Below are 111704 nucleotides of genomic sequence, written 5' to 3'. Positions count from 1 at the left end.
GGGCGGGTGACGCCAACGAAAGGCTCAAGTCGAAAACCTCCACAGCCTGTTGCGTACCATACCGCAACATACTACCATACAATCACTGCCGCAACCGAGACGGGGCGACAGCAAGCTTACGTTCGGGCCGCCAGCGAACAAGCCGGGAAACGGCAGCGCGCCCGAAAACACGGGAGAACGCACCATGACCGCACGCCGCACATTCCTCGCTTATACCGCAGCGTTCGCCTTCTCGGCCGCTGCCGCGACTTCAGCCCTGGCCCAGAGCGTGACGCTGCGCTCAGCCGACATCCACCCGACCGACTACCCGACCGTCGAAGCCGTCCGCTATCTCGGCAAGCTGCTTGAGGAGCGCACGCAAGGCCGCGTCAAGATCAACGTCTTCCACTCGGCCCAGCTCGGCCAGGAGAAGGACACGATCGACCAGACCCGCTTCGGCGTCATCGACATCAACCGCATCAACATGGCGCCGTTCAACAACCTGATCCCGGCGACCAACATCCCCTCCCTGCCCTTCATCTTCCGCTCGGTCGATCACATGCGGAAGGCGATGGACGGGCAGATCGGCGACAACCTGCTCAAGGAGTTCGAGAAGCACGACCTGATCGGCCTCGCGCTCTACGATTCCGGCTCGCGCTCATTCTATAATTCCAAGCGTCCCATCAACAGCCCCGCCGACATGAAGGGCATGAAGATCCGCGTGCAGCAGTCCGACATGTTCGTGGCGCTGGTCTCGGCGCTCGGCGCCAACGCCACGCCGATGCCCTTCGGTGAGGTCTATTCCGCTCTGCAGACCGGCGTCATCGACGGTGCCGAGAACAACTGGCCGTCCTATGAATCGACCCGCCATTTCGAGGTCTCCAAGTTCTACTCGGTGACCGAGCACTCCCTCTCGCCGGAAGCGCTGGTGATGTCGAAGAAGAGCTTCGAGAAGTTCAACGCCGCCGATCAGGCGATCATCAAGGCCGCCGCGAAGGAATCGGTCGCCAAGATGCGCGAGCTCTGGGATGCGCGCGAAAAGGCGTCTGAAGCCAAGGTCAAGGCGGGCGGCGCCCAGATCAACCAGGTCGACAAGAAGCCCTTCATCGAAGCGATGAAGCCTGTCTACGACAAGTTCGTCACCGACCCGAAGCTGAAGGACATGGTCGCCGCTATCCAGGCGGTGAACTGAGCCTCGTCCAGGCAGGGCGGCCCATCACGGCCGCCCCGCTTCCGGCCCCTTGCCAGCCCCGGGCAGATTTCATGCGCGCTTTCACCGCCTTCCTCACACGTATCGACGCCAAGCTCAGCTTGTTCGCGCTGATCGCCGCCGGGGCCGGCCTCGTCCTGATGACCGTGATGGTCGCCTGGGGCGTATTCGGCCGCTATGTGCTGAATGACACGCCGATCTGGGTCGAGGCCGGATCGCTCTTCCTGATGTCCTGGTTCATCCTGCTCGGCGCCGCCGTCGGCGTGCGCGAGAGCGACCATCTCGGCTTCGAGGTCGGGCTGGTGATGTCGCCGCCGCCGGTGCGGGCCGCGCTGATCGTCATCGGCGAGGCCCTGGTCTGCGCCTTCGGACTGGCGATGCTAGGCTATGGCTGGCAGCTCGCCGCCGGCACCTGGGACGACCGCATGCCGATCATCGGCATATCCCGCGGCTGGGACTATGTCCCGATCGCGGCCGGCGGCGCCCTGATCGCGCTGTTCGCGCTGGAAAAGCTCCTCCTCTTCATCACCGGCGAGCAGCAGGCGCCGCTCGGCTTCGTCCATTTCGGCGAAAGCCAGGAGGCCTGAACGATGGAACTCTGGATTCTCTTCGGCGTCTTCTCCGTCCTGCTGCTGATCGGCGTGCCCGTCGCCTTCTGCCTCGGCATCGCCTCGGTCGCGACCGTCGCCTATATGGGCCTGCCGCCGGTCGTCGTCTTTCAGCAGATGAATTCCGGCATGAACGCCTTCGCCATGATGGCGATCCCGTTCTTCATCTATGCCGGCGACCTGATGATCCGCGGCGGCATCGCCGAGCGACTGATCCAGATGGCGGCGAGCCTCGTCGGCCATCTGCGCGGCGGCCTCGGCCAGGTCAATGTCGTGACCTGCACGCTCTTCGGCGGCATCTCGGGCTCGGCCGTGGCCGATGCCTCCGCCGTCGGCGGCCTGATGATCCCGCAGATGAAGAAGCGTGGCTATGACGCCGACTACGCCGTCAACGTCACCGCAAACGCGGCGATCATCGCACTCCTGATCCCGCCCTCGCACAACATGATCATCTATTCGCTCTCGGCGGGCGGCAATCTCTCGATCGCGGACCTGTTCACCGCCGGCATCGTGCCGGGCCTCATGCTCTGCGCTGCGCTGATGGTCGCCGCCTGGGCGGTGGCGGTGAAGCGCGGCTATCCCCGCGAGCCCTTCCCCGGCTTCGCGACCGTGGGGCGCTATGTCGTGCTGGCGCTGCCCGGCATCCTCTTGATCGGCATCATCTTCGGCGGCGTCCGCTCCGGCGTCTTCACCGCGACGGAATCCTCCTGCGTCGCCGTCGTCTATGCCATCCTCGTCACGATCTTCGTCTACCGCCAGCTCACCTGGACCGCCTTCGTCGAGGCGACCTTGGGCGCGGTACGCACCACGGCGATGGTGCTCTTGGTGATCGGCACGGCCGGCGCCTTCGGTTGGCTGATGGCCTTCCTGCAGGTGCCGCAGGCGACGATCGCCGCGATGAAGGCGGTCTCCGACAATCCGATCGTCATCCTGCTGATGATCAACCTGATCCTGCTGGTGCTCGGCACCTTCATGGACATGGCGCCGATGATCATCATCTGCACGCCGATCTTCCTGCCGGTGGTGAAGGCCTTCGGCGTCGATCCCGTGCATTTCGGCGTGATCCTGATCCTCAACGCCGGCATCGGCCTCAACACCCCGCCGGTCGGCTCGGTACAGTTCGTCGCCTGCGCCATCGGCCGCATCTCCATCGGCGAGTCCATGCGCACGATCTGGCCGTTCTACGGCGCCAGCGTCGCCGTGCTCCTGCTCGTCACCTATGTGCCCGGCCTGTCACTCTGGCTGCCGCGCCTGTTCCACTGAAGGACCAATCATGACCATCGAGATTCGTCAGGTTTCGCACCCCGAGGCCGTCAAGGGCTTCGACACGGCGGAGCTGCGGCGCCACTTCCTGATCGAGACGCTGTTCGCCGCGGGCGAGGTCAAGCTGACCTACAGCCATCTCGACCGCGTCATCGTCGGCGGCGCCATGCCGACGGCAAGTGCGATCGTGCTGCCGACGCCGAAGGCCGTCGGCACCGACGCCTTCCTGAAGCGTCGCGAGCTTGGCATCGTCAATGTCGGCGGCCCCGGCAAGGTCTCGGTCGGCGGCAAGGATTACACGCTCGCCAAGCGCGATGCGCTCTATGTCGGCAAGGAAGCGGGCGAGGTCTCCTTCGCCAGCGATGATGCGGGCAATCCCGCCAAGTTCTACCTGCTCTCGACGCCGGCCCATGCCGTGCATCCGACCAAGGTGATCCGCGAGTCAGATGCCAAGACGCTGGCGCTCGGCGAGCAGGCGACCGCCAACAAGCGCGTCATCCGCCAGTACATCATCCCCGGCGTTTGCGAGACCTGCCAGCTCGTGATGGGCGTGACCACGCTGGAGGAAGGCAGCATCTGGAACACCATGCCCTCGCATGTCCATGACCGGCGCTGCGAGATCTATCTCTATTTCGACGTCCCTGCCGATGCGCGCGTCTTCCACCTGATGGGCGAGCCGCAGGAGACCCGCCATCTCGTCGTCGCCAATGAGCAGGCGATCCTCTCGCCCGGCTGGTCGATCCATTCCGGCGTCGGGACGAAGGCCTATTCCTTCATCTGGGGCATGGGCGGCGACAATGTCGACTACACCGACATGGACATGGTCGCGACCGGGGACCTGCGCTGATGCTTAAGCGCTTGCACTCATGATGGGCATCGTTCTGACGCAGGGCTTTTTGATCGGCGGGCAGGAGCGTGGCCGCAGCAAGCCGCCCGGCTTGCAAGGCCGCGCGACACACCAGCCGATCAAAAGGCCCGCGCCCCAAAGGGGTCGGGCGAAAACGGCCGATAGCTGCGTCGGTCCCTTGCCCGATGCCAACAGGCATCGGGCGGCGGGCTCCTCCTTGCTCTCGGCCGTTTTGGCCCGATCAGAACGGTGTCCATCATGAGTGCAAGCCCTACAGCCTTCGATTTGAGCGGCCGGACCGCGATCGTCACCGGGGCCAATACGGGCCTCGGTCAGGCGATCGCGGTCGCGCTCGCTCAGGCCGGCGCCGGGATCGTCGCGGTTGGCCGCTCCAGCATGGCCGAGACGAAGGCACTGGTCGCGGCGATGGGCAAACCCTTCCATGAGATCACCGCCGATCTCGCGACGCTTGAGCCGATCGGGCGGATCGTGGAAGAGGCCGACGCCGCCGCGAAGGCCGACGGCTCGCGGCTCGACATCCTCGTCAACAATGCCGGCATCATCCGCCGTGCCGACGCCCTCGACTTCACCGAGGCCGACTGGGACGCGGTGATGGACGTGAACCTGAAATCGACCTTCTTCCTGACTCAAGGCGTGGCGAAGCGCATGCTCGCCGACGGCAAGGGCGGCAAGGTGATCAACATCGCCTCGCTGCTGTCCTTCCAGGGCGGCATCCGCATCCCTTCCTACACTGCCTCGAAGAGCGGGCTCGCCGGGCTGACACGGCTGCTCGCCTGCGAATGGGCGGGCAAAGGCATCAACGTCAACGCCATCGCGCCGGGCTATTTCGTGACGAACAATACCGAGGCCTTGCGCGCCGATCCCGAGCGCAACGCCGCGATCCTCGCCCGCATTCCCGCTGGCCATTGGGGCAAGCCGCAGGAACTCGGCGGAGCCGCCGTGTTCCTCGCCTCGGATGCCGCCGCCTATATCCATGGCGTCGTGCTGCCGGTCGATGGCGGCTGGCTCGCGCGCTGAGAAAGAACCGACATGGACCGCAAGAACGAGCCCTTCGCCCATGATGCCGACCTCGCCTGGGAGCCGGCCGGGGACGGCGTGACGCGCAAGATCCTGACCTATCGCGACGAGGTCATGATGGTGCGCGTGCGCTTCGAGGCCGGCGCGATCGGCCCGGCACACAGCCACCCGCATATCCAGTGCTCGCTGGTCGAGAGCGGCGTCTTCGACATCACCATCGCCGGCCACACCGAGCGCCTCGTCGCGGGCGACAGCTTCACCGTGCCGCCCGATGCGGTCCACGGCGCCGTCAATATCGAGGCCGGCGTGCTCGTCGACGTCTTCACACCGATGCGCCGGGATTTCGTAGCCTCCGCCTAGAGCAATTCCGCCATTCTCCGAACGACGGAATTGCTCTAGGCCTTTGTTTTATCGCATTTTCTTCACGCGAACCGGTGTCCACTTCGCTCGAAAATGCTCTAGTTCGCCGTCCGCAAGACGGAGAAGGCCGCCTTCCGGCCCGGCGCGATTCGGCCATGGCTGCCGGAGAGGCCGAGATAGGCGGCCGGCACCGTGCTCGCCATCGCCAGAGCCTCGGCGAGGGTCGCGCCGCCAAGGCGATGCGCATTCAGGATCGCCGTGTTCATGTCGAGATGGGCTCCCGCGAGCCGGCCCTCGACATTGACCAGGCGTCCGCCACTGACGCGGATCGTCTCGCCGAACAGCTCGAAAGCGTCGCGCGGCGAACCGATCGTCGCCATCGCGTCGGTGACCAGCATCATCCGCTCCGGCCCGATCGCACGGAACGCCGCCTGGAACGAGGGCCAGGCCACGTGATGGCCATCGGCGATGATGCCGGCGGAAAGCCCGTCATCCGACATCGCAGAGCCGACCACGCCCGGCTCGCGCGAGCCGAGCTGCGACATGGCGTTGAACAGATGCGTCACGCCGGAGAGCCCCTCGGCCCGGGCCCGCGCCATCTCCGCCGCGGTGGCATTGCTGTGGCCGGCGCAGACCTTGACGCCACTATCGACCAGGGCCCGGATGAAGCCGCTCGGCACGCATTCGGGCGCGAGCGTCACCAGCGTCACGCCGCTGGGCCCAAGCGATGCGAGCAGGTCGATATCGGACGGCTCCGGCCGCAGCATATTGGCGAGCGGGTGGGCGCCGTTGCGCTGGGGATTGATGAAGGGCCCCTCGATATGGATGCCGAGTGCACCGGGCACGCGCTGCGCGATCGCCTCGCGGGCCGCTGCGATCGCGCGGGCGATGTCGGCGCGGCTGGCGCTGATCAGTGTCGGCAGCAGGAAGCGGGTGCCGAAGCGGGCATGCGCGGCGCAGATCGTGGCGATGCCCTCGGCCGACAGGCTGTCGTTCAGCATCACGCCGCCGCCGCCATTGACCTGGATGTCGATGAAGCCCGGCGCCAGGACGGCGTCCTCGGGCAGGTCTTCCACCGCGCAACCGGCCGCGGCATCACCGGCAAGGATCGCGCTGACGATGCCGTCCTCGGCGATGACGATCCGGTCCGTTTGAATCGTTGTCCCGTCGAACAGGCGCCGCACGCGCCAGGCTTGTCGCCCCGGGAACGTCACGATTGCGGCCCCATCGCTTCGCCCTTCAACGTGGCAACGAAGTCGTAGCGGTCGCCGCGATAGGCGGAGACCGTGAACTCGACCGGCTTGCCATTGCCGAGGAAGGCACGCCGCTCGATCCGCAACAGGGCGCTGCCGGCGGGCACGCCGAGATGTTTCGCTTCTTCCGCCGTGGCGAGACCGGCATGGATACGCTGCACGCCATGGGCCGGCGCGGCGCCGCGCTCCGCCAGGGCGGCATAGAGCGAGGTTCCGATCAGGTCCGGCGACGGCAGGATCGTCGCCGGCACGACCGCACATTCAATCGCAAGCGGCTCGCCATCAGCCGTCCTGACGCGGGTCAGGCGCACGACGCCGTCGGCAGGGCCTAAGCCCAGCGCCATCGATTCCTGCGGCTTCGGCCGCGTCAGCTCCTTCGACAGCCAGATCGAGCCCGGCCGCCCGCCACGGTTCTCGATATCGGTCGAGAAGCTCGCCAGCACCGAGAGCGGCTGCTCGATGCGCGAGGCGACGAAGGTGCCCGAGCCATGCCGGCGCGAAAGCGTACCGCTGCGAATGAGTTCGTCGATGGCGTTGCGCACGGTGACGCGGGCATAGCCGGTGAGCTGGGCGAGGTCGCGCTCGGACGGAACCGCATCGCCCGGCTGGAAGACATCACTCTCGATCAGGCGCGCCAGCGCACCGGCGAGCCTGAGATAACGCGGCGTCGGGTCGTCGCCCGCCAGCGCCTGCAGGATCGCCTGCTGCTTGGCGGGCATCGCCTCGCTCACGGCACCGCCCTGGGTCTGGCCGGCGCCTCGGCCGCCAGCCCGGAGCCGAGATCAACGAGGGCGAGGCGCAGATTGCCGCGATGGCGGGTGAGCAGGGTTTCGGCCAGCGCAGCATCGGCACCGCTGGCCAGCAAGGCCGCCCGTTTCACGTCGCCGCGGGCACGGTCGAGATGCCGGGCTGCCGCCTCGATGCCGCAACCGGTGATCATGTCGACCATCTCGGCGGCACGGTGCCGGAGCTTGGCGTTGGTGGCCCGCATATGGACCATCAATCCGCGATAGACGCGGCCCAGCCGGATCATCAGCAGGGTCGAGAACAGGTTGAGCACGATCTTCTGCGCGGTGCCCGCCTTCATCCGCGTCGAGCCGGCGACGACCTCCTCGCCGGTCTCGATGAGGATGCCGAGATCGGCTGTGCGCAGCAGGGCCGAGCCGCGATTATTGGCGACGCCGAGCGTCAGCGCGCCACGCGCCTTGGCCTCGCCGATCGCCGCGAGCGTATAGGGTGTGCGGCCGCTGGCGGCGAGGCCGATGACGACGTCGTTCGCGCCGACTTTGGCCCGGCGCATCGCCTCGGTGCCGTCATCGACCGAATCCTCGGCGTTCTCGACCGCATGCAGGATCGCCTCGTCCCCGCCCGCGATGGCGAAGCCGAGCCGTTCCTCGGGCCAGTCGAAGGTCGGGGTCAGTTCCGCGCCGTCCTGCACGCCGATGCGCCCGGAGGTGCCGGCACCGGCATAGATCAGGCGCCCACCGGCCTCGAGCCGCGGCACGGCAGCCGTGACGGCCTCGGCGATCGCAGGCAGGGAGGTCGCGATCGCCGCGACCGCCGCGAGCTGCCCCTCGTAGAGCGCCTTCAGGATATCGAGATCGCCCCAGGCGTCGAGTTCCTGAAAGCGCGCGCTGACATCTTCGGTCGCCATGAACAGCCTCTTGTGACCAGACCAAATTAAGTCCACTTTAGCCCAGTAGCAAGCCGGAAGCGGACAGGGAAGCCATGTCGCAACCAGAACCGCCGATTTCCCTTCCCGCCCGTGCCGCACGCCTGACCGCCAATGTCTCGCCCTTCCTGCTCGGCCTCGCCGGAATCGCCCTGCTGACGGCGATGGACGGCGTCGTGAAGGCGCTTTCGCCGCGCTACAGCGCCTTGCATCTCACATTCCTGCGCTTCGCCGTGACAGCCGCGATGGGCGCCCTGCTCTTCCTCGCCCTGCGCGCCCCGCTGCCGGATCGTGGCGTCGTCACCGGCAATCTGCTGCGCGGGGTACTGGTCGCGCTATCGACGCTCGGCTTCTTCTACGGGCTTGCCGTACTGCCGCTGGCGGAGGTCTTCATCATCTCCTTCATCGCGCCACTACTGGTCGCGCTGATCGCAATCCCGCTGCTCGGCGAGCGGCCGAGGCCACTGGTCTATGTCGCACTCGCGCTCGGCTTCATCGGCGTCCTGGTGACGGCCGGCGGCTTCAGCCTCGCGACGATCGCGCCGGAGCGGATGCTCGGGATCGCGGCGGTCCTCGGCTGCGCCGTGGCCTATGCGCTCTCCATCGTGCTGCTGCGCCAGCGGGCCAAGCGCGGCGACCCGCCCCTGACGATCGCGCTGTTCCAGTCGGCGATCCCGGCCGCCATCCTCGCACTGCCGGCGGCCTTGTTCTGGACGCCGATCGCGACCGCCGACTGGCCGGCCCTCATCCTGATCGGCGCGCTCGGCCTTGCCGGCCATGTCGCGTTGGCGCTGGCTTTCGCGCGCGGCGAGGCGAGCCGCCTGGTCGCGGTCGAATATACCGGACTGATCTGGGCGATCCTGATCGGCCTCGTCTTCTTCGCGGAAATGCCGACGCCGCAGGCCCTGCTTGGCGCCGCGCTGATCATCGGCGCCTGCTGGCTGCTGCGGCGCTAGGCCGGAAGATTGAGCCGCCCGCCGGTCAGCGGCTGCGGCACGCCGGTCGTGCTGGGCAGGCTGAGGGCCAAGCCCTTCACCGAGCGGATCGCGAGATAGCCGAAGGTCTGTGCCTCGATGACGTCGCCGGCCCAGCCGGCCGCCTCGACGGGCTCGACGGGCACGCCGAGACGCGCCTGCAGGCGGCGCATGAAATGACCGTTCAGGCGCCCGCCGCCGGTGACGAGCCAGCGCCGCGGCGCCTTCGGCACATGCCGGAGCGCATCGACGACGCTCTCGACCGTGAAGGCTGCGAGCGTCGCAGCGCCGTCGGCATCGGAGAGCGTCTCGACCACCTGGGCACGGCGGTGGAAATCGTTGCGGTCCAGCGATTTGGGCGCCGGCCGGTCGAAATAGGGATTGACCATGAATTCCGCGACGAGGTCTTCGCGCACCGTCCCGCTCGCCGCCAGCACGCCGTCGGCGTCATAGGTCTTGCCGAGGCGGCGCAGGACGAAATCATCGAGAATGGCGCTCGCCGGGCCGGTATCGAAGGCGATTACCTCCTCGCCGTCGATATAGGTGACGTTGCCGACCCCGCCTAGGTTGAGCAACATCACCGGCTGCTCCAGCCCCTGGGCCAGCGCCCGGTGATAGAGCGGCGCGAAGGGCGCCCCTTCTCCACCAGCCTCGACATCGGCATGGCGGAAGCGGTCGACCGTCGGGATGCCGAGCGCGCGCCCCACCGCCGGCCCGTCCATCAGCTGGCGCGTGAAGCGGATTTCGGGGCGGTGATAGACGGTCTGCCCATGCAGGCCGACGAGATCGACGCTCTCTGGCTTGATCCCCTGCTCCGTCATGAATTGCCTGATCGCATCGAGATGAGCCGCTGTCACGGCGGCCTCCAGCTCCTGCAGAGGTTCCGTCACCGCGCGCTCGGCCTCGGCGATCAGCGCCTGCAGCTCACGGCGGGTTTCAGGCGGATAGGGATAGGAAGCGCCTGCTCCGAAGCTGAGCTGCTCGCGGCCGTCGCTCTCGACGATCGAGACATCGATGCCATCCATCGAGGTTCCGCTGATCACGCCGATCGCCGTCAGCACCGACTTGTCGAGGTCACGCATCGCCGCTTCGCTCCCCTGCAACCTCGCGCGAAGCTGCCGCGAGGCTTGCACCGGCTCTAGGCGATCGGCTAAGCCTTGTCCAGATTGGTCCATAAGTGGTCCATATGCGATAAGAACCTGCGCGAGCGCCGGCCAAGGCGCCGCCTCATCATCTGGAGGGGTGATCATGCAACATGTCGTGAAGCCGGGCTTCGGGCTGCGCCGCGCCTTGCGCTGCAGCGTCGCGGCGGCAGCCTTCGCCCTGCTCGCCGGCACCGCTTCGGCGCAGGTGCTCGAAGTCGCCGTCGAGGCCTCGCCCGCCGGGCTCGACCCGCATATCGTCACGGCCTTCGCCTCGTCGCAACTGGTGCTTGGCCCGATCTACGAGGGCCTGACCGCGCTCGACAAGGACCTTAACATCATCCCGGGCCTCGCCCAGTCCTGGACCGCCTCGGCCGACGGCAAGACGGTGACCTTCAAGCTGCGTCCCGGCGTCACCTTCCATGACAGCAAGCCGATGGAGGCGGAGGACGTCGCCTCGTCGCTGCGCCGCGTGTTGTCGAAGGATGTCGGCTCGCCGCTCGCCAGTCGCCTCTCCGCGATGGAAAGCGCGACCGCCGTCGATGCGACGACGCTGGAGCTGAAGCTCAAGGAGCCCTCCGCGCCGCTGCTCGCCTCGCTCACCGGCATCGCCATCGTGCCGCGCGGGCTTGAGGGCAACAAGGACGCGCTGCAGCGCGCGCCCATGGGCACCGGCCCGTTCAAGTTCGAGGAATGGCAGCCCAACGGCTTCATCCGCCTTGCCAAGCATGCAGGCTACTGGAACGCCGCCGAGGTCAAGCTTACTGGGGTGAAGTTCAACTTCGTGCCGGAGGCCGCGACGCGCCAGGTCGGCATCGGCAACGGCCAGTTCGCGCTGCTGCCGCATATCGATGCCGCGACCGCGCTTCAGCTGAAGGGCAAGCCGAATATCGCGATGCGCGAGACGACCGAGCTCGCCTACACGCTGATCGGCATGAACACGTCGAAGCCGCCCTTCGACAATGCGAAGGTGCGCGAAGCCCTGAATTATGCGCTGAACCGCAAGGAGATCATCGACGCCGCGCTGTTCGGCAGCGGCACGCCGGCCGCGCCGCTCCCGGCCGTCCTCAAGGACTGGGCGGTCGATGTGAAGGACCTGCCATGCTACGCCTACGACCCGGCCAAGGCGCAGGCGCTGCTCAAGGAAGCCGGTGTCGCGACGCCGGTTGCGGTCAGCATGACGGTGCTGCCGCGGCAGGACATCCGCGATATCGCGCAGGTGGTGCAGCAGCAGCTCGGCAAGGCCGGTTTCAAGGTGGAGCTCAAGAACCCCGAGCTCGGCCAGTTCGTGCAGGACTGGCGCAACTCGAATTTCGACCTCTTCGCCTCGACCAATGCCGGCAGCATCGAGCCGGACGATTATTTCTATCGCGCCTTCCGCACCGGCGGCTCGACCAACGTCTTCAAGTACAGCAACCCCGAGCTCGACGCCCTACTCGACAAGGGCCGCGCGACGCTGGGCAAGCCGGCGCGCCAGGCCGCCTATCGCGACGCGCAGAAGATCCTGGGCTGCACCGGACCTGCGGCGCATATCGCCTATCCCACGTTGTTCAGCGCGGTGCGCAGCAACCTGCAGGGCTACGACATCTACGCCAACCGCTCGCTGGTCTCGCTCGGCCGCGCCAGCCTGCGCTGATTGGGATAAGATCGAGGCATGCTCCGTCACCTGCTGCAGCGCGGCCTCGACCTCCTGATCGTGCTGTTCGGGATTTCCGTGATCGTCTTTCTGATGATCCGGCTGATCCCAGGCGATGCGGTGGCGATCATGCTCGGCGCCAATACCGAGGTGACGCCCGAGCGCATCGCCGCGATGCGCGGCGAACTCGGGCTCGACCGGCCCTTGCTGGAGCAATACTGGGTCTGGCTCAGCCATGCCCTGCGCGGCGATTTCGGCACCTCGATCTGGACCGGGCGCCCGGTGATGCAGGAGATCGCAGCGCAGATCTGGCCGACCCTCCAGCTCACCCTGTTCGCGCTGGTGCTCGGCGCAGGCCTTGCGATCCCGGTCGGCTGCCTGATGGCGCATTGGCGCGGCGGACGAGCCGATCTGGTGCTGCGCGTCGGCGCTATCGCCGGGCTCACCATCCCCTCCTTCTGGCTCGGCATCGTCATGCTGATGACGGTCGCGACGCTGGCGCCGAGCTTCGCCTCGCTCGGCTATGTCTCGTTCAGCGAAGACCCGCTCGGCAATCTCCAGCGCCTGCTGCTGCCGGCGATCGCGTTGGCGTTGCCGATCCTGGCGAACCTCTCGCGGCTGGTGCGCACCGCGATGCTCGATGCGCTCGGCCAGGACTATATCCGCACCGCCCGCGCCAAGGGGCTAGGCGAACGGGCGGTGCTCTACCGACACGCGCTACGCAACGCGCTGATCCCCTTCGTGACCAGCGTCGGCATCATGACCGGCTATCTGCTCGGCGGCGCGATCGTGGTCGAGCAGGTCTTCTCGATCCCCGGCCTCGGCCGGCTGATCCTCGGCGCCATCGCCGAGCGTAACTATCCGCTCGTCCAGGCCACGATCCTCGTCGTCACCGTCGGCTTCGTGCTGGTCAACGCCCTCGTCGATTTCGCCTATGCGCTGATCGACCCAAGGCTCAGGACCGCGTGATGAGCCAGAGCCGCCGCATCGCCGTCGTCGCCGGCATCTTCGTCGCCCTCCAGATCGTGCTCGCGCTCGCTGCGCCCCTGGTCGCGCCCTATGACCCGCTGGCGCAGGACATCGTCGCACGGATGCGAGGGCCGAGCCTCGTGCATTGGCTCGGCACCGACCATCTCGGCCGCGATATCCTCTCCCGCATCCTCTACGGCTATCGCACGGCGCTGATCGCCTGCGGCATCGCTGTCGGGCTCGCGCTCATGATCGGCGGCAGCCTCGGCCTGCTCGCCGCCTTCTATCGCGGCTGGTGGGATCGCATCATCATGCGGGCGATGGATATCCTCTTCGCCTTCCCGGTGATGCTGCTGGCGATCGGCATCATCGCCATGCTCGGCCCGCGCACCGAAAGCGCCGCGATCGCCATCGCCGTGGTCTATGTGCCGATCTTCGCGCGCCTGATCCGGGGGCCGGCCATGGTGCTGGTCGAGAGCGATTTCGTCGCCGGCATCCGCTCGATCGGCGCGACCGATCTCCGAATCATGCTGCGCCATATCCTGCCCAATCTCGCCTCGGTCATCCTGGTGCAGAGCTCGCTCCTGCTCTCGGCCGCGATCCTGGTCGAGGCTTCGCTCTCCTTCCTCGGGCTCGGCACCCAGCCGCCGACGCCCTCGCTCGGCCTGATGCTGGCGGAGGGCCGCAATTTCGTGCTGCTCTCGCCCTGGAACGCGATCTTCGCCGGGCTCGGCATCCTCCTGCTCTCGCTCGGCTTCAACCTGCTCGGCGACGCCCTGCGCGACGAGCTCGATCCACGGTTGAGAGGCCAGTCGTGATCATCCGCAGGGCGGTCGCGGCCGATATCGTGCCGGCCGCCGCGCTGATGGCACAGGCCTATGCCACGCATTTCCAGCCAATCATGGGCGATGCCGCACTCGGTTTCGACCAGGCGCATTTCGAGGCGCGCTTCGCCCGGGAGTTGGCGGACCTGACCGTCCTCGATGCGGACGGGATACGCGGCGTGCTGCTGGTCAAGGACGGGCATATCGCGATGCTCTTTGCTGCGGAGACGGGGCACGGCCATGGCGCCACACTGCTCGCCCATGCCGAAGCCCATGGCGCCCGGTCGCTCGAAGTCTTCGCCAACAACGAAGGCGCGCGGCGCTTCTACGAGCGCGCCGGCTGGCAGATCACCCGCGACTACGAGCGCGAGTTCGCCGGCGCGCGGCATAGTTTCCTGCGCTATGAGAAGCCGGTGATCCCGGCACGGAGACAGGGCTGATGGACAAACTCCTGATCCGCGGTGGCCAGAGGCTGTCCGGCACGGTCGAGATCCGCGGTGCCAAGAACGCGGCCCTGCCGGCCTTCGCCGCCTCGCTGCTGTCGGACAAGCCATTGACGCTGCGCAACCTGCCCGACGTGGTCGACGTCAAAACGATGCAGACCCTGCTCGAAGGCTACGGCGTCGCCTTTTCGGGGCGAGCCGCCGATGCGCTGACGCTCGATGCGGCGCAAGCGGGGCCGCGCGAGACGAGCTACGACACCGTCCGCAAGATGCGCGCGACCATCCTGGTGCTGGGGCCGCTGGTGGCACGCTTCGGCGAGGCGCGCGTTTCGCTGCCGGGGGGTTGCGCCATCGGAGCGCGACCGGTCGACCTGCATATCAAGGCGCTCGAAGCGCTCGGCGCCGAGATCGACGTGGCCGGCGGCTACATCGGGGCCAGAGCGCCGCGAGGCCTGACCGGTGCACGCATCGTCTTCCCCTTCTCCTCGGTCGGCGCGACCGAGACCGCGCTGCTGGCGGCAAGCCTCGCCAGGGGCGCGACCGAGATCGTCAACGCCGCCAAGGAACCGGAGGTTCTCGACCTCGCGCGCTGCCTCACCGCCATGGGCGTGAAGATCGAGGGCATCGGCAGCCACCGCCTGCTGGTTCAGGGCGCCCAAAGCCTGTCGCCCGCGACCCATGAGATCGTCGCCGACCGGATCGAGGCCGGCACCTATGCGGTCGCCGCGGCGATCACCGGCGGCGAGCTCGAACTGGTCGGCGCACGGCTCGAGCATCTCGCGGCGGTCGGCGAGGCCTTGGAGGCAGCGGGCGTCAGGCTCTGGCCAAGCGATCGTGGCCTGATGGTGACGCGGCCCGGCCGGCTCACCGGCATCGACATCATGACCCAGGCCTATCCCGGCTTCTCGACCGATCTGCAGGCGCAGTTCATGGCGCTGATGAGCGTAGCGGACGGCACCTCGCTGATCCGCGAGACGGTGTTCGAGAACCGCTTCATGCATGTGCCGGAATTGGTCCGGCTCGGCGCCGACATCGCGCTGAAGGGCACCAGCGCGACCGTGCGCGGCGTCGCCAGCCTGAAGGCGGCGCCGGTGATGGCGACCGATCTGCGCGCCTCGGTCAGCCTCGTGCTGGCGGGCCTCGTCGCCGAGGGCGAGACCGTGGTCAGCCGCATCTACCATCTCGACCGCGGCTATGAGGCGCTCGACCGCAAGCTCAAGCGCTGCGGCGCCGATATCGAGCGGGTCCCGGCATGAGCGCGCCAGCCGATCTCTATCTCGGCGTCGATGGCGGCGGCACCGGCTGCCGCTGCCGCCTCGAAACGACTTCAGGCGAAGTTCTAGGCTCAGGCATTGCCGGGCCGGCCTCGCTCCGACTCGGGCTCGACACCTCGCTCGCCGCCGTGATGCAGGCCGCGCGTGGCGCGATCGCTGAGGCCGGCCTCACCGAGGCTGATTTCGCACGGGTCCATGCCGGCATCTGCCTCGCCGGCATCGGGCGCAAGGGCATGCAGGAGGCGCTCGCAGCCTGGAAGACGCCCTTCGCGGAAACCGTCTTCGAGAGCGACGGCCTGGCCGCCTGCCTCGGCGCGCATGCCGGCGAAGATGGCGGCATCGTCATCATCGGCACCGGCTCGATCGGACTGGCCCGGGTGAACGGCGAGGAACTTCGCATCGGCGGCTACGGCTTTCCGATCGGTGACGAGGGCAGCGGCGCCGATCTCGGCCTCGCGGCCATCCGCGTCTCGCTGCGCGCCCATGACGGGCGCGAGCCCGCGACGCGCTTCACTGGGGATGTGCTGGCGCGCTTCGAGGCCGATCCCTTCGAGGTGATCGCCTGGATGGACAAGGCCCATGCCACCGACTACGCGACGCTGGCGCCGCTGGTGCTGCGTCATGCCGATCTCGGCGATTCCCATGCCCGCATGATCATGCAGAACGCCGCCGCGATGATCGACGCGATGGTGCGCACGCTGTTCGAGCGTAATGTGCCGCGAGTCGCGCTGATCGGCGGCCTGTCCTCGGCGATGGAAGCCTGGCTCGCGCCGGATGTCCGGCGCCGGCTGTCGCATGTGAAGAGCGACGCGATCGCCGGTGCACTCTCGCTGGTCCGGCCGAAGACCTAGGACACAGCGCCGGCGCTTTCGGGGACGATGTCGCGCCAGCCGTGATACAGCGCCCGGCTCGTCATATCGAAGGCGAAGTAGCAACCGCCGCCAGCGATGGGCTGGCCGTGCCGGCGCGAGATCGGCTCGCCGCGGAGATCGCTGAGCAACAATGTGCCGACGCCGCCATGGGCGAAAATCACGAGATCGCCCACACCACGACGCGCTGCAATGCAGGCAGCGACACCGGCCTTGATCCGCGCTTGCGCGGCCCGCGCGGTTTCCCAGCCGAGGATGCTGGTATCCGGCTCTCCAAAGAACTGGTCGACGATCTCCCAGAAGCGCGGCGGCGCGACATAGCCGGTGGCGGAGCGATCGTTTTCGCGCAGGTCTTCGCGTGTGGTGAACGGCAGGCCGCAAGCGCGCTGCAGGGCCTCGGCGCAGTCCATCGCCTTGCGCTCGTCACTGGTGAAGACATCGGTCACACCAGCCAGTTCCGGTCGCTGACAGAAGGCCTCGATGCGCGTCCAGCCGATGGTGGACAGCCCCCAGTCCGGCACCGGGACCTGCGGATCGACCACGACTTCCGGATGGGTGACGAAATAGACGGTCGCCATGCTATTCCTAGAACTGCTTCTCATTAGCGTGAGCAAGCTCGCAAGCCAGACTGGCTGCACAGCCGAGCACATCGACTTGCGTTTCGCCCCATGCGACCGGCGACGCGACGAGGGTTTGGAAGCGTGTCGCGATCAGGGGCGACAATGTTGCGGCGCGGCCGCAGAGGGCTACTGGCTTGGTACCAACGCGCGCTCGCAGCGCGTTAGCGAGCCGTGCCAGCTCCTCGCCGGCTTGCGAAAATATCGCTTCGGCCGCCGCATCTCCCGCCTCCGCTGCCGCAGCGACAGCTCGCGCCAGCAGGCCAAGGCTGCCGCGATCGCCGCCATAGACATAAGTCCGCACGGCATCCCAGGAGGCTCCGCCCAGCGCCTGCGCGAGCGCTTGACCGAGCGCGCTGCCCCAACCGGAACCGGGAGCTTCGTCCTCGCGGCGCAGCAAACGGCGCAGGGCCTCGGCCGCAATCCAGGCGGCGGAGCCACCATCGTCGATCAGCACGCCGCGCCCGCCGGCGCGGATGATCCCGCCCTCAGCGCTGAGGTGGTAGCCGATCGAGCCCGTGCCGGAATAGACGATGATACCCTCGCCGGGCTGGAAGCGGGCGCGGTAGCCCAGCCACATGTCGTCGACCACGAGGATCTTGTCCTCGGGGCAGCCGAAAGCCGTCGTCAGGATACCGGAAAAGACCGCCCTGACGGCGCTTTCCGGTCCGAGGCCGGTGACACCCGCGACGATGGCCGCAGGCCTACCCATGCCAGGAAGTCCGGCAGCCAGTCGCGCGAAGATGCCGGAGACCCTGTCGTGCTCCGCCTGCGTGAAGACATGGCCGGTCATCGGCTCCATCTCACCACGCGCAACGATCGTGCCCGAGGCATCGGCCAGACACCAGCGCGAGCCAGTTCCGCCCGTCTCTATCCCGAGGCCGAGCCCTGCGTCAGGCGCCGGCATGGCGGGCAAAGCGGCGGGTGATCTCGCGGGGATTGGTGATCGCCGTGCCGACGACGACGGCATGCGCACCGGCCTTGAAGGCGGTCTCCAGTTGCTCCGGCTGCTCGAAGCGTCCTTCGGCGACGATCGGCACGGAAACCGTCTTGGCCAGCGCCTCGATCAGGGCGATGTCGGGGCCGAGCGCCTTCCGGGCTTCCGTCTCGGGCGTGTAGCCAGAGAGCGTCGTCGCGATGTAGCTCGCACCCAACGCAGCCGCTCGCACGCCATCCTCCAGTGTCGCGCAATCGGCGAAGACCGGCTTGCCCAGCTCGTCGCGGATGCGAGCGATCAGCCGGTCCAGCGGCTCGCCGTCACGCGCCCTCGCAGTGGCGTCGAGGGCGACGATATCAGCCCCCGCCTCTGCGATCGCCGAGGCACTGACGAAATCCGGCGTGATGTAGACCGGGAACCGATCATCCCAACGCTTGAGGATGCCGATGATCGGCAGGCGGCTGACGGCGCGGATCGCGGCGATATCGGCCGGGCCGTTGGCGCGCAAGGCGAGCGCGCCGCCCTGTTCGGCCGCCTGCGCCATCGCCGCCATGAAGGCTGGCCCATGGAGCGGGTTGTCAGCCCGCGCCTGGCAGGAGACCGCAAGGCTGCGGCGGGGGATCAGCGGCTCAGTCGTCACTTCACCGTTCCGGCGGTCATGCCACGGATGAACTGGCGCGACATCAGGATGTAGACGATCGTCAGCGGCAGCGCGGCGATGGTGAGCCCGGCGAAGAGCATGCCCCAGTCGGTGGTGTATTCGCCCATGAAGACCGAGAGGCCCTGCGGCAGGGTCTTGCGGGCGTCGGTCTGGATGAAGACCAGCGGGAAGAAGAAGTCGTTCCAGGTCGGCACCGCGTTCTGGATCGCGGCGATCACCATCGGCGGGATCGACAGGGGCAGCATGATCGAGAGCATGATGCGCGGCTCGGAGGCGCCGTCGATGCGCGCGGCCTCCTCCAGCTCGACCGGCAAGGTGCGCAGGAAGCCGGTCATGATGAAGATCGTCGAGGGCAGGCCCATCGCCGTGTAAATCAGGATCAGGCCGAGCCGGGTGTCGAGCAATCCGAAATCGCGCATCTGCAGGAAGAGCGGGATCACCGCAAGCTTCAGCGGCAGCATCAGCCCGGCGAGGAAGAACATGAAGATCGCCGAATTGCCGGGGAAGCTGTAGCGCGCCAGACCATAGGCCCCCATCGTGCCGAAGAGCAGCGTCAGCAGGATCGACGTCCCGGTGATGATGACCGAGTTGACGAAATAGCTGGGAAGGCTGGTCTCGCCCCAGATCCGCATGAAATTGTCGATATAGGCGAAATCGGGGACGGTGAAGGGCGCGTCGAAGATCTCCGGCGTCGTCTTGAAGGCCGAGAAGACCATGATGACGATCGGATAGAGCATCAGCACGGAATTGCCGATGAGCAGCGCGGCGGCGATCAGGCTCCCAGTGCTGCTGCGCGGGAAGAGCGGGTCGTTGCTGGCGGCACGGAACATCACAGCGCGACCTCCCGCCGGCGCAGGTACTGGGTGATGATCGTCGCGACCACGGCGATGAACATGAACATCAGCACGGCCAGCGCATTGCCATGCCCGAAATCCTGCAGGCCAGCGGTCTGGTTGCCGAAGGCGGTGCGGTAGAAATACAGGCCGAGAACGTCGGTCGAGCCATAGGGCGAGCCGTCGAGCCCCGCCATGATGTAGGGCAGTTCGAACCAGTTGAAGGCGCCGATGAAGAGCAGCGTCAGCGTGATCGTGGTCGAGGGCGTGACCAGCGGCCAGACCACGCGGGTCAGCATCTGCCAGCCATTGCAGCCGTCGAGCTTGGCGGCCTCCAGGATCTCGCGCGGAATGCGCTGCATGCCAGCGAGATAGACCAGCGCCGGAAAGCCGATCCAGTGCCAGGCATTGGCCAGCACCAGCGCCGGCAGCGCCGTCGTCTCTTGCCCGAGCCAGGGCTGGCGCAGGTTGCCGAGCCCGATCATCTCGAGCAGCTGGTTCACCAGCCCGAAATTCGGATCGAGGAACAGCTTCCACAGGAAGCCGACCAGCACGGTCGACAGGATCACCGGCATGAAGATCGCGATGCGGTGGAAGCGGAAGCCGAAGGGCTCGCGATAGATGAACCAGGCGAGCAGGAAGCCGACGCTGTTCTGCACCACGAACAGCGCGAAGAAGACAAAGAGGTTGTGGCGGAAGGCGCGCCAGGTCAGCGCCGCGAAATGATCGCCGAACAGCACGTCGGCGAAGTTCTTCAAGCCAATGAATTCGCCCTGCGCCATGCCATCCCAGCGATAGAAGGCGGCGCTCAGGGCCGAGAGCAGCGGCCAGACCACGAAGGTCAGCATGATCGCGAGCGGCGGCAGGATCAGGAAGGCGATCCAGGCCGCGCGCCTGCGCTTCTCGCGATTTCGGTAATCCGTCTGCATCGGCTCTGGCCCTCGGGATGCGCCGGGGAGGCGAGTGGCGGCTGCACGAAGCCAGCGCTCACGGCCGCAGACCGGCCGTGAGCGTCGGGCGAACGCCGCCGCTGTCGCGCTTACTTCTTGAAGGGCGCGTAGTAGGTCGCGATGCCCTTGGTGATCTCGGCGCCGATTTCGGCCGGCGTCGCCTTGCCGGCGAGCATCTTCTGCACGCCCGACTGCAGCAGCACCGAGCCGGTCGGCTCCTGATAGCGGAAATTGACCAGCATGATGTAGGACATCGCGCTCTGGTTCAGCGCCGCGACCTCCTTGAGCAGCGGGTTCTCGAAGGCCACGCCCTTGATCGGCGAGATGTTCTGCAGATCGTTCGAGAAGGCCGTGCCGAACTCGGACGTGCCGAGGAAGCGCAGGAACTTCAGCGCCGCGTCCTTGTTCTTCGACGCCGCGTTGATGGCGAAGCCGCCGTCATAATAGAGCGCAACCAGTCTGGGATCGCCGGCCTTGGCAACCGGCGACGGGAACAGGCCGAGCTTCAGCTTGGGGTTCTGGCGCAGGAAATTGGCGATCTCGAAGGAGCCGCCGGCGAACATCGCCGCACGGCCGGCCGCGAAGAGCTGCTGCGACGCCGCATAGTCGACGCCCGAGAAGTTCGGCGCGAAATAGTCCTTGATCTCGTTGAGCTTGGTCAGGGCGCCGACGAAACGGGCATCGGTGAAGTCGGCCTTGCCGGCGAGCACGTCCTGCTCGAACTGCGCACCGATCTGCGAGGAGAGCAGCGCACCGACGATGGTCTCGTTCTGCCAGGCCGTCGCCGTGCCGTTGCCGAAGGGATTGATGCCCTTCTCCTTCAGCGTCTTGGAGACGCTGACGAGCTCGTCCCAGGTGTTCGGCGGCGTCACCCCGGCCTTCTCGAACAGCTCCTTGTTGTAGATGATCAGCATCGTCTGCGAGGCCAGCGGCACGGCATAGAGCTTGCCGTCGGCGCGCATCGTCTCGGCCGCGATGGCGGAATCCGGGAAGTTCGCGAATTCCGGGATCATCGTCTTGTCGAGCGGCACGAGATAGTCGGGCTTGCCGACGCCGAGCGTGCCATAGGCGCGCACCTGGACGATGTCCGGCCCCGTGCCGCCGGCAAGCGCGGTCGAGAGCACGGTGTTGTAATTCGCCGCCTCGAAGGCTTCGAACTTCACGTTGATGTCGGGGTGCTGCTTGCGGAAGGCGGCGATGAACTTGGCATAGGCCGCCTTGTCCTCCTGGCGCCAGCTCCACAGGGTGAGGTCCTGCGTCTGTGCCTGTACCGGCGCAGAGAAGGCGGTCGCGGCGGCGAACAGCGTGAGCGCCAGCTTTCCAAGCGTCCGCCTGACGATGGATTTGGTCTGTGTCCCGGCCTGCATTGTCATTCTCCCTCGTTGTCCTGATCGTCTTATGACGACTTTTCGATATCGGTGTCGTTCAGGTTCGGTCTCACGACCAGCGCGGTGGCATCGTCATGGATCTTGACGCGCCTGTAGCGCTCCGCACGCACATCGGCGCTTTCGAGCCCGCGCAGTTCGGCGATGACGCCGGCAGCGCCCGCGCGCTCAACCGCGTCCATCAGCCCGGCTTCGTCGTGATGCGCGATGACATCGACGAGGCGCATGAAGCCGTCGGACGCAAGCAGCACGGTCGCGTCCGGCGAGACCTCGGCCGAGAACAGACGCAGGCCCGCCGTCCAGCTCAGCCCGGGATTGGCAGCCCAATAGCCGCCCGGCCGGTTGAGTGAACGCCGGTTGCGCAGGACCTGCGCCAGAGCAGAGGCGGAGATGACCTCACCGGGGCAGTGCCCGTCCGCGGTCGCTGCCGCGATGGTCAGGGCCTCGAAGGGGCCGGAAGAGGGATCGGTCCAGCGCTCGAGCCGGTCGCCATCGCGGATCAGGATCGAGACATCCCCGATCACCGCGCCTTCGATGCGGCAGCGATCGCCCTCGCGCCGCAGCCGGACCAGGCCGAATACGGCTGAAGGCCCCTCGCCGGCCTCGCGCTCCGGATGCCCCTGCCCGAGAGCCGCATAATCCTGTCCCAACTGCTGTTCGAGCTGCGCAGCCCAGACGGGAAAGGACGCATTATCAGGCGGGTTGGCCCGCAGCGCCGCGTCGATCCGGCGGACGAACCAGGCTCCCTCGGATTCCCCGGCAGTCCGGGCCGCGCCATTGAAGAACGCCGAACCGTCGACGATCCAGGCGCAGGACCCGGCTACGCCGGCAATGTCCTCGTTATGCGCGGCGCTGCCCTGCTCACTGGCCTGCGAGAGCACACGCCAGCCGGGGCCGGCCTCATGGGCAACCGGCGCGCGGCGATCGACCGATAATGAAGCGCATCCCTCGCCCTGCACCGTTCCGGATGCTCCTGATCTGCCAAGCCTGACGCGAGCCGCGCCCTTGACCTAGACCAATATAGAACCAGTTCAGCCGGCACAAGTCGGAATCTGGCGGAGCGGCGACAGGATGGCGATGATACGGGACCCTACAGCGGTTCAGCTCCGTTCAAGCCCGCGGTAACGCGCGAAGACGTTCTGCCGCCCCGCAGAGAAGATCGTCACCTCATAAGTATCCGGCGCCTGCCCACGGATCTCCATGCCGGGCGAGCCGACGGGCATGCCGGCAACCGCGAGCCCGATCGCCTTGGGGCGCTCGGCCAGCAGGCGCTTGATAGCTTCGGCCGGCACATGACCCTCGACGACATAGCCGCCGACCTCAGCGGTGTGGCAGGAGGCGAGCGCATCGGGCACGCCGAGCTTCGTCTTGAGCGGCGCGACATCGTCGATCTCGATCACCTCGACGGGGAAGCCCGCAGCCTTCACATGCGTGACCCAGGCTCCACAGCAACCGCAATTCGGGTCGCGCATGACGGTCATCTTCGGCAAGGCCTCGGCAGCGGTCGCCGGGCGCCACAGCATCAAGCCGGCGGCGATCTGGGTCATGCCGAGCATCAAGGCGCGGCGCGTTGACGAAAATCCGTGCGTCACGAGGTTTCCCTTTATCCTCACACTCATGTCTGCTCCGCCCGCAACCGGGCGGTGCGAGCCGATCACACAGGACCGGCCCGCATGGCGTCAACCGGGCGGTCAGAGGCCGGGCGTATAGCCCGCCGCCGTAACGGCAGCCTTGATCGCTTCATGGTCGGCCGAGCCCAGAACGCTCACCCGTTTGCTGCCGGGATCAGCGGCCACAGAGGTTCCCGGCACCCGGGCTTCGATGGCGCCCTTGATCCGGCCGGCACAGTGGCCGCAGGTCATGTCCTCGACCTGGAAGGTCACGGCCTTGCCGACCGGCGCGGCCGTCTCCGTTGCGGGCTTTGCATGCTGTTGGCAGGAGCACATCTGCATCATCCTTTCGATGTGGCGATGACCGAAGCCTGCTCCTTCCCATCGTGGGAAGGTCAAGCGGCATTGTCACGGACGCCCGCGATCGCCGTTCGAAAGCCCCGGGCTGCACCGGCCCTTGCTGCAGACGATGGTGACGATCTTGTGCGAGGTCCCCAGGCAATTGGCACGGTAAGCGATGAGACCGCTTTGCTGCAGCACCGTCTCGATCCGCGGCGCGGCGCAACCGCTGTCGAGCAGCGCCTTTTGCAGGCCGGCATCGGAGGCCAGGGCGGCCGAGCTTGCCACAGCGGCCACGACCAGAATCGCCACATCGAGATGAAAGCGGGCGCGCCGAGGCCACCCGCCTTCCTCGGGTATCGTCACTTCGCCTTCTGGAGCTTGGTGACGGTGATCTGGCCATTGACGCGGTCGGCGTCGAACCTGACCTTGGTTCCGGCCTTCAGCCCCTTCAGCATCTCGGGCTCGCCGGCTTTGAACACCATGGTCATGGCGTCCATGTCGAGATTCTTGATCGGGCCGTGATTGATCGTGAGCTTGCCCTGGGCTTCATCGACCTTGGTGACGGTGCCGCTGACCGACTGCGCGGCGGCCGGCAGCGCGGCGATCAGGAAAGCGAGGGTGGCGGCGGTCTTCAGCATGGCAGGCTCCTTTCGTTGAAATCGTTCACTTGACGATGATCTTGCCGGTCATGCCGGCCTCGCGGTGCCCCGGGATCAGGCAGGAGAAATCGAACTCACCCGCCTTGGTGAAGGCCCAGACGATCTCGCCGGTCTTCTTCGGCGCGAGCCGCTTGGCGTTCGGGTCGTCGTGCTCCATGTCGGGGTTCTTCTGCATCTCGACGGCGTGCTTGAGGTTCTCCTCCAGCGTCGCCAGCACCAATTCATGGTCGAGTTCGCCGTTGTTGCGCAGCTGGAAGCGGATCTGCTCGCCGCGGCGGATCTCAAGCCGGTCCGGAATGAAGGCCATCTTGCCGTCGCGCTCGCTCATCACGACCTGGATGATGCGAGCCGGCTTCTTCGGATCGCCAGGCTTGCCATAGGCGGTCTCGCCGCCATGGCCATGGCCGGCCCCGCCTGGGCCTGCGAGCGCTACCCCGGCGGAAAGAAGGACCGCGATTGCGGCAAGCTTGAAGGCTGCTGTACTCATCTGCCTCTCCTGATCGTGGAACTGCATGTCAGTGGTTGGAATGCGGGTTCTTGGCTGCCGGGCGCGGCTTGCCGTTGGGCCCAAGGCTTGGCTTGCGTGGGTCCTTGGCGCGCCACGCGGCCGCCTTGACGCCGCTCTCGGGCGGCGCCGCGCGCGTCGCTTCGCCAAGCTTCGCGCCCTTGAGTTCGTAGGCGACGGTTCCCTCGGGATGCTTGAACCAGCCGGGGTCCTTGTAGTCGTTCTTCGCCAGCCCTTCGCGAACCTTCACCACCGAGAACATCCCGCCCATCTCGACCGGGCCGAACTGGGCATAGCCGCTCATCATCGGCAGGGTGTTTTCGGGCAGGGGCATCTCCATCGAGCCCATCTCGCCCATGCCGTTCGAGCCCATCGGCATGTAGCCGGGCGCGATCTTCGTGATGCGCTTGGCCAGGTCCTTCTTGTTCACGCCGATATAGTTCTTCACCGAATGCCCCATGGCATTCATGGTGTGATGCGACTTGTGGCAGTGGATCGCCCAGTCGCCCGGCTCGTCGGCGACGAAATCGAACGCGCGCATCTGGCCGACGGCGACGTCGATCGAGACCTCGTCCCAGGCCGCCGCCGGATCGACCCAGCCGCCATCGGTGCAGGAGACCTTGAACTCGTAGCCATGCATATGGACCGGGTGGTTCGTCATGGTCAGGTTGCCGAAGCGGATGCGGACCTTGTCGTTCTGGCCCACGACGAAGGGATCGAGCCCCGGAAACACGCGGCTATTCCAGCACCACATGTTGAACTCGGTCATCTCCGCGACGCGCGGCACGTAGGAGCCGGGCTCGATGTCGAAGGCGTTGAGCAGGAAGACGAAATCGCGATCGACGCGGCGGAAGGCCGGGTCCCTGGGATGGACGACGAAGAAGCCCATCATGCCCATCGCCATCTGGACCATCTCGTCCGAATGCGGGTGGTACATGAAGGTACCGGAGCGCCGCAGCAGGAACTCGTAGACGAAGGTCTTGCCGGGTGGGATATGCGGCTGCGTCAGCCCGCCGACGCCGTCCATGCCGTTGGGCAGGCGCTGGCCATGCCAGTGCACCGCCGTGTTCTCCGGCAATTTGTTGGTGACGTAGATGCGGACCTTGTCGCCCTCGACCGCCTCGATGGTCGGCCCCGGCGACTGGCCGTTGTAACCCCAGAGATAGGCCTTCATGCCGGGCGCAAGCTCGCGCACCACCGGCTCGGCGACGAGATGGAACTCCTTCCAGTCGCCGTTCATCCGCCAGGGCAGCGACCAGCCGTTGAGCGTCGCGACCGGCTGATAGTCCGGCCCGGTCGTCGGCACGAGCGGTGCCTGCGTCGCAGCCTCCGTCATGGTCGGCGCTTCCGGCACGGCGGCGAAGGCGCTGCGGCCCGAGACGGCGGTGGCTCCGGCCAGCACGAGACCGGATGAGCCGATGAATCCTCTGCGCGATAGCGTGGTCATTGTTGCGCTCCTTCCGCCCGCTCAGTGTCCGCCGCCACCGGCATCGCCGCCGCCAGCCGCGGCGACTGTGGCTGAGCCACCTCCGCTGCCGCCGCCGATCAGCGCGTGCTTGAAATCGGTATGGGCGATCCAGAAATCGCGGCGGGCATTGATCGCGGCGACATTCGAGAGGATGCGGCTGCGGGCATCCGCGATCAGGTCCGTCACATCGTTGAGCATGCCGCTGTACTGCAGCAGCGACTGCTCCTGGATGATCTTGCGCAAGGGCAGGACGTTGGCCTGGTACTGGCGCGTGATGTCGTAATGGGCGCGATAGGCGGTATAGGCCTCGCGGGCCTCAGAGCGGATATTGACCGCCTTCTCCGCCAGCTTGTTGGCGGCCTGCATATAGGTCTGTTCGGCGAGCGCGACCTTGGACTGGCCGAAATCGTAGATCGGGATATCGATCTCGAGCTCCAGCGTCCGGCTGCGGCTGGCTTCGCGCTCGACATGGCCGTGGTCGTTGATGCTGCGGCTGCGGTCATAGGTGCGCCGCCCGAGCAGGTCGATATCGTTGACGAAGCGCGTCGCCTGCGTGAGGCCGAGCGACTTGGCAAGCGTGTCGAGCTCGGCCCGCGCGATCCGGAGATCGACGCGCTTCCGCAAAGCCTCGGTCTCGATCGCCTTCACCGATTGCAGGCGCGGCAGAGGCGGCAGGCTGCCCAGCTGGAACTTCAACTCGTCGCCCCAGAGGCCGAGCTGACGGACGAGACGCTCGCGCTCCTGGCGCTGCTGTTGGCGGGCCTGCGCGAGCTGGACGGTCAATTCGGCCTCGAAGGCGAATTCGCGGGCCTGGTCGATCTTGTTGACGCCGCCGGATTCGCCGAGCCGCTTGAGCAGTTCGGACGCTGCATCGGCCGAGCTCTTCGCCTCCTGGTAGAAGGCGACCTGCGCATTGGCAGCAACCGCCCGGTAGTACTGGCGGCGGGTATCGGCCGCGAGCCTGAGCACAGCTTCTGCCGTCCGCATCTGCGCGGTCTGGAAGCGGTCGCGGGCGATCTCGGCCCGGGCCGGGAGAGTGGCGAGCGCCAGCAGGCTGCCGACGATCTGGCGCTCGATCTCGACCTCGAAGCGGCCGGAGAGCTTGGAGATGCCGAAGCGCGGATTGGGCGGCAGGCTGGCGGCGACCATCTGCGCCTCGGCCATGCCGAGCTCGTTGAAGGCGGCCTGCAGGCCGCGATTGTTGAGCAGCGCGACCTGCACCGCCGTATCCGCCGTCAGCGGCTTGCGCAGGAGCTGGTCGACGCGCGCCTTGGCAGTGAGCGCGGCCTGATCGTCGCCGATCTTGGTCACGTCCCTGCCGATATCGGCATAGGTCGCGCTCTGGATCGCGCCCATGCCGCCATCGGCCGAAAACCCGGCGCAACCGCCCAGCAGAGCGGCGGCGCCAGCAAGCAGGGTCCAGCGCAGCAGGCGCCGGGCTTTCGGAACGAGAGAGGAGGTCAAGGCCGGTCCTTGGACAGCGGCACGCAATGGCACGGCGGCGGGATGGTTCGGCTTCGTCATGGTTTCGGCCCGACCCGGCGGTTGAGCTCGCGCCAATCCTTCGGATCGGCCGGGCGATAGGTGGCGGCGCCCGCCGTCACGCTGCCGTAGGTGACGGCTGGGACGCGGACATTCGGATCGACCGGCCGGGCCAGATGGTCTGGAACGGCGGAGACCGTGCAGGCGCCCAGCGCCAGGCCGATCGCCGCCAGGAACGGCAGCTTCACCAAGCTCACGACTCATGGCTCCCCTGTTGCGGTGAGGCAGGGGTAGCAACGCCGCTTCCTCGGCGTCCGTTACAAATTGTTTCAAACCGGGGCGGGCAACGGCGCAGCAGGCGCGCTATGGTCGGGACAGATGGGAAAGGAAAGCGTGCGCTCGAACGGCATGGCGATGTCAGGGACTACAAGCAGCGAGGCGGATCAGGCCCCCGTCGCGCCGATCACCGACGATCACGGCCATATCCTGGTGGTGGACGACGATCCGCAGATCAGGTTGCTGGTCGCGCGCTTCCTCCAGCGCCATGGCTATCAGGTCACCGGCGCCCCGGATGGCCGCGCCATGCTGGAGACGCTGGCGCATAGCACCGTCGACCTGATCGTGCTCGACCTGATGCTGCCCGGGCGTTCCGGCGTCGAATTGTGCCGGGACGTGCGGGCCAATTCGCAGGTTCCGATCGTGATGCTGACCGCCCGAAACGAGGAGAGCGACCGCATCACCGGCCTCGAAGGCGGGGCGGACGACTATGTCACCAAGCCGTTCAGCCCGCGCGAATTGCTCGCCCGCATCCGTGCGGTGCTGCGCCGTGGTCGGGTGCCGCGAAACTCGGTCCTGACGCAGCCGAGCGGGATCGTGACCTTCGACGGCTGGCGCATGGATCTGCGCCGTCGCGAACTGCAATCGCCGGCTGGCACGTTGATCGATCTCTCGACCGGCGAGTTCGACCTGCTCGTCGCCTTCGTCGAGCATGCCAACCGCGTGCTGTCGCGCGAGGCGCTGATGCAGTTCGCCAAGGCACGGATGAGCGACGATCCCTTCGACCGGACGATCGACGTCCAGATCAGCCGCTTGCGCCGCAAGCTCGAAGCCGATGCCAGCGGCGGCCAATTGATCAAGACGGTGCGCGGCGCGGGCTATCTATTCGCCTCCACGATCGGGCGCGAGGAAGGACAATCCGCTTGACGAGGCTGCACGGACGCTTCTGGCCCGACACCGTGGCAAGCCGCGCGATCCTGATCCTGGTCGCGGCCCTGCTCGCCTTCCACCTGCTCGGCTATTGGGCCTTCCGCGTCGGCGTCGAGAGCTTCGCCGCGGCCGGGCGCGACGGCAGCCTCGCCGAGCGCATCGTCTCGATCAAGCGCGCGATCGCCAGCCTGCCCGACGGGGCGGAACGCGACCGCGTCGCGCATGACCTGTCGAGTGCGAGCCTCGAAGTGCACTGGAGCAAGGTCAGCCTCGTGCTCGGCAGTGCGCCTGCCACCGAGCGCACGCGCGCGCTGGAAGCGCGTTTGAGAGAGCAGGCTCCCGATCTGGCGGCCGCCTCCTTCCGTGTCGGGCAGGTCGATGACGGGGCGCTTCCGGCCGGTAACGCCAATGCGGACAGGCACATCATGCTGGTCTCGATCCGGCTCGACGATGGCAGCTGGGTCAATTTCTCGTCCTCGGCGCTCGGCGCCGCGCAGCATCTCGACTGGAACCTGACCGCGATCATGATCTGCTTCGCTGTCGGGATCGTCGTGGTCGCACTACTGCTGTTGCGCTGGGCGACCCGGCCGCTGCGCGATCTCGCGCTGGCCGCCGAGCGCTTCAGCCTGGATCAGGTGCCGCAGCCCTTGCCGGAAGACGGCCCGGCCGAGGTGCGCCGCGCGGCGCGGGCCTTCAACACCATGCGCGAGCGCATCCAGCGCCTCGTCAGCGAGCGGATGCAGGCGATGGCGGCCGTGTCGCACGACCTGCGCACGCCGATCACCCGGCTCCGCCTGCGCTCCGAATTGCTCGACGACGACGCGACGCGACGCCTGATCGATGCCGATCTCGGCGAGATGGAGGAGATGATCGACTCGACACTGGAGTATCTGCGCGGCGGGGTCTCCAGCGAGGCGGCCCGACCGGTCGATCTTGCCTCCATCATCGAGACGATCGTCGACGAGCATCTCGACCAGGGCCATCGAGTCAGCCTGTCGGGTCTCAATACGGCACCGATCCTGGGGCAGGTGCTGCCGCTGAAGCGGGCCTTCTCCAATGTCATCGCCAACGCGCTCAAATACGGCGGTTCGGCTGCTGTCGGCATCGCCGAAGCCGGCGGCCGCTTCATCGTCACGGTCGAGGACGAAGGGCCGGGCATCCCCTCAGTCGACATGGAGCGCGCCTTCCTGCCGTTCGTGCGGCTGGAGGAATCGCGTGGCCGCGAAACCGGCGGCTCCGGCCTCGGCTTGACGATCGCCCAGGCCGTCGCCCGCTCGCATGAAGGCTCCGTCACGCTCGAAAACCGGATCACGGGCGGCCTGCGCGTCATCGTTTCCCTGCCCCGGCTCGATCGCCCGGCGGAAAGCCATGCCCCGCGCAGCGAGACGCTGACCCGTACTGGAAACGCCTAGCGGGCTCCGGGGCCTGCAAGCTCACGCGGCGGCGACCGCGACGAAGCGATGGCGGTAATCGCCCGGCGAGAGCCCGACGAGGCGGTGGAAGAGCTTGCGGAAAGCAGCGACATCCTCGTAGCCGACGGACCAGGAAATCTGCTCGATCGAGCGCCGGGTGAATTCCAGCAGCTCCCGCGCCTTGCCGACGCGCAGGTGCTGGGCATATTCGATCGGCTTCATCCCGGTCGCCGCCTTGAAGCGGCGCTGGAAGGTGCGCTCCTCCATCGCGATCACCTTCGCCATATCGCCGACGCTGATCGCCTTGGCCTCGCGCGCCTGCAGCCAGTGCTGCACCTTCAGGATCGCCTCGTCGCCATGGGTCAGGCGCGGCGCGAAACGCGAATAGTGACGCTGCTCGCGCCCGGCGGAATCGATCAGCATGAAGCTGCCGGTCTCGGCCATCACGGTCGAGCCCAGCAGCCGGTCGACGAGCCGGAGGCCGAGATCGGTCCAGGCCATCAAACCGCCGGCCGTGATGATGTCGCCGTCCTCGATCACCATCTTGTCGGTATCGAGCCGGACATCGGGAAAGCGTTCGCGGAAGGCGTCGGCGAAGAGCCAATGCGTCGTCGCCGGGCGCCCCGACAAAAGGCCCGTCGCCGCCAGCGCGAAGACCCCGCCGCAATTGGCCGCGAGCGTCGTACCCTGGGCATGCCGATCGAGCAGCCAGCGCGCATAGGGCGTCGCCTCCTCGATCTCCATCGGGCCGGTGAGCCGCCCGGGCACGACCAGCACGGCGGGCTCCATCGGCCGCTCGAAATCGGGGTGGCTGTCGAAGACCCGGCCGAGGCAGCCGTCATCATCCGGCCGCCAGTGGCTGACGCGCAGCCCCGGCCCGCCGCGCCGGGCGGAGAAATGCCCGGCAATGTCGAGAAGATCGGTCATGCCGTGGACCATGGCGGTCTGGCAGCCCGGATAGAGCACGAGCCCGATCTCGGCCTTCGGCGGCGCTGGAATGGCTGCGACCATGGCTCGTCTCCACGATTGTCGGTTTTGGCCCGGTGAATGTCGGTTCCGCCAATCCCGATCATCCCTCACCAGGCGTAATCCTTCAACCACGGGGCGCGGACGTCCCGCTGAGTTTCCTCAAGGTACTGAAAGGATGACGACAATGGCCACGATCACCACCAAGGACGGCACCAATATCTTCTACAAGGACTGGGGCCCGAAGGACGGGCAGCCGATCGTCTTCTCGCATGGCTGGCCGCTGACGGCCGATGCCTGGGACGCGCAGATGGTCTTCTTCGCCAATCAGGGCTTCCGCACCATCGCCCATGACCGGCGCAGTCATGGCCGCTCCGACCAGGTCTGGGCCAACAACACCATGGATCAGTATGCCGACGACCTCGCCGAACTGATCGAGAAGCTCGACCTGAAGGACGCGATCCTGGTCGGCCATTCCACCGGAGGCGGCGAAGTCACCCGCTATATCGGCCGCCACGGCACGGGCCGGGTCGCCAAGATCGGCCTGATCGGCGCGGTGCCGCCGCTGATGCTCAAGACCGAGGCCAATCCGGGCGGCCTGCCGCTCGATGTCTTCGACGGCATCCGCAAGGGCACCTACGACAACCGCTCGCAGTTCTTCCTCGACCTGACGATCCCGTTCTACGGCTACAACCGGCCGGGCGCCGTGATCTCGGAGGGCATCCGCCAGAGCTTCTGGCAGCAGGGCATGATGGGCGGGCTCAAGGGCCAGCTCGACTCGATCCGCGCCTTCTCGGAAAGCGACTTCAACGCCGACCTGAAGCGCTTCGACAAGCCGACGCTCGTGCTGCATGGCGACGACGACCAGATCGTGCCGATCGGCGCCGCGGCGCTCTCGACGGTGAAGATCGTCAAGCACGCCGTCCTCAAGGTCTACGAAGGCGCCGATCACGGCCTGACCCAGACCCATCAGGATCGCTTCAACGCCGACCTGCTGGCCTTCATCAAGGGCTGATCGCCCGCCGGCCGGGCCGACGCGGCCACCCCACACTCATCGCGAAACCAGGCGCCGGACGGCACTCGCGCCGTCCGCTCGCTCCCTCACGTCCCGGAGAATCCCAATGACCAAGCAGACCTTCCTCGTGACCGGCGCCTCGAACGGCATCGGCGCGCTCTATGCCGACCGCCTCGCCAAGCGCGGCCATGATCTCGTCCTCGTCGCCCGCAGCGCCGACAAGCTTGAGGCTCTCGCCGAACGCCTGCGCCATGAAACCGGCGTCGCCGTCGAGGTGCTCGCCGCCGATCTCGGCAAGGCCGGCGATCTCGCGAAGGTCGAAGCCAGGCTGCGCGAGGACGCCGCGATCACCGGCCTCGTCAACAATGCCGGCATCGCCGGCGAAGGGCCGATCCTGACCGCCGACCCCGCCCATATCGACAACATGATCGCGCTGAACGTCTCTGCCGTGACCCGGCTCGCCGCTGCGATCGCCCCGCGCCTCGCCACTCGCGGTTCAGGCACGATCATCAACATCACCTCGGTGACGGCGCTGATGCCGGAAGCCTTCACCGCCGTCTATCCGGCGACCAAGGCCTTCGTGCTCGCCTTCAGCGAGGCGCTTCAGGCCGAGCTCGGCCCAAAGGGCGTGCATGTGCAGGCTGTCCTGCCGGGCATCACACGCACCGCGATCTGGGAGGAGGAGCGCCTCGCCCAGATCCCGACCGAGATGGTGATGTCGGTCGACGACATGGTCGATGCAGCGCTTGCCGGCCTCGATCTCGGGGAGCGGATCACCATCCCCTCGCTGCCCGACACCGCCGATCTCGAGCGCTTCCTCGGCGCCCGCGGCGCGCTGCGCCCGAACCTCTCCCTTCGCAAGCCCGCCCCGCGCTACGGCGCCTGAAGCAGCGGCCAGACCAAGGACAACGATCATGATCCCCGGACTTTCCATCCAAACCCTGCTGACCGTCCATGTCGCGGTCAGCCTGATCGGCATCGCCACGGGGCTCGTGGCCATGCCTGCGCTTGCTGCTGGCCGCTGGCTCGGCGGCTGGCAGGCCGGCTTCCTGATCACGACGGCGCTGACCAGCGTGACCGGCTTCCTGTTCCCGTTCAGCGGCGTGACGCCGGCCTTCCTCTTCGGCGTGATCTCCATGGTAGCGCTCGCCGTCACCGCTGCGACCTGGCCGTTCCGGGCGCAGCGCGCCGCCGGCATCGCCTATGCCGTCACCGCTGCGCTCGCGCTCTACCTCAATATCTTCGTGCTGATCGTGCAGTCCTTCCAGAAAGTCCCGGCCCTGCAACCGCTGGCGCCGACGCAGAGCGAGCCGCCTTTCGTGATCGCCCAGACCGTCCTGCTGATCGCGGCGCTTGCTGTCGGCACCCTGGCAGTGCGCGCAACGCGCCGCCAGGAGATCCAAACCGGCAGATAAGGCATATTGGTATACACCAGAACTTCCGCTACTGCCCCTGCACCAGAACCATAGCGGTTACCGGCAACTCCGTAGCGGATAGGCATGTCCTTGACAGCCCGGATCAACTCAAGTGGTATACACCAATTCTCACAATGGGTGCCTGCCGGCGAAGGCTTCCGGCAGCGCCGGGTGCAGCCTCCGGAGACCGTCATGAGCGAGATCGTCAAAGTCAAATCCGGCAGCAAATACGAGACCCTGAACAGCTATTCGCGGGTCGTCGTCGCCGGCGACATGATCTTCGTCTCCAACACCGCCGGGCGGAACTACAAGACCCGCGCCATCGCCTCCGACGCCAAGGGCCAGGCCGAGCAGGCCTTCAGCAATATCGAGGGCGCGCTCGCCGCTGTCGGCGCCTCGCTGAAGGATGTCGTCGCGGTCAAGGTCTTCGTGCCGGATATCGGCGACATGGACGAGGTCAACGCGGTCGTCGGCGCCAAGTTCAGGGGCATAGACCCGGCCAATACCACGACCTGCACGCCGCTCGGCCAGCCCGAGCTGAAGGTCGAGTTCGAGGTCACCGCCTATAAGCGGCGCAACCCGGACCAGCCCGAGCAGCGCATCAGCGTCGACCTCTCCTGAAATCGGGCGCTACCATGCCGGACGTCGTCATCGTCGGGGGTGGGATCAGCGGGGTTTCGGCCGCCTACGAGATCGCGCGGGCCGGCCAGTCCGTGACGCTGCTCGAAGGCCGCAGCCTCGCGGCGATGGCATCGAGCTGGACGCTCGGCGGCGTCCGCCAATCCGGGCGCGACCCGGCTGAGCTGCCACTGGCGCAGGCCGCAGTCGAACGCTGGGGTGGGCTCGAGGAAGAGCTCGGCGCGCCGACCGGCTATCGCCGCCACGGCAATCTGCGGCTGGCGCGAACCGAGGCGGAAGTCGCTGTCATCCGCGAATTGGTCGCGCAGCAAAGCAAGCTCGGCCTCACCATCGAATACCTGCCGGACAACATTGCGGTGCGAGACAGGGCGCCGGCGATCGGGCCCGGCATCCTCGCCGCCTCCTTCTGTCCGGGAGACGGCCATGCCGATCCGGTCCCGGCTGTCCGCGCCTACGCCGAGGCCGCCAGACGGCACGGCGCGGTGATCCGCGAGGGCGTGCCGGTTCGCGCCCTGACCCGCTCGGGCGACCGGATTACCGGCGTCGAAACGCAAGCCGGCGAAACAATCGCCGCCGATCGCGTCATCGTGGCGACGGGCATCCACACGCCGGAACTGCTGGCGCCGCTCGGCCTTGCCCTGCCGCTCATCGTCAAGCTGGTCTGCGTGATGCAGAGCGTGCCGCTGCCGTCCTTCCTCGCGCCGGTCTTCGGCGTCGCCAATGCGGATTGCGCCGGGCGGCAGGAGATCGACGGGCGCCTGCGCGTGACCACCGGTATCGGCGACTGGCCGCATGATCCAGCGAGCTGGACCGAAGCCTCGCTCGCCCCGCGCAGCCGCGATGTCGCGGCCCTGATCGCGCGCACGACGCAGGTCCTGCCGGCGCTGGCGGAGGCCGGCATCGCTCGGCTCTGGGGCGGATTGATCGATCTCACGCCGGACGCCCTGCCCGCGATCGACGCCGATACCGGCCTCGACGGGCTCGTCATCGCCGCCGGCTTCTCCGGGCACGGTTTTGGCATCGGCCCCGTCACCGGCGAGATCCTGGCCGATCTCGCGCTGGGACGCCGATCGCGCTTCGATCTCTTGCCCTTCCGGCTGAACCGCTTCACGCATGGCCAACGACAGGCCGCCGAACTCACTCTGCACGGATAGGACAATCTCCCGCCATGCTGCCCTCTGATGGACGCGTCATCCTGATCTCCGGTGCCAATCGCGGCATCGGCCGCGCCATCGCTGAATTGCTGCAGGCGCAGGGCTACAGCCTGAGCCTCGGCGGACGGGATCTGAACTCCCTGCAGTCCATGAGCGCCGGCTGGGACCCGTCGCGCGTCCATGTCGCCCGCTATGACGCGGCCGACTGGGCGAGCCATCGCGCCTGGGTCGATGCGGCCGCCGCCCGCTTCGGCCGGATCGACGGGCTCGTCAACAATGCCGGCATGCACAGCGCCATGACCCTGCGTGCGCCCGACGAAGCCGCGCTCGACGCGATCTGGGCGGCGAACTGCAAGGGGCCGCTCAACCTGATCCATTGCGCCCTGCCTCATCTCGAGGCCTGCGGCGCCGGGCGCATCGTCAATGTCGCCTCACTCTCCGGCAAGCGCGTGCGCAACGACCATGTCGCCTACAACATGACCAAGCACGCGATGATCGCGCTGAACCATGCCGCACGGCGCATCGCCTGGGACAAGGGCGTGCGCGCGACCGCGCTCTGCCCCTCCTTCGTGCGCACCGACATGACGGCTGCGAGCACCGCGCTGCCGCCGGAAGCCATGACCCAGCCCGCCGATCTCGCCGCGCTGGTTGCCACCGTCCTGGCCCTGCCCAACAATGCCACCATCGCGGAATTGCTGGTCAATTGCAGGCTGGAGGACACGCTTTAGCAACGGCGCCGGGAGAGCGCCGCTACCCGATCTCGATCATCACGCTCAACGACAAAAGCAGGGGAAGAGCCATGAAGAGACCCGTTTCGATCCTCGCCGCCCTGGTGGCCGGCGCCCTGATGGCCGGGCCGGCCCTCGCGCAGAAGACCGTGCTCACCGTCGGCATGCAGAGTTCGGATGCCGGCGTGCTCGACCCTCATCTCAATTCCGGCACGCCCGGCAAGGCGATGTTGCAATGGATGTTCAACGGGCTGGTGCGGATCAAGCCCGGCGAGCTCTCGCCGGAATTCATGGAGCCCGACCTCGCCGAGAGCTGGAGCGCCTCGGCCGACGGCAAGGAATGGACCTTCAAGCTGCGCCAGGGCGTGCAGTGCCATCACGGCTATGGCGAGTTCACCGCCGAGGACGCGGTCTATTCGCTGAAGCGCGCCGCGACCAAGGAAAGCTCGGCCTTCTCGTCGGACTATGCCGCCGTCGACGCGATCGAAGCGCCCGACAAATACAGCGTCAAGATCACGCTGAAGCAGGCGATCCCGAGCCTGCTCGGCATCGTCATGAACTACCATGGCGGCAACATGGTCTGTAAGAAGGCCGCCGATGAGCTGGGCAAGGACGGCTTCGCCAAGAAGCCGGTCGGCACCGGCCCGTTCATGTTCCAGGAATACGTGCCGCAACAATACGCCAAGCTCGTCGCCAACCCGAACTACTTCCGCGGCAAGCCCAAGCTGACCGAAATCCTCTACCGCTTCATCCCCTCGGATTCCTCGCGCGACCTCGCCTTCCAGTCCGGCGAGCTCGACATGATGCTGGGTCGGCAGGAGCAGGCCTGGGTCGACCGCATGACGGCGCTGCCCGGCGTCAAAGTCGTGGCGATGGGGCCGGCCGAGATGTCGGTGCTGCACCTCAATACGAGCCAGCCGCCGCTCGACAACATCAAGGTCCGGCAGGCCTTCGCCCATGCCATCGACCGCAACGCGATCTGGCAGTTCCGCGGCAAGAACATCTCGCGCCCGGCCGTCTCGGTCGTACCCTCGGGCTATCTCGGCACGGATGAGAAGGCCCCGCTCCTGCCCTTCGACCTCGCCAAGTCGAAGGCGCTGCTGGCGGAGGCCGGCTTCCCCAACGGCGTCACCATCAAGGCGATCAACACCACCCTGCCCTCGATGCTGAGCTTCACCGAAGCGACGCAGGCCCTGCTGAAGCGCGCCGGCATCACGCTGGAGATCCAGCCGGTGGAGCACGCGACCTTCCACCAGCAGATCCGGCAGGACCTCTCGCAGGTCGTGCATTTCCAGGCGGCCCGCTTCCCGGTGGCGGATGTCTATCTCTCGCAGTTCTTCCACTCGCGGGCGATCGTGAAGACGCCGACGGCGGTGACCAACTTCTCGCATTGCAAGGTCGCGGATGCCGAGATCGACGCCGCCCGCTCCGAGACCGACAAGGTGAAGCAGCTCGCCCTGTGGAAGACCGCGCAAGAGAAGATCATCAAGGAAGTCTGCGCCGTGCCGGTCAACGAGATGATGCAGCTCTGGGCCTACAAGGAAAGCCTCGACCTCGGCTACGAGCTCAAGGCTTCGCTCAATCTCGGCCCGCCGGTGCTGGAGACGACGCGCTTCACGAAGTGAGGTCGGATTTCCCGATCTCACGAGGAACCTCCGCGTCATCCCGGACAAGCCGCGAAGCGGCGCCGATCCGGGATCCATCGTAGAGCTCCGGCGCCCTTCGATGGATCCCGGGCAAGCCCGGGATGACGGTCGAGTGTCCGCACGCAGCGATCCGGGTTTCTCGCCCGGTCAACGGCTTCTAGAACAGGGCGGCATCATGAGCGCCTTTCTCGTCAAACGCCTCGGCTTCGCCATCGTCACGCTTTGGGCCGTGCTCTCGCTGGTCTTCGTCGTCGTGCGCATCGTGCCCGGCGACCCCGCCCAAGTGATCCTCGGCGATCAGGCCGACGCGGCGGCCATCGCCGCGATGCGAACGCGGCTCGGCCTCGATGCCTCGATGAGCGAGCAATATTTCAGCTTTCTCGGCGGCGCCGTGCGCGGCGACTGGGGGGTCTCGCTGGTGACGGGCCGGCCGGTGATCCAGGAGGTTCTCGCCGTCCTACCCTGGACGATCGAGCTCACCATCGTCTCGCTGGCGATCGGCATCGTCATCGGCGTGCCGCTCGGCGTCTGGGCCGCGGTCAACCGCAACCGCATGCCGGACTATGTCACCCGCATCGCCTCGCTGCTCGGCCTCTCCTTCCCGCCCTTCGTCTCGGCGATCATCCTGCTGATCCTGTTCGCGATCATGCTGCGCTGGTTCCCGGTGATCTCGGCCGGCACCGGCTCGGCCTCGGCCTGGTTCCAGTCCATGGCGCTGCCGGCGCTCAATCTCGGCTTGATCATGGCGGCCTACATCACCCGCGTCGCCCGCTCGGCCATGCTGGAGGTGATGCAGGAGGATTATGTCCGCAGCGCCCGCGCCAAGGGCGTGCCCTGGCGCGTGGTGATCTGGCGGCACGCGCTGCGCAACGCGCTGATCCCGATCATCACCATCGTGGGCCTGTATTTGGGCATCCTGATCGGCAATTCGGTGCTGACCGAGATCGTCTTCAACCGGCCGGGCCTGGGCAAGCTGATCGTCGGCGCGCTGAACCAGCGCGACTACACCATGCTGCAGGGCATGATGGTGATCTACACGCTGATCGTCGTGCTCGTGAACATCGCGACCGACATCACCTATGCCCTCGTCGATCCCAGGGTGAAGCTGTCATGAGCACCTCCGTCCATGATGCCGCCCCCGTCGCCCCGCCGCGCCTGCGCTGGCTCAAGGCGACGATCGGGGCCTTCAACGCCAACAAGACCTCCTGGGTCGGGCTCGCCATCGTCGTCGCGGTGATCCTCGCGGCGGTGCTTGCGCCGGTCATCGCGCCGCATGACCCGCTGGAGCAGAACATCCTGTCGCGGCTCCAGCCGCCGCATGAGAACTACTATCTCGGCACCGATTATTTCGGCCGCGACATCCTCTCGCGGCTGCTCTACGGCGCCCGGATCTCGCTGGTGATCGGCATCGCCTCGACCGTCATCGCCATGGTCGTCGGCTCCCTGATCGGTTTGCTCGCCGGCTATTATGGCGGGCGCTTCGACATCGTCGTGATGCAGGCGATGGACATCCTGCTCGCCTTCCCCTCGCTGATCCTCGGCCTGATCCTCGTCGCGATGCTCGGCCCCTCGATGGAAAACATCACCATCGCGATCGCGCTGACCTCGATCCCCTCCTTCGCCCGCATCGCCCGCGCCCCGACGATCACGGTCAAGGAACGTGACTATATCGGCGCCGGCCGGGCCCTGGCCTTCTCCGACGCACGGATCATGGCAGGCCACATCCTGCCCAACATCTTCCCGGAAATCCTGGTGATGGCCTCGCTCTGGCTCGCCAACGCCATCCGCACCGAGGCCTCGCTCGCCTTCATCGGGCTCGGCGTCAAGCCGCCGATCGCGACCTGGGGCGGCATGATCCGCGAGGGCTTCGAGAACATCCTCGACAGCTACTGGCTGGTGCTGGCGCCGTCGCTTGCCATTCTCGTCGTCGTCTTCGCGCTCAACGTCCTTGGCGACGGCCTGCGCGACGCCATCGACCCCAAGCTGAAGGGCGAGCGATGAGCGGCCCCGTCCTGTCCGTGGAGAACCTACAGACAGCCTTCCGTATCGGTGGGCAATGGCGCTGGGCCGTCGAGGACCTGAGCTTCGACGTGGCGCCCGGCGAGACCGTCGCGATCGTCGGCGAATCCGGCTCCGGCAAGAGCGTGACCGCGCTCTCGGTGATGCGATTGGTCTCGGCAGCCAATGGCCGCATCCAGGGCCGGATCGCGCTCGAAGGCCGCGACCTGCTCGCGCTCAGCGAGGAGGAGATGCGCAAGGTCCGCGGCAACGATATCGCGATGATCTTCCAGGAACCGATGACGAGCCTGAACCCGGTGCTCACCGTCGGCTTCCAGATCGCCGAAGCCCTGCGCTATCACCGCGGCCTCGATGCTGGCGCGGCCAAGGCCGAGGCGCTGCGCATGCTCGACAAGGTGCGCATCCCCTCGGCGAAGACGCGCTTCGACAATTACCCGCACCAGCTCTCCGGCGGCATGCGCCAGCGCGTGATGATCGCGACCGCACTCGCCTGCAAGCCGAAGCTCCTGATCGCCGACGAGCCGACCACCGCGCTCGACGTCACGATCCAGGCGCAGATCCTCGAGCTGATCAAGACGCTGCAGGACGAGGAGCGCATGTCCGTGCTCTTCATCACCCATGACATGGGCGTCGTCGCCGAGATCGCCGACCGCGTCGTGGTGATGTGGAAGGGCCGGAAGCTGGAGGATGCGCCGGCCTCACAGGTCTTCAACACCCCGGTCCACGGCTACACCAAGGCGCTGCTCGCAGCGGTGCCCAAGCTCGGCGATATGCACGGTCATTCGAAGCCGCTGCGCTTCCCGCGCATCGACCCTGACAATGGCAAGGTCGAGGGCAAGCCGGTCGAGCAGCCGGACACGGTGCAGGCGGCAGAACCGCCTCTGCTCGAAGTCTCCGGACTGACGACCCGCTTCGGCATCCGCGGCGGCGTGTTCGGCCGACTGCGCGGCCAGGTCCATGCCGTCGAGGACGTCAGTTTCAGCCTGCGCCGCGGCGAGACGCTGGCGCTGGTCGGCGAATCCGGCTGCGGCAAATCGACGACGGGGCGCTCGATCCTGCGATTGGTCGAGCCCTCCTTTGGCACGGTCCGCTTCGGCGGGCGCGACGTCACCGGCCTCGGCAAGAGCGACTTGCGCGACGTCCGCCGCGACATGCAGATGATCTTCCAGGACCCGTTCGCGAGCCTCAACCCGCGCAAGAGTGTCGGCAGTGCGCTGGCCGAGCCGATCCTCGTTCACGGCCTCGCGAAGGGCGCGGAGGCGCAGGAGCGCGTCGCCGAATTGCTGCGCAAGGTCGGGCTCGCCCCCGAGATGCATGTCCGGTTCCCGCACGAGTTCTCCGGCGGCCAGCGCCAGCGCATCGCGATTGCGCGTGCGCTCGCGCTTTCGCCGAAACTGGTGGTGGCGGACGAGGCCGTCTCGGCTCTCGACGTTTCCGTGAAGGCGCAGGTGCTGAACCTGATGCTCGACCTGCAGGCCGAGCTGGGCCTCGCCTATCTCTTCATCTCGCATGACATGGCGGTGGTCGAGCGCGTCAGCCATCGCGTCGCGGTGATGTATCTCGGCGAGATCGTCGAGATCGGCCCGCGCGAGGCGGTGTTCTCCGATCCACGCCATCCCTATACGCGCAAGCTGCTGGCGGCGGTCCCGGTTCCCGATCCCAGCCGCCGTGCGCTCCGGCGCGAGCTTGCCGTCGATGAGTTGCCGAGCCCGATCCGCAAGCTCGAGTGGCAGGCCCCGCCGACGGCTCTGGTGGAAGTCAGCCCCGGCCATTTCATCCGCCAGGCGACGGAGACCGACCGGGCATAGGCAGGATCGGAGCGCTGCCAGACAGCGCTCCGACAGGCTCAATCCGCGACGGAGACGTCCGGCGCGACCGATCCGATATTGTAGCCTTCGAGCTGGGCAGCCGGCGCATCGGCGGAGGCGAAGTTCAGGATCGTCGCGGTGCCCGGCGTCACCGGGATCACCCGGGACGGCGGCAGGCCGATGAATTCGTGGCAGGCGGCACGGATGACGCCGCCATGGACGACCGCCAGCAGGTCGCCCTGCGCCTTGTGCAGCCAGTCCCGGATTCCGGCTGCGACCCGGGCGCGAAAATCGCCCCAGCTTTCGCCCTCGTCCGGCGTGAACGTGCCGGCCCGCCAGGCGTGATAGCGCTCCGGCTGCTCGGCGATCAGGTCGCGCTTCCGGCGGCCCGTCCATTCGCCCATGTCGAGCTCGCGCAGGCGGGCATCGGACGGCGCGTCTGGATAGCCGATGAGGCCGACCGTCTGGCGGGTGCGGCCGAGATCGGAGGAGACGACATGCGCCGGCAGCAGCGCCCTGACATAAGGCACGAATTCGCGCGCCTGCCGGATCCCGCGCTCGGAGAGCTCGGAATTGTCGTGCCCCTGCAGCCGCTGCTCGACGTTCCACAGCGTCTCGCCATGGCGCATCAGGATAAGTCTCATGGATCGATCCTTTCGCCTTCCATCGTGAAGGCGGCATCGGGTGTGCTGGAGAACGACAGGCCGACCTCGTCGCCCGGTGTCGCGGTGAAGAATCCCTCGGCCATGCCGGTGAGGCGCAGGTCGCCGACCATGACCGTGACCATCGACTGGCCGGCGATCGGCGCCGCCTCGGCGAAGCGCCCAACGAGCTGGTGCCCGTCGCCGACCCGCCCGATCGCGACGTCCTGCGCGCGGTAGAGCAGCTGCACCCGCTCATGCCCCGCGGCGAAGGCGGCCGGGGCCAGCGGCACATCCGCGAAGACGAACCGGTCCTGCACGCGGGTGACGGGCAGAAGATTGGCCGGCGGCGTGCCGAGGAACGAGGCGACGAAGGTCGTCGTCGGCCGGCGCAACAGGTCGATCGGCGCGCCGAATTGCTCGACCCTGCCATGGTTGAGGACGGCGACATGGCTGGCCATGGTCATGGCCTCGACCTGATCATGCGTGACATAGACCGATGTCGCGCCGGTTGCACGGTGGATGCGCATCAATTCGCTGCGCATCTCGATGCGCAGCTTGGCGTCGAGATTCGACAAGGGCTCGTCGAACAGCAGGATGCTCGGCTTCGGCGCGATGGTGCGCGCGATCGCAACGCGCTGCTGCTGGCCGCCGGAGATTTCGGCCGGGTAGCGATCGCGCAGGGCCGAAATCCCGAGGAGTGCCAGAACCTCGTCGACACGGGCATTCCGGTCGGCCTTGGACCAGCGCGCGACCTTGAGCGGCCAGGCGATGTTGCCCGCCACCGTCATATGCGGCCACAGCGCATAGGACTGGAAGACCAGCCCGGCGTCGCGCGCACCGGCATCGGCGATGATGCCGCCCGCCCCGCTCGACACCGTGCGGCCGACGAAGGCGATCTCGCCCGCGCTCGGCTCTTCCAGCCCGGCGAGCATGCGCAGCAGCGTGGACTTGCCGCAGCCGGAGGGGCCGACCAGCACCAGGAAGGCTCCGCGCGGCACCGAGATGTTCACGTCCTTGACGGCGGGAACGTCGCCGAAGCGTTTCACCAGCTGGCTGATGCGAATGGCGTCCTGCGCCGGGGCGGTCGATGCGGGCGCCATCACTGCTTCCACTTCTGCACACGGGTCTGGATGAGATGCGCCGCCAGCGAAGCCGCCAGGCAGATCACCAGGATCACCAGCGTGATCGCGTTGGCGAACTGCATGAAACCCTCGGACGCATAGCGGTAGGCGACCATGCTGAGCACCGGCGAGGTCGCGGTGAACAGCAGCACGACGAGCGACAGGTCCCGCACCATCTTGACGAAGACCAGGATCGCGCCGGCGAGCAGGCCACGGATCGTCAGCGGAAAGATGATGAAGACGAGGCGGGTGAAGAGCCCCGCGCCGGTCAGGCGGGCGCTCTCCTCAATATCGTTGGAGATCTGGCCGAGGACCGAGCGGCCAGACTGCACCGCATAGGGCAGGTTATGCGCCGTCGCCGCCAGCACCAGAAGCGCGAAGGTGCCGTAGAGCGACGGCAGCGGCCCGATCGGGGCGCCGAACAGCGCGATATAGGCCGCGGCGAAGGCGATGCTGGGGACGAGCAGCGGCAGGAAGGCGAGCTGGCTGAGCACCGCCGCGAGCCAGGTCCCCTTGTTGCGGACGATCGTATAGGCCAGCGCCAACCCGAGCAGCATGGTCGTGAGCGCCACCGTCAGGCCGAGCTTGAGCGTGTTCCACAAGGCCTCGACGATCATCGGATTGCGGAAGAGGCCGGCCTGGCCCTGAGCGAGCGCACCGCCACCCTCGCCGATCCAGAAATGCAGCGTCCAGTTCGAGAACAACGCCCCGCCCTGCGGCGCGAGGCTCGACGCCGCCAGCACCAGCACCGGCAGGACCGAGGTCGCGAGCCCGATCACGAGCGCGATGACGAAGAGCGGCCAGCGCCAGGCCCCGAGCGGAAAGCGCTTGATGCGCCCGCCCTTGCCGGTGACGGTGGTGAACGCCTTGCGGCCAGAGACGAGCCGATCGCTGAAGAACAGCAGTGCGGCCGAGACCGCGATCAGGAGCAGTGCCAGCACGAAGCCACGCTCGGTCTCGCCGGTCTCGATCATGCCGAAGAGCCGGGTGGAAAGCGTCTGCATCCTGACCGGCAGGCCAAGCAAGGCCGGCGCGGCGAAATTCGCCACCGCCCCGGCGAAGGTCAGCGAAGCCGCGGCGATCAGGGCCGGCGTCACCACCGGCAGGACGATGCCGAAGAAGATGCGCCCCCGCCTTGCCCCGGCCATCTGGCCGGCCTCGATCAGGTCCGCACCGACCGAGCTGAGCGCGGCGGCAATGATCGTGTAGGCGAGCGAGAAATAATGCGCGATCAGGACGATCATGGTCGGCGCCAGCCCCCAGGCCAGCCAGTCCGGCACATCGAAGCCGTTCGCCTGGAAGAAGCCGGGCGAGCCACCAAGCCGCTCGTTGCGGAACAGCGTGCCCCAGGCCAGCGCACCGGCGAAGCTCGGGATCATGAACGGCAGGGTCGAGAGCGTCGCGACGAGGCCGCGTCCCGGCAGGTCGGTCAGCGTCACCAGCCAGGCGAGGAACCCGCCGACGAGCAGGCAGCCGGCCGCCACGCCGAGGCCGAGCAACATCGTGGTGAGTAGCGGGCGCCACCAGAGATTGGCGGAGAGCGGACTGGCGAGCACGGTCGTCCAGGCCTGGAGCCCATCCGGCGTGAGCGTCGCCAGCAGGATCTTGACCAGCGGCGCCGCGACCAGAAGCGCGATCACCACGGAGAGGACGAGCGGCAGGACGCGGTTGGCGCGCAGCAGCGGCGCGCGCCCGGACACAAGCGCGAGTGAGGTCATGGCAGCGTTTCCCGGAGCGAGGCCGGCCTCTCCCGCGAGAGGGCCGGCTCGCGGCGTCGGCGTTACTGGAGCGAGATGATGAGGTCGTTGATGCGCTTTCGCGCCGCGGCCGTCCGCGCCGGGTCGATGCGCCAGGCCTTCAGCTTGTCGAGCGGAACGGAATCCGGATCGTCGGCGATCGTCTTGCGCGTGGCATAGTCGCCGGGAACGTTGAACGGCTCGAAGGCGGGGCCGCCGGTCGGCGAATTGTCACCGAACATGAAGTCGATCAGCAGGCGGGCGGCGGCCGGATGCGGCGCCTTGCTCGCGATCGTCAGCACGGCCGGGAACAGGATGCCGTTGGCCGGCTCGACATTGTTCGCCACCTGCAGCGCCCAGCCTTCCTTCTTGTTGTCGCGCCGGTCGGAATAGGTGCTGAAGCCGACAGGCGGGTTCTTGCTGGTCTTGTCGCCCACCGCCTTGTTCACGAGGTCGCTGTTGGCGACCAGGATCAGGTCGTTCTTGAACAGGGCGCGGATGAACTGCTCGCCGGCCCCCTTCAAATCCTTGTCGACGGCGATGTCCTTGCCGAACTGGGCCTTGTAAGCCGCCGCCATCTCGTCCGGGTGCAGGGCGATCTCGGTCATCAGGTCGAGCAGTTCGCCGCGCTGAGCCGGATCGACCATCAGCACCTTGCCGCGCCATTGCGGGGTGGTGAGCTGCCAGAGATTGGTGACCGGCGAGCCGTTGGGATGCGCGGCCTCGTTATACATCAGGACCTTGGTCGAGAGCCGGTGCACGAGCAGCGGCGCCTTGTGCGCGGCGTCGATCTCGCCCGCGACCCGCGGCGGCACGTAGTTCTGGATCCGGCCTGCCTTGAGCAGCTTGTCGTAGACCACTGGTGTATCCGCCAGATAGAGCACGTCCACGGCACTCACGCCCGCCTGCTGCTCGGCCTCCAGCCGCGCGATCTGCTTGACCGAGCTCATGTCGAGGCCGATCAGGTCAATGCCCGGATAGGCGCTTTCGAACGCCTTCTCGATGCGGGCGATCCGGCTCGACAGCGAGAAGATCGTCACGCTGCCTTCCTTGACCGCCTGGGCGACGAGCTGCTCGCGCGTCATCGTGTCGAGATTCTGGGCGACCGCGCCGCCTGCCGCCAGCAGCATCGCCGGCAAGAGCAGAGACCGCGCCAGTTTCGATAGGATCTGCATCCGTCCCTCCCGTTTATCGTTATGTCATTCGAATTCGGAGAACAGGTCCGCGAGCTTCTCGAGCCGGCCCATGATCGGATCCTGATGTCGTCCCGCGATCGTCATCAGGATGGCGTTGACGATCGCGAAGGGGATGGTGGGCGTCTGGAACTCGCTGCCGGAACGCCCGCGGGGCGCCGCCAGCAGGAGCTGCGCCTCCGGCTTCATCATCGGCCCGGCGAGGTCCGAGATCAGGAGCGTCGCGGCCCCGACCTGCGCGGCATGCCGCATCAGCGGCTCGTAGCTCGCGGGCTGCTTGCGGAAGGCCAGCGTCAGGACGACATCGTCGGCCTTGAGGCTGACCACGCGCTCCGCAATGTCGCGCCCGCGCCCGGACAGGGCGATCGCCGTCATGCCGAACCGGTCGAGGCGCCGCTGCAGGAAGCTCGCGACGGAGCGCGCATGGCCCTGCGCGAAGATGAAGACGCGCCCGGCCGCGAAGATCATGTCCGCCGCCTGGTCGATATCGGCCTGCGAGATGCAATGGCTGAGCTCGTTGAGCGCAGCGATCTCGGCGCCGATCAGATCGGCGAGGAAGTTCCCGCCCTCGACCTTGGCGACCGAGCGGCGCATGCGGTTGGCCGCATCCTGCCCTTCGAGAACCTCACGCTGGAGCTGGTTGCGCAGTTCCGGATAGCCCTTGTAGCCGAGCTTCTGCGCCAGCCGCGTCGCCGTCGCCTCATGGACCTGCGCCCGTTCGGCCAGCTGGATTCCGTTGAGATAGGCGGCTTCGGCCCGGTTCTCGAGCAAGGTCGTGACGAGCCGGCGATCGGCATCGGTCAATTTGTCAGAATGCGACTTGATCCGCTCGAGGATGCTCATGGCTTTCCTGCAAAATTGTTTGCATCAGAAAGCTAGATCACAAAATCCCCTGCCGTCAATGACAATTGTAGAGATAGAAGCGACTGCAAAAAAAATTGCAGCCCCCACAAGCGCATTCGGCTGGCCGTCCGTGCCGATGACGAACGCCAACCGTTTGGAAGAGTAGGGTAAGCCGGGCCCGTCATCCCCGCAGACTGGCGAGCCGCCCGATCCCCGCGGCCCTGACCGGGCCCTCAGCGGGAACATCGAACAGGGTATCGCGCAGCAATCGCCAGCTATCTTCGTCCGGTGCGCAGAGGATACCGCCGCTATGCGTCGTCGCATTGTAGGGCGAGCCATCGAAACGCGCCGCAAACCCGCCGGCTTCGCGATGGATCAGCCAGCCCGCGGCATGGTCCCACGGCATGATCTTGCCCTGCAGCAGGAAATGATAATGCCCGCCTGCGATCATCCGGTATTCGTGCGCGCCGCAGCGATAGCTCGGCGCCGCCCGTACCTTGGCGAGATTGGTTAGCAGGGTGGTCTTGACCGGCTCGACCAGCTGGTTCCAGGCGACGCAGCCGACCATGTCGTGCAAGGGCGCGGCCTGCGCCACGCGGAGGTCGTTTCGCCGGCCATCGACCGTCTCGATCCAGGCGCCCTCCCCCCGCAAGCCGATGGCGACGTCGTTGCCGATCGGATCGAGAATGAACCCGGCGATCACCTCGCCCCGATGAGCGACTCCGATGATGACGCCGAAGAGCGGCAACCCGGCCGAGAAATTCTTGGTTCCGTCGATCGGGTCGACGATGAACGCAAGCTCGGCCTCCGCCAGACGGTCGAGCAGTGCCGGATTGGCGGCAGTAGCTTCCTCTCCGACCACCGTCGCGCCGGGAAAGCGCGCGCGCAGCATGGCCGTGATCGCGGTTTCGGCCGCCTCGTCGGCATCCGTCACGATGTCATGGATCGATGTCTTGAACCGGATGGCGCCCGGCGACAGGTTGCGCCAGCTCGGCAGGATCTCGGTCCGTGCCACGTCGCGCATGATCTCGACGACGGAAAGGGCGTCGCCGCTGGAGAATTTCATCGGAATTGTCCCGTTCTTGAGCAACCGCTGCCCATCGAATGATTAGCCTCCGGCCACCTGCCTGAGGTCCCGCGGCGCTGCCGGCCCGAACCTGCGACACAACCGCTGCTCCCGGTCGAAGACCAGGATGTGCTCCGGATTGAAGGCGATATGGACTTCACCCTGCCCGAGATCCTGCGCGAATTTCGGGATCAGGGCGGTGATGGGATGTCCCATGGCGGTCAGCGAGACGATCGTCTGCGACCCCGTCGGCTGCACGATGTCCACGACGGCCGGGATCGAGCCTGGAGCGGCCTTCGCGTGAATCTCGACATGCTCGGGCCTGATGGCGAATGTCGCCTCGCCTTCGATATCGTGGCCTTCGCCGAGCGGCACGCTGAAACCCGCGAACACAGCCCGGGCGCCCTGCCCATCGTCGGCAATGCGGCCGGCAAGGATGTTGATCTTCGGGTCGCCGATGAATTCGGCGACGAAGAGGTTGGCCGGCTCGTGATAGAGTTCGTGCGGCGTGCCCTGCTGGGCGATCACGCCATCCTTCATCACGACGATCACGTCCGACATGGTCAGGGCCTCGACCTGGTCATGGGTGACGTAGATCGTCGTCGCGCCGAGATCGGCGTGCAGCCGCTTCAGCTCCTTGCGCATTTCGGTGCGCAGCTTGGCATCGAGGTTAGACAGCGGCTCGTCCATCAGGAGGATCGCATTGCGGGCCGCGATCAGCCTCGCGACCGCGACGCGCTGCTGCTGTCCGCCCGAAAGCTCGGAGGGGTAGCGATCCTCCAGTCCCTTCAGCTGCACCTTGGCGAGGGCATCCTCGAGCCTGTTTCGCACCTCGGCCGCCGGCATGCGGGCCTCGGTCAGCGCGAGCGTGATGTTGCGGGCCACCTTCATGTGCGGCCACAAGGCGTAGCTCTGGAAGATGAACCCAAGGCCACGCTTTTCCGGCGGGACGAAGGCGCCCTCGGCGCTCGAATAGACACGCCGCCCGCCCAGCGAAAGCGTGCCGGTCGAAGCCTGTTCCAGCCCGGCGATGATGCGCAGGGTCGTCGTCTTGCCGCAGCCCGAAGGCCCCAGCAATGTCACGAAGCTGCCTTTCGCGACATCGAGGTCGAGGCCCGGGATGGCCAGGTGCTTTCCGTAGGTCTTGGTGACGGACCTCAGTTGAATCTCGGTCATCGAGACCTCCCAGAATGAGCCGGGCCCATCTCAGTTCGCGCGCGAAAGCCAGAAGTCGTTCAGCTTGGCGATGTTGTCGCGCACGAACTCCGGCGAGGCCTGCCATTTGGCCGCCGCCGGCCAGCGCTCGCCGTTCGGCGGCATCGGCATGTCGTTGCGCGGCGAGAACGAACCGATCCGGAAGAACGGCGCCATGCCCTGCAGCAGCTTGCCCGTCTCGCCCGTGCGGAACGGCGGCGTCAGCTTCGAGTCCTTGTTGAGATCCTTTGATCCCATCATGAAGGCGATGAACAGCTTGGCCGCGTTCGGGTGCGGGGCCTGCCCGCCGATGGCGATGAAGTTCGGGTAGGTGACGATGCCCGACGGCACGAGATCATAGGCGGCCACATTGACATAGCCGTCCGTCTCGTTGCGCGGCAGATAGGCCATCGGCGCCAGCGTGATCGGCGGGTTCTTCTGGCCGGCCTTGCCCGAGGCCTCGGCAAGCTTGCCGCTATTCGCCTGGATCACGACGTCGTTGGCGAGGATGCGATGCAGAAACTCGTATCCGGCATTCTCGACGCCCTTGGAGAGTTCGAGCTTCTTGCCGGCATAGGCCTCGTAGGCCTTGCTCAGCTCGTCGGAGCGCTCGATGAAGGCGGCCAGGGCCGTCGCCGTCGTCGCCGACCCGACCGGCGCCTTCATGATGAAGCGCCGCTTCCATTTGGGCTCGGTGAGCTCCCAGATGTTCTTGATCGGCGGCTCCGCGTTGGCGGCGCCATTATAGGTGATCGCGAAGGCCTCGATGTTCTGCGTAAGCAGCGGCTCGCGATGCTTTTCGTCGATCCGGTCCTTCAGATAGCCCGGAACGTAATTGACGATGTTCCGGTCCGGCAGCAGCTCGTAGACCATCTGCTGCGTGCCGCCCGAATAGACGACGTCGACGGCATGGATGCCGGCCTGGTGCTCGCTGAGGACCTTTTCGATGGTTTTCTCGGAGCCGAGCGGAAACACCTGCACCTTGATCTCGGGATAGGCCTTGGCGAAGTCCTCGCCCGCGGCCGTCATCGTCGTCGCGGACGAATAGACCGTCAGCGCCCCCTCCTTCTTCGCCGCCGCGATGATCTCGTCCCAGTTGTCCTCGCCCTGATGGACGCCGAGCTTGGCCGCCTTCAGCCAGGCCTCGAATTTCGACGAGTTTTGCGCCCACGCCCCGGTGGCCGCGGCGGATGCCATGCCGATCCCCAGCAGCAATGTCAGGTGCTTTGCTTTCAAACGCATGCCGGTTCTCCCCTTTTTCGGCGTTGAGTATCTGTTTTCGCGCGGGCTCAGATCACGTCGATCCTGGCCCTGCGCGCGATCGCACGGGCGATGAAGTTGATCGCGATGACGAGCACGACCAGCAATGTCGATGCGACACCGACCAGCTGGTCCAAGCCGCCGATCTGGTAGTTGTAGATCGCGCCGGCGAGCACGTTGGTCGAGGGCGTGACCAGAAGGATGATCAGCGACAGCTCGCGCATGACGCTGACGAAGGCCAGCAGCATGCCGGAGAACAGCCCACTGGCCATGACCGGGATGACGATATGCGCCATCCGCTTGCTCCAGCCGATGCCCTGCACCTGCGCCGCCTCCTCCAGAGAGCGGTCGAGCTGGAGCAGGGTCGAGATGCTGGTGCGCGTGATGATCGGCAGCATCTTCACCGTGCAGATCAGCACCAGCAGGGCAAAGGTGCCGTACAGCGCCGGCAGCGGGCCGATCGGCCGGGCGAACAGGCCGATATAGATCGCGCCGAAGGCCATGGCCGGAAAGATGTAGGGCATGAAGGCTATCGTCTCGAGCGCCCGCGAGCCGAAGGTGCCCCGTGTGCGGACCACGACATAGCTGATCAGCGCGCCGAAGAATCCCGCGCCGAGCGCCGCCATGAACGACAATCGCAGGCTGTTCCAGGTCGATACCAGGATATCGGCATTATCGACGAGCGATGGCTGGTTGATCGCCATGCCCTCGGAATCGCCGCCGATCCAGTAGTAGAGCGTGAGGTTCGTCAGGTCGTAATTGCCGGCCTGCTTGATCAGCGATTGCAGCACGAGCAGGCCGAGCGGGAACACGACCGCGGCCAGGAGCAGGAGCCCGATCAGGATCAGGGTCGGCCACCGCCACGCGCCGAGCGGCGTGGTCCGCGTCCGGAAGCCCTTGCCCGTCAGGGTGACGAAGCTCTTGCGGACGCCGATCAGCCGCTGGTTGATGTAGATGAACAGGCCGGCGAGGAGCACGAGGACGAGCGCGAGCAGGAAGCCGTCGCCGATATTGCGCATCCCGATCGCGGCGTAGATCTGCGTGGGCAGGACATAGAAGCGCACCGGCATTCCGAGAACAGCCGGCGTGCCGAACGATCCCACCACGCGAATGAAGGTCATGACCACAGCCGAGCCGATAGCGGGCAGGAGCAGCGGCATCGTGATCATCATCAGCTGCTTGCGCCGGGACAGGCCGGCCATCGCGCCGGCTTCCTCCAGCTGGCTGTCGATATTGGCGATCGACGTCGAAACCGTGAGATAGGCATAGACATAGTAGTGCAGCGACAGGCAGATCACGATCGGGACGGCGCCATAGGACAGCCAGTCCGGCGGCTGGACGCCCGTCAGGTAGGCGAACACGCCCGGCGAGCCGCCGATGCGCTCGTTCTTGAAGAAGATCAGCCAGCCCAGCGCCATCACCCAGGACGGAAGCATGTAGGGGATCATCACGATGCTGTGCAGGACACCGCGGAACGGGATATCGGTCCGCACCACCAGCCACGCCATCGTGCCGCCGAGCGCCAGGCAGACGACCGTCGCCGCGAACGCCGTGATCAGCGAGTTCAGGAACGGCTTGAAGAACAGGGCCATGGACAGCGGGCTGTTGAACACGCGCTCATAGTGGAAGAACGTGAAGTCGCCGACCTTCGCGCCGCGCAGATAGGTCCGGTCATAGGCTTGGACGACCAGCGTCTCCCGGATCAGCTCGACAAGCGGCACGACGATCAGGGCAACCAGCGCCAGCGTCAGCACAAAGCCGAGCCATCTCTCCACGGAAACCTTGGAGAGCCAGAAGCGTAGAGCGGTCGCCGCCGACATCGTCCGGCCTGCGTCGCCCTGCGCCGTCACATGGCGATCGAGCATACTCCCCCCGTCCCCCTGCATAACCGCGACCGATTGTTCCCCCGGTCGTCAAGCCAAGCGACAATGTACGCGGTTGCAAACGCTGTCAATCAGAGCGCGACAAAACTGAGGGAGAACGTATTTTGGCTTGCAGGAACGACGGAAACAGGCGTCAAACTTTGATTGAGACCCAAGTTTTCTGTCAGTTTCACGGAGAAGGGGAATTTCTGTATGTACGCGATTGCAAAGCTCCGCCTGCATTCGGCCGCGTAACGAATGCAGTCAGTCCGGAGCTTGCGCGGCCCTGACAGTGCTGCGCTCGACCAGTTCGACCGGCACGAAACAATGCAACGGCGCGCCGCCGGCATCGTCGCGCTCGATGGCCTCGATGATGGCCTCGGTCACGGCGTTCCGCTTGCGCCGGATCGTCGTCAATCGATAGGCGTGCCAATCGGCCTGGGGAATGTCGTCGAAGCCGATCACGCTGAACTCTTCGGGAACGCGCCTTGAAAGCGCCCGCGCGGCATCGAGCATGCCGATGGCCAGCAGGTCGGTCACGCAGAACACGCCGTCGATGCCGCCATTCTTGAGTAGCTCGAACCCGGCGCGCTTGCCGGCATCGTAGCTGGGCTCGTCCATCGCCCAGGGAATCGTCTTGATCCCGGCCTTCTGCATATGGGCGATGAATTCTGTCCGGCGGCGAAACTGGCTCGACGTGTTGCGCGCGCTGACGACGGCCACCTGGGTGCAGCCCGCCGCGATCAATCGTCCCGCAGCAAGCCTTGCACCTTGAGCGTCGTCGCTCGCGACATTGTCGAGATCGTCATGATGGCTGCGATCGACCAGCACCATCCGGACATTGTTGCTCATGCATTCTTCGATGATCGCTTCAGGGGGCGTCCCCGACATGACCACGACAGCGCGAACACGGAATTCCAGGATGAGCTCAAGGAGCTGCGAGATGTCGCCGGGAATGGCGGAAGCGTTGAGCAACAGGCTCTGCAGGCCACGTCGCAGAAGCGCGCCGCTGAGCTGGTCCAGCTGGTTGGCCATGTGAGGGCTGCCCATATTGGCAACCACGATGCCGACCATGTTGGAACTGCCGCCGCTCAGCGTCTGCGCCAGCCGATTGACCCTGTATCCAAGCGCCTCCGCGGCGCGGATGACGCGCTGGCGTGTCTCGTTCGAGACGCTGGCGCCCTGAGTAAAGCTGCGCGAGACAGCCGCACGCGACACCCCCGCCAGATCGGCCACCTCCTGAGCGGTGACGAAGGTCTGGGGCGATTCCCTGCGACCACCAGCACCTGGCGGCTTCCTTTTCATCGGGGCATCCACGGAGCGATCGTAAGTCACCCTTTGGGATCGCGAGCGCCGAATTGTCAATTGGTGACGGCCCGGCCGCGCCCCGTGGCTGGACTACCAGGCGAGTGTCGGCAGACAGTAGCGCGGCATGTCCGGATTGCGGGCGAACAGGGCCTCGCAGCTGCGCCGAAACGCCTGGCTGCCTTCGCTCCAGTTCAGTTCGTCGCGGTGGATGCCATTGGCGATGAACAGGCTGTCGACCCCGGCGCGCGCCGCTCCGGCGACATCATGTTCGAGCGAGTCCCCGATGGCCAGAAGACGGCCGGGAGGCAAGCCCAATCGCGCCAGGCAGGTCCGGTAGATGCGCGGCTCAGGCTTGCCGTGATAATGCACGCTCCCGCCCATCGCCTCATAGGCGAGCGCGACCGCGCCCGGCGCCTCCAGCAGGCGCCCGCCCGGGTGCACGCGGTGGCGGTCCGGATTGCCGCAGATCATCGGCAGCCCCCGCGACAAGGCCCGCTCGAGCACCGGCCGCCAGCTGGCAACCGACTGCCGCTCCGCATCCATGCTGAGCGTGAACAGGAAATCCGCCTCCTCGGGGGTTTCGACGAGCGTGAGGCCGATCCCGCCGGCAAGATGCTGCTCACCCGGCCGCGTCAGCGGCAGGCAGCGCGGGCCGAGATCGCGATAGGCCGGCTCGTCGCGCCGCAGCAGCGCCTCGCGTGCGTCGTCGCCGGCTGAGATCACGACGTCGTAGAGATCGCGTCGGAAGCCCATGCTGGCGAGGATGGCGTCATTCTCGCTGCCATCGCGCCCCGAATTCGAGAGGATGATCACCGGCTTGCCGGCAGAGCGCAGCGCTTCGAGACAGGCCACCGCTCCCTCATGGGCGATGGCTCCGTCATGCAGCACGCCCCATTGATCGAGCAGGAAGCCGTCATAACGCCCGGCCAGCTCCGCCACGCCCGCTGGAAAGAGCGCCTGCCGTGGCTCAGACAATGCGGGAGCGGACATAGGCCGAAAGCGCCTCGCTGATGATGACGATGCCGAGGATGGCGATCAGGATCACGATCGCCTGCGACCAGGCGAACTGGTTGATCGAGGCGTAGAGCAGGAGCCCGATGCCACCGGCGCCGACGAAGCCGAGCACGCTCGACTCCCGCACATTGATGTCCCAGCGATAGATCGAGGTGCCGATCAGCACGGGCAGGATCTGCGGCAGGATCGCGACACCATAGACCTGCAAGGTGCTGGCGCCGGTCGATTCCACCGCCTCGATCTGGCCGGCATCGACCTCCTCGATCGCCTCCGCGACGAGCTTGGCGATGAAGCCGACCGAGCGCGCCGCGACCGCGCAGATGCCGGCGACCGGCCCCGGCCCGAAGATCGCGACGAAGAGCAGCCCCCAGATCACCGTGTTGATCGAGCGCGACAGCACCAGCATGGCCCGACCGGCCAGCCAGGTCGCCTGGTTGTAGGTGGTGTTGCGCGCGGCGAGGAAGGCGACCGGCAGGGCGAAGACGATGGCGATCATCGTGCCGAGCGTCGCGATATGCAGCGTCTCGATCAGCGGCTGGACGATGCGCGGCAGATAGGACCAGCGTGGCGGCCACATCCGCGAGATCAGGTCGGCCGCCTGCTCGTGCGCATCGGCGAAGAAGGCCCATTCGATGTCGAGCGCCGAGACCGACCAGGCGGCGGCAACCGCGATGCCGCCGAGCCAGATCCACTGCACGATGCGTTCGCGCAGCGAATAGCGTTCCCATTGATCGGGATAGCGGCGCATCGGCGCGCGGTCCTGCGGGAGTTGATGCGCGGTCATCTCAGCCTCCGCCGGGCCCAGTCGCTGAACCACTCGCCGAAGGCGACCATCGCCGCGATCGTCAGCAGGATCGCGCTGGCGAAGTCGAAATCATAGCGGGAGAACGAGGCCGAGAGCGTCTGGCCGATACCGCCTGCACCGACGATGCCGATCACGGTCGAGTGCCGGAGATTGGAATCGAGCCGGTAGATCAGCACGCCGAGCGTCTTGACGAGAACCTGCGGCACGACCGCGTAGAAGAAGGTCTGGCCGAAGCTCGCGCCGGTCGCGCGGATCGCCTCGACCGGGCCGGGCTTCATGTTCTCGATATCCTCGGCCAGCATCTTGCCGAGGAAGATCGCCGAGGAGAAGGCGAGCGTCAGCAACCCGGCGACCGGGCCGAAGCCGAACAGCTTCACGAAGAAGATCGCGATGATGACCTCGTGGAAAGTCCGGCCAGTGACGATGAAGCCGCGCGCCAGCAGATAGAGCGGGCGCGGCGAGAGATTGGCCGCGGCCGCGATGCCGATCGGGATCGACAGCACCGCGCCGATGATCGTCGCCGCGATGGCGATCTGCACGCTCTCGACCATGCCGGTGAGCAGAAGCTCCCAGCGGCCGAAATCCGGCGGGACCATCCGCGACAGGATCGTCCAGGCGCGCGGCAGGCCGGCGAGCATGCGGGCCGTGTCGACATTGAGTGTCGAGAGCGACCAGACCAGATAGGCGCAAACCAGCGCCCAGAAGGCGAGCCGTCTGCCGGGGCTGCCGAAGATGCTCGGCGCCCGCCAGCGGCTGGGATAGGAGGCCGCCGTCGTGGTCATGACAGCGCGCCGACAGGAGCCATCGCGGCGACTGGAGCGGGAGCCTCGTCATCCTCGTCCTGCGGGGTCGACCAGTCCTCTTCGCCATAAATCCGCGTCAGCGCCGCATCGGTCAGGGCCGAAGCCTCGGCGTCGAAGACGATCAGTCCGTCCTTCATGCCGATGATGCGGTCGGCATGGGCACGGGCGAGTGCGACGTCGTGGATATTGATGATCGCCGGCGTCTGTCGCTCGGCCACGAGCTCGCGCACGAGCCGCATGATCTGGCGCGAGGTCTTGGGGTCGAGGCTGGCGGTCGGCTCGTCCAGCAGCAGCAGGTCCGGCCGCTGCATCAGGGCGCGCGCGATGCCGACGCGCTGGCGCTGGCCGCCCGAGAGCGCATCCGCCCGCTGGTTGTGGTAGCCGTCGAGCCCGACCCGATCGAGCAGCGCGAAGGCGGCCTGGATATCCTCGGGCGGGAAGCGATAGCGCAGCGAAGCGAAGAGGCCGGTATAGCCGAGCCGCCCCGAGAGCACGTTCTGCATGACGCTGAGCCGCTCGACCAGGTTGTATTCCTGGAAGATCATGCCGATCCGGCGCCGTGCCGCGCGCAGGCCCTTGCGGTCGAGCGCGACGATGTCCTCGCCATTGAGCCTGACGCTGCCGGCGGTCGGCTCGACCAGCCGGTTGATGCAGCGGATGAAGGTGCTCTTGCCGGCGCCCGACGAGCCGATCACCGCGACCAGCTGCGGCCGGTCGATGACGACATCGACGCCGCCCAAAGCCTTCTTGCCGGTTGGATAGACCTTGGCCAGCCCCGCGACGGCCAGCAGCGGAGCGCCGCCGACTGAGCCTCCCGTAACGCTCGACATCAATCGCCCTTCAGCTTCGAGAGGCCGTCCTGGGTATAGGTGATGCCGCTATCGCGCTGGATCAGGATGATGTCGCCCCAGGCATCCTTGTAGCTCAGCTCCTTGAAGCCCTTGGTGTCCTTGAACTCCTTGGCGAGCGCCGAATTCAGGAAGTCGAAGCTCAGGAAGGCCTGCTTGATCTTGGCCTGCAGCTCGGGCTTGAGGTCATGGGCGAGGCCGAAGGCCGTGCGCGGGAACGGGCTTGATTCATAGACGATGCGGATATCGTCGCGCTTGAACATGCCGCGATCGGCCATGCGCTCGACCACGCTGGAGGCGACGGGCGCCGCGTCATAGTCCTTGTTGACCACGCCCATGATCGAGTTGTCGTGCTTGCCGGAATAGAGGACCTCGTAGTCCTTGCCGGGCACGATGCCCTTCTCCTTGAACAGGATGCGCGGCGCGGTATCGCCGGAATTCGAGGACGGCGCGACATGGGCGACGCGCTTGCCCTTGAGATCGGCGATGGTCTTGATCGGGGAATCCTTCGGCACGATCAGTTGCAGCGTATAGCCGATCGAATCGTCCTTCTTGGCCATCGCGACGATCGGCACGAAGCCGGCGAGATTGACCGCGAAGGGCGTCGGGCCGCTGGCGACGCCTGCGATATGGAGGCGGCCGGAGCGCATCGCCTCGACCTGCGCGGCATAGGATTCCGCGCCGAACCATTTGATCTTCTTGCCGGTCGCCTTGCTGAGATGGGCAAGGAAATCGGCGAAGACGTTCTCGTAGACGGAAGGATCCTCCACCGGCGTATAGGAGAAGATCAGCGTGTCCGGGTCCTTCTGCTTCGCGGCATCGGCCGGGGTATCGGCGAGCAGGTCGCGATTGGCGTCGCAATAGCGGGCATCGAGCGTTCCGCGATTGGCGCAATCCTGCGCCTGAGCCGGGCCTGCAAGCCCGATACCGAAAGCGAGCAGGCAAAGGGACGCGATCTTGGCGCGCAGCATGGCAACCTCCCTGGAAGCGGCGCTCTTGATCAGCGCTCGTGTAAGATTTCTTCCATCCTGATCAAAAGCGATCAGGGTGACAAGAGTGGCCGGCTAATAAGATGGGGGTTTGCCTAGGCGACCAGCCAGCGGCAGCCGCAATCGAGCCAGGCCTTGCACAGCCGCTCGGTCGGTTCGGCATCGACGACGACGAGAGCGACCTTGCCGGGATCGGCGATCCGCGCGGTGCCGACCTGATTGAACTTGCTGTGGTCAGCCAGAACGACGGTCTGGCGGGAGCGCGCCATCGCCGCCTGGCGAACCGCAATCTTCTCGAGATCGAAATCCATCGGCGCACCATCGTCGTCGAAACCGCCGATACCGAGGATCGTATAATCGAAGCGGAAGCCGGCGATCGTCGCGATCGCCTGCTGGCCGACAAGGGACCCGTTGGCGCCGCGCGTCACGCCGCCCGTGACCACGACGTCGAAGACGCCACCCTGGCAGAAGATTTGTGCGACCGAGACGCTGGCCGTGACGATCCGCAGACCCGGCTTGCCCAACAAGGCGCGGGCAGCCGCCTCCACGGTGGTGCCGACATCGAGGAACACCGAGGCACCGGCCGGGATGATGCCGGCCAGCGCCTGCCCGATCCGCTGCTTGCCTTGCGGGGAGACGGTGAGCTTCTGGGCATAGGCCGAGCGGATGCCGCCGGAGGCCAGGCCGGCGCCGCCATGGAAGCGCTGCAGGTAATTCTGCTCCTGCAGCCGGATGATCTCGCGCCGCACGGTCTGGGCCGACACGTCGAAGCGAGCGGCAAGCGTCTCGATCGTCGTGAATCCGACCTCCTGCACCACGGCGAGGATCTGCTTCTGGCGGGCCGTGAGGTTCCCGGGTGCTGCCGGCATATGAAGTCCACCCGCAATGCGATCGGAGCGCGTTTCCTGCCGCTCAGTAAAACAGCGAACGGGGCATGGCCCAAGTCCCCATGCGCCCGTTCGCAAACGTGCTCATGCGGAATGACGTGAGGCCGGCCAGCGCTGCGGCGCGCCCTCGCCTCAGTCGGACAGTCGCGCCAGCAGCCCTGCGAGAAGCCGGGTGCGCCGCACCAGGCTATCCACCTCGATATGCTCTTCCAGCGTGTGATAGCCGGCGCCGAGCAGGCCGAGGCCGTCGAGCGAGGGAATACCGGCCGCGCCGGTGAAATTCGCGTCCGAGCCGCCGCCGGCCGAGGCATGGCCAAGTTCCCAGCCGAGCTCCGCGGCGATGCCATGCGCCTGCCGATAGAGCGCCATCGTGCCCTCGTCCGGCTCCCAGACCGGACGGGTGACGCCGCGCTCGACCGTGAAGCCCGTGCCATCGGCTTCGCGCTGCGACAGGGCGAGCATGCGCTCGACGCCCCGGTCCAGATCGTCCTGACGCTTCGCCATGCTGAGCGCCTCAGCGCGGCAGGATGTCGGGACGCAATTGACCCATTGCCCGCCCTGGATCACGCCGACCGAGAAGGTGCAGTCCTCATTCGTCATCGCCTCGATGGCGAGGATCTGTCGCGCCATCATGCTGATGGCGGAGCGCCCGTCCTTCAGGCGCGAGCCGGCATGGCTCGGCCGGCCCTCGGCCGAGAGGTTGAAGCGTGCGATGGCATAGCGCCCGGTGACGACGCCGTCGCCCGGCTGGCCCGGCTCCGGCACCAGCACATAGCGCTGGCGGCGCGCCTCCTCCATGATCAATTCGCGCGTGCCGGGGCTGCCGATCTCCTCGTCGGAGGTGTAGAGCACCGTGACCGGCAGCGGCGTCGCGACCCCGGCCTTCGCCAAGGCCACGATGGCCTGCAGCCCTGCATAGGCCCCGCCCTTCATGTCGAGGATGCCCGGCCCGTAGCAGCGCGAGCCGTCGCGGCGGAAGGGCAATTTCGCCAGCGTCCCGACCGGATGCACCGTGTCGAGATGCGACATCACGAGGATGCCGGGCTCGCCCTCGCGCGGATGCGGGAAGGTCGCGCGCACGCAGTCACCCAGCCCCTTCGGCCCGGGAATGCGGGTGATGGTGGCGCCGGCCGCAGCCGTATCGGCCGCGGCGCGGTCCATCATCCGGTTGACGGCGGCGGGATCGAAGGTCGGGCTCTCACACTCGATCCAGGGCCGCAGGCCCGCGAGCATGGCCTCGGTGTCGAGCGGCAGCGCGGCGAGATCCATTGCATCGACCTCAGGCGGCGGCGCGGGTTTCGACGAGCCGGGCCAGCAGGCTGGCGCCGACCGGCAGGATGCCGTCGTCGAGGACATAGGCCGGGTTGTGAACCGGCACGGTGCCGGCATGGCCGACCCAGGCATAGGCGCCGGGCACGACGCGCAGCATGTCGGCGAAGTCCTCGCTGCCCATCAGCGGCTTGCCGTCGGTCAGCACGCCCTCGGTGCCCACAATCTCGGCGGCGACAGCGACAACGGCGTCGGTCTGAGCCTCGTGATTGACCAGCACGTTGAAGATGTTGCGGATGTCGACCTCGATGGTGACGCCGAAGCTCGCCGCCGTGCCAGCGGCGATCTCGCGCATGCGGTCGCGGACGAGCGCGCCGATCTCCGGCGAGAAGGTCCGGATCGTGCCGGCGAGCACCGCCTCCTCGGGGATCACGTTATAGGCCGAGCCGGCATGGATCTGCGTGATCGAGAGCACGGCCGCCTCGCGCGGATCGGCATTGCGGCTGACGATGGTCTGCAGCGCATTGGCGAGGCTCATCGCCACCACGATCGGGTCGCGCCCCATATGCGGCATGGCGCCATGGCTGCCCCGGCCGGTGATCTTGATGTCGAAGAAATCGGCGCCGGCCATGGCAGGTCCGGGGAAGATCGAGATCTGGCCGGGGTCGAGATCGGGCGAATTGTGCAGCCCGTAGATCTCGTCGCAGGGAAAGCGCTCGAACAGCTTCTCGGCGATCATGCTGCGCGCGCCGCCGAGCCCTTCCTCGGCCGGCTGGAAGACGAAGACGGCCGTGCCCTTGAAGCCGCGGTTCTCGGCGAGATAGCGGGCCGCACCAAGCAGCATGGTGGTGTGCCCGTCATGGCCGCAGGCATGCATCTTGCCGGCGACGGTCGAGCGCCAGGGCAGGTTGGTGATCTCCTGGATCGGCAGCGCGTCCATGTCGGCGCGCAGGCCGATGCGTCGGCCGGGCCCGCCGGTGCCGTGCAGGACGCCGACCAAGCCGGTCTTGCCGATGCCACGATGGACCTCGATGCCCCAGGCGGCGAGCTTCTCCGCGACGATGTCGGAGGTGCGGACCTCCTCGAAACCGATCTCGGGATGGGCATGGAGATCGCGGCGGATGGCGACGAGCTCGTCCGTGAAGGACAGAATCTCAGGCAAGGCGGGCATGACGGCTCCAGATGGCGGATGGTTCAGGCGAAGGGCTGGCCGAGGGGCGAGGTGCGCAAGCCCGGACGCAAGCGGCGCCACGGCAAGGCGGCCGGATCGACCGGCATCGGTCCCGGCGCGGCGCAGACGAGGATCGTCTCCGCGATCGGCTCGAAATCGGCGCGGAAATGCACCGAGCTCTTGTTGACGAGGATGGCCTGCTCGGTCGGCTCGATGCCGACCTGCCGGTACATCGCCTGATCGGCCATCTGCGCCTTGCGCGAGCCGACGACGATGCGGACATCGCCGATGCGCAGGCAGGCGCTCGGGCCCAGATTCATCCGCGAACCGCCATAGAACGGGCCCGGCGCGACGAAGCGCCCGTCCGACAGCTTCTCGACGAGGAATTCGCCGGTGAGCGGCTCGTCACCCGGAATCCCGGACTTGGCGCCGAGGGAGATCGAAATCCTGACGCCCTCGCCCGCAGCATGGGCGGCTTCGGCGGCAGCCGGATCGACGATGACGCCGATGGCGGCGCGCTCGGCCCCACCGCGCACCAGCGCACGCGCCATGCCCATCGTGTCGGAATCACCGCCGGCGCCGGGATTGTCCTGCGTGTCGGAGATGACGACGGGCTTGGTCGCGGTCTGGGACAATCGCATCGCCTCCGCGACGCCGTCATCGGGCGAGAAGACCCGCCCCCTGAAGGCGGCCTCGCTCGCCATGACCCGGGCGAGGACGGCATCGGCCGCGCGGTCGGCATCGGCCTGCGTCGCTCCGTACGCGAGGACGGTCGCGCCGCAATCGGGAAAATCCGCCGCCGGGAAGCCAGGCAGGAAGGAAAGGGTCGGGACGGCCTCGCCCTCGAGCGCGGCCAACTCGGCATAGATCGTGCGGCACGGTTCCATCGCCGTCGCCTGCCAGGCGATGGGAATGAGATAGGGCACCTGCCGGAAGGCCTTGGCCGGGCGGGCCGCCGTCCCGATCAATTGCGCCAGCATCTCGGCCGAGCGGCTGCCGGTCAGGGCCATGTCGATATGCGGATAGGTGCGATAGGCCACCAGCGCATCGGCCATCGCCATCATCCGCGGCGTGACATTGCCGTGCAGGTCGAGGCTGACGACGAGCGGAACCTCCGGGCCGATCGCAGCGCGCACGCGCCGCAGCAATTCGCCTTCGCCGTCATCGTGATGCTCGGTGACCATGGCGCCGTGCAGGTCGAGATAGACGCCGTCCAGCGGCAGCGCCGCGGCGATGCGCTCCACCAGTTCCCCGGCGATGGCCTCGAAAGCCTCGGCGGTGACATGGGCGGAGGGGCTCGCCGCGCACCAGAGCGTCGGCACGAGCTCCCAGTCCCGCTCACGAGCGGCGTCGACGAAGCCGGCAGCGCTGACATTCACGCCCTTCACCGCCGCAAAGATCGCTTCGCCGCGCGCCAGCGGCGGCCAGCCGCCGCCCTGCAGGAACGCCTCCATTCCGGCCATGCTGGGCGCGAAGGTGTTGGTTTCGTGAAGAAACCCTCCGAATGCGATACGGCGTGGCATTCGTCCTCCCCAAGGCAGCTGGCGCCGAGGTAATCACAGGCGGGAGTGCTCTCCAAGGCGCAAAAGCGCCGACCCCGCCATCGAAAAACGACGAGACCGCGTCACCCGGCCGACGATCCGCGATCTCGAACATAAAGCCATTGGGCCCTGGTGGCGGCGGAAGCAGAGCTGATATCACACCCTCCCACTGATCTGCAGGGCCGGAAGATCGACTGTCGCCATCTCGGGTCCATGGGCACGGCGCCCCGACTTCCAGACGGTCCAAGCTGTAACGACCTGTGCGCCACGATTCCGCGCGAGCTCGACAGGGTGTCCAGGGCTGCTGAACAGCATCTGCACGATCTGACTGGAACTTCCCGCGCTGCGCATCCCGCTATTTCCGGGATGGAGGAGCCCCGACGCTCGGAAGGCAATCCGCATGGTACTGCGCGATCTCGCCGTGATGGCTACGGATTCCGCCTCGCGCTACGCGGCAATCTCGGCGTTCGTCGTACAGCCCGCGGCCGCCAAGCATAGCCCCAATGCCAAAAGCCCAATGCGCCAGCAAGGCGTTTGGCTATGTGGCGTCTCTGTGTGGCTTGCCGGCGAAACCAAGCTAAGCGCTTGATTTTAATGGCGCTCCCTAGGGGACTCGAACCCCTGTTTTCGCCGTGAGAGGGCGACGTCCTAGACCGCTAGACGAAGGGAGCAGCGCTGGCCGAGGGCGCCTATGTAGTCGGACAAATGCGGGCCTGCAACAGCTTTTTGTATGCCAACCGCATAAAGATGCCTGGCTTGCGAAAAAGTCCGAAAAACCCACTCGGAACGCAACGAAATCCCCGGATGACCACGTTGCCGGATCGCCCTGCGATGGCGCCTTCCGGCCATTTCCCCCGAACCCGACCGAACGATGCGAAGCCGTCGCCGATCAGATGGAGCCTCCTCGATCACCGGATCGCTATCCGCGGTTGTTCTTCGCCACGCGACGCGCGAAGCTCGCTTTCCGAGCCGGCCTGTGCCGGCCCAGATGGTCGGACGGCAACGGAACCATGCCGGAATGGCGAATCGACAGCCCCGATGACGAGGCCGCGCCCGAGCGGACGCCGGCGCCATCCACGACGAGCGCCGCTGCAAGTTCTCGTTCCGCGAAAGAGCTTTGGCAGGCCTCCGTTGGGCGCGCGCGCCTCTCCGTCCGGTCCGGACTGCGCGGCTTGATCGGCGTCGTCTATCCGCCGAGCTGCATCGCCTGCCAGGCCGCGACCGGCGAGGCCCAGGCGCTGTGCCCGGCCTGCTGGCGCGGTATCGGCTTCATCGAGCGCCCTTACTGCGAGCGCCTCGGCACGCCCTTCGCCGTCGATCTCGGCAACGGCCTGCTTTCGCCGGCCGCGATCGCCGATCCGCCGGTCTTCGCCCGGGCACGGGCCGTCTGCCGCTTCGACGGCACCGCCCGCGAGCTCGTCCATCGCCTGAAATACGGCGACCGCGTCGAGCTCTCGCTGACGCTGGGCCGGATGATGACGCAGGCCGGGCGCGAACTCACCTCAGATACGGATCTCGTCCTGCCGGTCCCCTTGCACCGGACTCGGCTCTGGCGCCGGCGTTTCAACCAGGCCGCCGCCCTGGCGCAGGTGGTCGCCCGCGAGACCGGGCTGCCGCTCGCGGCAAAGGCCCTCACGCGCATCCGCCGCACCCGCCAGCAGGTCGGGCTGACGCGCGCCCAGCGCGCAGAGAACCTCCAGGGCGCGTTTTATGTCCCTGTGACGGCGCGCGGGCTGGTCGAAGGCCGGCGCGTCCTGCTCGTCGACGACGTGCTGACCACAGGCGCCACGGTCAATGCCGCCTCGCGCGCCCTGTTGCGAGCCGGCGCGAGCGCCGTCGACGTCCTGACCTTCGCGCGGGTCGTGACGGATGGCCGGGAAGTCACTACATGAGGGACATCGCAACGAGAGACACGCCTTCATGCCGCCGGTCACGATCTACACCACGTCCTGGTGCCCCTATTGCAAGGCCGCCAAGGCGCTGCTGACGCGCAAGGGCGTGGCCTTCACCGAGATCGATGTCGACGGCAAGCCGGAATTGCGCCAGGCCATGACCGCCCGCTCCGGCGGACGCACCTCGGTTCCGCAGATCTTCATCGGCGAGCAGCATGTCGGCGGCTCCGACGATATCCACGCGCTCGACGCCCGCGGCGAGCTCGACAAGCTTCTCGCCGCCTGACGCACCCGGCCGCCCCAATTGCCTTGGTGACACCCCGTCACCATCTATGACGACATGATCCGCTACGCCCTCATCTGCGACGCCGCCCATGAATTCGAAAGCTGGTTCGCCTCCTCGGCCAGCTTCGAGGATCAGGCGAAGCGCGGCTTCGTCTCTTGCCCTGTCTGCAACAGCGCCAAGGTCGAGCGCGCGGTGATGTCGCCCAATGTCGCGCGCACCGATCTCGGCCCGAAATCACCTGCCCCGGCCGTGGAGGCGTCCGCTCCCGCCGCAGCGCCCCCGGCTCCCGTCGCGCTGATGGGCGAGAAGGAGCAGGCCTTTCGCGAGATGGTGACGGCCCTGCACCGGCATGTCAGCGAGAATGCCGAGCATGTCGGCCAGCGCTTCGCCGACGAGGCGCTTAAGATCCATCACGGCGAGGCGGAAGAGCGCGCCATCTATGGCGAGGCGACGCCGGACGATGCCCGGATGCTGCATGAGGAAGGCGTCGAGTTCCTCCCCTTGCCCCGCCTGCCGGGCTCCGGGAACTGACGCGCTCTCGGGTCGGCTCTGGTCACAAAGCCGCGCTTACGGCGACTTCGTAGACGCGAACATTACGGTTCTGGCAAGGAAACCGAGGCGGCGCGTACGAAAATTTTCGGCGCGGCGTCAGGGTCTTTTTCGTTTTGGAACAAGGCGCTACCGGCCCGGCTTCGCTGGCCGGGAGACGCGCCAAGGCTCGCGACGCCGCCTCCCCCCTTCCGTCCCGGATTAACTTTCTGTTAAGGAATTCGCGGTTCCTTGCCGGCAATCCCGGTTTGCCGCCCACGGCGATCACGGGTCCGGAACTCAGGAGGTTGCCGCATGAAGCGGACTGCGATCGCTGTGCATGGTCTTCGTTCCGGTGGAAAAATCCGGCATGGCAGCAAGGCGATCCCGCTTCTGATGGTGCTGGCAGCCCCTGCTCTCGGCGCCTGCAGCCTATCCCCGATCGAGACGGCGGCGACCTCCGCCGCCGCCGCTCCCGCCACGAAAGAGCCCGCCAAGGCCCGCAGGCATGCGGTTGCACTGGCCAAGGCCGATCCGCGCGAGAAGGAGTGCCTTGTCCGCGCGATGTATTTCGAATCGAACCGCTCGAGCGAGTCGGGTCTGCTCGGCGTTGGCACGGTCGTGATGAACCGGGTCGAATCGGCGAAATATCCCGAAACGATCTGCGGCGTCGTCGGCGCGCCCCGCCAGTTCGCCACAGGCGTGCTGACCCGCCCGATGACGGACAAGGTCCTGCCCAATGTCCAGGCCATCGCCGAGGATATCCTCAACGGCCGCCGCAACGAGGCTGTCGGCGCCGCCAAGCATTTCCACATGGCCGGCCTGCGCTTCGGCTACAACAACATGCATTACGTGACGGTGGCGGGCGGCAACGCCTTTTACGTGAGGGGCGAGCGTCCGGAGCGCCGCCGCATCGAGGAGCCGGCGATCCAGCTCGCCTCGGCCACCACCACATCCGTGCCGCTTACGACCGTGTCTTCGTCGGCAACGACGGCGACCTCCTTCGCCTCGGCGCCGCTCGCCTTCGCACCCGAGATGCCTGCGCCGCAGCGGCCGGCGCTCGAGACGCCCCTGGTCACACTGGTCAAGAACGCGCCGCTGCCGCCTGGCCGTCCGCTCGATCTCGACCTGCCCAAGGCGCCCTTGCGCGCCTTCGTCGCCCCGCCGAGGGACGATCGCCGCGTGGCGCTGCTGCAGGCCTCCGACATCCGCGGCAGCCTGCCCTCGCGATAAGCGCGCGAACCCACCGGAAATCTCAGCGGTCTTTCTCTTGAGGCGCAGCCGAAAGGCTGCGTCCCGAAGGATGTCTTACGAGGTTACGGAGCCGTCTGGACCGTCTTCGAGACGTTGCTGGCGCGGCTCCTCAGGATGAGGGCTGAACAAAAAACGCGTCCGCCTAACGTCGCACGGGACATAGCCGAAGCTCTGGCGTTATCTTCGCCGCAGTGCAACATTCAGATTGCTCTGCAATACGGGGAGACGCCATGACCGCGACGGAACGAGGCGGCCGGGAAACGGCCCAGCGCGACAAGCCGTGGATCTTCCGCACCTATGCGGGCCATTCCGACGCGGCCGAATCCAACAAGCTCTATCGCGGCAATCTCGCCAAGGGCCAGACAGGCCTCTCCGTCGCCTTCGACCTGCCGACGCAGACCGGCTACGACCCGGACCATGTCCTGGCGCGCGGCGAGGTCGGCAAGGTCGGCGTGCCGATCTCCCATCTCGGCGACATGCGGGCGCTGTTCGACCAGATTCCGCTGGCGCAGATGAACACCTCGATGACGATCAACGCGACGGCGGCCTGGCTGCTTTCGCTCTATATCGCCGTCGCCGACGAGCAGGGCGCCGACCGCAAGCTCTTGCAGGGCACGACCCAGAACGACCTCGTGAAAGAGTATCTCTCGCGCGGCACCTATGTCTTCCCGCCGCGCCCCTCGATGCAGCTCACCACCGACATCGTCGTCTTCACGGCCAGCGAATTGCCGAAATGGAACCCGACCAACGTCTGCTCCTATCACCTGCAGGAGGCCGGCGCCTCGCCGGTGCAGGAACTCTCCTTCGCGCTGGCGACGGCTATTGCCCTGCTCGATTCGATCCGCGCCCGGCCGGAAGTCTCCGCCGAGGAATTCCCCGGCACCGTCGGTCGCATCTCGTTCTTCGTGAATGCCGGGATGCGCTTCGTCACCGAGCTCTGCAAGATGCGGGCTTTCGTCGAGCTCTGGGACGAGATCACGCTTGGCCGCTACGGCATCGCCGATGAGGCGATGCGGCGCTTCCGCTATGGCGTGCAGGTGAATTCGCTGGGGCTGACCGAGCCGCAGCCCGAGAACAACGTCTATCGCATCCTGATCGAGATGCTGGCGGTCACGTTGTCGAAGAAGGCCCGCGCCCGCGCCGTCCAGCTCCCGGCCTGGAACGAGGCGCTCGGCCTGCCCCGCCCCTTCGATCAGCAATGGTCGCTGCGCATGCAGCAGGTCCTGGCCTATGAGACCGACCTGCTCGAATTCGGCGACATCTTCGACGGCTCGACCGTGGTCGATGCCAAGGTGGCGGAGCTCAAGGCCGCAGCCCTGGAGGAACTCGCCAAGATCGACGACATGGGCGGCGCGCTCGCCGCCGTCGAAAGCGGCTACATGAAGATGGCGCTGGTCGAGAACGGCGCGCGCCGCATCGAGGCGATCGAGCGCGGCGAGCAGGTCGTCGTCGGCGTCAACAAGTTCACCAACAGCGAGCCCTCGCCGCTCTCGGCCGGCGACGGCAATGTCGTCACCGTGCCGGATTCGGTCGAGACCGAGGCCATCGCCCGCCTCAAGGCCTGGCGCTCAGCCCGCGACGCGAAGGCGGCCGAAGCAGCGCTCGCAGAACTCGCCGCCAGCGCCCGCGAGAACCGCAACGTCATGCCGGCCTCGATCGCCTGCGCCAAGGCCGGCGTCACCACCGGCGAATGGGCGCAGACGCTCCGCGAGATCTTCGGCGAATACCGCGCCCCGACAGGCGTCGACACCAAGAAGCTGGGCGACGCGGCAGGCCTCGCCACCGCCAAGGCCGCGGTGGAGAAGGCGACCGAGCGGCTCGGCCGCCCGCCGCGCTTCCTCGTCGGCAAGCCCGGCCTCGACGGGCACTCGAATGGCGCCGAGCAGATCGCCGTGCGCGCCCGCGATGCCGGAATGAGCGTCAGCTATGGCGGCATCCGCCAGACGCCGGAGGAGATCGTCAGCGAGGCCAGGGAGCAGCAGGCCGACATCATCGGGCTCTCGATCCTCTCCGGCTCGCATCTGCCGCTGGTGCGCGACGTCACGGCGCGGCTGCGCGTCGCCGGCATGGACGTGCCCGTGGTGGTCGGCGGCATCATCCCGCCCGACGACGAGAACGCGCTGCGCAACATGGGCGTGGCGCGGGTCTATACGCCCAAGGATTTCGCGCTGGACGGCATCATCGCCGATGTCGCGGGATTGGCGGCGAAGAGGGGGTAGCGCCCAAAAGGACGGCTGTCTTCCCGCACGCGCTGCGGCACGCAGTGCTGCTGCGCAGATGCGGGACCGCGTGACGAGAGGGCGCTTTTTTCTGCGCACGGTCCCGTGTCTGCGTCGCAGCACTGCGTGCCGCAACGCGCACGGGATGACGCCCCTCAGACCATCCCCACGCTCTTCAACTGCTGATACGCCTTCAGGATCTCCTGAAGCGTGCCCTCGCGCGAGCGGTCGCCGCCATTGGCGTCCGGGTGGAAGCGCTTCACCAATTCCTTGTAGCGCGCCTTGATCGCCGCGGAATCCGCCGTGTCGTCCAACCCGAGCGTATCCAGCGCCTTGCGCGCGACGATGCCGACGCGCGATTCCGGCTGGGCCGCCTGCTGCTTGTTGCGGGCGCCGAACAGGTTGAAGGCGTCGTGCATGTCGGCGCTGGCCTCGCCATTCGCCTTGCGCCCGCGCTGCGACATCCGCGCCGCCTTGGAATTGACGCCGAGCTTCCAGGTCGGCCGATGGCCGATCTCCTCCTGCTTGGCGTAGGCAGCCAGCGCCTCGTCATCCATGCCGGCGAAATAATTGTAGGTCGCGTTATAGGCCTTCACATGGTCCATGCAGAACAGGAAGAACTGGCCTTCGCGGCCACGGCCCTTCGGCGCGCGGAATTCGCCGGCGCGCGCGCAGCCCGGATGGTCGCAACGCGGCGCGTCGTTCTCCAGCGGCGCTTCCGTCTCGGAAGCTCCGATCCTGATGCTGTCGAAAAGGCGTGAGTTGATGTTCATCGTCGACGGGTTATGAGACGCAGGAGCTAGGGCCGGCAAGTGCAATGCAGCACATCGCCGAACCAACGAACAATCATGGCAACGGTGGCGCGATCATGACCTCAATCAGCGAAAGAATCACGCGAAAGCTGACCGAGGCCTTTGCGCCACAGGACCTGAAGGTGATCGACGAGTCGCACCAGCATCAGGGCCATGGCGGCTGGCGCGAAGGCGGCGAGACTCACTTCCGCGTCAATATCGTGTCGGAAGCCTTTTCCGGCAAGTCCCGGCTGGAGCGCCACCGCCTCGTCAACGCCGCGCTGGCGCAGGAACTGGCAGACCGCGTCCATGCCCTCGCGATCGCGGCGAAGGCTCCGGAGGAGGGCTGAAACTCACGCCTAATCCGGCGCGATCAGCTCGACCGAGGGGAAGTAGGTCCTGTAGCGCCGGACATCGCGGGTGAGCAGGCGCAGGCCTTTCGTCTCGGCATGCGCACCGATGAAGAAATCCGGCAGGACACCGGTGCGATTGCCCCCGGCTGCACGATAGCGCCTGAAGACCTTGCCTGCATGGAACAATGCCTGTCGGGGTATTGCGTTCATCTGAAGTCCGGCCTGCCGGATTGCATCGTCGACTTCGCCGACGCTGCCGAAGCGGATCGACACCTCCGCATAGACGATATCATTGATAACGAGCGGCGCTTCCGCCGAAAGCTCCTCGATCCGCGCGATCGACCAAGGGCTCCATTCCGGGTCGCCGGTGAAGAGATCGAGCAAGACGTTGCTATCGACGAGGACCACTCAGTCCTCGCCACGCGACATTTCCATGATCTCATCCGTGCTCGGCCCCGGCCCGGCGATGCCACGCAACGCTTCAAGCCGGCTTCGCAGCGTTTCCGCATTCGCCTTCAGCAGCACGACCTTGCCGTCCGGCTCCACCCGGAAATCCACCGCATGGCCCGGCTTGATGCCGAGCCTGTCGCGCACGGCCTTGGGGATCGTGACCTGCCCCTTGCTGGTGACCGTCGTCGCCATCGCAGCCTCCGTATTACTCTCCAGAGAAAAGTAATACCTGCCACACCCAGCAGCAAGGGAGATCGATCGTCAGCGCTTCGGCCGCGCCGGCGACAGCGCGTAGACCGCGACCGAGGCCAGCAGCAGCGCGGCGAAGGCCCAGTGCAGGTTGGCGAAGGTCGTGGCCGCGTCGAGCCCGGCCGCGCGCTGCTCGGCGATGAACCAGCCGGAAACCGACTGCAGCGCCCCCGCCCCCGCGATGAAGAGGAAGTTCACGAAGGTCATGCCGCGCCCGATCAGATGCTCGGGGAAGAACTGCCGCGCATGCGCCATCAGGATCGCATAGGTGAAGCCGGCAGCACCGACGAGCGAGAACAGCGCCACCGCCGTCAGATGCGATTGCTGCCCGCTCAGCGCCAGCGCGGCGAAGCCGAGCGCCGTCAATAGCGTGCCCCAGGTGACGATCGTCTTGGCGCGGCCGGTGCGGCTTTCGAGCCAGCCATAGACGAAGGCGCCGACGATCATCGCGGCCGCCATGATCGAGGCGGCATGGCCGGCCGAGACCGGATCGAACCCATGGACCTGCGTCATGAACGGCCCGATCCAGAGCCCGCGCGCCGTCGCGACGATGGCATAGCCGGTGATGGTCAAGGGCGCGATCAGCCAGAGCGGCTTGAGCGCCAGAATGCTGGCGAGCCCTTGCAGCAGGCCCTCGTCTGGCTTGGCCGAAGCCGGGCGCGGCGGCGGGTCGCGCACCAGCACCACCGCCAGCACGGTCGCGACGAGGAAACCCACGGCCATCGCCATCATCGCACCGCGCCAGCCGAAATGCCCGGCGGCGATGGCGAGCGGCGCAGCGCCCGCGATATTGCCGAGCGAGCCCAGCGCGATGAACAGCGAGGTCAGCAGGCCGAAACGCTGGGGCGCGGCATTGCGCGCGAACAGGAACAGCGAGGACATGAAGACCGGCGAGCAGCCGATGCCGATCAGCGCCATCGCGAAGGCCGCCATGCCCGCGCTGCCGGCCTGCGTGAGCAGGAAGGCGCCGACGGTGCCGATCGCCATCGCGAAGGCCACCGTCCGGCGCGGCCCGAGCCGGTCGAGCGCCCAACCGACCGGAAACTGCGCCAGCGCGAAGGCCATGAACCAGGCAGCACCGAGCAGGCCGAAGGCAGCCGGGCCGATATTGAGATCGGCCATGACCGGTCCGGCGATCACGCTCAGGAAGGAGCGGTAGAAGATCGAGAGGACATAAGCCGGCAGCAGCGCAATGAAGACGATCACGTCGGAAATTCCGCTTCTGCCGGCCGGTCGCAGGCTTACTTGATGCGTTCGAGCACGGAGACGTAGTTGGCGACCGCTGCCCCGCCCATGTTGAAGATGCCGCCAAGGCGCGGGCTGTCGAGCTGCATGCCCTCCGGCGCCTCGCCCACCAGCTGCATGGCCGAGAGCACATGCATCGAGACGCCGGTCGCGCCGATCGGGTGGCCCTTGGCCTTGAGGCCGCCGGAGACGTTGACCGGCAGCTTGCCGTCCTTCTGCGTCCAGCCTTCCTTGATGGCGCGGGCGCCGTCGCCTTCCTTGGTCAGGCCCATCGCCTCGTATTCGATCAGCTCGGCAACGGTGAAGCAATCATGCGTCTCGACGAAGGAGAGATCGTCGAGCGTCACGCCGGCATTGGCCAGAGCCTGCTTCCAGGCCAGCGCACCGCCCTCGAATTTCAGGATGTCGCGCTTCGACATCGGCAGGAAATCCTGGACATGGGCCATGCCGCGGAAGCCGACGGCGCGACGCATGCGCAGCGCGGTCTCCTCGTCGGCCAGCACCAGCGCGGCGGCGCCGTCCGAGACCAGCGAGCAGTCGGTGCGCTTCAGCGGACCAGCGACATAGGGGTTCTTCTCGCTCTCCTCGCGGCAGAAGGCGTAGCCGAGATCCTTGCGCATCTGGGCATAGGGGTTCGCGACGCCGTTCTTGTGGTTCTTCGCCGCGATCATCGCGAGCGCGTCGGACTGGTCGCCATGGCGCTGGAAATAGGCTGCCGCGATCTTGCCGAAGACACCGGCGAAGCCGCCCTGCACTTCGCTATCCTCGGGGAGATAGGAGGCCTTGAGCAGGTTCTTGCCGATCTCGGGACCGGGCGTCTTCGTCATCTGCTCGACGCCGACGACGAGCACGACCTTGGCAGCGCCGGCCTTGATCGCGCGTACACCCTGATGCACCGCGGCCGAGCCGGTAGCGCAGGCATTCTCGACGCGAGTGGTCGGCTTGAAGCGCAGCGCCGGATCGGCCTGCAGCACCAGCGATGCCGTGAAGTCCTGGGCCGAGAAGCCGGCGTTGTAATGGCCGAGCACGATCTCGTCGACATCGTCGGCGGTGATGCCGGCATCGACGAGGGCTTCGACCGCCACCCGCACGATCAGGCTTTCGACGGTCTCGGCATCCTGCTTGCCGAACGGTGTATGGGCCCAGCCGACGATCGCAGCGCTCATGGCGAAATCTCCCTTACTGTGCAGCTACACGTTATCTTGGCAGCCTTGCGCCGCCCGGCAAGCCGGTATCCGCGCATGGTGGCCGTGCGCGGATCGGCTGGCGAAGGCTTCTGCCTCCAGCACTAGCCGGCCGGCCGGGTCACTGCAACGCCAGCGAGAGCAGCAGCCCGACCCCGCCGACGATCATCGCCATGCCCAGCATCTCGCGCCGGCTCGTGCCTTCCGCGAACAATTTGCGGGAAGCGATCTGCGCCAGCGGCACCTCGATCAGCGCCAGCGTCCGGACATTGGCCGCCGTCGTCAGCGAAAAGCCGATGAACCAGAATTGCGAAGCGGCGGCACCGAGGAACCCGGCCGAAAGCGAGCGGCGCCAGCTCTTCAGGCTGAGGATCAGCGCCTGCCGGTCGGCGATGAGCATATAGACCACCAGCAGCAAGGTCTGGAGCCCGAGGCCGAGCACGAGGATGGTCGAGGCGCGGATCAGGAACGAGCCCTCCGGCAAGGCCTGGATGCCGCCGCGGAAACCGATCGCCGACAATGCGAAGAAGGCTCCCGAGACGATGCCGAATACGGCCGGCCGCAAGCCCGCCCGGGTCAGCTTCTCGCCAGGCTTCCATGACACCACGATCACACCGGCCGTCGCGATCGCGATCGCCAGGAATTTCATCGGCGTCAGCGCGTCGTCGAGCAGCAGGGCGCCGAACAGCGCGACCTGCACCGGCTCGGTCTTGGTATAGGCGGTCGTCACCGCGAAGGAGCGTTCACGCATCGCCGCCAGCATCAGGGCGGTGGCCGCGATCTGCGTCAGCGCGCCCCAGAGCGTGTAGCCGAGCGAGGCCATGCCGATATCCGGCGGCAGGCGCTGCAGGCCGAGGCAAGCCAGCGCCAGAAACAGCATGGCGAAGGGCAGGCCGAACAGGAAGCGCACCTGCGTGGCGCCGACGACGCCGATGATGTCGGTGAGTGAGCGCTGCGCCAGATTGCGCGCGGTCTGCAGGAGCGAGGCGGCGATCGTCGCCGGTATCCAGAGAAGGCCGAAAGCCACGCGACAAGCCTCGGAAGAGCATGAGAACCCGCCGCTTGTGGACCGGCCGCCGCAGCTAGGCAAATCGCTGCGCAGAGGGTAGGTATGCATTCACGGGCGGACGAATGCGGCGGCCGTCTCGAAATTGCCGCATGCGTCGCGTTGAACCCTGCGCCGTCGTCACCCGCCACAAGACCGCTCCGAGCAAGACAGGTTCAAGACCGCCCGATGATCGCTCCCCGCCTCGCAGCCGCCGCTTTCGTCCTTGGCGCCGTTCTGACCGGACCGGCCTCAGCTGGGACGAGCCTCGTCATCGACGCGTCCAGCGGCTCCGTGCTGTCGAGCGAGAACGGCAGCCAGGCCTGGCGCCCCGCCTCCACGACCAAGATGATGACGCTCTATCTCGCGCTGAAGGCGATCCGGGAAGGACGCCTCGGGCTGGAGACCGCGATCCCGGTCTCGAAGCTCGCCGCGAGCCAGCCCCGTGTGAAGGTCTATGCAAGGCCGGGGTCGGAGATCACGCTCGACAACGCGCTGCGCATCATGATGGTGAAATCGGCCAACGACATCGCCTATGTCGTGGCCGAAGGCGTCGGCGGCGACGTTCCGACCTTCGTCGCCATGATGAATGCGGAGGCCCAGCGCCTCGGCATGCGCGACACCCGTTTCGTCAATCCCAATGGCTGGGACCATCCGGACCAGCAGACCAGCGCCCGCGACCTCGCCGTGCTCGCCATGGCGCTGATGCATGATTACGCGCAGTACTCCGATTACTGGGGCACCTCGGCCGTGCAGCTCGGCAAGCAGGTGATGCACAACACCAACGGGCTGGTCGGCCGCTATTCCGGCGTCGGCGGCATGAAGACCGGCTTCACCTGCGCCTCGGGCTTCAATGTCGTCGCGACCGCGAGCCGCGGCGGGCGCACGCTCATCGCCGTCGTGCTGGGCTCGACCTCGGGCACCGACCGCACGGTCAAGGCCGCCCAGCTCCTCGACGAGGGCTTCGCCTCCTGGGGTGGCTCCGGTTACAGCGTCTCCTCGATGCCGCCCAGTGGCGCCCGCGCGCCCAATATCTGCGACGAAGTCCGCAATCGCGGCGGCGGGGTCGCGCTGGCCGACGATGCCGATCTCTCCGGCCCGATCGCGGCTGCCGCAACTGCCACCAGCGGCAACGATTCCGACGGCGGGCGCTTCGCCACAGCCTTCACCACCCAGTCGGCAGGCCCGGTCGCGACCCGCTCGCCGCGCGGTCGCGTCACGCTTGGCCCGCGCGCCGAGGTGGTTCCGATGCAGGTCTCCTTTGGCCGCAGCCCCGGTTCGGCATCCGCCCCGCTCGCGGCCAATGCGGCGGCGCAGCCGAGCTCGCGTGTCGCGCGCGGCACCCCGACCATCGAACCAGAAGCCCCGGTCGCGGCCGGCCTCGTCGTGCCGCCGACCCGCCGCACCGCCTCGAGCAATGGCGCGATCCCGCGCGGCGCCAACGCCTTCGCGCCGGCGAATACGCCGGTCCAACCCTCCAGCGATGCCTTCGAATCCGGCCCGCTGCGCCTGCAGGGCGCCGTGCAGGCAGGTGCGGCCAATGCCGCGAGCCTGCGCCCCGGCGCGGCCGCCGGCATCAAGCCGGCCTCGCGCAACGCCAAGCCTGAAAAGGCGCAGGCGGCCGCCAAAGCCCAGCCGGCAAAGGCCCAGCCGATCAAGACGCCGCCAGCCCGCGCCGTACCGACCAAGCCCAAGCCTGCGGAAGCCGCCGTGAAGCCGTCTGCGGCGAAGCCCGGCACCAAGACCAAGCCCGCCAGCGACGCCTGAGGCTGGATTGGACTCCGGAGGCCCTGAGCGGGATCGCATGAGCGAGCGCCAGGGGCTTGCCCTGGCGCTCGCCTCGGCCGCCGCTTTCGGCACCAATATCGTCAGCGCCCAGATCGCCGGGCAGGCCGGCCTGAGCGGCCCGCTCCTCGTCTTCTACCGTGTCCTGCTGATGCTCGTCCTCGTCGGCGGCGTCGCCTATCTCTGGCGTGGCTCACTCGCCCTGCGGCGCGAAGAGCGTCAGCCCGTTCTGCTCTTCGGCCTGGCGACGGCGCTGGTCGGCATCGCCTATCTCTCCTCGGTCGCCTTCGTCCCCGTCTCGGTCGCCGCCGTGGTGTTCTACACCTTCCCGGTCCTGATCGTGCTGGCCGAGCCGGTGCTGACCCCGGCCCCCTTCCGCGCCGACAGGCTAGCTGTCGCGCTCGTCGCCTTCCTCGGCATCGCCCTTGTCGTCGGCCCCGATCTTCACGGACTTGATCCGCGAGGCCTCGCTCTGGCGGGGCTGGCGAGTGTCTGCGCCGCCGCCCAGTTCTTCGCCGCAGCCCGCTGCGCGGAGACACCGACCTTGCCCAAGCTGTTCTGGTCGCATGTCGTCATCCTGCCCGTCGCCGGGCTGGTGCTGCTGGCGACGGGCGGCTTCCTGCCGCCGCAGACCTTCCTGCTCGCGCCGATCGCCGTCGCCATCACCTATGGCGGCTATATCATCGGCTTCCTGTTCCAGATCCTGGCGCTCGCCCGCATCGCGCCCGGCCCCGCCGGCCTCGCCTTCTGCGCCGAGCCGGTCTTCGCGGTGATCATCGCCGCCTTCGTGCTCGCCGAGCGGCTGGGGCCGCTGCAGTATGCCGGCTGCGCTCTTGTCATCGCCGCCATCGCCACTAATGTAATACTAGAACAAACGAGGCGGAGCACCGTGCCTGCCTAGATCATCCCGCACCTTTGGGCGCGGAACAGATGATCGATCCCTTTGATGGGACATCGGACTGATCCGATGTCCTAGAGGCCTGCGATCCATGACCGGCGACCCTGCCCGCCCCCTTCCCGTTCCGCTGACCCTGCTGACCGGCTTTCTCGGCGCCGGCAAGACCACCTTGCTGAACCGCCTGCTCAAAGACCCGTCACTCGCGGGCACGCTCGTGCTCGTCAACGAGTTCGGCGAGATCGGCCTCGACCACCTGATGATCGAGGGTGTCGAGGAGAACATGATCCTCCTCGAATCCGGCTGCCTCTGCTGCACGATCCGCGACGATCTCATCGTCACGCTGGAGGACCTGCTGCGCTGGCGCGACAACGGCCGTATCGCCCCTTTCTCGCGCCTCGTCATCGAGACCACCGGCCTCGCCGACCCCGCGCCGATCCTCAACGTCCTGATCAACCATCCCTATCTCGCCATGCGCTTCCGGCTCGACGGCGTGGTCACGCTGGTCGATGCCGTGAACGGCATAGCGACGCTCGATGCGCATGAGGAAGCCCGCCGGCAGGTCGTCGCCGCCGACCGTCTGGTCCTGACCAAGGCCGAGCTTGCCACACCGGACGCCGTCGCCGCTTTGCGGGAACGCCTCGACAGCCTCAATCCGGGCATCGCGATCCTGCCGCCCGGCACACCTGCCAACGACCTGATCGGCGCCGGCCTCTACGATCTCGCGAAACAACCCCACGCCCTGCGCCACTGGCTGGCCGAGGACTCCCTGCCCCGCCACCATCATCATGATCACGACCACCACAACGGCGATCACCACCACCATGGTCACGACCACGCCCATGGGCAGGACCCGCATGACGTCAACCGCCACGACGCCTCGATCCGCGCCTTCGTCTTGACCGCCGAACAGCCGGTCGCCCGCACCACGTTCGAGCTGTTCTGGACCCTCCTGCGCTCGATCCACGGCCCGCGCCTGCTGCGGCTCAAGGGGCTGGTTGACATCGCGGGAGAGCCCGGCCGGCCGCTGCTGGTCCACGCCGTCCAGCAGATCCTGCATCCGCCGATCCAGCTCGATTCCTGGCCGGATTCCGACCATCGCTCGCGCCTCGTCCTGATCGTCAAGGACATCGACGAGAACACCGTCCGCAAGCTCTGGTCCGCCTTCCTCGGGCAAGCAACGGCGCAACCGCAAACCGCCTGATTCCCCCGGCCCGTTTCTTGAACCCAACCCTGCAAGCCACGAGGCGCGCCTGCGCGCCTTGTCATTCCGGCACAGCCATGCGCCGGAACGATCCAGGAAGGGTACGGGGCAGATGAGCACGATCAGAGCTCTGGCGGCGACCGAAGGCAGCGCGACAGCGATCCTGCCGAACCTGCCGCCACCCCATCCCGATGCGGCGATCTACAGCGAGTTGAAGGCGCTCGGCGCCTGCGATTCCATCCGCCACGAATGGGCGGACCTTGCGAGCCGCGCTCTCGAAGCCAATCCCTGCCTCGAGCCGGGCTTCGCGCTCGCCGCCGCACAGCATCTCGTCTCCTTCCGCGACGCCGAACTCATGTTGCTCTGGCAGGGAAATCCCGGCTCGGAACGGCGCCGACTCGTCGGACTCGTTCCCTGCCGCACACGCCGCCGCCTCCTCGCGTCCGATACGCTGGAAGGCTTCGCCGATCCGCGCCTGTTGAACGGCACGCCGCTGATCGACAGCACCTTCGCCGCCTCCACGCTCGCAGCCTTCCTCCGCGACTGGCGTGGGCTCAGCAGCGTCTCCGCGGTGTTCTCCCTGTCGGGAATCGACCCGGCAGGCGCCTTCGCGACCACGCTCGCGCGCGTTGCCGACAGGCATGGCGTGGCCGTCGGCTGGCAGCCGCTTGTCGGGCGAGCGCTCGAATTGCCGCCGACCGCCCGGATCGCCACCTCCGACGAAACCCTGCGCGACAAGGGCCGCCTCGTCCTCGCCGAGGCCACGAACCAGGCCGACCGACGCGATGCCGTCGAGATCCTGCTGGCGATCGAGGCCTCCGGCTCGCGCGGCCGGGCCGGCAAGGCGACTTTGCAGGATACCCGCGAGGTCGGCTTCCTGCGCAGCATGAGCCGCGATCTCGGCCGGCAGAAACTCTGCCGCATCGCCATTCTCGTGCTTGACGAGAGGCCGATCGCCGCCGCCCTCACGCTCGGAAAGGGCGTGTCCTGCTGGCTCTATCACGGCGTCGGCGACGAGGCCTATGCGGATCTGGAGCCCTTGCCGATGCTGCTCGCCATGATGCGCAAGGCGCACCCCGCCCGGCAGATCCTCTTGCCCGGCGGCCTGCCGCTCTTCGGCGCCCGTGACGAAGCCTTCGGCACGATCAACCTGACCCGGCGTCCGCAACAACGCGCTCGCCGGCCGGCCGACCTTGCCATTCATATGCGCGAGCGCATGGCGCGCGCGCTGTTCAGGCCTCGGCCCGCAGCAGTCGACGGATGATCTTGCCGGTCGTCGTCAGCGGCAGCTCGTCGCGGAAGGCGATCTCGCGCGGATATTCATGGGCGGAGAGCCGCGCCCGCACGAAGCTCTGAAGCTCGGAGACCAGGGCCTTCGAGCCGCCATATCCCGGCTTCAGCACGACGAAGGCCTTGACGATCTCGGTGCGCAGCGGGTCGGGCTTGCCGACCGCCGCCGCCAGCGCCACCGCCGGATGCCGCAGCAGGCAATCCTCGATCTCGCCCGGCCCGATGCGATAGCCCGAGGAGGTGATGACGTCGTCGTCGCGGCCGATGAAGCGGACATAGCCGTCCTCGTCCTCGACGCCCTCGTCGCCGGTCGTCATCCAGTCGCCGACGAACTTGGCCGCCGTCGCCTCCGGATTGCGCCAATATTCCAGGAACATCACCGGATCGGGCCGGCGCACCGCGATCTGGCCCTCTTCGCCAGCGGCGCAGACCGTGCCGTCCGGCCGGATGATCGCGACCTCATGGCCGGGCACCGCCTTGCCGATCGCGCCCGGACGGCTGATGCCGATCGCCGCGCTCGACGCCAGCACGAGATTGCACTCGGTCTGGCCGTAGGCCTCGTTGATGGTCAGCCCAAGCGCCTCGCGCCCCCATTCCAGCGTCTCGGCACCGAGCGCCTCGCCCGCTGCGGCGACGGTGCGCAGGTTGAGGTTCCAGCGTCCCTGCGGGCTACCGGCGCCGCGCATCATCCGGAGCGCCGTCGGCGGCACGAAGGCGTTGCGGATGCCGAGATCCTGGATCAGCCGATAGGCCTCCTCCGGCTCGAAACGCGTCACCGGCCGCGCCACCACCGCGACGCCGAAATGCAACGCCGGCAAGAGCATGTTGAGCAAGCCACCGGCCCAGGCCCAGTCGGCCGGCGTCCAGGCGAGGTCGCCGGGCCGCGGCATGAATTCATGCGGCATCTGCACGCCCGGCAGATGACCGGGCAGGACGCGATGGCCGTGCAGCGCGCCCTTCGGATTGCCCGTCGTGCCCGAGGTGTAGATCATCAGCGCCGGATCATCCGGCGTGGTCTCGACCGGCGTGAATTCTGGGTTGCCCTCCGCCAGTAGCGCGTCCCAGCCTTCCACCGCGCCATCGGCGCCGTCGGTGGAAATGCGTAAGGCGAGCTCCGGCAGCGGCTGGGTGATCTGGCCGAGCTTCGCCAGTCCGCCGGCATTGGTGACCACGACCTTGGCCCCGGAATCAGTCAGGCGATAGGCCAATGCATCGACGCCAAACAAGGCCGCCAGCGGCACGGCGATCGCGCCGAGCTTGTAAGCAGCGAGATGCGCCGCCAGCACCGCCCGCCCCTGCGGCAGCAGGATGGCGATGCGGTCTCCGCGGCCGACACCACGCGCCCGCAGGGCGTTCGCCAGGCGATTGGAATGCTCGCGCAGCCAGCTGAAGCTGACCGGGCTCACCTGCCAATCCGTGGAGACCTCGATGATCGCCGGACGATCAGGTGCAATAGCGGCCCAGCGATCGCAGACGTCGACGGCGATGTTGTAGCGATCGGGAATGCGCCAGCGGAAGCCCTCGCGCAACGCGGCGTAATCGGTCAGGTCTGGCAGGATCAAGATACGTGTCCGGTGGAAGGCGCGGCACGATAGGCAGGCCGTTCCCCCCTGTCACCCGCGTCTTGCGTATCATCTCCCAGCGTAACGATGCGCTCAGAACATGCGTTCACTGGCGGGGGGCAGATAGGCATCGGTGAAGGCATCGCTCGCCCGCGCCTTGTCGCGGAACGCACCCGCCAGTGCGAGCTGGCCCAGCGCCTGCGCCCAGCGCTCGCTGTCGATCCCGCCCAGGCCATGTGCGCGCACATAGGGTGTCAGCACATTCCGTTCGATGACGGCGGCGAGCTTGTCGCGTTCGACCTCGACCTGAGCGCTCTCGTTGCGGCGCAGGACGAATTGCGCCCCGGCGCCCGGATTGACGGCGACATCGCGGATGCCGCGCATCACGGCGCGCACCAGCCCACGCACCGCATCCGGCTTGCTAGCGAGGAGCTTGCCGGAGACGATCACCGCGCTGCCATAGAGCACGAGGCCATGCTCGGCCATTTCCATCAGCACGATATCGTCGCCCGGTACGCCCCGCGCCCGCAAGGCGACGGCGGTCGAAGGGCCGAAGGCGAAGAGGGCATCGATCTCGCCCGAGGCCAGCATCGGCTCGCGCACCGGCAGGCCGATGGTCTCGATGCGGATCTTGCTGTCGTCGATCTTGTTGAGGCTCTTGAACAGCGGCCATTGCGCGAAGCTGGCATCGATGCTGGCCGTGCCGAGCTTGCGGCCTTCGAGGCTCGTCGGCGCGGTGGTGATCCCCCGGCTCTTGCGGCCGATCACGGCATAGCCCGGCCGGTCATGGACGATCATCACGGCCTTGAGATCGGAGCTCGGATTCTCGTCGCGGAAACGGATCAGCGCGTTGATGTCGCCGAAACCGGCATCCTGCGCTCCCGATGCAAGCCGCTGGAGCATGGCCCGCGCGCCATTGCCAGACTCGATCACGACATCGAGCCCCTCGGTGCCGAAATAGCCCTTATCCTGCGCCGCCAGGAACGGCGCCGTCAGCGCATCGAAACGCCGGTCCAGCGCGAAGCGGACCGCCGTGCTGCCCTGCGCACGCGCCGCACCAACGCCTCCTATACAGGCCGCCACGGCTCCCACCGCCAGCTGACCGAACCCGCGTCGGCACAGCATCGAGGAACGAGAGGGCGAAGCGATCGGCATGTCTGGCCTCCGGGCGCCATGCTGTCTGGGACACGGCATATCCGTGCATCCCGTCTTCCTGACATCATAAAATGTTGAAATGCCGTCAACGTGACGGAAGTTCCGTCGCGATTTCAGATCGGGCCGGTCCTTGCGGTCTCCCTTAGAGAGGCAGGCCCACGCCATTCTCGCAGTGGATCGGCCGCTGTCCTTCCTGCAAACGAATGAGGGGCCGAACGGCCCCTCATCGCTGCACCCCATCTTGCGGATGAAACGCCCTCAGGCGGCGCGGTAGCGCGCTAGCCAATGCGCATAGGGTGCCGGCAGGGTCGCCCAGGCCGCGTTCTCGACGCCCAGCGCCTGCGCCGCCGCATAGGGCCAGTGCGGATCGGCCAGCAGCGGCCGGCCCAGCGTCACCAGATCGACCTTGCCCTCGCGCACCAGCGCATCGGCCTGCTCGGGCTTGCTGATATACCAGCTCGTCGAGGCCGGCAGACCAGTCTCCCGACGCACCCGCTCGGCGACCGGCCCCAGGAAGGCCGGCCCCCACGGAATCTTCGCCTCGGTGGTCGAGAAGCCGACGCTGACATCGATGAAATCGAGCCCTTCGGCCTTGAAGCGCTTCACCAGTTCGATCGCTTCGGCCAGTGTTTCCTCGTCGCGCCCGTCATATTCGATCACGCCGAGCCGGGCGGAGAGCGGCCGGTTCTCCGGCCAGACCTTGCGCACGGCGGCGAGCGTCTCGATCAGGAACCGGCTCCGGTTCTCGAAGCTGCCGCCATAGGAATCCTCGCGCTTGTTGGCATGCGGCGACAGGAAGTTCTGCGCGAGATAGCCATGAGCGAAGTGCAGCTTCAGCCACTGGAGGCCGATATCGCGGGCGCGCTCCGCCGCCGCGACGAAATCGTTCCGCACGCGCTCGATATCGGCCGTGGTCATCGCGCGGGGTACGCGCGGCAGCCCGCCGCCATGCGCCACCGCCGACGGCGCGATCGTCTCCCAGCCGCGCTCGTCATTGGCCGGGATATGGTCGTCGCCTTCCCAGGGCAGGTTGGCGCTGGCCTTGCGCCCGGCATGGCCGATCTGGATGCCGGTGACGGCGCCGGCCTTGCGCATCTCCGCGACGATCGGCGCCAGCGCTTCCGCCTGTCCGTCATTCCACAGCCCGAGGCAGCCGGGCGTGATCCGCCCCTCCGGCGAAACGCCGGTCGCCTCGATCACCACGAGGCCGGTGCCGCCACGCGCGAGCCCAGCGAGATGCGCCCGGTGCCACTCGTTGGCGACGCCGTCCTGCGCCATGTACTGGCACATCGGCGAGGCGATGATGCGATTGCGAAGGGTGACGTCCTTCAGGCTGAAGGGATCAAACAGGCCAGGCATGATGCGGCTCCACACGGGTGGGTTTCTATGTTTCGATAGTTCGATATTTTTCGAACTTTGGCAAGCTCAAAACCCTGTGATAGGCTGCATCCATGCGACATGCCCGCCTGCCCACCTCCGAAGAAATCGCGCTCGAAGACGTCTTCCACGCGCTGAGCGACCCGTTCCGGCTCGAAGTCGTACGCCGGCTCGCGGTCGAAGGTGAGCAGAGCTGCCAGGCCCTGGAGGGTGACCGGCCGAAGTCGAGCGTCTCCCACCATTTCCGCGTGCTGCGCGAGGCCGGCCTGATCCGCACCCGCAACGAGGGCGTCACCCGGATGAATGCGCTCCGCCGCGACGATATCGAGCAGCGCTTCCCCGGCCTGCTCGCCTGTGTCGTTCCCAAGTCGAACGATTGAACTTCCGCCGGTTCCGCTTCGCGTAACGTCGCCCTATGCTCGCGCCATGAACCTCCCCTACCGTCCCAATGTCGGCATCGCCCTGTTCAATGCGCAGGGTCTCGTCTTCGCCGGCCGCTCGCATAGCGCTAGCCCCGAAATCGTCCTGCCCGGTTTAGACTGGCAGATGCCGCAAGGCGGCATCGACCCAGACGAGGACATCGTCGCCGCCGCCCGCCGCGAGCTGGAGGAGGAAACGGGCGTCACGGAGGCCGATCTGCTTGCCGTGACCGAGGAGTGGTGGAGCTACGATTTCCCGCCCTATGACGGCCCCTGGCACAAGCTCGCCGCCTTCCGGGGCCAGCGCCAGCGCTGGGTCGCCTTCCGCTTCACCGGCAACGAGAGCGCGATGGATATCGGCAAGCCCAATGGCGACGAGCCGCCGGAATTCAGCGAATGGCGCTGGTGCCCGCTCGCAGAGATGCCGGCGCTGGTCGTGCCGTTCAAGCGGCCGGTCTACGAGAAGGTGGCGCAGGCGTTTGCACAATTTGCGCGTTGAACTGGGTCGTCATTCTCGGGCGAAGCGAAGCGCAGACCCGAGAATCTCGCGACGAGAAGGTGCAGGAGCCTCACCCGGCTTGAGATGCTCGGGTCGAGCCCGAGCATGACGCGAGTGTCGGCCGCCAACGAAAAAGGGCCGCTTGCGCGGCCCTTTCCAAATTCCAAAGCTCAAGCGCGGGTCACGCCGCCTTGCGCTGCTCGAAGACGTGCTTGAACTCGCGCAGCTGCACCAGCGTATCGTGCAGGCGCTTCTTCTCGTCGTCATTATGCGAACCGGCGAGACGGGTCTCGGCTGTCAGAATCTCGGCGTCGAGCACGGCAGTGTCGACGTCCTCGATGAAGCGGCCCTGCTCGGCCAGGATCGTCGTCGAATTCTGGTTGACCTCGACAAGGCCGCCGTTGATGAAGAATTCCTTGCCGTTGCTCTCGGTCGTCTGGACGAAAACGATACCGGCCTTGAGCGTCGCGACGAGCGGCGCGTGGCCCGCGAGCACGGTCATCTCACCCTCGACCGAGGGGATGATGACGCTGACGACGTCGCCCGAGAACAGGATGCGCTCCGGCGAGACGAGTTCGAACTTGAAGGTGGCCATCGTTTCATTCTCCCCGGCTCGTCATGGCCGGGCTTGACCCGGCCATCTCGGAAACCAGCGGTTTCTGGTCATGAGATCCCCGGGCAAGCCCGGGGATGACGCATTCGGTCGCTTACGCGGCCTCGGCGGCCAGGCGCTGCGCCTTCTCGACGGCTTCGTCGATCGAGCCGACCATGTAGAAGGCCGCTTCAGGCAGGTGGTCGTACTTGCCCTCGACCAGGCCCTTGAAGCCCTTGATCGTGTCCTCGAGCGGGACGAGCTTGCCGGGCGAGCCGGTGAAGACTTCTGCGACGAAGAACGGCTGCGACATGAAGCGCTCGATCTTGCGGGCGCGCGCCACGGTCAGCTTGTCGTCTTCCGAGAGCTCGTCCATGCCCAGGATCGCGATGATGTCCTGCAGCGACTTGTAGCGCTGGAGGGTCTGCTGAACGCGGGTCGCGACGTCGTAGTGCTCCTCGCCGACGATATCGGCCGAGAGCATGCGCGAGGTCGAGTCGAGCGGGTCGACCGCCGGGTAGATGCCCTTTTCGGCGATCGAACGCGACAGCACGGTACGCGCGTCCAAGTGGGCGAACGAGGTCGCGGGCGCCGGGTCGGTCAGGTCGTCCGCCGGGACGTAGATCGCCTGCACCGAGGTGATCGAGCCCTTGTTCGTGGTGGTGATGCGCTCCTGCAGGTTGCCCATGTCGGTCGCCAGCGTCGGCTGATAGCCCACCGCCGAAGGAATGCGGCCGAGCAGCGCGGACACTTCCGAGCCGGCCTGCGTGAAGCGGAAGATGTTGTCGACGAAGAACAGAACGTCCTGGCCCTTGTCGCGGAAATCCTCGGCGATGGTCAGGCCGGCGAGGGCGACGCGCATGCGGGCGCCCGGAGGCTCGTTCATCTGGCCATAAACCAGGGCGCACTTGGAGCCAGCGGTCGAACCGTTGTTCTCCTTGGGGTTCTTGTTGACGTTGGACTCGATCATCTCGTGATAGAGATCGTTGCCCTCACGGGTGCGCTCGCCGACGCCGGCGAACACGGAGTAGCCGCCGTGGGCCTTCGCGACGTTGTTGATCAGCTCCATGATCAGCACGGTCTTGCCGACGCCGGCGCCGCCGAACAGGCCGACCTTGCCGCCCTTGGCGTAAGGCGCCAGCAGGTCGACGACCTTGATGCCGGTGACGAGGATCTGGGCCTCGGTCGACTGCTCCGAATAGGCCGGGGCCGGCTGGTGGATGCCGCGGGTGGCGCTGGTCAGGATCGGGCCGGCTTCGTCGACCGGCTCGCCGATGACGTTCATGATGCGGCCGAGCGTCTCGTCGCCGACCGGAACCGCGATCGGGGCGCCGGTATCGGTGACCGACTGGCCACGAACCAGACCTTCCGTCGAGTCCATCGCGATGGTGCGGACGGTGTTCTCGCCGAGATGCTGGGCGACCTCGAGGACGAGGCGGTTGCCGAGGTTGTCGGTCTCGAGCGCGTTCAGGATCTCCGGCAGGGCGCCGTCGAACTGCACGTCGACGACGGCGCCGATGACCTGGGCAACGCGGCCGGTGCCGGTGTTGGCGGGCTTCTCGGCGGTCTTCTTGGTGGTCTTGGTAGCGGCTTTGGCCATGGCGGAACCTCGGGACTAGCGCATTCGGATGTGACGGCAGCCGGCGGCTCGCGCCACCGGCGAAGATTAGGCGGTTAGAGCGCTTCCGCGCCGGAGATGATCTCGATCAGTTCCTTCGTGATCATCGCCTGGCGCGAGCGGTTGTAGATCTGCGTCTGCTTCTTGATCATCTCGCCGGCGTTGCGCGTGGCGGAATCCATCGCCGACATGCGCGCGCCCTGTTCGGAGGCGGCGTTTTCAAGCAGCCCGCGCAGGACCTGGACGGTCAGGTTGCGCGGCAGCAGCGCTTCCAGAATCTCGCCCTCGTCCGGCTCGTAATCGTAGACGGCGTCGGTCTGCTTCGTCCCTTCCGGGATCTCGGCCGGGATGATGCGCTGCGCGGTCGGGATCTGGGCGATCACCGAGCGGAAGCGCGAGAAGAACAGCGTCGCGACGTCGAACTCGCCATTGGCGAAGCGGGCCAGCACGTTCTGGGCGATCGCCTCGGCATTGACGAAGCCGACCTGCTTGAACTCGCGCAGGTCGATGAACTCGATGATCTCCGCCGCGAACTGGCGACGCAGGATGTCGTAGCCCTTCTTGCCGACGCAGATGATCTTGACCGTCTTGCCCTCGGCCTTCAGCGCATTCGCCTTGTCGCGGGCGAGGCGCGCGATCGAGGAGTTGAAGGCGCCGCACAGGCCGCGCTCGGCGGTCAGCACGAGCAGCAGATGCACCTTGTCCGAACCCGTGCCGGCGATCAGGCGCGGCGCGCTCGAACCGGACACGCCGGACGCGAGGTTCGACAGCACCGTCTCCATGCGCTCGGCATAGGGGCGCGCGGCCTCGGCGGCCGTCTGCGCGCGGCGCAGCTTCGCAGCCGCGACCATCTGCATGGCCTTGGTGATCTTCTGCGTCGACTTCACCGAAGCGATGCGATTGCGTAGGTCCTTAAGGGACGGCATCCGATCTTGATCCCCTACTCGTCAGCCGCAGCGGGCGCGGCAACGAAGCAATCCAGAGAAGCAGCGCGGCGGAGCTCAGGGCTCGGCCGCGCCGGCAATGATGATCAGGCGAAGGACTTCGCGTAGCTCGCGACGATGTCCTTGAGCTTGGCGGCGTTGGCGTCCGACAGGTCCTTCGACGTGCCGATCTCGCCCAGCATATCGGCATGCTTGCCGCGCACCAGCGAGAGCAGGCCGTCCTCGAAGGCGCGGACCTTGCTGACCGGCAGCGCATCGAGATAGCCGTTCACGCCGGCATAGATCACGACGACCTGCTCTTCCATCTTCAGCGGCGAGAACTGCGGCTGCTTCAGGAGCTCGGTCAGGCGGGCACCGCGGTTGAGCAGGCGCTGCGTGACCGCGTCGAGGTCCGAACCGAACTGGGCGAAGGCGGCCATCTCGCGATACTGGGCGAGCTCGCCCTTGATCTTGCCGGCGACCTTCTTGGTGGCCTTGGTCTGCGCCGACGAACCGACGCGCGACACCGAGAGACCGACGTTCACGGCCGGGCGGATGCCCTGGTAGAACAGGTCCGTCTCAAGGAAGATCTGGCCGTCGGTGATCGAGATCACGTTGGTCGGGATGTAGGCGGAGACGTCGTTCGCCTGCGTCTCGATGACCGGCAGAGCGGTCAGCGAGCCAAGGCCGGCGGCCTCGCCCATCTTAGCCGCGCGCTCGAGCAGGCGGGAGTGGAGATAGAACACGTCGCCCGGATAGGCCTCGCGGCCCGGCGGGCGGCGCAGCAGCAGCGACATCTGGCGGTAGGCGACGGCCTGCTTGGAGAGGTCGTCATAGATGATGACGGCGTGCATGCCGTTGTCGCGGAAGAACTCGCCCATCGAGCAGCCGGCGAACGGCGCCAGGAACTGCATCGGAGCCGGATCGGAGGCGGTGGCCGCCACGACGATGGAGTACTCCATCGCGCCACGCTCTTCGAGCACCTTCACAAGCTGGGCGACGGTCGAGCGCTTCTGGCCGACGGCGACGTAGACGCAGTAGAGCTTCTGGCTCTCCGGCGCGCCTTCGGCGTTCAGCGGCTTCTGGTTCAGGATCGTGTCGAGCGCGATCGCGGTCTTGCCGGTCTGGCGGTCGCCGATGATCAGCTCGCGCTGGCCGCGGCCGATCGGGATCAGGGCGTCGACCGCCTTGAGGCCGGTCGCCATCGGCTCGTGCACCGACTTGCGCGGGATGATGCCGGGCGCCTTGACGTCGACGCGGGCGCGGGCCTTCGCCTTGATCGGGCCCTTGCCGTCGATCGGGTTGCCGAGAGCGTCGACGACGCGGCCGAGCAGCTCCTTGCCGACGGGAACGTCGACGATGGCGCCGGTGCGCTTGACGGTCTGGCCTTCCTTGATCTCACGGTCGGAACCGAAGATCACGACGCCGACATTGTCGCTCTCGAGGTTGAGCGCCATGCCGCGCACGCCGGACTCGAACTCGACCATCTCACCGGCCTGAACCTTGTCGAGGCCGTAGACGCGGGCGATGCCGTCACCGACGGAGAGAACCTGCCCGACTTCGGTGACCGAAGCTTCCGAGCCGAAATTCGAGATCTGAGCCTTCAGAATGGCGGAGATTTCAGCGGGGCGGATGTCCATCAGCCGACCTCTTTCATGGCAAGACGAATTGAGTTGAGTTTGGTTTTCAGCGACGCGTCGACCATGCGGGAGCCCATCTTGACGATGAGCCCGCCGATCAGGGTCGGGTCGATCTTGATCGAGACGTCGACATCCTTGCCGGCGACGCCCTTCAGCGCCGCACGGATCTCGTCGACGCGCTTGGCCGCGGGCTCCTCGGCGACCGTCACCTCGGCGGAGACGATGCCCTTGGCCTCGGCGACCAGACGCTTGTAGCCGGCGATCATGCCCGGCAGCGCGAAGAGGCGGCGCTTGCTGGCGACGAAGCCGATGAAATTGGCGGCGATGCCGGTAATGCCGGCCTTGGCGAGCACGGCCTTGATCGCCGCGACCTGCTCCTCGGCGGTGAAGGCCGGGCTCTCGATCAGGCGACGGAGATCCTCGCTCTCGGTGAGCAGGCCGTTGAAGCTATCCAGAGCGGCCGCGACGGTGTCGATCGCACCCGCCTCCTCAGCCAGCTCGAACAAAGCGGTGGCATAGCGCTGAGCTACGCCCGACACCAATGTCCCCTGCGATCCGCCTTCAGCCACGCTTCCCGTCTCTCGTTTCAAGGAACCACACCGGCGACCTTCCTGACGAAGGTGGAGTGCATGGTCCCGACGCTGCGAGTATCATAGGCGCAAAGCCGGCAAGACGACTTCGCGACCGAAATGTGGCGGTGCACTAGCATGTGGTTCCGGGCCGCGCAATCGCTGATTGCCCTTCATAAGCGGCGATTTTGCCGCGCCTTTCAGCCGTTCAAAGGAAGCTTTGCGGATCGACATCGACCGCGACCCGGACCGACCCCTTCGGCCGGGGCGCCCGTTTCAGCCAGCCGCGCAGGTAATCCTGCAGGTTGATCTCGCGCCCCGTCTTGACGATCAGGCGCATGCGATGGCGCCCGCGCAGCACCGCCAGAGGCGCTTCCGCCGGCCCCAGCACCATGATTCCGTCGCCGGCGTCGGCACAGCGCGCCAGCGCTCTTGCGTGGCTTTCGGCTTCCGCCTGACTGTTGGCGGAGACGATCAGCGCCGCCAGTCGCCCGAAGGGTGGCAGGCCCGCCGCCTCCCGCGAAGCCTCCTCTGCGGCATAAAACCGCTCCGGATCGCCTGAGATCAGGGCTTTGAGCACGGGATGCTCGGGGTCATGCGTCTGAAGCAGGGCGCGCCCGGGCTTCTCGCCTCGCCCTGCGCGCCCTGTGACCTGCCGCAGCGCCTGGAAGGTCCGCTCAGCCGCGCGTGGATCGCCGGAGGTCAGGCCGAGATCGGCATCGATCACGCCGACCAGCGTCATCCCCGGGAAATTATGGCCCTTGGCGACGAGCTGCGTGCCGATGACGATGTCGAACTCGCCCTCGGCTACCGCCATCAGCTCCTGCTTCAATCGTTCCGTCCCGCCCGGGAAATCGCTGGAGAGCACGATCGAACGTGCCTGTGGAAAAAGCGTCGCGACCTCCTCGGCGAGCCTCTCGACGCCCGGACCGCAGGCGATCAGGCTATCTGGCTTATGGCAGGCCGGACATTCATGCGGCCGGCGCTCGACATGGCCGCAATGATGGCAGACCAGCGCCCGCCGGAAGCGATGATCGACCAGCCAGGCCGAGCAATTCGGGCACTGGAAGCGATGGCCGCAATCGCGGCAGAGCGTCAGCGGGGCATAGCCGCGCCGGTTGAGGAAGAGCAGCGACTGCTCTTTCGCCTCCAGATTGGCCTCCACCGCCTTGATCAGCGCGCCCGAGAGCCAGCGCCCGCGCTCCGGCTTGTCGCGGCGCAGGTCGACGAGGCCGAGCTGCGGCAATTCGCGCCCGCCGAAACGCTCCGGCAGCTTGAGATGGGCATAGCGCCCGCGCTCGGCATTGACGCGGGTCTCCAAGGAGGGCGTCGCGGAAGCGAGCACGACCGGCGCGTTCTCGATCCGGCCGCGTACCACCGCCATGTCGCGGGCATGGTAGGAAACGCCATCCTCCTGCTTGTAGGCGCTCTCATGCTCCTCATCGACGACGATGAGGCCAAGATCGCTATAGGGCAGGAACAGGGCCGAGCGGGCGCCGGCCACCACCTTGGCCTCGCCTGACGCGATCGCGGCCTGCAGGCGCTCGCGCTTGCGGCCGGTCACAGCCGAATGCCATAGGCCCGGCCTGACACCGAAGCGCGCCTCGAACCGGTCGATGAACTGCGCCGTCAGCGCGATCTCCGGCATCAGGATTAGGCTCTGGCGGCCGAGCCGGATCGCCTCCGCCACCGCCTCGAAATAGACCTCCGTCTTGCCCGAACCGGTGACGCCTTCGAGCAGCGACACGCCGAACGCCTTCGCCTGCACGGACGCGACGAGCGCCTGCGCAACCTCGCCCTGCCCTTCCGAGAGTTCAGGCACGGCATGATCGGGATCGGGCAAGGCCGCGATCGCCTCGCGCGGCAAGGGCTCAACGATGAAGGTGCCGGCATCGACGAGGGAATCGATCACAGCCGCGCTCACCGAGGCCGCCTCGGCCAGCGCCGATTTCGCGATCAGCAGCCCGCCCTCGGCCGCAGCGATGGCACGCGCCCGCGCAGGGGTCATGCGTCCCGGCGGCGCTCCGGCGAGCCTCACCCCCAGCTTTGGCCGCTCAGGCGTGTCGTCCGGCTGACGGCGCAAGGCCAGCGCCAGCACGGACCCCTTCGGCGCCAGCGTATACCAGGCCACCCAGTCGACGAGCTTGCGCAAGGCCGGATCGAGCGGCGGCATGTCGTATTTTTCGGTGACCTTCTTGAGATTGCCACCGCGCCCCGAACCGATATTCCAGACGACGCCGACGGTCTCGCGCGGGCCGAGTGGCACCTGCACGACATCGCCCGGCTTGAGCACGAGCCCGGCCGGCACGGCATAGCTATAGGCCTGGTCGAGCCCGAGCGGGATCAGCACGTCGACCGTGCCGGCCGGCGCCTCTTCGCTCATGTCGTCGTTGATCAGGTCGAACTGCGCCATCGCCAAAAATACTACCGCCGTCATCCCGGACGGAGCGAAGCGGAGATCCGGGATCCATCATAGGGCGCCGCGCTCTACGATGGATCCCGGATCGGCGCCGCTGACGCGGCTTGTCCGGGATGACGGCGTGTTTCGTCCTCGTATCTAGCATCGATTCGGCTGGTGTTAAGGCAGGAGCGTCATGCTTCCGCGATGACCGATTTCGACTCCTTCCGCCGCGACTGGCTCAGCCACCTCTCGGCCGAGCGGCGCCTCTCGCCGAAGACGCTGGAGGCCTATGCCCGCGATCTTGGCCAGTTCCACGCCTTCCTGACCGGGCATCTCGGCGGTGCGCCCACCCTGTCCGACATCGCCGCGCTGAAGCCCGTCGACCTGCGCGCCTTCCTCGGCCAGCGCCGACGCGACAATGTCGGCAACCGCACGCTGATGCGCCAGCTCGCGGCCTTGCGCTCCTTCGCCCGCTTCGGCGAGCGCCAGGGCAAACTCACCGCCGCCGCCTTCGCCGCGACGCGCGGCCCTCGCCTCGGCAAGTCGCTGCCGCGCCCGCTCGAACCTTCCGCCGCCAAAGCCGTCACCCAGGCCGATACCCGCGCCGGCGAGGAGCGCGAGCAATGGATTCTCGCCCGCGACGCTGCCGTGCTCGGCCTGCTCTACGGCAGCGGCCTGCGCATCTCGGAGGCGCTCTCGCTGGCTCGCGCCCAGGCTCCGCAACAGGCCGGCGATACGCTCACTGTTATCGGCAAGGGCAGCAAGACCCGGATGGTTCCCGTGCTGCCCGTCGTGATCGCGGCCATCGCCGAGTATGTGAAGCTCTGTCCCTGGCGCCTGCCTCCGGAAGGCCCGCTTTTCGTCGGCGCCAAGGGCGGCCCGCTCTCGCCGCGCATCATCCAGCTCGCGGTCGAGGGCTTGCGTGGCGCGCTCGGCCTGCCTTCCTCGGCCACCCCGCATTCCCTGCGCCATTCCTTCGCGACGCATCTCCTGGGGCGCGGCGGCGACCTGCGCGCCATCCAGGAGCTGCTCGGCCACGCCTCGCTCTCGACGACGCAGATCTATACTCGCATCGACTCGTCCCGGCTGATGGCGGCCTATGACGCCGCCCATCCACGAGCCGGGCGCTAGACCCGCATCACCCTCTTGCTGCCCAAACGGAAAGCCTTAAACAGCGCCCGCCAGTAGTGGCCTGCGAGGTGATTCGTGTCCGGTTCCGTCGAAATGCCCGAGGGCGGTAACAAGCGCATCGCCCTGCTGATCGCGCTGCTGGCGCTGGCGCTTGCCTTCTCCGAGATCGGCGGCAAGAACGCCGAGCAGGAGGCCGTGGCCAAGAATATCGAGGCCTCTAATCTCTGGGCCTTCTTCCAGGCCAAGACGATCCGCGGCACGACCGTGCGCACCGCCGCCGAGGCGCTGGAAGTCGAGCTTGCCGGCGTCACCGACGAGGCTGCCCGGCAGCGCCTGACCAAGCGCATCGAGGGTTGGAAACAGAACGTCGCGCGCTACGATTCCGAGCCGGAGACCCAGGAGGGCCGCAAGGAACTCGCCGCCCGCGCCAAGGCGGCCGAGGCGCAACGCGACATCGCCGCCGCGCGCGACGACAAGTTCGACATCGCGTCGGGCCTGATCCAGATCGCGATCGTGATTTCGTCGGCTGCGATCATCACCGGCGTCGGCCTGCTCGCCCTCACCGGCGGCCTGCTCGGCATCACCGGCATCGCGCTGATGGCACTCGCGCAGTTCGCGCCGACCGCCTTGTTCTGACGGCTTTACCGGCTGCGGCGCAGGCGCGGATCGACCGCGTCGCGCAGGCCGTCGCCCAGCAGGTTGAAGCCGAGCACGGTCAGCGCGATCGCGGCGCCCGGAAAGATCGCAAGCCAGGGCTGCGCCGCCATGAAGGTCTGCGCCTCGTTGAGCATCCGCCCCCAGGACGGGTTGGGTGGCTGCGTGCCGAGCCCGAGATAGGACAGCCCCGCCTCGGCCAGCACCGCCAGCGCGAACTGGATCGTCGCCTGCACCACCAGGATGCCCGCGATATTCGGCAGGATATGGCGCAGGGTAATCTGGCGGTTGTTCAAGCCCGCCGCCCGCGCCGCCTGGATGAAATCCTGCGCCCAGACCTGCAGGGCCGCGCCGCGCGCAAACCGCGCGAAATAGGGCAGGTTCAGCACAGCGATGGCGACGACGGCATTGAGCATGCCGGGGCCGACGATCGCGGTCATCATGATCGCGGTCAGCACGGCCGGAAAGGCATGGGTGAAATCGGCCGTGCGCATGATGATGTGATCGAGGATGCCGTCGCGCCGGACCGAGGCTGCCAGCCCCAGCGCCGTCCCCACGACCATCCCGATACCGACGGCGCCCAGGCCTACCGCGAGCGAATTGCGCGCGCCGACCATGATCATCGAAAAGACGTCGCGGCCGAACTGGTCGGTACCGAACCAGTTCGTGGCGGAGGGCCCCTTCAGCCGGTTCAGGATCATCATCTGGGTCGGCTGGTAGGGCGTCCAGACGTAAGAAGTCAGCGCCGCCGCGATCACGAGCGCAGCCAGCACCGCCCCGATCACGAAGGAGGGCGCGAGCCACCAGTGCCGCTTGCCCCCCGGCGCCTTGTCCTGAACCGCGCTCATGACTGCCTCAGGCGCGGATCGATCAGCCCATAAAGCAGTTCGACCGCGAAATTGATCAGGATCGCCAGCCCTGCGAAGAGCATCACGAGGTCCTTGACCACGATCAGGTCATGCTGGGCGATCGACTGGAAGACCAGCCGCCCCAGCCCCGGCAGGGCGAAGACGTTCTCGATGATGATGGCGCCGGCGATCAGCACGGAGAACTGGAGGCCGAGGATCGTGACCACCGGGATCAGCGCGTTGCGCAGGGCGTGCCGGCGCATCGTCGTGCCCTCGCTCAGCCCCTTGGCGCGGGCGGTGCGCACGAAATCCTCCTGCAGCGTGTCGAGCATCGAGGACCGCGTCACCCGCGCGATGATCGCCGCCTGCGGCAGGGCGAGCGCCAATGCCGGCATCAGAAGCGCCTTCAGCGAGACCCCGATCCCAGCCTGCCAGCCCGGAAAGCCGCCGGCCGGCAGCCAGCCGAGTCCGACCGCGAAGACGAGCACCAGCAGCAGGCCGAACCAGAAATTCGGAATGGCGAGCCCGGCCTGAGCGAAGGCCATGACGCCGGCATCGGCCAGCCGGCCATGACGCGAGGCCGCGAGCATGCCGAGCGGGATGCCGATCGCGGTGGCCAGCGCGATCGCCATCAGCGCGAGCGGCAGCGTCACCGCCATGCGCTCGGTGATGAGCTGAAGCACCGGCACGCGATAGGTATAGCTCTGGCCGAGATCACCGGTGAAGAGCCCACCAAGCCAGATGAAGAAGCGTAGCACCGCCGGCTTGTCGAGGCCCATCTCGGCCCGGAGCGCGGCGAGCGCCTCCGGCGCAGCGTTCAGGCCGAGCGTCACCGCCGCCGGGTCGCCCGGCAGGATTTCGAGCACCACGAAGATAACCAGCGCCGCCGCGAGCAGGGTCAGGCCCAGCGCGACGAGCCGGCGCAGGATGTAGCCGATCATGGCGTGCCGCCGTCTGCCGGCGGCCTCACCGCCAGCGCAGTTCCGCTAGCGGCGTCACCGGCAGCGGCCAGTCGGTCCACATGCCCTCCAGCGCGGCGTTCGCCACCGTGATCTTGGGCAGGATGAACAGGAAGCCGTTGACCGCGTCGCGCGCCAGCTTTTCCTGCGCCTGCTTGTAGAGCGCGTTGCGCTCCGCTTCCGGCAGGGTCGCTGCGATCTTCGCGATCAGCGCGTTGAACTCGGGGTTCTTGTACTGGAAGTAGTATGCGTCGCGCGCATAGATATCGATATCGAGCGGCTCGGTATGGGCGATGATGCTGAGATCGTAATCCTTGTTGCGGAAGACGCGCTCCAGCCATTGCGGGAATTCCAGCGGCTCGATCGCTGCGTTGATGCCGACCTGCGCCAGCAGCGCCGCGACGATCTCGCCGGAGCGGCGGGCATAGGAGGGCGGCGGCAGCTTCAGCGTGCAGTTGAAGCCGTTCGGGAAGCCGGCCTCCTTGAGCAGCGCCTTCGCCTTGGCGGGGTCATAAGGGTAGGTGCCGGTCAGATCGACATAGGCCGGGTGCAGCGGCGAGAAATGGCTGCCGATCAGGTTGACGTCGAAACCGTAGACGCCGAGCGCGATGGTCTTGCGGTCGAGCGCATGCGCGATCGCCTGACGGACCTTCAGATTGTCGAAAGGCGGCTTGGCATTGTTGGTGCCGAGCACCGTCTCGCCCTCGGTGCCGCCGATCGTGACTTTGAGCTTGGCATCGGCTTTGAGCTGCGGCACGGCCTCCGGCGCCGAGAGATTGGTATGGGCGTCGACATCGCCGGCCCGGAGTGCCGCGACCTGTGCCTGCGGGTCGGACATGAAGCGGAAGGTCGCCTTGGCCAGCGCCGGCTTCTCGCCCCAGTAGCTGTCGTTACGCGCGAGTTCGAGCCGGTCGCCGCGGTTCCAGCGCACGAACTTGAACGGGCCGGTGCCGACCGGGTTGGTCTTGTTGTTAGTAGCCGTGGCCGGCGCCACGATCACCGCATCGCCCCAGGCGAGGCCGAAGAGGAAATTAGCCGTCGGCTGCTTCAGCTTGATCACCACGGTCGCCGGGTCCGGCGTCGTGATCTCGGCGATCGGTGTGAAGAGCTGGCGCTGGGCGTTAGTCGAGTCGGCCGCGACCGCGCGCTCGAACGAGAACTTCACCTGTTCGGAGGTGAAGGGCGTGTCGTCATGGAACTTGGCGCCCTGCCGCAGCTTGAAGCGGTAGGTCACGTTGTCATCGGCGATCTGCCAGCTCTCGGCGAGGCAGGGCTGCAGCTTGCCGGTGCGGTCGATCTTGACCAGCCCCTCGAAGATGTTCTGCAGCGTGACCTCGCGGATCGCCTGCGCGGCGCCGGAGGTCGGGTCCAGCGTCGGCGGCTCCAGCGTCTGGGCGATGGTGACACTGTCCTTCGCCTGGGCCAGCGCGACGACGGGAAGCTGCGCCGCCAGCGCTGCCAGTCCCGCCCCTGCCAGGAGTTCACGCCGCGTCGTCATGTCCATCGCTCCGATGCTCGTTGCGGCGCGAAGATGGCGCGGGAAGCGCGGCGAGCGCAAGCCCGCCCGCCCCGCAATCCCCGTTGGGCAAAGGCCACCATCTGGCGCACTAGTATACCAGACGATTGACCCCTGCCGCGCCCGGCTCTAGAGATCGGTGCGACCGATGGAGATGCCCATGCTGCTGCACGACGATCGCCTCTTTCCCGCCGATCCGGTGACGCGCGGCATCGCGCGCCGGCTCTTCGCCACGGTCCGCGACCTGCCGATCATCTCGCCGCACGGCCATACCGATCCACGCTGGTACGCCGAGGACAACGCCTTTCCCGATCCCGCGACCCTCTTCGTCAAGCCGGACCACTATATCTTCCGCATGCTCTATTCGCAGGGCATCCGGCTGGAGCAGCTCGGCATCAACAGAAAGGATGGCGGCGAGGTCGAGACCGATCCGCGAAAGATCTGGAAGCTCTTCGCCGACCATTGGCACCTGTTCCGGGGCACGCCGACGCGGCTCTGGTTCGAGCACGCGACCTCAACCGTCTTCGGCATCAACGAGCGTCTGACGCCTGAGAATGCCGACAAGATCTACGACAGGATCGCCGCCAAGCTGGAAGAGCCGGAGCTGCGCCCGCGCGCCCTGTTCAAGCGCTTCAACATCGAGGCGATCAGCACGACCGAAGGCGCGCTCGACGATCTGCGCTGGCATGACATGGCCCGTAATTCCGGCTGGGACGGCAAGGTCGTCACGGCCTATCGCCCCGACAGCGTCGTCGACCCGGAATTCGAAGGCTTTTCGGACAATCTCGAAAAATTCGGCGAACTGACGGGCGAGGATATCGGCAGCTGGACCGGCTATCTCGCCGCCCATCGCAAGCGGCGCGCCTATTTCAAGGAGCGCGGCGCCACCTCCTCCGACCACGGCCATGCCACGGCCCGCACCGCCAATCTCTCGGACGCGGATGCCGAGAAGCTCTATGCCAAGATCCTGAAGGGCAAGGTTTCCGCGAAGGACGCCGACCTGTTCCGCGGCCAGATGCTGACGGAAATGGCGAAAATGAGCCTCGATGACGGGCTCGTCCTCCAGATCCATCCCGGCTCCCATCGCAACCATAACGCGGCTCTGTTCGAGCATTTCGGCCGCGACATGGGCTGCGATATCCCGACAGAGACCAACTATGTCGAAGCGCTGAAGCCCCTGCTCGACGCCGTCGGCAATGAGCCGGGCCTCACCGTCATCGCCTTCACCCTCGACGAGACCGCCTATTCGCGCGAACTCGCCCCGCTCGCCGGCCATTACCCGGCGCTGCGGCTCGGGCCGGGCTGGTGGTTCCTCGATGCGCCGGAGGCGATGCTGCGCTTCCGCGAGCTGACGACCGAGACGGCTGGATTCTACAACACCGTCGGCTTCAACGACGACACCCGCGCCTATCTCTCGATCCCCGCCCGCCACGACGTCGCGCGCCGTGTCGACTGCGCCTATCTCGCCAAGCTCGTAGCCGAACACCGGCTGGAAGAGGATGAGGCCGCCGAGGTCGCCTATGACCTCGCCTATCGCCTCGCCAAGGAGGCCTACAAGCTGTGACCCGCCTCTCCGCCGCCACGCTCGCCGGCCTGCCCGCCTCGGTCCCCCGCCCGGCCTATGATCGTGCCGCGCTCAAGCCCGGCATCGTCCATCTCGGCCTCGGCGCCTTCGCCCGCGGCCATCTCGCGGAATATACCGAGGACGCCCTGGAAAAGCGCTTCGGCGCCTGGGGCATCGTCGGCGCCAGCCTCCAGCGCCCAGACCAGCGCGACCGGCTGAGGCCGCAGGACGGGCTCTACACCCTGCTCAAGCTCGCCCCGACCGGGCCGGAGCTGCGCGTCATCGGCTCGGTGCTCGACGTGCTCGTCGCGCCCGAAAGCCCCTCGGCGCTCATCGCACGGCTGGCCGCCCCCGAGACCCGCATCGTCTCGCTCACCGTCACCGAGAAAGGCTATTGCCACGATCCGGCGACCGGCAGGCTCAAGGCCGATCATCCCGACATCGTCCACGACCTCGCCAACCCGCAGGCTCCGCGCTCCGCCGTCGGCATCCTCGTCGCCGGCCTGAAGGCGCGCCGCGATGCCGGCTTCGGACCGTTCACTGCGCTCTGCTGCGACAACCTCCCGTCCAACGGCCATGTCCTGCGCGGCCTCGTTCGCGACTTCGCCGCGCTGACCGACGACAAGCTCGCCGCCTGGATCGAGGCCAACGGCGCCTTCCCGGCGACGATGGTCGACCGGATCGTGCCGGCGACGACCGATGCCGATATCGCCGAGGTCGCCAGGCTGATCGGCGCCGAGGATGCCGCACCCGTCATCGGCGAGCCCTTCCGGCAATGGGCAATCGAGGACGTCTTCGCCAACAGCCGTCCGGATTGGGATGAAGTCGGCGCCCAGATGGTCTCCGAGGTCGCGCCCTTCGAGTTCATGAAGCTGCGCATGCTGAACGGCGCGCATTCCTCGCTCGCCTATCTCGGCTATCTCGCCGGCCATGAGACGGTCGCCGAGGCCAGCGGCGATCCCATCCTCGCGCGCTTCCTTGGAGGTCTCTGGGCCGAGATCATCCCGACCGTGCCGGCGCCGCAAGGTGTCGTGCTGGCGGATTATGCCAAGGCTTTGCTGGTCCGCTTCCAGAACCCGGCGATCCGCCACCGCACCTGGCAGATCGCCATGGACGGCTCGCAGAAACTGCCGCAGCGCCTGCTCGGCACGATCCGCGAGCGCCTGAAGGCCGGTGCTCCGATCGACCATCTCGCGCTCGGCGTCGCCGCCTGGATGCGCTACGTCACCGGCACCGACGAGAAGGGCGCCGCCATCGACGTCCGCGACCCGCTGGCCGCTGAACTGAAGCGTCGCACGGAAGCCGCTGGGCGCGACGCAAGCGCACTGGTCGCCGCATTGACCGGGATCGAAGCGATCTTCGGGACCGACCTGCCGGGCGACCTTCGGTTTACAAAACCGCTGACCGCTCACCTCGCCTCGCTCCTCGACAAGGGCGCGAAGGCGACGGCGGCAAACCTCGGCTAAGCTCAAGCCGTCATTCTCGGGCGAAGCACAGCTTCGACCCGAGAATCTCGTGACGAGAAGGCGCTGGAACTGCGGGGAACCCCTCTCCTGTAAGGAGAGGGGTAGGGGCAAGGTGTAGGCCCCTGAACCAGTAAAGCGCGCGCTCACCGCAGCGGCGGTCAGGTCTCAGCCACAACGTCCAACGGCCTGCCCCTCACCCTGCCCTCTCCCTATGGGAGAGGGTTCCCCGCGGTTCGCGCGCCTATCCCCGTCTGTCTAGCGCAGCTCCCATCCCCTTGATCCGCGCTCGCATCCCACGCCACATAGGCGCGATGCTTCGCGCGCTCACTCTTGCGGTCTCGCTCCTCACCGCCGCCACGGCCCTGGCGCAGGAGCCGCCGCGCATCGCCATCCCCAATCTCTGGGACCCGCGCATCCGGCTCGACCGACCGGAGCCCGGCCCGCCGCGCGTCGTGCGCTTCCTCGCCGATGACGACTATCCGCCCTTCCACTTCGCCGGGCCGGACGGGGCGCTGACCGGCTTCTCGGTCGAGCTTGCCCGCGCCACCTGCGAGAAGCTGGCCTGGACTTGCACGATCCAGCCGCGCCGCTTCGATACGTTGACCGACTCGCTGGCCGAAGGCCGGGGCGACGTGCTCGCCGCCGCGATGAACCTGACGCCCGCCCTGCGCGAACGCTTCGCCGCCAGCCATCTCTATTTCCGCGCCCCGGCGCGCTTCATCACCACGCGCGGCAATGCACGGGCAGCGCTCGACGGTGCGGCTCTTCAGGGGCGGCGCGTCGCAGTCGTCTCGGGCACGGCGCATCTCGCTTTCCTCGAACGGCTCATGCCCTTCGTGCAGCGTCGCGAGAGCGCCAGTCTGAATGCCGCGATCGCCGCACTCCGCAGCGGCGAGGCGGAATATGTCTTCGGCGACGGCGTGGCCCTGTCGCTGGCGCTCGCCGGCAGCGGCGGCGAGTTCGCCTTCTCGGGCGGGCCCTATCTGGAGAGCCGCTATTTCGGCGAGGGCGTCGCCTTTCTCCTGCGCAAGGACGATCCCGCCCTGAAGCGCGCGATCGATTACGCGCTGCAAGGTCTCTGGGACAACGGGACCTATGCCCGTCTCTATCTGCGCTTCTTTCCGGTCAGCCCGTATTGACCATCACGGCGCGTTGCTGGCCAGCGCCTGCTTCGCCACCGCCGCCAGCCAGCCGGAAGCGGCCGGCAGGATCTCGTCGTTGAAATTGTAGCGGTCGTTATGCAGATCGCCGCCGTTCACCGACGGGCCGTTGCCCATCCAGATGTAGCAGCCCGGACGCTTCTCCAGGAAATAGGCGAAATCCTCGCCGGTCGTGCTCGCCTTCATGTCGCGCCGAACGGGAAGCCCGGCGGCCTCGCCGGCAGCGGCGGCCATGTCCTCTTCCGCAGGCGTATTGATCGTGGCGCTGCCATAGGTGAACTCGACCTCGGCCGTCATCTCGAAGGTCGCGGCGATGTTCTCGCCGATGCCCTTGAGGCGCGCCAGCAGGCGATCGCGCACGGCCGGCACGAAGGTGCGGAACGTGCCCTCGATGAAGACATGGGTCGGAATCTGGTTGGACGCGAGCCCGCCATGGACCTGACCGATCGAGACCACCGCCGATTCCATCGGGTCGACATTGCGCGAGACGATCGTCTGCAGCGCGACGATCAGATGCCCCATCGCCACGATCGGGTCATGGGTCTGCTCAGGCAGCGCCGCATGCCCGGCCTTGCCGGTCAGCGTGATCTTGAAGCGCCCGGGCTCGGACATCACCGGCCCGCGATGCACGGCGACGGTGCCGGCCGCGAGCCCCGGCCAGTTATGCAGCGCGAAGACGCGCTCCATCGGGAAGCGCTCCAGCACGCCGTCGGCGAGCATGGCGAGCGCGCCGCCGGTGCCCTCTTCCGCCGGCTGGAAGACGAACTGCACCGTTCCGCTCCAGCCCTCGTCCGCCTTGAGCAGTGCCGCCGCGCCAAGCAGCGAGGTGGTGTGGCCGTCATGGCCGCAGGCATGCATCACGTTCGGCGTCTTGGACTTGTAGGGGAGATCGTTGACCTCCTGGATCGGCAGCGCGTCCATGTCGGCGCGCAGGCCGACCGTGCGCTCGGAGGCGCCCTTCGTCAGCGTCGCGACCACGCCATAGCCGCCGACATTGGCGACGAAGGGCACGCCAAGCTCGGTCAGCTTCTCCTGCACGAAAGCGCTGGTCAGCTTCTCCTCGCGCCCGAGCTCGGGATGAGCGTGGAGATGGCGTCGCCAGGCGGTCAGCTTGTCGAGCAGGTCGCGGTCCAAGGCGGGCATCCTTTCAAAGGCGTGGTCAGATACGAAAGGAAGCAGATTATCCTCCGCCACCGGCGCGGCAACCACGGAAAAGAGAAGACCGTCATTCCCGGCAAGCAGTTTTGCCAGCCGTCATCCTCGGGCGGAGCGCAGCGCAGACCCGGGAATCTCTTTCCCGAGAAGGTTCCATGCATGCGCCTTTTCCGGCCCGAGATGCTCGGGTCGAGCCCGAGCATGACGAGCCTGCCAGCACGCGCGCATTGACGGCGCCCTTCGCAATCTGCGAAAGCCGCAAACAACAATTTGCGCACTGCAAATTCGTTGCCCACCAGACGTGGAGAGGATACCCGCCCAAATGCCCGCCTTCGACGCAGCCCTCGTTGACGCCGCCCAGCGTTCGGCCTCCTGGCCGTTCGAGGAGGCGCGCAAGCTCGTGGCCCGCATCGAGAAATCCGGCAAGAAATCGGTGATCTTCGAGACCGGCTACGGCCCCTCGGGCCTGCCGCATATCGGCACCTTCGGCGAGGTCGCGCGCACCTCGATGGTCCGCCACGCCTTCCAGGTCCTGACCGGCAACACGATCCCGACCCGGCTCGTCGCCTTCTCGGACGACATGGACGGTCTGCGCAAGGTGCCGGACAACGTGCCGAACAAGGACTTGCTCGCCGCCAATCTCGGCAAGCCCTTGACCGAGGTGCCGGACCCGTTCGGCACGCATGACTCGTTCGGCCGCCACAACAATGCGCGACTCTGCGCCTTCCTCGACAGCTTCGGCTTCGACTACGAGTTTAAGTCCTCGACCGACTCGTATCGTGCCGGCGAGTTCGACGCGACGCTGCTCAAGATGCTCGCCCGCTACGATGCCATGATGAAGATCATGCTGCCGACGCTGCGCGAGGAGCGGGCCGCGACCTATTCGCCCTTCCTGCCGATCCACCCGAAGACGCGCATCGTCATGCAGGTGCCGATCGACGAGGTCGATGTCGAGGCCGGCACCATCGCCTGGACCGACCCGGAGACCAAGGAGCGCTTCGTCTCGCCCGTCACCGGCGGCCATGTGAAGCTGCAGTGGAAGCCCGACTGGGCGATGCGCTGGGTGGCGCTCGGCGTCGATTACGAGATGGCCGGCAAGGACCTGATCGACTCGGTCAAGGTTTCCTCGCAGATCGCCCGCGCGCTCGATGCAGCGCCGCCGGAGGGCTTCAACTACGAGCTGTTCCTGGACGAGCAGGGCCAGAAGATCTCGAAGTCGAAGGGCAACGGCCTGACCATCGAGGACTGGCTGACCTATGGCCCGCCGGAAAGCCTCGCGCTCTACATGTTCCAGCGCCCGCGCGAAGCCAAGAAGCTGCATTTCGACGTGATCCCGCGCGCGGTCGACGAGTACCTCCAGTTCCTCAATGGCTACGAGAAGCAGGACTGGAAGAACCGGCTCGGCAACCCGGTCTGGCACATCCATGCCGGCAATCCCCCGGCACCGGAGGTCATCGCCTCGGGCGAGGGCGATAACACAGTCCGCACGCAGGTCACCTTCGGCCTGCTGATGAACCTCGTCGCCGTCGCAAATTCCGAGGACAAGGCCGTGCTCTGGGGCTTCCTCCAGCGCTATGCGCCGGGCATGTCGCCCGAAACCCATCCGCGCCTCGACGCGCTGGTCGGCTACGCGATCGCCTATTTCCGCGATTTCGTGAAGCCGGCGAAGAGCTATCGCCCGGCCGACGAGGTCGAGCGCGACGCCTTCGCCAAGCTCGACGCCGCCTTGGCCGCCCTGCCGGCCGATCCAACGCCCGAGATGGTGCAGGACACCGCGCTCGACGTCGCCCGCGCCATCCCGCGCTACCAGAACCTCACCGCCAAGAACGCGACGCCGGAGCGGCCGGGCGTGTCCGGCGACTGGTGGAAGGCGATCTATCAGGTGATGTTCGGCGAGGATCAGGGCCCGCGCTTCGGCTCTTTCGCCGCGATCTACGGCCTGCCCAACACCCGCGCCCTGATCGCCAAGGCACTGGCCGGCGATCTGGTCACGGAGCACGCCGCCTTCCTCGCGGCGCGCAAAGCCGACTGACGAGCCGACGGAGCCTGCCATGACTATTCCCGACGACGCGCTCGCGGCGCTGGCGGAGGTGGTCGGCGCCAGTGGCCTGCGCAGCGGCGAGGCGATCCCCGCCCGCAACCGCAAGGACGCCTCCAAGACCGAAGAGGGCCTGCCGGCCCTCCTCGTCATGCCCAGGACGACCCAGGAGGTCGCCGCGGTGCTGGCGATCTGCTCGCGGCATGCGCTGCCCGTCGTCGTCCAGGGCGGTATGACCGGCCTCGCCGGCGGCGCCGCGCCGCAAGTCGGCGAAGTCGCGCTCTCGCTCGAAAAGATGACCGGCGTCGAGGAGATCGACCCGGTGACGCGGACCATGACCGTGCTCGCCGGCACGCCGCTCGCGGTGGTTCAGGAGAAGGCCGCCGCGGCCGGCTTTCTCTACGGCGTCGATCTCGGCGCGCGCGGCAGCTGCACCATCGGCGGCAATGTCGCGACTAATGCCGGCGGCGTGCAGGTGCTGCGCTACGGCATGACCCGCCGCAACGTGCTCGGCTTGGAAGCGGTGATGGCCGATGGCCGCATCGTCAGCCATCTCAAGAAGGTGGTGAAGAACAATGCCGGCTATGACTGGACCCAGCTCTTCATCGGCAGCGAAGGCACGCTCGGCGTCGTCACCCGCGTGCTGCTCGCGCTGCAGCCGGCAGTGACCGGCACCCAGACCGCGCTCTGCGCCGCCGGCAACGTCGCCAATGCGCTTGCAGCGCTCAACCGCCTCGAAGCCCGGCTCGGCGGCGGCCTGCTCGCCTTCGAGGCGATGTGGTCGGAATACATGAAGGCCGCGACCGAACAGGGCGGCCTGCCCGTCCCCTTCGCCACAGAACCCGAACTCATCCTCGTCATCGAGGCCGCGATGGGGCCGGGCAGCACGGGCGAGGAAACTTTCGCCGAAGCGCTTGCCGAGCTGGCCGAGGAAGGCCTGCTCGACGATGCCCTGATCGCGCAATCCGGCCGCGACCGGCAGCGCTTCTGGGCCTATCGCGAAGCGAATTACGAATTCTACCGCGACCTGCCGCCCGGCATTCATTTCGACGTCAGCATACCGCTCGGTGCCATGGCCGATGCCGTCGCCCTGCTGCGCCAGCGGGTCAAGGCGCGCAGCGCCACGGCCTTCCCGATCGTCTTCGGCCATCTCGCCGACAGCAATCTGCATCTCTCGCTCCACGACGAGACCGGGGACCTCTCCGGCTTCGCCGGGATCGTTTACGAATTGGTCCGCGAGAAGCAGGGCAGCATCTCGGCCGAGCATGGCGTCGGCGTGCTGAAGCGGCCCTATCTCGGCATGAGCCGCTCGGATGCCGAACTCTCGCTGATGACCACCCTCAAGAGCACGCTCGACCCCGGCAATATCCTCAACCGCGGCCGCATCCTGCCGGCCTGAGCTATGGCGTCCTGCCATTGGCTCTGCCAGACTCGCGAACCATCACGGAACGCGGGTACGCGGAGCATGATCGACGAGATGACGCCTGACCAAGCCATCGAACGCGCGATCCGCGCGCGCCGCGCCATCCGCGCCTTCCTGCCTGACCCGGTCGAGCCCGCCCTCGTCCGCCGCCTGATCGATCTGGCGGCACAGGCGCCTTCCGGCACCAATATGCAGCCCTGGAAGCTCCGGGTGATCGGCCCGCAATCGCGGGCACGCCTCGAAGGCGCGCTGCTCGCCGCGCTCGATGCCGGCGGACGCCCCGGCGTCGAGGAATACCGCTACTATCCCGCACAGTTCCGCGAGCCCTATCTGGCGCGGCGCCGCAAGGTCGGCTGGGACCTCTACAGCCTGCTCGGCGTGGTCAAGGGCGACACCGAAGGCAAGAAGCGCCAGACCGCCGCGAACCTGCGCTTCTTCGATGCGCCGGTCGCGCTGATGCTGACCATCGACCGCGATCTGGAGATCGGCTCCTGGCTCGATCTCGGCATGTTCATCCAGACCCTGCTGATCGCGGCGCAGGGCCATGGCCTCGATTCCTGCCCGCAGGCGATCTTCGCGCAGTTCCACCCGATCGTCCGGCGCGAGCTCGCAATCCCCGAGGACGAGGTCGTGGTCTGCGGCATCGCCATCGGGAAGGCCGATCCCGACGCGCCGGCCAACCGCCTTGTGCCCGAGCGCGAGCCTGTCGAAGGTTTCACCACCTGGCTGGATTGAGAGGCGTCAGGCGCCGGGCTGCGCCGCCGCATCCTTGCGGAACAGCTTGACCACCGGCCCGACCAGCCAGTGCATCGCGACGATGGTGAGGCCACCGACGATCACCCCGAACACGGCTGCCAACGCAGCCCCGGCCAACCATTCGCCGGCACCCGTCAGGGCAGCCGGCAACGCGCGCCCCGCCGCGACCGCGAGGTCGTGGACGCCATGCCCGAGGCCGCTGAGGCCGTATTCTTCCAGCCCATGGATGATGATGCCGCCGCCGACCCAGAGCATCGCCGCCGTGCCGACCACGCCGAGCAGGTTGAGGAAATGCGGCATGGCGACGACGAGGCCGCGCCCGAAGGGCTGCGTCAGCCAGGATAGCGCGCGGTCAAGCGACCCGGCTTCACCCGAGCCCAGCCGCCGCAGGCCGAGCAGGCTCGCCGCCGGCCGCTCGTTGGCGGCGAGTGCCATGCCGGCATCGTCGGCCTTCACGATCAGCGCGACGACGCCGTAGACCACGACGGTGATGCCGATGCCGACGATCGCGAGCACCGCCGCCTTCATCCAGAAGGACTGGTCGGCCACGCCGGCCAGCGTGATCGCCATGATCTCGGCCGAGAGGATGAAATCGGTCTTCACCGCGCCGGCGATCTTCTGCTGTTCGAGCGCCGCCGGATCGCCGGTTGCTTCGCCCGCTTTGCCCTCGCCATGGGCGCCATGCGGGATGACCAGTTCGAGCAATTTCTCGGCACCCTCGAAGCAGAGGAAGACACCGCCCGCCATCAGGAGCGGCGTGATCGCCCAGGGTGCGATCAGCGCCAACACGAGTGCGCCCGGCAGCAGGATGAGCAGCTTGTTGCGCAGCGAGCCCATCGCGATCCGCCAGATGATCGGCAGTTCGCGGGCCGCCGCGAAGCCGACGGCATAGCGCGGCGTCACCGCGGCATCGTCGATCACGACCCCGGCAGCCTTCGCTCCGGCCTTGCCGGCCTGTGCCACGACATCGTCGACGGAAGACGCCGCGATCTTGGCGATGCCGGCGACGTCGTCCAGCAGCGCGAAAAGCCCCGAAGCCAAGCGGCTCTCCTCGGAAGGTTATCGGATCAGGCGAGGATAGAGCGGTTTCGGCCAGCCGTCATTCTCGGGCGGAGCGAAGCGCAGACCCGAGAATCTCTAGCAGATAGATGTGACGGAATCTCCTCCGGCGAGAGATGCTCGGGTCAAGCCCGAGCATGACGAACCTGCTCCATCACCCCTTCAGGCTGGCGAAACCCTTGCCCTCTGCCGCGAGGCGCCGCAGCAGCGGCGCCGGCTCCAGCGCCTTGTCGCCGATCTCGGCGGCCTGCGCCTCCAGCCGCTTGACGATCACATCAAGCCCGACGCTGTCGGCCCAGAACATCGGCCCGCCGCGCCAGGCCGGCCAGTTATAGCCGTTGATCCAGACGATATCGATGTCGCCCGGCCGCGCCGCGATGCCCTCTTCCAGGATGCGCGCGCCCTCGTTGACCATCGGATCGAGCAGCCGCGCCAGGATCTCCTCCTGCGTGAAGGCGCGCCGCGTCACGCCCTGCTCGGCCGAGATGCGGGCGATCAGGGCCTCGACCTCCGGGCAGCGCTGCCCGCTGCGGGCACCTTGCGGATAGATGTAATAGCCCCGCCCGGTCTTCTGGCCGAACCAGCCGGCCTCGCAGATCGCATCCGCCACGGCGGCCTTGAGGCCGCGCGCCTTGCGCGAGCGCCAGCCGATATCGTTGCCGGCGAGATCGGCCATGGCGAAGGGGCCCATCTTGAATCCGAAGCCTACCAGCGCGGCATCGACCTCATGCGGCAGCGCCCCCGCAACCAGCAGCCGCTCGGCGGCGCGGGTGCGCTGCTCCAGCATGCGGTTGCCGACGAAGCCGAAGCCGTTTCCGACGACGACCGGCACCTTGCCGAGCTTGCGGCCCAGCGCCACCGCCGTCGCAATGGCGTCGTCCGCCGAACCCTTCGGCCTCACGATCTCCAGCAGCTTCATGACATTGGCCGGGCTGAAGAAATGCATGCCGATGACGTCCTGCGGACGCTTCGTCGCCGCCGCGATCGTGGGCACGTCGAGATAGGAGGTGTTGCTGGCGAGGATCGCGCCGGGCTTCGCCACCTTGTCGAGCTCGCCGAAGATCTGCTGCTTGACGCCCATCTCCTCGAAGGCGGCCTCGATGACGATATCGGCCCCGGCAGCAGCCGCGAGGCCGACCGCCGGCTTGATCAGCTTCATGCGCCCGGCCTTCGCCTCAGGCGTCAGCGAGCCCCGCGAAACCGAGATGTCGTAGATCGCGCCGATGCGGTTGACGCCATTGTCGAGCGCAGCCTTGGCCGTCTCGATCAATGTCACCGGGATGCCGGCATTGGCGAAGCACATGGCGATGCCGCCGCCCATCGTGCCGGCACCGATCACCGCGGCGCTGGTGATCTCGCGTGGCTTCACCTCCGGCCCGATGCCCGGCACCTTCGCGACCTCGCGCTCGGCGAAGAAAACATGGCGCAACGCTTTCGAACGCTCATCGACGAGCAGTGACAGGAAGAGCTTGCGCTCGACGGCCGCCCCCTCCGCGAAAGGCAGCGTGAAGCTCGCGCGCACCGCCTCGACCAAGGCCGGCACGTTCGGCATGCCCTCGGCCTTCTTCACGGCCTCCTTGGCCAGGGCCTCGAAAGTCTGGCGATCGGTATCGGTCAATTCGCCGGTGGCCGCGCTCGTGACCGGGCGGCGTCCTTCCGCCGCCAGCGCCTCGGCCAACCGGATCGCGGCGGCCACGACATCGCTGGAGACGACTTCGTCGAGGAGCCCGTATTCCAGCGCCTTGCCGGCCGAGATCGGCTCGCCCGAAAGCATGATCGGAAAGGCCTTGGCCGCCCCGATCAGGCGCGGCAGGCGCTGGGTACCGCCAGCGCCGGGAATGAGCCCGAGCTTGATCTCGGGCAGGCCGAGCTTGGCAGCCGGCAGCGCGACGCGGCCGTGGCAGGCGAGTGCGACTTCCAGCCCGCCGCCGAGCGCGATGCCCTGGATCGCCGCGACGACCGGCTTTTTCGAACCTTCGATCGCATCGAGCACGTCCGGCAGGCTGGGCGGAGCCGGCGGCTTGCCGAATTCGCTGATATCGGCGCCAGCGATGAAGGCCTTGCCGGCAGAGGCGATGACGATCGCGACGACGGCGGCATCGGCATTGGCCTGCTCAATGGCACTCGCCAACCCTTCGCGCACGGCCGCGCCAAGCGCATTGACCGGCGGATTGTCGATCGTGGCGATCGCGACCTTGCCGCGAACCTCAAGCTGAACCTTCGTCATCGACGTCTCCGCAATCCCAGTCCCGCGCGCCTCGACTCGCACGCGAAGGCAGCGAAGGCGTCTCGCCGCGCAGGGGAGGATCGCACCCGCGCGATGTCAAGCGCCGAGCGGCGACGAAAGGCGCATCGGGCCTCGCTTGACCCCCGGCGAAGGCCCGTGCGATCCCGGCACGGTAATCAGGAGCGGACCGATGAGCGAAGTGCTGAGCGAAACCGTCGCGGCCGGCGTAGTGCAGATCACCATGAACCGGCCGGACCGCAAGAACGCGCTCGACCGCGCGAGCTATGCCGGGCTGATCGCCGCGATCGCGGCCGCCGAGGCCGATGCCTCCGTCCGCGCCATCCTGCTGACCGGTGCTGGCGGCACCTTCACCAGCGGCAACGACATCAAGGATTTCGCCATGGCCGCGGCGGCCGGGGACAGCTCGCGCGTCGCCATCGATTTCCTGGAAGTGATCTCGACCGCGAAGAAGCCGATCGTCGCGGCGGTGGAAGGCTTCGCGGTCGGTATCGGCACCACCATGCTGCTGCATTGCGACCTCGCCTTCGCCGCCCGCTCGGCGACCTTCCGCTTGCCCTTCGTGACGCTCGGCCTCTGCCCCGAGGGCGGATCGAGCTATCTGCTGCCGCTGGTTGCTGGCTCCAAGAAGGCGGCCGAACTGCTGATGCTGGGCGAGGCCTTCAATGCCGAGACGGCAGCCGCGGCCGGGCTCGTCAACACCGTGGTCGAGGATGGCACCGCGCTGGAAGCTGGCCTCGCCAAGGCCAAGGCGTTAGCGGCGCTGCCGCCGGAATCGCTCGCCCTGACCAAGATGCTGCTGAAGCGCGGCTCGGCCCAGGCCGTGGCCGAGACCATCGCGACCGAGGCCCGCCATTTCGGCGAGCGCCTGAAATCGCCGGAGGCCATGGCCGCCTTCATGGCCTTCCTGAAGAAGTGAGGCGTGGGGGGGGG

At 67.2% G+C, this 111704-nt stretch carries 107 protein-coding genes and 1 tRNA gene (1 of these 108 cut by a window edge); 46 read left to right on the top strand and 62 right to left on the bottom strand.

Going from position 1 to position 111704, the window contains the following annotated elements; translation table 11 throughout:
- Positions 1-70 carry the start of a GntR family transcriptional regulator gene (locus AC07NY_RS03095; protein WP_494581730.1) on the bottom strand. 662 nt of this gene lie to the left of the window's left edge, so the window shows 70 of its 732 coding nt (coding positions 1-70); the start codon lies at positions 68-70; the stop codon falls past the left edge of the window.
- Positions 71-184: 114 nt separating this feature from the next.
- Between AC07NY_RS03095 and AC07NY_RS03090 the strand changes: the two genes are divergently transcribed.
- The 6 genes from AC07NY_RS03090 (at position 185) to AC07NY_RS03065 (ending at position 5305) form a co-directional block, all read left to right on the top strand.
- Positions 185-1171, top strand: coding sequence for a TRAP transporter substrate-binding protein (locus AC07NY_RS03090; RefSeq protein WP_492285449.1), 987 nt, complete (start codon positions 185-187; stop codon positions 1169-1171).
- Between the two features lie 71 nt (positions 1172-1242).
- Positions 1243-1776 carry a TRAP transporter small permease gene (locus AC07NY_RS03085; RefSeq protein ID WP_494581727.1) on the top strand — a complete coding sequence of 178 codons (534 nt, stop codon included), beginning with the start codon at positions 1243-1245 and terminating at the stop codon, positions 1774-1776.
- 3 nt (positions 1777-1779) lie between these two features.
- Entirely contained in the window at positions 1780-3060 is a 1281-nt protein-coding gene (locus AC07NY_RS03080) for a TRAP transporter large permease (RefSeq protein ID WP_492285451.1), read from the top strand.
- Positions 3061-3070: 10 nt separating this feature from the next.
- Positions 3071-3907: a 5-dehydro-4-deoxy-D-glucuronate isomerase gene (gene kduI, locus AC07NY_RS03075; RefSeq protein WP_494581725.1), complete on the top strand. Its 837-nt coding sequence runs from the start codon at positions 3071-3073 to the stop codon at positions 3905-3907.
- 258 nt (positions 3908-4165) lie between these two features.
- Entirely contained in the window at positions 4166-4945 is a 780-nt protein-coding gene (gene kduD, locus AC07NY_RS03070) for a 2-dehydro-3-deoxy-D-gluconate 5-dehydrogenase KduD (RefSeq protein WP_494581723.1), read from the top strand.
- A gap of 12 nt (positions 4946-4957) precedes the next feature.
- Entirely contained in the window at positions 4958-5305 is a 348-nt protein-coding gene (locus AC07NY_RS03065; protein ID WP_494581721.1) for a cupin domain-containing protein, read from the top strand.
- A 98-nt stretch (positions 5306-5403) separates the two neighbouring features.
- On the opposite strand, the gene nagA is transcribed toward AC07NY_RS03065, so the two are convergent.
- Genes nagA through AC07NY_RS03050 form a run of 3 tightly spaced genes read right to left on the bottom strand, consistent with a single transcriptional unit; the run spans position 5404 to position 8212 of the window.
- The gene (gene nagA / locus AC07NY_RS03060; RefSeq protein ID WP_494581719.1) at positions 5404-6489 is read right to left on the bottom strand and encodes an N-acetylglucosamine-6-phosphate deacetylase; all 1086 of its coding nucleotides are present in this window, start codon (positions 6487-6489) and stop codon (positions 5404-5406) included.
- Positions 6490-6515: 26 nt separating this feature from the next.
- Positions 6516-7289 (bottom strand): GntR family transcriptional regulator, encoded by a 774-nt coding sequence (locus AC07NY_RS03055; RefSeq protein ID WP_336810659.1) that lies wholly within the window; start codon positions 7287-7289, stop codon positions 6516-6518.
- Entirely contained in the window at positions 7286-8212 is a 927-nt protein-coding gene (locus AC07NY_RS03050) for an N-acetylmuramic acid 6-phosphate etherase (protein ID WP_492285456.1), read from the bottom strand. Before AC07NY_RS03050 ends, AC07NY_RS03055 begins: the two co-directional genes overlap by 4 nt.
- A gap of 74 nt (positions 8213-8286) precedes the next feature.
- On the opposite strand from AC07NY_RS03050, the gene AC07NY_RS03045 reads away from it, so the two are divergent.
- A complete protein-coding gene (locus AC07NY_RS03045) occupies positions 8287-9186 on the top strand; it encodes a DMT family transporter (RefSeq protein WP_494581717.1) in 900 nt (299 codons plus the stop codon).
- On the opposite strand, the gene AC07NY_RS03040 is transcribed toward AC07NY_RS03045, so the two are convergent.
- On the bottom strand, positions 9183-10286 hold the full coding sequence (locus AC07NY_RS03040) for an anhydro-N-acetylmuramic acid kinase (RefSeq protein ID WP_494581715.1): 1104 nt from the start codon (positions 10284-10286) through the stop codon (positions 9183-9185). The genes AC07NY_RS03045 and AC07NY_RS03040 overlap by 4 nt on opposite strands.
- A 166-nt stretch (positions 10287-10452) precedes the next feature.
- Between AC07NY_RS03040 and AC07NY_RS03035 the strand changes: the two genes are divergently transcribed.
- Genes AC07NY_RS03035 through AC07NY_RS03010 form a run of 6 tightly spaced genes read left to right on the top strand, consistent with a single transcriptional unit; the run spans position 10453 to position 16343 of the window.
- Positions 10453-11982 (top strand): ABC transporter substrate-binding protein, encoded by a 1530-nt coding sequence (locus tag AC07NY_RS03035; RefSeq protein WP_494581713.1) that lies wholly within the window; start codon positions 10453-10455, stop codon positions 11980-11982.
- 18 nt (positions 11983-12000) lie between these two features.
- Complete coding sequence (locus tag AC07NY_RS03030; protein ID WP_494581711.1) at positions 12001-12951, top strand: ABC transporter permease; 951 nt, start codon at positions 12001-12003, stop codon at positions 12949-12951.
- A complete protein-coding gene (locus AC07NY_RS03025; protein WP_494581709.1) occupies positions 12951-13769 on the top strand; it encodes an ABC transporter permease in 819 nt (272 codons plus the stop codon). Before AC07NY_RS03030 ends, AC07NY_RS03025 begins: the two co-directional genes overlap by 1 nt.
- The gene (locus tag AC07NY_RS03020) at positions 13766-14215 is read left to right on the top strand and encodes a GNAT family N-acetyltransferase (protein ID WP_494581707.1); all 450 of its coding nucleotides are present in this window, start codon (positions 13766-13768) and stop codon (positions 14213-14215) included. Before AC07NY_RS03025 ends, AC07NY_RS03020 begins: the two co-directional genes overlap by 4 nt.
- Entirely contained in the window at positions 14215-15474 is a 1260-nt protein-coding gene (gene murA / locus AC07NY_RS03015; RefSeq protein WP_494581705.1) for a UDP-N-acetylglucosamine 1-carboxyvinyltransferase, read from the top strand. Before AC07NY_RS03020 ends, murA begins: the two co-directional genes overlap by 1 nt.
- A complete protein-coding gene (locus AC07NY_RS03010; RefSeq protein ID WP_494581703.1) occupies positions 15471-16343 on the top strand; it encodes a glucosamine kinase nucleotide-binding domain-containing protein in 873 nt (290 codons plus the stop codon). The genes murA and AC07NY_RS03010 overlap by 4 nt, the downstream gene beginning before the upstream one ends.
- Here AC07NY_RS03010 and AC07NY_RS03005 read toward each other — a convergent pair.
- From AC07NY_RS03005 to AC07NY_RS02935, 15 genes are all read right to left on the bottom strand, one after another.
- Entirely contained in the window at positions 16340-16939 is a 600-nt protein-coding gene (locus AC07NY_RS03005) for a histidine phosphatase family protein (RefSeq protein WP_494581701.1), read from the bottom strand. The genes AC07NY_RS03010 and AC07NY_RS03005 overlap by 4 nt on opposite strands.
- A gap of 7 nt (positions 16940-16946) precedes the next feature.
- Positions 16947-17885: a BadF/BadG/BcrA/BcrD ATPase family protein gene (locus AC07NY_RS03000; protein WP_494581699.1), complete on the bottom strand. Its 939-nt coding sequence runs from the start codon at positions 17883-17885 to the stop codon at positions 16947-16949.
- Positions 17872-18555, bottom strand: a complete 684-nt coding sequence (locus tag AC07NY_RS02995; RefSeq protein ID WP_492285467.1) for an N-acetylmannosamine-6-phosphate 2-epimerase — start codon at positions 18553-18555, stop codon at positions 17872-17874. Before AC07NY_RS02995 ends, AC07NY_RS03000 begins: the two co-directional genes overlap by 14 nt.
- Complete coding sequence (locus tag AC07NY_RS02990) at positions 18552-19406, bottom strand: carbohydrate ABC transporter permease (protein WP_494581697.1); 855 nt, start codon at positions 19404-19406, stop codon at positions 18552-18554. The genes AC07NY_RS02995 and AC07NY_RS02990 overlap by 4 nt, the downstream gene beginning before the upstream one ends.
- Positions 19406-20338 carry a carbohydrate ABC transporter permease gene (locus AC07NY_RS02985; protein WP_494581695.1) on the bottom strand — a complete coding sequence of 311 codons (933 nt, stop codon included), beginning with the start codon at positions 20336-20338 and terminating at the stop codon, positions 19406-19408. Before AC07NY_RS02985 ends, AC07NY_RS02990 begins: the two co-directional genes overlap by 1 nt.
- A gap of 110 nt (positions 20339-20448) precedes the next feature.
- Positions 20449-21726 (bottom strand): extracellular solute-binding protein, encoded by a 1278-nt coding sequence (locus tag AC07NY_RS02980; protein ID WP_494581693.1) that lies wholly within the window; start codon positions 21724-21726, stop codon positions 20449-20451.
- A 29-nt stretch (positions 21727-21755) separates the two neighbouring features.
- Positions 21756-22703, bottom strand: coding sequence for a hypothetical protein (locus tag AC07NY_RS02975; RefSeq protein WP_494581691.1), 948 nt, complete (start codon positions 22701-22703; stop codon positions 21756-21758).
- A gap of 141 nt (positions 22704-22844) precedes the next feature.
- Positions 22845-23291: a DUF411 domain-containing protein gene (locus AC07NY_RS02970; protein WP_494581690.1), complete on the bottom strand. Its 447-nt coding sequence runs from the start codon at positions 23289-23291 to the stop codon at positions 22845-22847.
- A 144-nt stretch (positions 23292-23435) separates the two neighbouring features.
- Entirely contained in the window at positions 23436-23690 is a 255-nt protein-coding gene (locus AC07NY_RS02965) for a heavy-metal-associated domain-containing protein (protein WP_494581688.1), read from the bottom strand.
- A 72-nt stretch (positions 23691-23762) separates the two neighbouring features.
- Positions 23763-24059 carry a hypothetical protein gene (locus tag AC07NY_RS02960; protein WP_494581686.1) on the bottom strand — a complete coding sequence of 99 codons (297 nt, stop codon included), beginning with the start codon at positions 24057-24059 and terminating at the stop codon, positions 23763-23765.
- Complete coding sequence (locus AC07NY_RS02955; protein WP_492285474.1) at positions 24056-24334, bottom strand: copper-binding protein; 279 nt, start codon at positions 24332-24334, stop codon at positions 24056-24058. Before AC07NY_RS02955 ends, AC07NY_RS02960 begins: the two co-directional genes overlap by 4 nt.
- Before the next feature lie 25 nt (positions 24335-24359).
- Positions 24360-24842 carry a cupredoxin domain-containing protein gene (locus tag AC07NY_RS02950; RefSeq protein ID WP_494581684.1) on the bottom strand — a complete coding sequence of 161 codons (483 nt, stop codon included), beginning with the start codon at positions 24840-24842 and terminating at the stop codon, positions 24360-24362.
- A gap of 28 nt (positions 24843-24870) precedes the next feature.
- Positions 24871-26307: a multicopper oxidase family protein gene (locus AC07NY_RS02945; protein ID WP_494581682.1), complete on the bottom strand. Its 1437-nt coding sequence runs from the start codon at positions 26305-26307 to the stop codon at positions 24871-24873.
- Positions 26308-26328: 21 nt separating this feature from the next.
- Complete coding sequence (locus AC07NY_RS02940; protein WP_494581681.1) at positions 26329-27792, bottom strand: TolC family protein; 1464 nt, start codon at positions 27790-27792, stop codon at positions 26329-26331.
- 56 nt (positions 27793-27848) lie between these two features.
- Complete coding sequence (locus AC07NY_RS02935; protein ID WP_494581680.1) at positions 27849-28067, bottom strand: hypothetical protein; 219 nt, start codon at positions 28065-28067, stop codon at positions 27849-27851.
- Positions 28068-28224: 157 nt separating this feature from the next.
- Here AC07NY_RS02935 and AC07NY_RS02930 point away from each other — a divergent pair, with 157 nt between their 5' ends.
- Positions 28225-29013 (top strand): response regulator, encoded by a 789-nt coding sequence (locus AC07NY_RS02930; protein WP_494581679.1) that lies wholly within the window; start codon positions 28225-28227, stop codon positions 29011-29013.
- The gene (locus AC07NY_RS02925; protein ID WP_494581677.1) at positions 29010-30428 is read left to right on the top strand and encodes an ATP-binding protein; all 1419 of its coding nucleotides are present in this window, start codon (positions 29010-29012) and stop codon (positions 30426-30428) included. The genes AC07NY_RS02930 and AC07NY_RS02925 overlap by 4 nt, the downstream gene beginning before the upstream one ends.
- A 21-nt stretch (positions 30429-30449) precedes the next feature.
- Here the strand turns inward: AC07NY_RS02925 and AC07NY_RS02920 are convergent, their stop codons facing one another.
- On the bottom strand, positions 30450-31439 hold the full coding sequence (locus AC07NY_RS02920) for a GlxA family transcriptional regulator (RefSeq protein WP_494581675.1): 990 nt from the start codon (positions 31437-31439) through the stop codon (positions 30450-30452).
- 142 nt (positions 31440-31581) lie between these two features.
- Here AC07NY_RS02920 and AC07NY_RS02915 point away from each other — a divergent pair, with 142 nt between their 5' ends.
- The 10 genes from AC07NY_RS02915 to AC07NY_RS02870 all read left to right on the top strand — a co-directional run bounded on the left by AC07NY_RS02915 (position 31582) and on the right by AC07NY_RS02870 (position 41818).
- Positions 31582-32409 (top strand): alpha/beta fold hydrolase, encoded by an 828-nt coding sequence (locus tag AC07NY_RS02915; RefSeq protein ID WP_494581674.1) that lies wholly within the window; start codon positions 31582-31584, stop codon positions 32407-32409.
- Positions 32410-32515: 106 nt separating this feature from the next.
- Positions 32516-33295, top strand: coding sequence for an SDR family NAD(P)-dependent oxidoreductase (locus AC07NY_RS02910; RefSeq protein ID WP_494581673.1), 780 nt, complete (start codon positions 32516-32518; stop codon positions 33293-33295).
- A gap of 28 nt (positions 33296-33323) precedes the next feature.
- A complete protein-coding gene (locus AC07NY_RS02905) occupies positions 33324-33824 on the top strand; it encodes a hypothetical protein (protein ID WP_494581671.1) in 501 nt (166 codons plus the stop codon).
- 192 nt (positions 33825-34016) lie between these two features.
- Positions 34017-34445 carry a RidA family protein gene (locus AC07NY_RS02900; protein ID WP_494581669.1) on the top strand — a complete coding sequence of 143 codons (429 nt, stop codon included), beginning with the start codon at positions 34017-34019 and terminating at the stop codon, positions 34443-34445.
- A gap of 14 nt (positions 34446-34459) precedes the next feature.
- Positions 34460-35617, top strand: coding sequence for an NAD(P)/FAD-dependent oxidoreductase (locus AC07NY_RS02895; RefSeq protein WP_494581668.1), 1158 nt, complete (start codon positions 34460-34462; stop codon positions 35615-35617).
- Positions 35618-35631: 14 nt separating this feature from the next.
- The gene (locus tag AC07NY_RS02890; protein WP_494581666.1) at positions 35632-36345 is read left to right on the top strand and encodes an SDR family NAD(P)-dependent oxidoreductase; all 714 of its coding nucleotides are present in this window, start codon (positions 35632-35634) and stop codon (positions 36343-36345) included.
- A gap of 71 nt (positions 36346-36416) precedes the next feature.
- Complete coding sequence (locus AC07NY_RS02885; protein WP_494581665.1) at positions 36417-37970, top strand: ABC transporter substrate-binding protein; 1554 nt, start codon at positions 36417-36419, stop codon at positions 37968-37970.
- Between the two features lie 196 nt (positions 37971-38166).
- On the top strand, positions 38167-39105 hold the full coding sequence (locus tag AC07NY_RS02880) for an ABC transporter permease (RefSeq protein ID WP_494581663.1): 939 nt from the start codon (positions 38167-38169) through the stop codon (positions 39103-39105).
- Entirely contained in the window at positions 39102-39992 is an 891-nt protein-coding gene (locus tag AC07NY_RS02875) for an ABC transporter permease (protein ID WP_494581662.1), read from the top strand. Before AC07NY_RS02880 ends, AC07NY_RS02875 begins: the two co-directional genes overlap by 4 nt.
- Positions 39989-41818: an ABC transporter ATP-binding protein gene (locus tag AC07NY_RS02870; RefSeq protein ID WP_494581660.1), complete on the top strand. Its 1830-nt coding sequence runs from the start codon at positions 39989-39991 to the stop codon at positions 41816-41818. The genes AC07NY_RS02875 and AC07NY_RS02870 overlap by 4 nt, the downstream gene beginning before the upstream one ends.
- 38 nt (positions 41819-41856) lie before the next feature.
- Here AC07NY_RS02870 and AC07NY_RS02865 read toward each other — a convergent pair whose 3' ends face one another.
- From AC07NY_RS02865 to AC07NY_RS02770, 20 genes are all read right to left on the bottom strand, one after another.
- Positions 41857-42462, bottom strand: coding sequence for a histidine phosphatase family protein (locus tag AC07NY_RS02865; RefSeq protein ID WP_494581659.1), 606 nt, complete (start codon positions 42460-42462; stop codon positions 41857-41859).
- The gene (locus tag AC07NY_RS02860) at positions 42459-43562 is read right to left on the bottom strand and encodes an ABC transporter ATP-binding protein (RefSeq protein ID WP_494581657.1); all 1104 of its coding nucleotides are present in this window, start codon (positions 43560-43562) and stop codon (positions 42459-42461) included. The genes AC07NY_RS02865 and AC07NY_RS02860 overlap by 4 nt, the downstream gene beginning before the upstream one ends.
- Positions 43562-45301, bottom strand: coding sequence for an ABC transporter permease (locus AC07NY_RS02855; RefSeq protein ID WP_494581655.1), 1740 nt, complete (start codon positions 45299-45301; stop codon positions 43562-43564). Before AC07NY_RS02855 ends, AC07NY_RS02860 begins: the two co-directional genes overlap by 1 nt.
- Before the next feature lie 62 nt (positions 45302-45363).
- Positions 45364-46476 (bottom strand): ABC transporter substrate-binding protein, encoded by a 1113-nt coding sequence (locus AC07NY_RS02850; RefSeq protein WP_494583663.1) that lies wholly within the window; start codon positions 46474-46476, stop codon positions 45364-45366.
- Positions 46477-46518: 42 nt separating this feature from the next.
- On the bottom strand, positions 46519-47355 hold the full coding sequence (locus AC07NY_RS02845) for a MurR/RpiR family transcriptional regulator (protein ID WP_494581653.1): 837 nt from the start codon (positions 47353-47355) through the stop codon (positions 46519-46521).
- A gap of 181 nt (positions 47356-47536) precedes the next feature.
- Entirely contained in the window at positions 47537-48421 is an 885-nt protein-coding gene (locus AC07NY_RS02840; RefSeq protein ID WP_492285495.1) for an inositol monophosphatase family protein, read from the bottom strand.
- A 42-nt stretch (positions 48422-48463) separates the two neighbouring features.
- Complete coding sequence (locus tag AC07NY_RS02835; RefSeq protein ID WP_494581652.1) at positions 48464-49597, bottom strand: ABC transporter ATP-binding protein; 1134 nt, start codon at positions 49595-49597, stop codon at positions 48464-48466.
- Between the two features lie 30 nt (positions 49598-49627).
- The gene (locus AC07NY_RS02830; RefSeq protein WP_492285497.1) at positions 49628-50857 is read right to left on the bottom strand and encodes an ABC transporter substrate-binding protein; all 1230 of its coding nucleotides are present in this window, start codon (positions 50855-50857) and stop codon (positions 49628-49630) included.
- A 47-nt stretch (positions 50858-50904) separates the two neighbouring features.
- Positions 50905-52740 carry an ABC transporter permease gene (locus AC07NY_RS02825; protein WP_494581650.1) on the bottom strand — a complete coding sequence of 612 codons (1836 nt, stop codon included), beginning with the start codon at positions 52738-52740 and terminating at the stop codon, positions 50905-50907.
- A 261-nt stretch (positions 52741-53001) separates the two neighbouring features.
- Entirely contained in the window at positions 53002-54042 is a 1041-nt protein-coding gene (locus AC07NY_RS02820; RefSeq protein ID WP_494583662.1) for a LacI family DNA-binding transcriptional regulator, read from the bottom strand.
- Between the two features lie 93 nt (positions 54043-54135).
- Positions 54136-55035, bottom strand: a complete 900-nt coding sequence (locus tag AC07NY_RS02815) for a TIGR01459 family HAD-type hydrolase (protein ID WP_494581649.1) — start codon at positions 55033-55035, stop codon at positions 54136-54138.
- Complete coding sequence (phnE, locus tag AC07NY_RS02810; protein ID WP_494581647.1) at positions 55013-55843, bottom strand: phosphonate ABC transporter, permease protein PhnE; 831 nt, start codon at positions 55841-55843, stop codon at positions 55013-55015. Before phnE (AC07NY_RS02810) ends, AC07NY_RS02815 begins: the two co-directional genes overlap by 23 nt.
- A complete protein-coding gene (gene phnE / locus AC07NY_RS02805; protein ID WP_494581646.1) occupies positions 55840-56646 on the bottom strand; it encodes a phosphonate ABC transporter, permease protein PhnE in 807 nt (268 codons plus the stop codon). Before phnE (AC07NY_RS02805) ends, phnE (AC07NY_RS02810) begins: the two co-directional genes overlap by 4 nt.
- Positions 56643-57458 (bottom strand): phosphonate ABC transporter ATP-binding protein, encoded by an 816-nt coding sequence (gene phnC, locus AC07NY_RS02800; RefSeq protein WP_494583661.1) that lies wholly within the window; start codon positions 57456-57458, stop codon positions 56643-56645. Before phnC ends, phnE (AC07NY_RS02805) begins: the two co-directional genes overlap by 4 nt.
- A 38-nt stretch (positions 57459-57496) precedes the next feature.
- Positions 57497-58486: a phosphate/phosphite/phosphonate ABC transporter substrate-binding protein gene (gene phnD / locus AC07NY_RS02795; RefSeq protein ID WP_494581644.1), complete on the bottom strand. Its 990-nt coding sequence runs from the start codon at positions 58484-58486 to the stop codon at positions 57497-57499.
- 113 nt (positions 58487-58599) lie between these two features.
- Positions 58600-59373, bottom strand: a complete 774-nt coding sequence (locus AC07NY_RS02790; RefSeq protein ID WP_494581643.1) for a DeoR/GlpR family DNA-binding transcription regulator — start codon at positions 59371-59373, stop codon at positions 58600-58602.
- A 150-nt stretch (positions 59374-59523) separates the two neighbouring features.
- Positions 59524-60660, bottom strand: coding sequence for a M20/M25/M40 family metallo-hydrolase (locus AC07NY_RS02785; RefSeq protein ID WP_494581642.1), 1137 nt, complete (start codon positions 60658-60660; stop codon positions 59524-59526).
- 10 nt (positions 60661-60670) lie between these two features.
- On the bottom strand, positions 60671-61831 hold the full coding sequence (locus AC07NY_RS02780) for a M20 aminoacylase family protein (protein ID WP_492285505.1): 1161 nt from the start codon (positions 61829-61831) through the stop codon (positions 60671-60673).
- A gap of 23 nt (positions 61832-61854) precedes the next feature.
- A complete protein-coding gene (locus AC07NY_RS02775) occupies positions 61855-63354 on the bottom strand; it encodes a M81 family metallopeptidase (RefSeq protein ID WP_494581641.1) in 1500 nt (499 codons plus the stop codon).
- Positions 63355-63967: 613 nt separating this feature from the next.
- Positions 63968-64043 (bottom strand) — tRNA-Glu (locus tag AC07NY_RS02770).
- A gap of 501 nt (positions 64044-64544) precedes the next feature.
- On the opposite strand from AC07NY_RS02770, the gene AC07NY_RS02765 reads away from it, so the two are divergent.
- From AC07NY_RS02765 to AC07NY_RS02745, 5 genes are all read left to right on the top strand, one after another.
- Positions 64545-65264: a ComF family protein gene (locus tag AC07NY_RS02765; protein WP_494581640.1), complete on the top strand. Its 720-nt coding sequence runs from the start codon at positions 64545-64547 to the stop codon at positions 65262-65264.
- A 28-nt stretch (positions 65265-65292) separates the two neighbouring features.
- On the top strand, positions 65293-65550 hold the full coding sequence (grxC, locus tag AC07NY_RS02760; RefSeq protein WP_494581639.1) for a glutaredoxin 3: 258 nt from the start codon (positions 65293-65295) through the stop codon (positions 65548-65550).
- Between the two features lie 54 nt (positions 65551-65604).
- A complete protein-coding gene (locus AC07NY_RS02755; protein WP_494581638.1) occupies positions 65605-66081 on the top strand; it encodes a DUF1178 family protein in 477 nt (158 codons plus the stop codon).
- Positions 66082-66393: 312 nt separating this feature from the next.
- Positions 66394-67311 carry a cell wall hydrolase gene (locus AC07NY_RS02750; protein ID WP_494581636.1) on the top strand — a complete coding sequence of 306 codons (918 nt, stop codon included), beginning with the start codon at positions 66394-66396 and terminating at the stop codon, positions 67309-67311.
- A gap of 251 nt (positions 67312-67562) precedes the next feature.
- Positions 67563-69551: a methylmalonyl-CoA mutase family protein gene (locus AC07NY_RS02745; protein ID WP_494581635.1), complete on the top strand. Its 1989-nt coding sequence runs from the start codon at positions 67563-67565 to the stop codon at positions 69549-69551.
- Positions 69552-69706: 155 nt separating this feature from the next.
- Here AC07NY_RS02745 and AC07NY_RS02740 read toward each other — a convergent pair whose 3' ends face one another.
- A complete protein-coding gene (locus AC07NY_RS02740; protein ID WP_494581633.1) occupies positions 69707-70324 on the bottom strand; it encodes a J domain-containing protein in 618 nt (205 codons plus the stop codon).
- A gap of 95 nt (positions 70325-70419) precedes the next feature.
- On the opposite strand from AC07NY_RS02740, the gene AC07NY_RS02735 reads away from it, so the two are divergent.
- Complete coding sequence (locus AC07NY_RS02735; protein ID WP_494581632.1) at positions 70420-70692, top strand: BolA family protein; 273 nt, start codon at positions 70420-70422, stop codon at positions 70690-70692.
- Between the two features lie 9 nt (positions 70693-70701).
- Here the strand turns inward: AC07NY_RS02735 and AC07NY_RS02730 are convergent, their stop codons facing one another.
- The 5 genes from AC07NY_RS02730 to AC07NY_RS02710 all read right to left on the bottom strand — a co-directional run bounded on the left by AC07NY_RS02730 (position 70702) and on the right by AC07NY_RS02710 (position 74850).
- Entirely contained in the window at positions 70702-71103 is a 402-nt protein-coding gene (locus tag AC07NY_RS02730; protein ID WP_492285512.1) for a type II toxin-antitoxin system VapC family toxin, read from the bottom strand.
- A complete protein-coding gene (locus AC07NY_RS02725; protein ID WP_492285513.1) occupies positions 71104-71337 on the bottom strand; it encodes an AbrB/MazE/SpoVT family DNA-binding domain-containing protein in 234 nt (77 codons plus the stop codon).
- A 69-nt stretch (positions 71338-71406) separates the two neighbouring features.
- Positions 71407-72600, bottom strand: a complete 1194-nt coding sequence (locus AC07NY_RS02720; RefSeq protein WP_494581630.1) for an MFS transporter — start codon at positions 72598-72600, stop codon at positions 71407-71409.
- Positions 72601-72635: 35 nt separating this feature from the next.
- Positions 72636-73805 (bottom strand): acetyl-CoA acetyltransferase, encoded by a 1170-nt coding sequence (locus tag AC07NY_RS02715; RefSeq protein ID WP_492285515.1) that lies wholly within the window; start codon positions 73803-73805, stop codon positions 72636-72638.
- 139 nt (positions 73806-73944) lie between these two features.
- Positions 73945-74850, bottom strand: coding sequence for an EamA family transporter (locus AC07NY_RS02710; RefSeq protein WP_494581628.1), 906 nt, complete (start codon positions 74848-74850; stop codon positions 73945-73947).
- Positions 74851-75057: 207 nt separating this feature from the next.
- On the opposite strand from AC07NY_RS02710, the gene AC07NY_RS02705 reads away from it, so the two are divergent.
- The 4 genes from AC07NY_RS02705 (at position 75058) to AC07NY_RS02690 (ending at position 80016) form a co-directional block, all read left to right on the top strand.
- Positions 75058-76635, top strand: a complete 1578-nt coding sequence (locus AC07NY_RS02705) for a D-alanyl-D-alanine carboxypeptidase family protein (RefSeq protein ID WP_494581626.1) — start codon at positions 75058-75060, stop codon at positions 76633-76635.
- Between the two features lie 37 nt (positions 76636-76672).
- Positions 76673-77554: an EamA family transporter gene (locus AC07NY_RS02700; RefSeq protein WP_494581625.1), complete on the top strand. Its 882-nt coding sequence runs from the start codon at positions 76673-76675 to the stop codon at positions 77552-77554.
- Positions 77555-77642: 88 nt separating this feature from the next.
- Positions 77643-78752, top strand: coding sequence for a CobW family GTP-binding protein (locus tag AC07NY_RS02695; RefSeq protein ID WP_494581624.1), 1110 nt, complete (start codon positions 77643-77645; stop codon positions 78750-78752).
- Positions 78753-78864: 112 nt separating this feature from the next.
- The gene (locus AC07NY_RS02690; RefSeq protein ID WP_492285520.1) at positions 78865-80016 is read left to right on the top strand and encodes a GNAT family N-acetyltransferase; all 1152 of its coding nucleotides are present in this window, start codon (positions 78865-78867) and stop codon (positions 80014-80016) included.
- Here AC07NY_RS02690 and AC07NY_RS02685 read toward each other — a convergent pair.
- The 3 genes from AC07NY_RS02685 to AC07NY_RS02675 form a co-directional block, all read right to left on the bottom strand.
- Complete coding sequence (locus AC07NY_RS02685) at positions 79985-81601, bottom strand: AMP-binding protein (RefSeq protein ID WP_494583659.1); 1617 nt, start codon at positions 81599-81601, stop codon at positions 79985-79987. The genes AC07NY_RS02690 and AC07NY_RS02685 overlap by 32 nt on opposite strands.
- A 96-nt stretch (positions 81602-81697) precedes the next feature.
- Entirely contained in the window at positions 81698-82759 is a 1062-nt protein-coding gene (locus AC07NY_RS02680) for an ABC transporter substrate-binding protein (protein WP_494581622.1), read from the bottom strand.
- A gap of 258 nt (positions 82760-83017) precedes the next feature.
- On the bottom strand, positions 83018-84118 hold the full coding sequence (locus tag AC07NY_RS02675) for an NADH:flavin oxidoreductase/NADH oxidase (RefSeq protein ID WP_494581621.1): 1101 nt from the start codon (positions 84116-84118) through the stop codon (positions 83018-83020).
- A gap of 92 nt (positions 84119-84210) precedes the next feature.
- Between AC07NY_RS02675 and AC07NY_RS02670 the strand changes: the two genes are divergently transcribed.
- Both AC07NY_RS02670 and AC07NY_RS02665 read left to right on the top strand, forming a co-directional pair.
- Positions 84211-84516, top strand: coding sequence for an ArsR/SmtB family transcription factor (locus tag AC07NY_RS02670; RefSeq protein WP_494581619.1), 306 nt, complete (start codon positions 84211-84213; stop codon positions 84514-84516).
- Positions 84517-84562: 46 nt separating this feature from the next.
- Positions 84563-85054 (top strand): RNA pyrophosphohydrolase, encoded by a 492-nt coding sequence (locus AC07NY_RS02665; protein WP_494581617.1) that lies wholly within the window; start codon positions 84563-84565, stop codon positions 85052-85054.
- Between the two features lie 181 nt (positions 85055-85235).
- On the opposite strand, the gene AC07NY_RS02660 is transcribed toward AC07NY_RS02665, so the two are convergent.
- The 6 genes from AC07NY_RS02660 to AC07NY_RS02635 all read right to left on the bottom strand — a co-directional run bounded on the left by AC07NY_RS02660 (position 85236) and on the right by AC07NY_RS02635 (position 92809).
- Positions 85236-85649: a F0F1 ATP synthase subunit epsilon gene (locus AC07NY_RS02660; RefSeq protein WP_492285525.1), complete on the bottom strand. Its 414-nt coding sequence runs from the start codon at positions 85647-85649 to the stop codon at positions 85236-85238.
- 112 nt (positions 85650-85761) lie between these two features.
- On the bottom strand, positions 85762-87246 hold the full coding sequence (gene atpD / locus AC07NY_RS02655) for a F0F1 ATP synthase subunit beta (RefSeq protein WP_377841771.1): 1485 nt from the start codon (positions 87244-87246) through the stop codon (positions 85762-85764).
- Positions 87247-87320: 74 nt separating this feature from the next.
- The gene (locus AC07NY_RS02650) at positions 87321-88190 is read right to left on the bottom strand and encodes a F0F1 ATP synthase subunit gamma (protein WP_494581615.1); all 870 of its coding nucleotides are present in this window, start codon (positions 88188-88190) and stop codon (positions 87321-87323) included.
- Between the two features lie 104 nt (positions 88191-88294).
- Complete coding sequence (atpA, locus tag AC07NY_RS02645) at positions 88295-89827, bottom strand: F0F1 ATP synthase subunit alpha (protein WP_494581613.1); 1533 nt, start codon at positions 89825-89827, stop codon at positions 88295-88297.
- The gene (locus AC07NY_RS02640) at positions 89827-90396 is read right to left on the bottom strand and encodes a F0F1 ATP synthase subunit delta (RefSeq protein WP_494581611.1); all 570 of its coding nucleotides are present in this window, start codon (positions 90394-90396) and stop codon (positions 89827-89829) included. The genes atpA and AC07NY_RS02640 overlap by 1 nt, the downstream gene beginning before the upstream one ends.
- A 208-nt stretch (positions 90397-90604) precedes the next feature.
- Complete coding sequence (locus AC07NY_RS02635) at positions 90605-92809, bottom strand: primosomal protein N' (protein WP_494581609.1); 2205 nt, start codon at positions 92807-92809, stop codon at positions 90605-90607.
- 192 nt (positions 92810-93001) lie between these two features.
- On the opposite strand from AC07NY_RS02635, the gene AC07NY_RS02630 reads away from it, so the two are divergent.
- Positions 93002-93928, top strand: a complete 927-nt coding sequence (locus tag AC07NY_RS02630) for a tyrosine recombinase XerC (protein ID WP_494581607.1) — start codon at positions 93002-93004, stop codon at positions 93926-93928.
- A 93-nt stretch (positions 93929-94021) separates the two neighbouring features.
- Positions 94022-94564: a DUF4337 family protein gene (locus tag AC07NY_RS02625; RefSeq protein WP_494583657.1), complete on the top strand. Its 543-nt coding sequence runs from the start codon at positions 94022-94024 to the stop codon at positions 94562-94564.
- A 5-nt stretch (positions 94565-94569) separates the two neighbouring features.
- Here the strand turns inward: AC07NY_RS02625 and AC07NY_RS02620 are convergent, their stop codons facing one another.
- From AC07NY_RS02620 to AC07NY_RS02610, 3 genes are read right to left on the bottom strand one after another with little or no spacing between them, the layout of a single operon-like run.
- Positions 94570-95430, bottom strand: coding sequence for an ABC transporter permease (locus tag AC07NY_RS02620; protein WP_494581606.1), 861 nt, complete (start codon positions 95428-95430; stop codon positions 94570-94572).
- A complete protein-coding gene (locus tag AC07NY_RS02615; RefSeq protein WP_494581604.1) occupies positions 95427-96371 on the bottom strand; it encodes an ABC transporter permease in 945 nt (314 codons plus the stop codon). Before AC07NY_RS02615 ends, AC07NY_RS02620 begins: the two co-directional genes overlap by 4 nt.
- Positions 96372-96396: 25 nt before the next feature.
- Complete coding sequence (locus AC07NY_RS02610; RefSeq protein ID WP_494581603.1) at positions 96397-97887, bottom strand: ABC transporter substrate-binding protein; 1491 nt, start codon at positions 97885-97887, stop codon at positions 96397-96399.
- A gap of 178 nt (positions 97888-98065) precedes the next feature.
- Here AC07NY_RS02610 and uxaC point away from each other — a divergent pair, with 178 nt between their 5' ends.
- The 3 genes from uxaC (at position 98066) to AC07NY_RS02595 (ending at position 102074) form a co-directional block, all read left to right on the top strand.
- On the top strand, positions 98066-99469 hold the full coding sequence (gene uxaC, locus AC07NY_RS02605) for a glucuronate isomerase (RefSeq protein WP_494581602.1): 1404 nt from the start codon (positions 98066-98068) through the stop codon (positions 99467-99469).
- Positions 99466-100935 carry a mannitol dehydrogenase family protein gene (locus tag AC07NY_RS02600; RefSeq protein WP_494581600.1) on the top strand — a complete coding sequence of 490 codons (1470 nt, stop codon included), beginning with the start codon at positions 99466-99468 and terminating at the stop codon, positions 100933-100935. Before uxaC ends, AC07NY_RS02600 begins: the two co-directional genes overlap by 4 nt.
- A 311-nt stretch (positions 100936-101246) precedes the next feature.
- The gene (locus AC07NY_RS02595) at positions 101247-102074 is read left to right on the top strand and encodes a transporter substrate-binding domain-containing protein (protein ID WP_494581598.1); all 828 of its coding nucleotides are present in this window, start codon (positions 101247-101249) and stop codon (positions 102072-102074) included.
- Positions 102075-102077: 3 nt separating this feature from the next.
- Here AC07NY_RS02595 and AC07NY_RS02590 read toward each other — a convergent pair whose 3' ends face one another.
- Positions 102078-103229: an amidohydrolase gene (locus AC07NY_RS02590; RefSeq protein WP_494581596.1), complete on the bottom strand. Its 1152-nt coding sequence runs from the start codon at positions 103227-103229 to the stop codon at positions 102078-102080.
- 343 nt (positions 103230-103572) lie between these two features.
- On the opposite strand from AC07NY_RS02590, the gene AC07NY_RS02585 reads away from it, so the two are divergent.
- The 3 genes from AC07NY_RS02585 (at position 103573) to AC07NY_RS02575 (ending at position 107446) form a co-directional block, all read left to right on the top strand.
- Positions 103573-105282 carry a lysine--tRNA ligase gene (locus tag AC07NY_RS02585; protein ID WP_494581594.1) on the top strand — a complete coding sequence of 570 codons (1710 nt, stop codon included), beginning with the start codon at positions 103573-103575 and terminating at the stop codon, positions 105280-105282.
- A gap of 19 nt (positions 105283-105301) precedes the next feature.
- On the top strand, positions 105302-106687 hold the full coding sequence (locus tag AC07NY_RS02580; RefSeq protein ID WP_494581592.1) for an FAD-binding oxidoreductase: 1386 nt from the start codon (positions 105302-105304) through the stop codon (positions 106685-106687).
- Between the two features lie 78 nt (positions 106688-106765).
- Positions 106766-107446 (top strand): nitroreductase, encoded by a 681-nt coding sequence (locus AC07NY_RS02575; RefSeq protein WP_494581590.1) that lies wholly within the window; start codon positions 106766-106768, stop codon positions 107444-107446.
- A gap of 6 nt (positions 107447-107452) precedes the next feature.
- Here the strand turns inward: AC07NY_RS02575 and AC07NY_RS02570 are convergent, their stop codons facing one another.
- Together AC07NY_RS02570 and AC07NY_RS02565 are read right to left on the bottom strand one after the other, a co-directional pair.
- Complete coding sequence (locus tag AC07NY_RS02570; RefSeq protein WP_494581588.1) at positions 107453-108508, bottom strand: DUF808 domain-containing protein; 1056 nt, start codon at positions 108506-108508, stop codon at positions 107453-107455.
- A gap of 172 nt (positions 108509-108680) precedes the next feature.
- Entirely contained in the window at positions 108681-110753 is a 2073-nt protein-coding gene (locus tag AC07NY_RS02565) for a 3-hydroxyacyl-CoA dehydrogenase NAD-binding domain-containing protein (protein WP_494581586.1), read from the bottom strand.
- A 190-nt stretch (positions 110754-110943) separates the two neighbouring features.
- Between AC07NY_RS02565 and AC07NY_RS02560 the strand changes: the two genes are divergently transcribed.
- Complete coding sequence (locus AC07NY_RS02560) at positions 110944-111690, top strand: enoyl-CoA hydratase-related protein (RefSeq protein WP_494581584.1); 747 nt, start codon at positions 110944-110946, stop codon at positions 111688-111690.
- Positions 111691-111704: the final 14 nt, after the last annotated feature.

The sequence above is a fragment of the Allobosea sp. GW821-FHT09G06 genome, assembly GCF_059416005.1.
Note: the sequence above shows the minus strand (reverse complement) of the source record. Positions and strands in the feature narration are given on the sequence as shown.

What these genes read in the sequence shown, in the direction of transcription:
- AC07NY_RS03090 (WP_492285449.1), top strand. Translation starts at nt 185, where the DNA reads ATGACCGCACGCCGCACATTCCTCGCTTATACCGCAGCGTTCGCCTTC.
- AC07NY_RS03085 (WP_494581727.1), top strand. Translation starts at nt 1,243, where the DNA reads ATGCGCGCTTTCACCGCCTTCCTCACACGTATCGACGCCAAGCTCAGC.
- AC07NY_RS03080 (WP_492285451.1), top strand. Translation starts at nt 1,780, where the DNA reads ATGGAACTCTGGATTCTCTTCGGCGTCTTCTCCGTCCTGCTGCTGATC.
- kduI (WP_494581725.1), top strand. Translation starts at nt 3,071, where the DNA reads ATGACCATCGAGATTCGTCAGGTTTCGCACCCCGAGGCCGTCAAGGGC.
- kduD (WP_494581723.1), top strand. Translation starts at nt 4,166, where the DNA reads ATGAGTGCAAGCCCTACAGCCTTCGATTTGAGCGGCCGGACCGCGATC.
- AC07NY_RS03065 (WP_494581721.1), top strand. Translation starts at nt 4,958, where the DNA reads ATGGACCGCAAGAACGAGCCCTTCGCCCATGATGCCGACCTCGCCTGG.
- AC07NY_RS03050 (WP_492285456.1), bottom strand. Translation starts at nt 8,212, where the DNA reads ATGGCGACCGAAGATGTCAGCGCGCGCTTTCAGGAACTCGACGCCTGG.
- AC07NY_RS03045 (WP_494581717.1), top strand. Translation starts at nt 8,287, where the DNA reads ATGTCGCAACCAGAACCGCCGATTTCCCTTCCCGCCCGTGCCGCACGC.
- AC07NY_RS03040 (WP_494581715.1), bottom strand. Translation starts at nt 10,286, where the DNA reads ATGCGTGACCTCGACAAGTCGGTGCTGACGGCGATCGGCGTGATCAGC.
- AC07NY_RS03035 (WP_494581713.1), top strand. Translation starts at nt 10,453, where the DNA reads ATGCAACATGTCGTGAAGCCGGGCTTCGGGCTGCGCCGCGCCTTGCGC.
- AC07NY_RS03030 (WP_494581711.1), top strand. Translation starts at nt 12,001, where the DNA reads ATGCTCCGTCACCTGCTGCAGCGCGGCCTCGACCTCCTGATCGTGCTG.
- AC07NY_RS03025 (WP_494581709.1), top strand. Translation starts at nt 12,951, where the DNA reads ATGAGCCAGAGCCGCCGCATCGCCGTCGTCGCCGGCATCTTCGTCGCC.
- murA (WP_494581705.1), top strand. Translation starts at nt 14,215, where the DNA reads ATGGACAAACTCCTGATCCGCGGTGGCCAGAGGCTGTCCGGCACGGTC.
- AC07NY_RS03010 (WP_494581703.1), top strand. Translation starts at nt 15,471, where the DNA reads ATGAGCGCGCCAGCCGATCTCTATCTCGGCGTCGATGGCGGCGGCACC.
- AC07NY_RS03005 (WP_494581701.1), bottom strand. Translation starts at nt 16,939, where the DNA reads ATGGCGACCGTCTATTTCGTCACCCATCCGGAAGTCGTGGTCGATCCG.
- AC07NY_RS03000 (WP_494581699.1), bottom strand. Translation starts at nt 17,885, where the DNA reads ATGCCGGCGCCTGACGCAGGGCTCGGCCTCGGGATAGAGACGGGCGGA.
- AC07NY_RS02990 (WP_494581697.1), bottom strand. Translation starts at nt 19,406, where the DNA reads ATGTTCCGTGCCGCCAGCAACGACCCGCTCTTCCCGCGCAGCAGCACT.
- AC07NY_RS02985 (WP_494581695.1), bottom strand. Translation starts at nt 20,338, where the DNA reads ATGCAGACGGATTACCGAAATCGCGAGAAGCGCAGGCGCGCGGCCTGG.
- AC07NY_RS02980 (WP_494581693.1), bottom strand. Translation starts at nt 21,726, where the DNA reads ATGCAGGCCGGGACACAGACCAAATCCATCGTCAGGCGGACGCTTGGA.
- AC07NY_RS02970 (WP_494581690.1), bottom strand. Translation starts at nt 23,291, where the DNA reads ATGACCCAGATCGCCGCCGGCTTGATGCTGTGGCGCCCGGCGACCGCT.
- AC07NY_RS02965 (WP_494581688.1), bottom strand. Translation starts at nt 23,690, where the DNA reads ATGTGCTCCTGCCAACAGCATGCAAAGCCCGCAACGGAGACGGCCGCG.
- AC07NY_RS02955 (WP_492285474.1), bottom strand. Translation starts at nt 24,334, where the DNA reads ATGCTGAAGACCGCCGCCACCCTCGCTTTCCTGATCGCCGCGCTGCCG.
- AC07NY_RS02950 (WP_494581684.1), bottom strand. Translation starts at nt 24,842, where the DNA reads ATGAGTACAGCAGCCTTCAAGCTTGCCGCAATCGCGGTCCTTCTTTCC.
- AC07NY_RS02945 (WP_494581682.1), bottom strand. Translation starts at nt 26,307, where the DNA reads ATGACCACGCTATCGCGCAGAGGATTCATCGGCTCATCCGGTCTCGTG.
- AC07NY_RS02930 (WP_494581679.1), top strand. Translation starts at nt 28,225, where the DNA reads ATGTCAGGGACTACAAGCAGCGAGGCGGATCAGGCCCCCGTCGCGCCG.
- AC07NY_RS02920 (WP_494581675.1), bottom strand. Translation starts at nt 31,439, where the DNA reads ATGGTCGCAGCCATTCCAGCGCCGCCGAAGGCCGAGATCGGGCTCGTG.
- AC07NY_RS02915 (WP_494581674.1), top strand. Translation starts at nt 31,582, where the DNA reads ATGGCCACGATCACCACCAAGGACGGCACCAATATCTTCTACAAGGAC.
- AC07NY_RS02910 (WP_494581673.1), top strand. Translation starts at nt 32,516, where the DNA reads ATGACCAAGCAGACCTTCCTCGTGACCGGCGCCTCGAACGGCATCGGC.
- AC07NY_RS02905 (WP_494581671.1), top strand. Translation starts at nt 33,324, where the DNA reads ATGATCCCCGGACTTTCCATCCAAACCCTGCTGACCGTCCATGTCGCG.
- AC07NY_RS02900 (WP_494581669.1), top strand. Translation starts at nt 34,017, where the DNA reads ATGAGCGAGATCGTCAAAGTCAAATCCGGCAGCAAATACGAGACCCTG.
- AC07NY_RS02895 (WP_494581668.1), top strand. Translation starts at nt 34,460, where the DNA reads ATGCCGGACGTCGTCATCGTCGGGGGTGGGATCAGCGGGGTTTCGGCC.
- AC07NY_RS02890 (WP_494581666.1), top strand. Translation starts at nt 35,632, where the DNA reads ATGCTGCCCTCTGATGGACGCGTCATCCTGATCTCCGGTGCCAATCGC.
- AC07NY_RS02885 (WP_494581665.1), top strand. Translation starts at nt 36,417, where the DNA reads ATGAAGAGACCCGTTTCGATCCTCGCCGCCCTGGTGGCCGGCGCCCTG.
- AC07NY_RS02880 (WP_494581663.1), top strand. Translation starts at nt 38,167, where the DNA reads ATGAGCGCCTTTCTCGTCAAACGCCTCGGCTTCGCCATCGTCACGCTT.
- AC07NY_RS02875 (WP_494581662.1), top strand. Translation starts at nt 39,102, where the DNA reads ATGAGCACCTCCGTCCATGATGCCGCCCCCGTCGCCCCGCCGCGCCTG.
- AC07NY_RS02870 (WP_494581660.1), top strand. Translation starts at nt 39,989, where the DNA reads ATGAGCGGCCCCGTCCTGTCCGTGGAGAACCTACAGACAGCCTTCCGT.
- AC07NY_RS02865 (WP_494581659.1), bottom strand. Translation starts at nt 42,462, where the DNA reads ATGAGACTTATCCTGATGCGCCATGGCGAGACGCTGTGGAACGTCGAG.
- AC07NY_RS02860 (WP_494581657.1), bottom strand. Translation starts at nt 43,562, where the DNA reads ATGGCGCCCGCATCGACCGCCCCGGCGCAGGACGCCATTCGCATCAGC.
- AC07NY_RS02855 (WP_494581655.1), bottom strand. Translation starts at nt 45,301, where the DNA reads ATGACCTCACTCGCGCTTGTGTCCGGGCGCGCGCCGCTGCTGCGCGCC.
- AC07NY_RS02845 (WP_494581653.1), bottom strand. Translation starts at nt 47,355, where the DNA reads ATGAGCATCCTCGAGCGGATCAAGTCGCATTCTGACAAATTGACCGAT.
- AC07NY_RS02840 (WP_492285495.1), bottom strand. Translation starts at nt 48,421, where the DNA reads ATGAAATTCTCCAGCGGCGACGCCCTTTCCGTCGTCGAGATCATGCGC.
- AC07NY_RS02835 (WP_494581652.1), bottom strand. Translation starts at nt 49,597, where the DNA reads ATGACCGAGATTCAACTGAGGTCCGTCACCAAGACCTACGGAAAGCAC.
- AC07NY_RS02830 (WP_492285497.1), bottom strand. Translation starts at nt 50,857, where the DNA reads ATGCGTTTGAAAGCAAAGCACCTGACATTGCTGCTGGGGATCGGCATG.
- AC07NY_RS02825 (WP_494581650.1), bottom strand. Translation starts at nt 52,740, where the DNA reads ATGCTCGATCGCCATGTGACGGCGCAGGGCGACGCAGGCCGGACGATG.
- AC07NY_RS02820 (WP_494583662.1), bottom strand. Translation starts at nt 54,042, where the DNA reads ATGAAAAGGAAGCCGCCAGGTGCTGGTGGTCGCAGGGAATCGCCCCAG.
- AC07NY_RS02815 (WP_494581649.1), bottom strand. Translation starts at nt 55,035, where the DNA reads ATGTCCGCTCCCGCATTGTCTGAGCCACGGCAGGCGCTCTTTCCAGCG.
- phnE (WP_494581647.1), bottom strand. Translation starts at nt 55,843, where the DNA reads ATGACCGCGCATCAACTCCCGCAGGACCGCGCGCCGATGCGCCGCTAT.
- phnE (WP_494581646.1), bottom strand. Translation starts at nt 56,646, where the DNA reads ATGACCACGACGGCGGCCTCCTATCCCAGCCGCTGGCGGGCGCCGAGC.
- phnD (WP_494581644.1), bottom strand. Translation starts at nt 58,486, where the DNA reads ATGCTGCGCGCCAAGATCGCGTCCCTTTGCCTGCTCGCTTTCGGTATC.
- AC07NY_RS02790 (WP_494581643.1), bottom strand. Translation starts at nt 59,373, where the DNA reads ATGCCGGCAGCACCCGGGAACCTCACGGCCCGCCAGAAGCAGATCCTC.
- AC07NY_RS02785 (WP_494581642.1), bottom strand. Translation starts at nt 60,660, where the DNA reads ATGGATCTCGCCGCGCTGCCGCTCGACACCGAGGCCATGCTCGCGGGC.
- AC07NY_RS02780 (WP_492285505.1), bottom strand. Translation starts at nt 61,831, where the DNA reads ATGCCCGCCTTGCCTGAGATTCTGTCCTTCACGGACGAGCTCGTCGCC.
- AC07NY_RS02775 (WP_494581641.1), bottom strand. Translation starts at nt 63,354, where the DNA reads ATGCCACGCCGTATCGCATTCGGAGGGTTTCTTCACGAAACCAACACC.
- grxC (WP_494581639.1), top strand. Translation starts at nt 65,293, where the DNA reads ATGCCGCCGGTCACGATCTACACCACGTCCTGGTGCCCCTATTGCAAG.
- AC07NY_RS02755 (WP_494581638.1), top strand. Translation starts at nt 65,605, where the DNA reads ATGATCCGCTACGCCCTCATCTGCGACGCCGCCCATGAATTCGAAAGC.
- AC07NY_RS02750 (WP_494581636.1), top strand. Translation starts at nt 66,394, where the DNA reads ATGAAGCGGACTGCGATCGCTGTGCATGGTCTTCGTTCCGGTGGAAAA.
- AC07NY_RS02745 (WP_494581635.1), top strand. Translation starts at nt 67,563, where the DNA reads ATGACCGCGACGGAACGAGGCGGCCGGGAAACGGCCCAGCGCGACAAG.
- AC07NY_RS02740 (WP_494581633.1), bottom strand. Translation starts at nt 70,324, where the DNA reads ATGAACATCAACTCACGCCTTTTCGACAGCATCAGGATCGGAGCTTCC.
- AC07NY_RS02735 (WP_494581632.1), top strand. Translation starts at nt 70,420, where the DNA reads ATGACCTCAATCAGCGAAAGAATCACGCGAAAGCTGACCGAGGCCTTT.
- AC07NY_RS02725 (WP_492285513.1), bottom strand. Translation starts at nt 71,337, where the DNA reads ATGGCGACGACGGTCACCAGCAAGGGGCAGGTCACGATCCCCAAGGCC.
- AC07NY_RS02715 (WP_492285515.1), bottom strand. Translation starts at nt 73,805, where the DNA reads ATGAGCGCTGCGATCGTCGGCTGGGCCCATACACCGTTCGGCAAGCAG.
- AC07NY_RS02705 (WP_494581626.1), top strand. Translation starts at nt 75,058, where the DNA reads ATGATCGCTCCCCGCCTCGCAGCCGCCGCTTTCGTCCTTGGCGCCGTT.
- AC07NY_RS02700 (WP_494581625.1), top strand. Translation starts at nt 76,673, where the DNA reads ATGAGCGAGCGCCAGGGGCTTGCCCTGGCGCTCGCCTCGGCCGCCGCT.
- AC07NY_RS02695 (WP_494581624.1), top strand. Translation starts at nt 77,643, where the DNA reads ATGACCGGCGACCCTGCCCGCCCCCTTCCCGTTCCGCTGACCCTGCTG.
- AC07NY_RS02690 (WP_492285520.1), top strand. Translation starts at nt 78,865, where the DNA reads ATGAGCACGATCAGAGCTCTGGCGGCGACCGAAGGCAGCGCGACAGCG.
- AC07NY_RS02680 (WP_494581622.1), bottom strand. Translation starts at nt 82,759, where the DNA reads ATGCCGATCGCTTCGCCCTCTCGTTCCTCGATGCTGTGCCGACGCGGG.
- AC07NY_RS02675 (WP_494581621.1), bottom strand. Translation starts at nt 84,118, where the DNA reads ATGCCTGGCCTGTTTGATCCCTTCAGCCTGAAGGACGTCACCCTTCGC.
- AC07NY_RS02670 (WP_494581619.1), top strand. Translation starts at nt 84,211, where the DNA reads ATGCGACATGCCCGCCTGCCCACCTCCGAAGAAATCGCGCTCGAAGAC.
- AC07NY_RS02665 (WP_494581617.1), top strand. Translation starts at nt 84,563, where the DNA reads ATGAACCTCCCCTACCGTCCCAATGTCGGCATCGCCCTGTTCAATGCG.
- AC07NY_RS02660 (WP_492285525.1), bottom strand. Translation starts at nt 85,649, where the DNA reads ATGGCCACCTTCAAGTTCGAACTCGTCTCGCCGGAGCGCATCCTGTTC.
- atpD (WP_377841771.1), bottom strand. Translation starts at nt 87,246, where the DNA reads ATGGCCAAAGCCGCTACCAAGACCACCAAGAAGACCGCCGAGAAGCCC.
- AC07NY_RS02650 (WP_494581615.1), bottom strand. Translation starts at nt 88,190, where the DNA reads ATGCCGTCCCTTAAGGACCTACGCAATCGCATCGCTTCGGTGAAGTCG.
- atpA (WP_494581613.1), bottom strand. Translation starts at nt 89,827, where the DNA reads ATGGACATCCGCCCCGCTGAAATCTCCGCCATTCTGAAGGCTCAGATC.
- AC07NY_RS02635 (WP_494581609.1), bottom strand. Translation starts at nt 92,809, where the DNA reads ATGGCGCAGTTCGACCTGATCAACGACGACATGAGCGAAGAGGCGCCG.
- AC07NY_RS02630 (WP_494581607.1), top strand. Translation starts at nt 93,002, where the DNA reads ATGACCGATTTCGACTCCTTCCGCCGCGACTGGCTCAGCCACCTCTCG.
- AC07NY_RS02625 (WP_494583657.1), top strand. Translation starts at nt 94,022, where the DNA reads ATGCCCGAGGGCGGTAACAAGCGCATCGCCCTGCTGATCGCGCTGCTG.
- AC07NY_RS02620 (WP_494581606.1), bottom strand. Translation starts at nt 95,430, where the DNA reads ATGAGCGCGGTTCAGGACAAGGCGCCGGGGGGCAAGCGGCACTGGTGG.
- AC07NY_RS02615 (WP_494581604.1), bottom strand. Translation starts at nt 96,371, where the DNA reads ATGATCGGCTACATCCTGCGCCGGCTCGTCGCGCTGGGCCTGACCCTG.
- AC07NY_RS02610 (WP_494581603.1), bottom strand. Translation starts at nt 97,887, where the DNA reads ATGACGACGCGGCGTGAACTCCTGGCAGGGGCGGGACTGGCAGCGCTG.
- uxaC (WP_494581602.1), top strand. Translation starts at nt 98,066, where the DNA reads ATGCTGCTGCACGACGATCGCCTCTTTCCCGCCGATCCGGTGACGCGC.
- AC07NY_RS02595 (WP_494581598.1), top strand. Translation starts at nt 101,247, where the DNA reads ATGCTTCGCGCGCTCACTCTTGCGGTCTCGCTCCTCACCGCCGCCACG.
- AC07NY_RS02585 (WP_494581594.1), top strand. Translation starts at nt 103,573, where the DNA reads ATGCCCGCCTTCGACGCAGCCCTCGTTGACGCCGCCCAGCGTTCGGCC.
- AC07NY_RS02580 (WP_494581592.1), top strand. Translation starts at nt 105,302, where the DNA reads ATGACTATTCCCGACGACGCGCTCGCGGCGCTGGCGGAGGTGGTCGGC.
- AC07NY_RS02575 (WP_494581590.1), top strand. Translation starts at nt 106,766, where the DNA reads ATGACGCCTGACCAAGCCATCGAACGCGCGATCCGCGCGCGCCGCGCC.
- AC07NY_RS02565 (WP_494581586.1), bottom strand. Translation starts at nt 110,753, where the DNA reads ATGACGAAGGTTCAGCTTGAGGTTCGCGGCAAGGTCGCGATCGCCACG.
- AC07NY_RS02560 (WP_494581584.1), top strand. Translation starts at nt 110,944, where the DNA reads ATGAGCGAAGTGCTGAGCGAAACCGTCGCGGCCGGCGTAGTGCAGATC.